A 115,343-nucleotide genomic window follows, 5' to 3' on the forward strand; every position below is an offset into this window, starting at 1 on the left:
CGCCCCAGACGCAAGGCTTCCTTCAATCCCTCATCCATGGATGCCCACGGATTCGTGGTGGGGAAGGGCTTGAACCAGTTTTCCCAGACCGCGTAGAGCGGAAAGCTCACCGCCAGATTGGAGTTCACGAAATTCTCCCAGCCCGTGGCTGGCATCAGTGCATCGTCGAGATCCATGTGGCGGCCCACGGTCCCGATGGTTCCGCCGTCATCGATGTAGAAACGCGGTTTCCAGCCCTTGGCGGTGGCGTCCCGCAGAAGGGCGAGATCATGGGGATGCTCGAATTCCTCCACCGACGGAGCCACATGGCCGATGGTGTAGGTCATGGCATTTCCGCCCCAGAGGATGTGCCACAGCATCCGGGTGGCAGGTATCACCGTATAGGCGTTCTTGTAGCGGATGCCTTTCAGGGAATCGGACCGGGCCAGGAGCGTATCCGAGCGCAGCCCGTCCACACCCAGGAAGAGCACCTGGCAGGGCTGGTCCCCCCCTTTGGCCGCGGGCGCTGGCCGAGGAATCCACTGGGGCGCGTAGGCCAGACCGGACCAGAGGAGGAGCCAGGAGGCGAAGGTGGTCGACCTGGACAGATAGCCAGCCTCCTTCTGGCGCGCCAACCAGGTGATGGGAAACACAAGCGCCAGGCCGATGAGCAGCGGAAACAGCAACCAGAAGGGGATCCCCCGCAACCCCGGAAGCACCCACAGTGTGGATGGCACCTGCCACCACAGCACGAGATGCATCCAGAGCAGCGCAGAGAATCCGAAGGCCAAAGCCTCCCGGCCTTTCCATTCCCTCAGCCAGCCTCGGCGGGACAGCAATCCAGGAAACAGGGCGCTGAGCCAGGCCGTGATGCCTGCCGCAAAGTAGACGGGCACGAGGATCCGCAGCGCGTACTGGATTCCGAACGCCTTGATGGGCCGGTATCCCATGGACTGGGAGATCCATCCGGACAGTCCCGCCTTGGCCAACTTGAATCTCAGGTAGGCCAGCGCAAACAGGATCAGAAGGAATAGCGGGCCCACGAAGAAAAGAGCCAGGATACGGGTCGGACGTAAGCGGGGATGGGCCATGGCGCTCGGGCAACCTTTTGAGGACTAGGGATGGAGGTAGAAAAAAAGGGAGGGGGAAACCCCCTCCCTTCAGTATGGCAAACCCGGATGGGCTACTCGATGGCGGTGGCCTTGCGAACGGTCAGGGAGCCGTCGATGGTGTTCTGGACCTTCACGATGCCGCCGATCCATCCGCCGAGGGTGGAAGTCGGATAGGCGATGTACATCTTCGCGGTGCCCAGGGAGCCCGCAGTCATGCCATTGAGGAACGCGGACTTGGTGCCGGCCGTTCCGGCCGTGAACGTCTGGATGTAGGCGCCAGCGGCGGTATTCCAGGGGTTCTTGTCCTTGGTGGCCGGGTGGGTGGCGGCCAGGTACGCATTCAGGGAAGTGGTGATGGCGGCGGAGGCAAGGCCCTTTTCCTTCGCCTTGTCGTACTGGCCGACGCCGTCATCGATCATGCTCACCATGTTGGAGATGCCCGCCTTGTCACGGGCCCGGGCGCGCTGGCTGAGCAGGGCGGGAATCGCGATGGCGCTGATGATGCCGATGATGGCAAGCACGAGCAGCAGCTCGATGAGGGTGAAACCGGATTGCTTCTTCATGGCAAGTCCTCCTTAGGGAATGGGCCGGAGAGCAAGTATCAAGAGTGATGCCAGTCTCGTCAGCGGGTGGGGTGATAGGGAAGATGGTGCGCTTGGCTGCGGGAAACTTCAAGTGCGGAATGTGCGCGGAAAAAACAGGGACACACCGTGGCACTAGTGTGACGTGGGAGGGCGGTTCTTAACATATGGCATTTCGTTTAATATTCTTGAAATTAATCCCTCCCCAGGATTTCAAGGACGGATGGTTGCTACCGCGTATGCTTGGCCTGCGCGAGGGCAGGTTGAGCTGCCTGGAAGTTGGGCGGCACTGCATTGGAACTTCCACCTCGCCCCCCCGCTGTGGCAGGTCCGGCTTCCATGGCGTGCAGCGGAACGCGATGATGAAATGCAAGGAGTCCTATGAACAAGAGATCAGCGTCTTTCTGGGGATTGGGGGGCGCGCTTGCGCTGCTTGCCTTGTTCTCGATCTACCTCGCCTTGAATCGCATCTACCAGGTGGACGAGGCCCAGAACGTCTTCATGGCCCGGATCATCGGCACTGGGCAGACCGGGACCTATTACACCAACGCTCCAGTGTGGTTGATGGGTCCCCTGGCCTGGCTCGCCCGCTCCGTCCCTGTTTCCACCGACCTTTTCATGTGGAATCGGTTGATCTTCCTTGGCCTGTTCTGGGCAAATGTGGCCTTGATCGCCCTCAACACAGGCATCAAATTGCGCTCGCTCCAAGGTTTGGCGGTTTTGCTCGGGGCCGCTACCTTGGCTCCACTCTGGGATTACGGATTCGAAATCCGGCATGACAATCTGATTTTGACGGGTCTGCTGCTTACTTGGTGGATCGGGCGCACCGGCCCCGCCGGCAAATCCTCATATTTTTTCATCGGATTTCTTGCGGTCCTGCTCCAATTCGTCGCGTTCAAGGCCTTTGTCTATGTCCTTCCAATTTCAGCGGCTTTTCTCGCCTTCCCATCCCCTGCGCACCGACAGGGCAGGGTCAGATTGGCGGCCATGTGGATCGCAGGGGCGGCCGTAGCCTTGATCCTCTGCCGTCTGGCCTACCTCCGTACCGGGTTGTGGACGGTCTACCTCGCCGGACTCCAGGGAGGCCTGGATGCCTCGGGAGGAGGCACCCGCTTTGGCGCTGGCATGTCCCTTAGCCGCACCCTGGTGCAGACACCACTGCTCCTGGCCATCGCCGCGGCCGCGCTTTGGAACGTGGGCCGGAATCTCCGCTTCCGGGGCCTCGCCTCGCTTGGCTGGGAAGGCGCTGGACCCGAGGCCCTGCTTTTCCTGGCCATGTTGATCGCGTTCTTTGTCAATCCGACGCCATTCCCCTACAACCTGGTGAACCTGGTCCCGTTCGCCTTCCTGCTCGGATTCCGGTTCCTCGGCCCCGAATTGGAGGGCCTATCGGTCCGTCCCGCTGTGTTGGCCATGGCTTCGGGAGTCCTGTGCTTCACGCATGTTGTCCCGTTCATGGCCGCGACCTGGCGCCACCTGGACTGGAACAACGAGCGCCAGGAGCAATTGATGCGCACCGCGGAAGCCTTCACGGATTCTTCCCGAGATGCCGTCTACGACGCGATCGGAATGGTGCCGACCAGGCCGAGCATCCATTTCCAATGGTTCCTGCACAGTCTCAACATCCAGTCCTTTCTCAAAGAAAAGTCACCCGGCATCCAGGAGCTGCTTGGGTCGAATCCGCCGGTGGTGCTCATTCCAAGCTACCGGACGGACTGGCTCCGGCAGGAGGACTGGACTTTCATCCAGAGCCGTTATGTCCCTTTGGCTGATGATTTCTGGGTGCTTGGGCAGGCCCTGGCCACCGGGGGCGGCGAGTGCATGATCCTGCATTCCGGGCGCTACCAAGTTGTAGGGCAGCGCAATGGGAATATCGCGCCGCTGGATTCGGGAATGTGCGATGGCAAGGCGATCGGCAACCGACCTGTGGAATTAGGGATCGGCCGCCACGAAGTGAGCTGCCCCAAGGACGTGCGTCCCGCGTTCATCTGGGTCGGCCCGAAGCTGGAGAGGCTCCCGGAACTGGGGCGGGGGGACCATCAGCGGCTTTTCGTGAACTGGTATTAGCCAGCCGGAAACCAGGCGGCGCGAGCCGCTGGATTCAGGATTTTTTCAAGGTATAGGCCATCGAACCACTGGGGAACAGCCAGGAGGCCAACATGCCGAGCGGGTAGAAGGCAAGGAAGGCCATCTGCTTGAACCGGCCGAAAAAGAACACGGCCAGGCTTGCGGCAACAGTGTTGGGGAAGGCGACTTTCCTGGTGGAAACCAATTTGAATCCGTGGGCCTGGGCCAGCCGTTCGATGACACTTTCATCCGGGAAGGACAGGTGCCGTGGCGGGTCGAGCCCATGCCAAAGGCGGCCGAAGAGGCGCGCTTCCCAGGAATGGATATTCGGCAGGAGGATGTAGACCAGACCGCCTGGAACCAGCACATCGCGGATGCTTTGCAGGCAGGTGGAGGGATCGGCCAGGTGTTCCATCACATAGTGCAGGGCCACCGCGTCGAAGGGAGGCGCCGCGCTGGTTTCCAGGGCAGCCCAATCGCTCCAGACCGGGACCCCCAGATGTTCGGACAACCGGATGGCGTGATCCGCATCGAATTCATACCCCGCCCGGCGCAAGCCCAGTCGCTTCAGGCTGTCCAGGTACCAACCATCCCCACAGCCGAAATCCAGGATCGCAGCCCCGGGCTGCAGAAGCGTCCCATCGAAATAAGCGCCGCGGAAGACAAGGCGCCGCAGCCATTCGTGCAGGCGTGATTTCTTCGCGTGGATGGGATATTGCTCGTAGAGGCTGGCGAGATCCGCGGGAATGGGATGCTGTTGCACCAACCCGCATCGGTCGCACCTTACGTAGTCCGCCAGTCCAGGACTGCCAAGGAAATGGTCCGGGCAACTGTTGAGCCACGGCCGCGAAGCTGGACCCGCGCATACCCGGCAGAGAAAATTCATGAATGGCCTTTCCACCACGAGACCGTTTGTTCCAGGCCCGCCCTGAGGTCGTAGCGCGGGCGCCAGTCCGCCTCATCCCGCAGGCGCTTGTTGTCCGCGCAAACATAGGGCGGATCCATCGCATTCTCCTGCCGTGCGCCAAAATCAAGGAGATCGGTCCCCCCGGTGATTTCTCCGAGGAGCCGCACGATCTCATGCACCCGGGTCGGGCGCCCGGACCCGATGTTCACCGGTCCCCGCATTCCGGCGAGGGTCACATCGACAAGGGCCGCTGCAACATCCTCGACATGCAGGTAGTCCCGCACCTGGAATCCTGAAGTGACCGCAGCGTGTTCCCCGCCCAGCAGCCTCAACGCGACATCGGGCACCAGGCGGCGGGAGTCCTCCCAGGGGCCATACAGGTAGAACAGGCGGGCCCATGCGAAGGCAGCTCCCGAAGCCTGAGCGAGCGCCTCGCCTTCCCGGCCGGTGGATAGCTTCGCGCTGGCGTAGGGCGTGAGGGGCAGGGTGGGCGCGGATTCATCCAACGGGGTTGCCGTCAGCGAATATTCGAAACAGGTTCCGACACCGGTGATCTGGCCGCACCCTTGGGCGAGCAGGGCGGAAATCAAACGCAGGCTGCCTTGGCGGCAATCGTCGTTCAGGGGCGAGGCGAGGTATTCCCCGGGCACCACATGCCACGCGCAGTGGATGCAGGCTTCGATGCCCTCGCAATGCCGGAGGAGCTCCGTGTCGGGAGCCCTGAACACGTCGCATTCCACTCGGTGGAGCCGATGAGTTTGCTCTGGAAGGCGTTGGGATCCACTGCCAGGACGAAGCACCGCATACACGTCGCAACCGCGCGCCAGCAGCTCCCGGCACACGTGGGAACCGATGAACCCGTTGGCCCCTGTGACCAGCGCCTTCATCCCGTGAAATCCGGGTAGGCCGCGTCCTTCGCGGAAAGGATCGGATCCGGAACAGGCCAGTCGATGCCGAAGGCGGGGTCGTTCCAGCGGACGCCCTTGGCGCAGTCCTCGTGGAAGAACTCGGACATCTGGTAATGGACTTCCGCATCGTCGCTCAAAGTCTGGAATCCGTGGGCGAAGCCTTCTGGAACATAGATCGCGGCGCCGTTTTCCTCGTCGAGTTCGAAACCTTCCCACTTCTTGAAGGTGGGCGAACCGGGCCGGAGGTCGAGGATCACATCGAACACTGCGCCGCGGGTGCAGCGCACCAGCTTGGCCTCCCGATGGGGTTCAGCCTGGAAATGCATGCCGCGCAGCGTGCCGCGCCTGCGGTTGAAGGAGATGTTGCACTGGGCGATTCCGGGGATGAGGTCATGGAGTTCCGCCTCGCGGCCGCACCAAGTGCGGGCGAAGAAACCGCGTTCATCCTCCAGACGATCCATCTCGATGCGGAAGGCTCCACCCAGGACAGACGGAATGAATTTCAAGGAAGGACCTCGACCCGCGGAATGGGCAGGACGAAGCGGCCTCCCCAATCGCGTATATGGGCCATCTGGTCCATGATTTCCTCGCGTAGATTCCAGGGCAGCACCAGCACGAAATCGGGCTTCGTCTCTTTGATCCGATCCGGGCTGAAGACCGGAATCCGGGAACCGGGCAGGTACCGCCCCTGCTTGTGCTTGCTGCGGTCGACGGTGTAGTCCAGGAAATCCGTCCTGATGCCGCAGTAGTTGAGCAGCGTGTTCCCCTTTGCCGGCGCGCCGTAGCCGACGATGGACTTGCCCGAGCGCTTGGCGTCGATGAGGAACGTGAGCAGCCCGCGCTTGGTCTCCTCGACCTGCCGCGTGAACCTTTCGTAGGCATCCGCATGATCGAGGCCCAGCGACACCTCGCGCTGCCGGAGTTCCACAACCCGGGGGCCGACCGGCTCCGATGCGTCGGCCAGGTGCCTGCCGTAGATTCTCAGGGAGCCGCCATGGGCCGGGAGCTCCTCCACGTCGAACAGCTCGAGGCCATGGCGGAGGAAGGCCTGCTCCACCGCAAGGAACGAGAAATAGGAGAAATGCTCGTGGTAGATCGTGTCGAACTGGTTCAGTTCCATCAGGCGCAGCAAGTGGGGGAACTCCATCGTGATCACCCCGCCCGGATTCAGGAGCAGTTCCATGCCCGCGATGAAATCGTTCAAGTCGGGCACGTGGGCCAGCACATTGTTCCCCAGCAGCAGGTCTGCCTTGAGACCGGCGGCGGCCATGTCTTCGGCCGTGCGGGTGCCGAAGAACCGCACCAGCGTGGGGATCCCCTTGGCTTCCGCTTCAGCCGCGACATTCGCTGCCGGTTCGACCCCGTGGACCGGGATGCCCCGTTGGGCGAAATATTGAAGGAGATAGCCGTCATTGCTGGCGATTTCCACCACATGGTGGGCGGAGGTCAATCCGAGCTGCTTGGTGATCGACTCCACATACGCCTCGGAGTGCTTCAGCCACGAATCCGAATAGGAGGAAAAGTAGGGATAGTCGGAGAACAATTGCTCCGGGGTCACGACCGCCGGGAGCTGCACGAGCCAGCATTGTGTGCAGACGTGGGATTTCAACGGATAGGTCGGCTCCATCACCAGCAGGTCCTCGGCGCTCAGGTACCGGTTCGAGAGGGGCGAGGCCCCTAGGTCCATGAAGACCTGGTGGAGTTCGGCACCGCAAGACCTGCAGCAAAGCATATTCATCCTCTATCCGTGACGGGCGGCAAGCCGGTCCCCGTATTCACCAATGTCGCGCAAAGCCAGGGCCTTGGCCGACTTTCCATCCAACAGCCCACGGTACCAGCGAACCGTCCAGGCTACCGCATCCTCGACACCGAGGACCGGATGCCAACCGAGCTGATCTTCAGCTTTGGTGATGTCCAACTGGAGGGAATGGGCCTCATGAGGATGGGAGGCTGGATCCCTCTCCCAGGCGGCGTTTCCGCCCCAGCGCCGCGCGGCGGTATCCGCGATCCAGGAGACCGGCTTCACGTCGGTCTCAAGGGGGCCGAAATTCCATCCGCCCGGCATATCCTTATCGCCGCCCCAGAGCCTCTCGGCCAGCATCAGGTAGCCCCGGAGCGGTTCGAGCACATGCTGCCAGGGACGCGTCGCCAGGGGATTCCGGATCACCGCGGACCGGCCATCCGAAAAGGATTTCAGAAGGTCGGGCAGCAAGCGGTCCTGGGCCCAGTCCCCGCCTCCGATGACATTCCCGGCCCTTGCGGTCGCGATTCCGAGTGGTCGGCCAGACTGTCCATCGAAAAAGGAACGCCGGTAGGCCGCCGTGACCAATTCCGCACAGCCCTTGCTGCTGGAATAGGGATCGAATCCTCCCATCGCATCATCTTCACGGTATCCGCGGGTCCACTCGCGGTTTTCGTAACATTTATCGCTGGTGACAACCAGGACCGCCCTCACGCTGGAAACGCGACGGACCGCATCCAGGAGATGCACGGTTCCCATCACGTTGGTCGCGAAGGTCTCGACGGGTTCCTGGTAGGAGACCCGCACCAGCGACTGGGCGGCGAGGTGAAGGATGATCTCCGGCTCTGCGTGGCTGATCGCCGATTCCAATGCCGCCGCGTCCCGCACGTCCCCACGCAGATCCACCACCTCAGCGCCCACATCCGCCAGGTTGAACAGGCTCGGTTCCGTGGGCGGATCCAACGCGTACCCGGTCACGCGGGCACCCATGTGGCGCAGCCACATGCAAAGCCAAGCACCCTTGAAGCCCGTATGGCCTGTGATGAAGACCGATCGATCCTTCCAGAAGCCCGGATTCATCTGGTTTTCTTCTCCCACGGGGCACTGCCGCTCTGCCACATCTCCTCCAGCTGCCGGACATCGCGGAGGGTGTCCATGCACTGCCAGAACCCGTGATGTTCGTACACGGCCAACTGGCCTTCAGAAGCAAGGCGTTCCAAGGGTTCCCGCTCGAAAACAGTGGGATCCCCTTCGATGTAATCGGCAACTTCGGGTTCGAGCACAAAAAATCCGCCATTGATCCAGCCCTCGCCGATCTGGGGCTTTTCATCGAAGGCGGTCACCATTCCATCCTTCAGCTTCAACTCGCCGAATCGGGCCGGAGGACGGACGGCGGTCACCGTGGCAAGCTTGCCGTGCTTGCGGTGGAAATCGACAAGTTTGTCGATATCGACGTCGCTCACGCCGTCTCCGTAGGTCAGAAGCATGGTCCGGCCTGCCTGCTTCAACAACCTTTTCACGCGCCCGCCGGTCTGCGTGTGCTGGCCCGTATCCATCAGATGCACGTGCCAGTTCTCGGTGGGAGGGCGGTTGATGTCCACGGCCCCCGACTCGAGATGGATGGTGAAATCGCTGGCACGGTAGCGGTACTGGAAGAAGAATTCTTTGATGACTTCACCTTTGTACCCGAGCGCCAGGAAGAAATCGTCCGCGCCGTGGGCCGCGAAGATCTTCATGATGTGCCACAGGATCGGCATGCCCCCGATCTCGACCATGGGTTTGGGTTTGAGCACGGTCTCTTCGGAAAGACGTGTTCCCAATCCGCCGGTGAGGATGCCAACAGGAAGAAATTGGTTCATTTCCGGCTCCGCGAATTGAAAAGGATGAACCTGGTGAGGCCCTGCCTCAGAAAGGCGTTCAGGCGCGAGCGCAGGCGCCCCGCCGACCTGTCAAACCAAGTCAGGTGCAGCCCGCGTTTTTTATGCAGGTCTTCCATGAACTCGGCATATTCCAGGTGCTGGCGATGGCCCAACGAAAGGCTCCAGGACTGCTCTGAAAGGCGGAAGGCGCAAAGTGTCTCGTCGATCACGTGGAGGTCTCCTGCGGCCAAGAGTCGGCACCAGAAATCGAGGTCGATGCAATAACTATAGCGGGGGTCGAAGCCTCCGGCGGCCCGCGCCAATTCCGCCCGCGCAAGGATGGCGCCGGGCTCTCCAAAGATGTTGGTGCCATGCCGGATGGACATCGCGGTCGCGAGGGCTCCACCCAACCGACCCGGCTGACCGGGGAATCCACGGCGCAGCCACCGTTTGCCTCTGGAGTCCACGATGTCCCTCGAACAGCAGACCATGGAGATTTCCGCTCGGGTATCCGCCTCCAGGACCTCGACCTGCTTCTCCAGGCAGGTGGGATAAAGCAAGTCATCCGCGCAAAGGAGCTTGATGTACCGCCCCCGGGCCAGCGACATCGCGCGATTGAAATTTCCAGCGGCGCCGATGTTTTGTTCGTTCCGGAACAGCCGGACCCTCGGATCCGCGATTTTCGCGAGCAGTTCGGGCGTCGAGTCGGTGGATGCATTGTCCACCACCACCACTTCCAAATCACGGAAGGACTGGTTGAGCACAGAGTGGAGGGCTTCGGTAATGAAGCGCTCCGTGTTGTAGACGGGAATGCACACCGAGACGAGCGGAGTGGAGCCCATCAAGATGCGCAGGTCGGCATGATGAATGTCATCCCATTTGTTAGCATGAAAGATTTTAACAATTGAACGACCCTAGGAGGCAGTGGGCTCTGAGCGGTTGGCTAGGCTAATTTCACGCCCTGCCTTCTCTGATGTCAAGGCGCCGGGGCCGGGGCAGCGGGTCGGTTGGGAAGATGCATGACGGGTGGATCCGTCGATGGCTTTGTCGGCGAAATCCACCCGCCGCAAAGCCTATCGCTTCCGCGGTCGCACTGCGCCAGGCAATCCGAGCCCGTTCGTTCAAGGACGGCACTGGACACTCCCTGGGCGTTCTCACAGACTAGCCAGAGGCGCGCATTCCATATGAATCCCAAGCCGTGCGGGCTCCGGCAGGCCGGTTGCGGCCTCCAACTCCCCCACCCCTCCTTTCAGCAACCGGACAGCGACATGATGAATAGCCTGCGGGCCTCAAGAAAACCAATTCCGGAGCTTGACCTCATGATCCAGGACATGCGGAAGGCTGGGACCCTATTCCAGCCTTCTCCGTTCTGGGAGCAGCTCATCGCCCAGCAGGTCCGCCAACTGGAAGAAGAGGGCATCGAACATTTCAAGAAAACGGTCAACCTCCGCTACTTCAGCTGGGATGTGAAATGGATGCTAGCGCAGCAATTTCTCCCTTTGGCCAGGGCCTGGTTCCAGGCTCGGGAATGGAACATATTCTTTCGCGGCGCCGGCATCGATTCTGCGGGAGGAAGAAAAATTTTCGGCCCGGTGATGGGATACCTCTACGGGATCGCCCTGGCTCTCATGAAGAAATTTGTGGCCATGAGGGATCCCTTGGGCCTCATGGATTCGTTGGAGGAGCCGCTCACCGGGGACCCGATCTACATCCGCCGCGATGGACTCCGCTTATCCCAAGATCTTTGCAACTCAGTCCACGAGTTTTATGCTGCCACCACTGGACTCGGCGGGGAGATCAAGGGCGATCTGGAGGTTGTCGAACTGGGTGCTGGATACGGCCGGGTTGGATTCGTCTTCCTGAAGGCGCTGAAAGGTTGCCGCTACACGGTGATCGACATCCCTCCTACGCTGTATGTGGCCCAGGAATACCTCTCTGCTGAATTTCCGGGGATTCCGATCTTCAAGTACCGGGATTTTTCCTCCTTCGATGAAATTCGGACCGAATTCGAAAATGCTCAGATCCGTTTCATTGCGGCACACCAGATCGAGCTGCTTCCAGAGAAGCATTTCGACCTGTTCCTGAACATCAGCTCCCTGGCGGAGATGACTCGGGAGCAGATCGATTTCTATTTCGCGCAGATCGACCGGCTCACCCGGCGGTTCTTCTACACCAAGCAATGGCGCAACTCACGGGCCCCCGGCAATGGTTTCCGCGTGACCGAATTCGGCTACCCGGTTCCAAAAACGTGGACGACCCTGTTCCATGAACGCCATCCGATGCAACGGTTCTTCTTCCACGCCTTGTACAGCCTGCCTCGATGACCGCAGCGATCCCCCGCCACCCCGGTTGTCGGGCCCGGGGGGCACGATCCGCAACGAGGCCGGAACGTAGAGTTTCAGGGTCCGGCTCGGTCCGCCCCTGGTGCGCCGCGCAGGATGAAATTTGAAACCGTAATATCCTCGGGTGTCCAGGTTCCCATCCCTTCCCCGAACAGGCGGATCCATTGAAGGCTTTCAGTTCGCATCCATTTCGTGACGTGGTTCTATTCGGGGCCAGGGGCCAGCTCGGTTCAGCCCTTCATTCGGCCCTGGATGAGGGCAGGGGCATCCGGTCCTACGCCTGGCATGAGTTGGAGTCCATCCTCGATGATCCGCATGGACTCAGATCCAAGGTCTTCGAAGATCGGCCCTGCGATGTGCTGTTCGCATCAGGCCTCACCGATCCGAACGAGGGCGCGGCGCGCCTCCGCCGGGCGAACGTGGAGTTTGTCCAGCGGGTCGTGGCAGCCGCCCAAGGCCTGGATGCAAGGTTCCTGACCTTTGGAACGATACAGGAACATTTTCCGAATCTATGCGCGACCAATCCCTACCTGGACTCCAAGCTTGAGCTTGGCGGATGGATGGCCGTCCAAGCAGGCAACCCCAGGGCCGCCGGGCGGTTTCTCCACCTCCGCCTGCATACGCTTTATGGAGGCGAGCCGAAGCCGCACATGTTCATTGGCCAGATTGTCCGTTCGCTGCGGGACCAGACCGTCTTCCGCATGTCATCCGGAGACCAGCTCCGGGAGTACCACCACGCCGACGATGTCGCCCTCGGGGTCCGGAACCTGCTCCAGCGCGACTGGAGCGACCTCCCGGGCCCCTCGCTTGACTTGAATTCAGGCGAGCCCTTGAGGCTGGCCGACCTTGCCCGGGGCATTTTCACGGCGTTCGGCGCTGCTGGACTGCTCGAGATCGGCGCGCTGGAGCGCCCGGCCCAGGAGAATACCCGGGAAGTGTTCCCCCGATCCCCTGAATGGCTGCTTCCCGCATCCCGCGAGCCCCTGAGCGGTGTGGTGGAACAGTTGCTGTCTAGAGGCAAGGCGGAACGCCATCCGCATTGATGGAATCCCGGAAGATCACCCTGGGACGGTTTTTCGCGTCATCGAAAACACGGCTCAGATACTCGCCCAGCACACCGAGAAAAATGAAGGTCACGCTGTTGAGCATCAGCGTCAGCACCACCAGCGTGGTGAAACCCGGCAGGGGAGTTCCATGGAGGATGCGCCCGTAAAGGTAATAAAGAGACAACAACATGGACAGCACGAACAAAATGATTCCCAGGATGCCGATCAGCCTCAGGGGCGCTTTGGAGAAGGCCGTCAATGCATCGACCGCGAGGGTGAGGTAGTGCAGGAAGCTGAACTTGCTGGCGCCGCCGATGCGGGGTTGGCGGTCATAGAGCACTTCCGCCTGGCGGAATCCCAGGTACGACACCAGGCCTCGCAGGTAGAGATTCCGTTCCGGGAGATTTCTTAGGACCTCCACGACCCTCCGGTCGAGCAGCCGGAAATCGCCGGAATCCTTCGGGATCGGGAAATCCGAAAGTTTGTTCAATAAACGGTAGAAGAGGGAGAAGGCCAGCCGCAGAAACCAGGACCCGTGCCGCGTGGCGCGGACCCCATAGGCGACATCGAAGCCCGCTTCCCACTTTTCGACGAACTTCGGGATCACGGCGGGGGGGTCCTCGAGATCGGCATCGAGCTCCACGACGGCGCTTCCGGTGGCCATTGAAATCCCGGCGAAGACGCTGTTCTGGTATCCGAAATTCCGGGAGAACCGGAAGGCCTTCAGGTGGGGGCGGTCCGCGGCCAGCCGGTTCACCACCTCCCAAGTGGAGTCGGTGGAGGCATTGTCGGTGATGATGATTTCGAGTTCATAGGCGCCCAGCTCTTCACGGAAGAGCCGCTCCACGGCTTCCACAGCCACGGGCAGGTTGGCGGCCTCGTTGAATGCCGGGATGCAGATGGAGATCCTCTTCGGCATATTCAGGAAACCCCGCAGGATGAGACGGATTTATTTGCGCTGACTGCGGCTGGCTTTGTCGTGTTGCCATGCGATCGAGAAAGGGTCATCGCGCAAGCATAGATTGAATCGGAATGGAGCGGGAGGCCGGGTTATGGAAACTCAGAGCCGGAACCCGCAGGAACGCCTTTGTTTCCGAGTGTTCTCAGTGTGGCCAGCCGCCTCATGTGCAAAAAAGCGTCCCACATGGACGGGGCTACCTCAGATCCTCCATCAGCCGCTTCGCTCCTGGATGTTTGGGATCGGCTTTTAGGGCGGCCTGGGCGGCTTGCCGGGCTTCATCATGCCGGTTGAGGTCCTTCAGGATCTGGCCGCGCCGCCATTGCACCGAAGCGATGCCCCCGATGCCGCCTTCGAGGGGCTCCTTCAGGGCCTGGTCCAGGTAGGCGAGGCCTTCCTCGCGGTGGATGCCCGCCCGGGCGGCGATCTTGCCGAGCTGGACCTTCATGAGGCTCGGGAGGTCGCAGTGGTGGAGGGAATCATGCGCTGTTTTCCAGGACGATTCGGGAACACCCCCATCCAACAGCGCATCGCAAACAGCCTGGATGCCCCGGGCCCGTCCTTTGACGGTAGGGAGCAGACGCATGGCTTCGGCGGCGCACTGGGCGCGCTGGGCGCTTTCGCCCAGGGTCTTGCGCGTGGACCGGCTGCCCAGGGCATCCAGGTAGCCATAGACCACTTCCGGATCGCCCGGGGCGGTGGAGAGGGCCCGCAGGAAATAACCTCTGGCATCGTTCCATCGGCCATCCATGGACAGCACCATGCCCTGCAGAAGATCGCCGCGGGCAGGGTTGACCTTGCGCAGGTTGTCGGCGCAGGCCAGCGCCTTTTTGGTGGAGCCCCCGAACAGGCCCGGGAGCTGCTCATAGGCCAGGCCCAGGCTCATCCACGCGGATGCCAGGCCCGGGTCCGCCTGGGCGGCGGCGCGGAAATCATCCATGGCGCCCGAGGCGCCCCGCAGGCTCCCCAAATTCCGCTGCTGGATGGCGGTGCCAGCGCGGGCCAGTCCACGGGCCAGCAATCCGTCGGCGAGATCCCCTTTCCGTTCCAAGGATTTCTGGGCGGCGGCGCCCGCCTCGCCGAACCGCATCAAGGCTGCCAGGGCCTGGGATTTGGCCGCCCAGGCCAGGGCATCGCCAGGGTCCCGGCTGAGGCGGGTTTCCGCATCCGAGAGGACCTTCAGATATCGGCCCTCATCCAGATCCAACCGCGGATTGTAGGCGCCCTGGGCCGCCAGCAGGGGCATGGCCATGAGGGCGAGGGCGCGTCGAGGATTCATATGTCCTGAAGTGTAACTGTAGGAGATAAAGTTCGATAAAGCTTGGCACATGCCGGTGGTCCGCCCCCGCGCTTGGTCGGAGGGGCGCTTCAAGGTAAGGTGGGACCTTCATTCGTAACGATACTGGAGGTTTTTCAAGATGCTGATGAAAGGTATGCGCGGTCTGATCGTCGGGGTCGCCAACAAGCGGTCCATCGCCTGGGCCATCGCACGGGCTTGCGCGGACAACGGCGCCCAATTGGCCCTCACCTATCAGAACGAGCGCCTCGGCGAGAATGTGAAGGAACTGGCCAAGGAACTGGAAAATCCGCTGCTGCTGCCCCTGGATGTGAGCGACGACGCCCAGATCAAGGCCGCGTTCGATTCCTTGGGCGAACAGTGGGGCAAGCTCGATTTCATGGTCCATGCGGTGGCCTATGCCCCCCGCCAGGCGCTCGAGGGGGATTTCGTCTCCACCTCCCGGGAGGATTTCCGCATCGCCCAGGACATCAGCGTGTACAGCCTGCCGGCCCTCGCCCAGGGCGCGAAACCCCTGATGACCGAAGGTGGCAGCATCATCGCGCTGAGCTACCTGGGCGGGTCCCGGGTGATGACCAACTACAACGTCATGGGCGTGGCCAAGGCCGCGCTGGAGTCCTCGGTGCGCTACCTGGCTTCGGATCTGGGGCAATTCGGGATCCGGGTGAACGCGCTCTCCGCCGGTCCGCTCAAGACCCTGGCCAGCAGCGGCATCGGAGGGTTCTCCACCATCCTGAGCCACCACCGGAAGCATGCGCCGCTCAAGAAACTCGTGGAACTCGAAGAAGTGGCCGACGGCGCGCTGTTCCTGCTCAGTCCCATGGGCCGCGGCGTCACGGGCCAGACCATCTACGTCGATGGCGGCTATTCCATCATGGCGATCTGAGGCGAAGCCTTTGGCCCATGATGACCGCCTTTGCGGAATCGCTGAGCGAGGTGCGTTTCTAATGGTCTCCGGGGCATGGACAGTTGTTGCGTGACAGCCTGGAAATGCGGGCATCGGGAGTCTAGATGATCTATGGGGTGCTTTCCTTTTTGGGCGCATTCGTCCTGTTCTTGTTTGAACCCTTCCTGGGGAAGGTGCTCACCCCGCGTTTCGGCGGCGGCGCCAGTGTGTGGATCGTCTGCATGCTCTTCTTCCAGGCGGTGCTGCTGTGCGGATACGCTTACGCGCACGTCTTGAGCCGCAGCGGGGAATCCAGGCGCCAGTCCCTGTGGCACAGCGCCCTGCTTTGGGTAGTCCTGGCGCTTCTGGGATGGGCCTGGATCCGGCATGGGAATCCCCTGATTTCAGACGTTCTGCCGGAACCTGGCCAAGGCATTCCAGCGTTGCTATGGATCCTGCTCCGCACCGCCGGATTGCCGATGATCGCCCTCGCGGCCACCTCCCCGCTGGTGCAGCTGTGGTTTGTCCAGGCCCACTCAGGGCGTACCCCCTACCGTCTCTACGCGTGGTCCAACGCGGGTTCCCTGGGGGGACTGCTGGCCTATCCTTTCGCGGCAGAACCGATGCTCAGCACTCCGGCGCAGGGAATCCTGATCTTTCTGCTCATCGGGGTGTTTGCCTTGGGGATTTGGACGCTGCACCGGGCCGCCGTGCGCAACGGCGATTCGCCGTCAGGACCCGAGGCCCCGCCGACGGTGGATGCAGAGCCGGAAACAGGAGTGCCCGCGGCGTCCGCAAGCCCGCTCACGCCATGGTTGTGGGTTCTGGCATCGGCCATGGGCTCTGCGATCCTCATGGCTTCGACCAATAAAATGACCATGGAAATCGCGGCCATCCCGCTTCTGTGGATCCTGCCGCTGGTCCTGTACCTCGGCACCTTCATCCTGGTCTTCGACGCGAAGTGGAAGCTCAGCTGGGGCTGGTGGCCCGCCGTGTGGCTCCTGTTGTTCGCCGCCGCCGCCTACCTGGCCATCGTGGCCCGGTCGGATACGAAACACCAGGTCCTGATGCCGCTGCTTGAAGGCTCCATCATCACCTTTGCGGGCTGCATGGTGTGCCATGGGTTCCTGTTCGAATCGCGTCCCGCACCCTCGGGGTTGACTCGCTTCTATCTGCTCATCGCCGCCGGGGGCGTCCTGGGCGGGCTGTTGGTGGCCCTTGCGGCGCCTTTCGCCTTCAATCGGATCTATGAATTCGGCATCGCCATGCTCGGCGTGGCCATCGTCGGGTTGTTGACGGCGCGCGAGCTCGGAGGGGCCAAGGGCAATCTCATCGCCATATCGGCCTTGGCGGCCATGGTGGCGGGGGGATTTTCCTTGAAAGCGGAAGGAAAGAGCCGGGGCCACTACCTGAGGAATTTCTACGGCATCATCCGCGTCCTCCGGATCGAAAATCTGTTGGAGCTTTCCAACCTCAAGACACTCCATGGGTTGGTGGATCTCAAGGCGCCCGGCAACCCGCTGGTCTACTACACGCCGGATTCCGGCATCGGGCGTGTCCTGCGGATGGAAATGGCGCGCAAGCAAGGCCTGCGGGTCGGTGCGGTGGGCCTGGGCGTCGGTTCCGTGGCGGACTATGGGCGCGAGGGGGACGAGTATGTCTTCTACGAGATCAATCCGCTGGTGATCAATCTCGCCGGGCCGGATTCCCAGGTGTTTCCACTCTTGAGGAATTCGAAAGCCAAGATCGAAGTGGTGGAGGGGGACGGCCGGATCTGCCTTGAGCAAGAATTGCGGGAAGGCCGGGCGAGGGGATATGACGTGCTGCTCATCGACGCCTTTTCCGGCGATTCGGTTCCTTGGCATCTGCTCACGGTGGAGGCGTTCCAGACCTATCTTCGCCACCTGGCGCCGGATGGCGTGCTGGTGCTGCATGTGAGCAATCCGCTTCCGGTCGACCGCATCGCCTTGAGCAGCGCCAAAGCCTTGGATCTTTATGGTGCTTATCTGGTCGACCTCGGGCCTTCGGCCGGCAAGGTGAATCCATTGCATTCGGTGAGCGATTACATCGTGCTCACCCGCGATGCTGCTCTGCTGAAAACGCCGATAATCCTGGAGCGCCTTCTCGCAGGCTTCGGCCCCAAGATCTACCGGGGCCAATCCGAGGGTTCTGCGCGCGTGGCCTTCCTCAGCGCCGATCGACCCTGGCGGGATGACCGCAACAGCCTTTCGCAGCTGCTGTTCAAGCGGACCGCGCTGGAAGAAATCGGGCGCTGGAACCTCGCGCAGGCGCCTAACCCTTCAGCTTCTCCAAAATCTCCAGCACCGCCTGCACATGGCCTTTCACGCTGACCTTCGGCCAGGCCTGGCGGATGACGCCGTCCGGATCCACCAGGAAAGTCGAGCGGATGATGCCCTCGACCTCCTTGCCGTACATCAACTTTTTCCCGAAGGAGCCGAGAGGCGCGAGGAGGGTCAGCTCGGGATCGCTCAGCAGGCGGAAGGGCAGCTCCTGCTTGGCGATGAACTTCTGGTGGCTCTTCTGGTTGTCCCGCGAGATCCCGTAGACCTGTGCCCCCATTCCTTTTAAGCGATTCCAGTTGTCCCGGAAATCGCAGGCCTCGGTGGTGCAGCCGGGCGTGGAATCCTTGGGGTAGGCATAGAGCACTGTCCAGCCTCCAAGGAAATCCTTCTGCGTGACCGTGTTGCCCTGGTCATCGAGAAGGGAGAAGGGCGGGATCTTGGTTCCGATGAGTCCGCTCACGAGGGGTTCTCCAGGGTGCGTGTGGAGGTCCATGCTAAGGCCAAAACCAGCATCAGCGAAGCGGCGCCGAGGGCCGTTCCGTCCGTGGAGAGCCGGGGCAGCTCCTCGTTGAGCAGCAGACCCAAGGAATCATGCTGAGGTCCCGGACCCAGGCCCAGCAGGCGCAACGTGGCTTCGCCCCAGAGCGTCGCCATCCATGCGGTCGGGAAAAGCGGCGCGGCCTCCTGGAACGCCCAGGGCGCCCAAGCCTTCACCCGGTGGGCGGGGGTGGCGCCCAGCACCTGGACCATCGTCCAGGCGGGCCCCCGCCGGAAGGGGTCCAACCTCGCGCGCAGGACCGGTTCCAACTGGAGAGCCTGCAGGCAAGCCAGGAGACAGCCGAGGGAGACCCACCCAAACCCCCCGGAGGCCGCGGCCAGGGGGATGAGCAGAAGCAAGGCAGGGAGGGAGCGCAGGGCGGAGCGGCCATCGCGGAAGCGGTCCTCGCCCAGGGCCAGCAACAGCCCGAAGGCCAGCGAAGCCAAAGCCACCGCAGCGGCGAAGCCGAAACTCCGGGCGCCCCCGAGGAGCAGACGCAGCAAGCCGTCGCGCCCCAGCGCATCGGTGCCCAATAGGTGCGGCCAGCCTGCCGGAAGGTCCGCCGTGAAGGGATCCAGCGGGAGCTCGGGCAAAAACAAGGCGAGCAGGAACGCGCAGCGCCACTTCATTGCCGCTCCCAGATCCGGGTGGCCCGCCACAGGAGCGCGAAGGCGAGCATCCACAGCGCGATGCCCAGACGGTCCCGGTTGGCGATCCGCTGCATCCAGTCGCCGCCGAATCCCTGGATTCCGAAGATCCGTTCCAGGATCAAGGCCGCGGTGAGCCATAACGGCACCCGGGCCGCGAGCCAGCGGGGCATGAGTCGTAGGATCACGGTCCGGCGCGTCCTCCGGATGGCAACGGATCCGTAAGCGAGCGGCAAGGGGGTTTCCACGGGCATGGCCGCGCAAAGCCAGCGGACCTCGGAGGGCAACGCCGCCACCAGGAAGGCGGCTCCGAAGGCCGGCAGCCCCGGCGGCCCCCAGGCGCTGGGCCACAAGGCCAGCAGCAGCCCGCCCCACAGAAAATCCGGCGGGGCTTCGATCAGGGAGAGCATTCCCATCCGGGCGCCACCGGGGCCCAGCAAGCCGGCGATGACCGGAGCGGCCAAACCCAGAATCCCCAGCAACGCCGCCATGGGGAGCAGCGCCGCCCAGGGAAAATCCGGCGCGGAGGTCTGGTGCCATACGGCCCCCGGCAGTCCAACCCCCGCGACGGCCGCCAGCACCCAGATGGTCCAACCCTGCCAGTGTTTCACTTGGCCCAGGTCCAGCCCGCTGCGCCGGGTGTCGTGAGATAGAGGCCCAAGGCGCTGGGTTCCACCTTCAGGCGCTTGTCCACCCAAACGATGGAGGTGAAATCCAGAAGGGGCAGCGCCGCCGGGTGGACGGACCAGATCTTTTGGAGCTCTTGCCAGGCCGGGCTTTGCGGCGAGTCGAGCCTGGCTGCGGGACCTTCGAACTTCCCATCCTTCCAGCCGCAGAAATTCATCGGGCCGTTGGGTTCCAGCAGTTCCAGGACCGACCAGGGATGGGGATCGAAGATGTTCAAGGCCGAAGCAAGCTGAAAGTCCCCGGTCTGCAAACGCTGGTAAAGCAGGCCCGCTTCCACGGGCTTGGGCTCCAGATCGACGCCATCCTGCCGGGCACGCTCCCGAAGCGCCAACAGGGCCTTCTGGACGAGCCCATCCCCGGCGCTGTAGAGCAATTCCCAGTGCTGGCCCTTGGCCGATGTCGGCGCAGGCGCCTGGATTCCCATCACGGGAAATCCAAGGGATTCCGGCCAGAGTCCGCGGCTTGCCTGGGCCTTGCCGCTGAAAAAATTCACCGGGAAGGCCTCTCCGCGCCATTTCTCCAGAGCCTGCAAGGGGGTCAATCCGATCCGGCTGAAGACCAGGAGCTGGGCGCGGGTCGGCTGGCGCAGCTCGACCATCGTTGGTGGCGGCTGGAGACCGCCCCTGGCTGGAGGCGTGCCGATGGAGAGCCACCCTTTCTGCAGGTTCTGGAGCAGGGTCTGCTCATCCGCGATCAGGCGGAAATGGATCGCGCCGAGCTTCGGTTTCAGAAAATGCCCGCGCGCCGTGAAGGTCCATTCACTGCCCCGCCTCACCAGCGAAAATGGTCCGCTGCCTTCATCCGCATGGCCTTTCCGGGCCACCTGGAGGTGCGCGAGCTCCATCAGCAGCCTCGCGGCAGGCTTCGAGGAGGACAGTTCCACGAAGGGGCCTTTTTGGGCGACCACCACGCCCTGGAGGATTCCGCGCTTGGTCGGGCTGGCGTCCTTGTTCCGCTGGATTTCCTGGAAGGTCCAGGTGATATCCCCGGGGCCCACGGGCGCGCCGCTTGCGAAACGCATCCCGTCGCGGAGATGGAAACGCAGCGCCTTGCCCCGGATCTCCCAGCGATCCGAAAGTCTTGGGACCACTCGATTTTGAGCATCCAGCCCCACGAGGGCATCCCCGGTGAGCGATTGCAGGATGGCCTGCTCGAAGCCTTCACCGCGGATGAAATCCAAGGGCCCGGGGTCCCGGGCGAAGGATTCTTCCACGGTCTGGGCGAAGCCCAAAGCCGATGGAGCCAGAGCCATCAGGAGGACGAGTGCCTGGATGCGCATGGTTTCTTACCTGGGTGGGTGGAAGCATCATGCGCCTCGGGGCCGTCCCTTGCCAAGTGTTGTTAGGCTGGTTGGGTGGCGATGGAATCCAAGTCAACCTGGTGGTGGAAGCTTCTGGCGGGGCATCGGCGGTCATTGCTCCTGGGCCTTGGTTCGACCCTGCTCTGCAGCCTGGCGGCGGCCTGGGTCCCGTTCTGGTCCGGGAAAGCGGTGCACGCGCTGGAGGTGCGCCGGTACGGCGATTCCCGCCACGCGCTCGTCTGGATGCTCCTGTTCACGCTGGTGGCAGGCATAGGGCGCTACCTGATGCGCAACACGCTCATCGGGCTCAGCCGGGAGATCGAAAAGGCCCAGCGCGAAGAGATCTACGCGTACCTGATGACACGATCCTTCGCGTTCTACGAACGGCAGCGCATCGGCGATCTCATGAGCCGCATCGGCGATGATGTGAGCACCGTGCGGATGGCCACCGGGCCCGGGTTCATGAGCCTGCTCCAGACCTTCAGCATTCTGCCCATGACCATGGCCCTGATGCTGCATACCCACGTGCGGCTCACCTTCGCGGTCATGCTGCCCTTCTCCTTCCTGGCGCTCGGGTTCTACCTCCTGAGCAAGAAAAGCCATGCGCTGCAGCAAAAACTCCAGCTCGTTTCCAGCCAGCTCAACACCTTCAGCCACGAAACCATCCAGGGCGAAAAGGTGGTCCAGGCCTTCGGCCTCGAGGGCCTCCGCGTGGGCCGGTTCCGGGAATTGAGCGAGGACCAGGCGAGGCTGAACATACGGCAGTCCTCGATCTTTGGAGCCTACGGACCCATGGCCTCCCTCATCGGAGGCGCCGCGGCCCTGGTGCTGGTCGCGTACGGAGGGACCCTGGTGACGCGCCATGAATTGAGCCTGGGCGATCTCACGGCCTTCACCGGGTATCTGGTGGCCCTGGCCTGGCCCGTGATGAGCCTGGGCTGGTCCGTGAACCTGTTCCAGCGCGCCCGCGCGGGCCAGGAACGCATCGAGCAGGTGCTGGCCGCGCCGGACCCGGCGGTGCCGCCATGGCCTGGAGATGAAGCCCCGGCACTGCCTCCCGCGCCCGCGGCGATCGCCCTGAGCGATGGGTCGTTCCGATTCGAATCGGGGCGAGGTCTCGGCCCGATCTCGTTGAAGGTCGCATCAGGCGGCAGCCTGGCGATCGTGGGCGGCATCGGCAGCGGCAAGAGCATCCTTCTGCAGACCCTGGCCGGCCTGAGAACCATCCAGGAAGGCCGCTACGAGGTGGACGGCCAGTCCCTGGACGATGCCACCCTGCGGCGGCATTGGGCGGGACTCGGATGGGTGCCCCAGGAGGCTTTCCTCTTTTCCACGAGCCTGCGGGAAAACCTCATCCAGGGAAGGCCCGGCGCCACCGAAGCGGAAATCTGGGAAGTGGCCGAAGTGGTCTGCCTGGACGATCTCATCCGGCGGCTGCCTGCGGGTCTCGATACCGTCGTGGGCGAGCGCGGCGTCGTGCTGAGCGGCGGGGAACGGCAGCGCACGGCCCTCGCCCGGGCCCTGTTGAAGAAGCCGCGCCTGCTCCTCATGGACGACGCGCTTTCAGCGGTGGACGCCGAAACCGAGTCCCGGATCCTGGAAAACCTGAAAGGCTACCTGGGCCGCACCACGCTGGTCCTGGCCACCCACCGCATCTTCGTGGCCGAACTTTGCGAGGAGGTCCTGGTAATGGAGCAGGGCCGCGCCATCCAGTTCGGGACGCCTGCGCAACTGGCCGAGCAGCAGGGCCTGTATGCGCGGCTCAAACGGCTTCAGAGCCTGGAGCGCGAGATTCTGGGCAGGTCGGCGGGTTGAAGGCTGGGCTTCAGTGGGAGTCCACGAACGTGACTTTGTTGATCTCGCGGAAGCTCGTCAAGCCTAGGCGGACCTTCTCGAGGGCGCTCTCGCGGAGGCTCTGCATGCCGTTCCGGCGGGCGGCGGCCTTCACATCGCGGATGGGCGCGCGGAGCGTCAGCATTTCCCGGAGTTCATCATTCATGCCCATGAATTCGATGATGGCCTGGCGGCCGCGGAAGCCCGTGCCGTGGCAGTCGACGCAGCCGACCTTTTCGAAGAACGTGCCGGAGCTTCCCCAGGTGGGATCCACGCCGTTGTCGATGAATTCCTGGGGGCTGGGTTCGATGGGGCGTTTGCACTTGGGGCAGAGGGTCTTCACCAGGCGCTGGGCCAGGATGCAATTCAGGGCCGACACGAAGTTGTAGAGTTCGACGCCCATGTACTGGAAGCGGCCGATGACGTCGAGGGTGTTGTTGGCGTGGACGGTGGTGAACACCAGGTGCCCCGTCAACGCCGACTGGATGGCGATCTGGGCGGTCTCGGGGTCGCGGATCTCGCCCACCAGGATCTTGTCGGGGTCGTGGCGCAGGATGGAGCGGAGCCCCACCGCGAAGGTCAGGCCTTTCTTTTCATTCACAGGGATCTGGCAGACGCCTTCGAGCTGGTATTCCACCGGGTCTTCGATGGTGACGAGCTTGTCTTCCGGGGAACGGATTTCGCTCAGGATGGCGTAGAGCGTGGTCGTTTTCCCGGATCCGGTGGGTCCGGTCACCAGGAACATGCCGTAGGGCTCCCGGGAGAAGCGGCGGAGTTTCAACAGCTCATGGGGCGAGAAGCCCAGGATGTCCAGGTTGAGCGTCTTGAATTCCTCGCTCAGGTTCTCCTTGTCGAGGATGCGGATGACAGCGTCTTCGCCATGGATGGTGGGCATGATGCTCACGCGGAAATCGATGGCGCGCCCGCGTACCTTGAGCTTGAAGCGGCCGTCCTGGGGTTTGCGCTTTTCGGCGATGTCCAGCTCGCTCATGACCTTGACGCGGCTGATGATCGCGGAGGCGAAGCGCTTGTCGATGGGATCGGCGGCCGGATAGAGGCTGCCGTCGATGCGGTACTTGATCAGGAAACCGGCGGCGGTGGTCTCCAAATGGATGTCCGAGGTGCGCCGCTGCAAGGCATTGAAGATCGTTGTGTCCACGAGCTTGACGATGGGGGCTTCGTCCTTGTCCGTGAGCCGCTCCAGGTCCAGGGCCTCGTCATCCACGTCCTCGGCGCTGAGCACCTGGACCTTCAGCGCTTCGCCCACTTCATCCAGGGCCTTCTGGCCGCTTTCGGATTTCTTGAGCACTTCCTGGATCTGGGCCTGGGGCGCGCCGGCGAATTTCAAGGGGCGCTTGAGCTGCATGCGCAGCATGTCCTGGGTGACCACGTCCAGGGGATCCGCCATGGCCAGCCAGAGGATGCCGTCCTTCTCCTGGACCGGCACGAAGTGGTGCTTGAGCATGGTGTCCAGGGAGATCGCCTGGAAGAGCGCGAAGTCCACGGGTTCCTTGGTGAGGTCCAGGGAGGGGTAAAGCATCCGCTCCAGCCTCAGGTCGGTCTGGGTGAGATCGCCGGCCAGGGTCTTGTCACCCTTGTCGGGCAGCTCCAAAACCAGGGTCTTTTCTTCGTGGGGGAGGGATTGATCGGTCGAGGCCATGAGATATGGTATGCCGTCTTCGCGTGGAAGGCTTCATCGCCCATCGTTTTTTCATGCCGATCCAGGCATTGGACCCTGGGACTCGGAATCTATCGTTGACCCGCGCCGGGCTTAAGCCGCAGAATTAGGGGCCATTGTGGACCAACCAGCGCTTTTCCGGTTGGTTTCGCTAAGGCCACCAGGCCGGTGCACCATGAAAATCGCAAGATTGGATTGCTACAACGGCTAATTCGGCTCCGGAGTCCACATGCGAGACTATGCCCCGATTCTGCTGCTTCTGCTCATTTGCATCGCTACGCCGCTGCTGGTCTGGGGACTCTCCCGCCTGCTCCGGCCCAAAGCCCCCAATGTGAACAAATATCTGGTCTATGAATGCGGGATCACCCCCGTCACCGTGGCCCGGGAAAAGTTTTCTGTACGCTACTACTTGGTAGCAGTGATGTTCCTTGTTTTCGATGTGGAAACGGTCTTCCTGATGCCGTGGGCCATCCAGATCAAGGAACTGGCCCTGTTCGGTCTGGTGGAGATGCTGTTCTTCCTGTTCTTGCTGCTGTTCGGTTATGGGTACATCTGGGCCAAAGGAGCTCTCACATGGGAATGAACGGGATGAATGGGCCAGACGTCCTCGAACACATCCTCATCACCACCAAGGTTGAAAAAGTCATCAATTGGGCGCGCGCGACCAGCGTGTGGCCCATGTCCTTCGGCCTGGCCTGCTGCGCCATCGAGATGATGGCCGCCGGGGCCTCCAAGTTCGACTTCGATCGTTTCGGCGCGGGCATCTTCCGCGCCACGCCGCGCCAGAGCGATCTGATGATCGTGGCGGGCACCGTGACCTACAAAATGGCCCCGGTGATCAAGAAGCTCTATGACCAGATGCCCGAGCCCAAGTGGGTCATCGCCATGGGTTCCTGCGCCACGGCCGGCGGGCCCTTCGACAGCTACCACACGATCCAGGGCGTGGACAAAATCGTGCCCGTGGACGTTTTCATCCCCGGCTGTCCGCCCCGGCCGGAGGGACTCATCTATGGATTCCTGAAACTCCAGGACAAGATCATGACCAGCTCCATGGCCGATAAGTATGCCGAGCTCTTTGAATCGGTGAGCTAGGCCGCAGGCCTCCGGAGGGGAAAGAGACATGGCTATCGCGAAGGTCTGGATCGAAGAAGGCTGCATCGTCTGCAATGCGTGCGAGGCCGAGTGCCCGGACGTGTTCCAAGTCACCGAGGACAGCTGCCACATCAAGGGCGACGCCCGCCTGGACGGCAAGCAGAGCGAGAACCGCGACGAAAAATCAGGGCTCAAGGGGGATCTGGGGACGAATCTCGAAGCCTCTATCGTCGCGGCCGCGGCGGCCTGCCCCGTGGAAGTCATCAAATTCGATCAGGTGGCCAACGTCGAGGCGCCGGCGCCCGCTCCTGCGGCTGCCGTGCCGGCGGCAGCGGCTCCCGCGGCCACCGATATCGAGGATGCGGTCGATGCGGCCCTCGGGACGACCGCCAACCTCAGTGAAGCCGCCGCGAAAGCCGTGGTTCCTGCGCCCGCGCTTCCGGAACCCACCGTCGCTCCGGCGCCCCCCGCCGCGCCACCGGCCCCACCCGCTGCCGGCGGGGCCAAGCCGCGTGTCACCAAGGTCTGGATTGAAGAAGGCTGCATCGTCTGCAATGCCTGCGAGGCCGACAGCCCCGAGGTGTTCCATGTGACCGAAACCACCTGCATGATCAAGCCCGGCGTGCGGCTGGACGGCAAGGAATCGGAAAACCGCACCGAAAAGAACGGCCTCAAGCCCGAGGACGGCGAACGGCTCATCACCAGCATCATCACGGCTGCCAAGGGCTGTCCCGTGGATGTGATCAAGTACGAGGTGCTCGGGGATGCTCCGGTGGTCGAGGCCAAGCCTCACGACATGGCCGAGGCCGCCGCCGGGCCTTATGTGTATGACTATAAAACCGCTCCGAACCGCCAGGTGGTGATGCCGAAGACCGTGCCCCTCCCGAGCCTCCACACCTACCAGGAGGAGCAGAAGGCCGCCGCCGCCGCGGACGAGGCCAAGTGGGCCAAGCAGCAGGCGGATTTTGAAACCGCGAAGGCCAAGGCCTTGGCGGAAGGGAAGGATGCCCCGAAGCCCCCGGTGCGGGCCCTCCCGAAAAAGAATGAAAACGACATGGAATTTCCAGTGCCTGCCGAGGCCGCGGACCCCGACCTTCTCCATCTCACGGACCTGCTGGACGGCAAGGTTTCCCAGGCCTTTGAACAAAGCGGCGAACTGACCCTGCAAGTGCATCCGGACGGCCTGATCGAGACCCTCATGTTCTGCAAGGGCGACGCCGCGCTGCGGTACGAACTGCTTGCGGACCAGACCGCCACCCACTACCCGGCGGCGAACGGGTTCGCGTTCTCGGTCGTGTATCAGCTCATTTCCATCAGCCGCCGCAAGCGCCTGCGCGTCCGCGTGCTGGTGAAGGAAGGGCAGGATCTGGAGAGTGCCGTACAGATCTACCCGTCGGCCAATTGGATGGAGCGCGAAATCTACGACATGTTCGGCATCCGGTTCACCGGCCATCCGGACATGACCCGCATCCTCTGCCCGGAGGACTGGGAGGGCCATCCGCTCCGCAAGGAATACCCCACCCTCGGCTGGGGCCAGCGGGACATCGATTTCCGCGAGGACCGCTCTGGAGCGCTCATGCGGATGGCCATGGAAAAGGCCGGCAACATGGGCATCAACCTCAAGGTACCGAAGGCCGACTGAATCAAACGCGTGTTAGGAGTTCCTGGTGTTCAAAACCGAGGAAATGGAAATCAACCTGGGCCCGCAGCACCCGTCCACCCACGGCGTGCTCCGGGTGAAGCTGCACCTCGACGGCGAGACCGTCACCCGCTGCACGCCGATGATCGGCTACCTGCACCGGGGCGTGGAGAAGATCTGCGAAAACAAGACTTTCTTCCAGGGCCAGGTCTGGACGGACCGCACGGACTACGTGGCATCGGTGAGCAACAACCTCGGCTGGGCGGAGGGCGTCGAAAAACTGTTCGGCATCACCGTTCCGCGGCGGGCCCACTACATCCGCACCATGCTCACGGAACTGAACCGCATCACGTCCCACCTGCTGTGGCTGGGCACCCACGCGCTCGACATCGGCGCCATGACGGTCTTCCTCTATGCCTTCCGCGAACGCGAGGAAATCCTCTCCATCTTCGAGGCCTTCTGCGGCGCGCGGCTCACCACTACCGCCTTCCGCATCGGCGGCCTGCGCGAGGACATCCCGCCGGGCTTCGAGAAGCAGGTCCGCGCCTTCCAGGCCCGATTCCTGGACTGCATCGATGACTACGAGACGCTGCTCACCGAGAACCGCATCTGGAAGAAGCGCACCATCGGCGTGGCCATGCTGAACGCCGAGGACGCCATCGCCCTGGGCGTCACCGGGCCGGTGCTCCGGGCCGCAGGCTCCAACTACGACATCCGCAAGGATTTCCCCTACGCCGCCTACGCCGAAATGCAATTCGATGTGGCGACCCAGAAAGCCGGCGACACCTATGCCAGGTATCTGGTCCGCCTCGAGGAGATGCGCCAGGCCCACCGCATCGTGAACCAATGCCTGGACGGGCTGCCCGAAGGCCCGGTGATGGCCAAGCTGCCCAAGGTCCTGAAATCTGAAGTGAACGAGGTCTACCACGCCATCGAGGCTCCCAAGGGAGAATTGGGTTACTACTTCGTCGGCGAGAAGGGCGGTCTCAATCCCTACCGCATGCACATCAGGGCGCCCTCGTTCATCAACCTGCAGGCCCTGTCCAAGATGGTCGTAGGCCGCCTCCTGGCGGACGTGATCGCCGCCATCGGGACGCTGGATGTTGTGCTGGGCGAGGTGGATCGATGATCCCCGAGCTGCTTAGAGTTGGGCGAGGTGGATCGATGAGGACCCGAAAATGACGCCGACCCTGTTTCAATACCTGACCATCTCCCTGCTCCAGATCATCGTGATCCTGGGCTTCGTGATGACGCTGGTGCCCCTCCTCACCTTCGCGGAGCGCAAGGTCATCGCCTATGTGCAGGTGCGCCTGGGCGCCACCCGCGTAGCCGGCGGCCTTTGGGGCGCCCAGCGGGGCCGGACCCACCAGTCCCGGACCCTCACGGGCGGGCTGAACGGGCTCATGTGGTTCCTGGGCCGGGTGCCCGTGTTCTCGATCCTCCGGGGCCTTCCCATGTTCATCGCGGACGCCCTCAAGCTCCTCACGAAGGAGGACATCGTCCCCACGGACGCCGACAAAGCGGTCTTCGTCCTGTCCCCGGCGCTGGCGATGGTGGCGGCTTTCACGGTATTCGCCGCCATCAGCTTCGCGCCCGGCGCGCTGTTCTATTTCCCCGCGAAATTCCCCTTCCTGGGCGGGCTACCGTTCAACGGCTTCCTGACGGACCTCAACGTCGGCCTGCTGTTCATCCTCGGCGTGGCTTCCGTCGGCGTCTACGGCATCGTGCTCGGCGCCTGGGCCTCCAACTCCAAATATCCGCTGCTGGGCGGGCTCCGCAGCGCGGCCCAGATCGTCAGCTATGAAGTGCCCCTGACCCTCAGCCTCCTGGTGCCGGTGGTGCTCACGGGCTCCCTGAACTTCAATGAGATGAGCACCCGCATGGCGGTGGATGTCCCCGCCAACGGGCTGGTGGGCATCGGCAGGACGCTGCTGATGTTCGTGGGCTTCTTCGTCTACACCACCTGCGGGTTCGCCGAGACCAACCGCACGCCCTTCGATCTGGCCGAAGCTGAGAACGAGCTGGTGGCGGGCTTCCACACGGAATACTCGGGCATGAAATTCAGCTTCTACTTCCTGTCGGAATACGCCTCGATGATCACGGTGTCCGCCCTGGCCGCCGCCTTCTTCCTGGGCGGGCATTACCTGATGCCCTTCGGCCTGCAGCATGTCTGGAACCACTTCTTCCAGCACAGCTCCAACGCCTTCCTGGCCTGGACCTGCATGCCGAGCATCCTCTGGTTCCTGCTCAAGATCTTCTTCCTGCTCTTCTGCTTCCTGTGGGTGCGCGCGACGGTGCCGCGCTACCGTTACGACCAACTCATGAACGTGGGATGGAAATTCCTGATCCCCTATACGCTGGTCATGTTCGTCATCGCGGCCTTGCTCCGCTACGCGGCCTAACCGCCTGAGGTCGACAATGACATCTTCACTGCTCAGAACCCTCATACCCTTCGACATCTACGGAGGGATGAAGCTCACCGGAAAATATTTCGGCAAGGTGCTGCGCCAGGCCAACCGGGGCGCCAAGCGGACCCACATCGTGGTGGAATACCCTGAGGTCCCTACGACGCTGATGCCCCGCTTCCGCGGGCGGCTGCAGATGATCAAGGACGAGCAGGGCGAGGTCAAATGCGTCTGCTGCCTGGCCTGCGAGAAGATCTGCCCCACCCAGGTCATCACCATCGAAAAAGGCAAAAAGGAAGGCCGGAAGACGCCCTTCCCGGTGCGCTACGACTTCGAGATGGAACGCTGCATCTTCTGCGAATTCTGCGTGGAGAGCTGCGGCTTCGACTCCATCATCCTGAACCACCAGTTCGAGCTGGCCGCCTATGACCGAGAGGATTTCTCCCACGCCATGGAAGGCGGGTTCCAGAACATGTTCGACACCACCCCCGTGGGCCACTACTCCGTCGCCAGCGACGATTGACACCTCCGCCCCAGTCCTAATTTTTCAAGGTCCGCCATGGAACAACTCCTCATCAATCTCGGCCAGAACATGTTCGTGCTCTTCGGCCTGCTGGCCGCGGGCGGGGCCGGCGTCCTGATCTTTTCCAAGAGCGCGGTCCACAGCGTCATCGGGTTCCTGTTCTCGATGATCTGCGTCGCGGGCTGCTTCCTGTCCCTCCAGGCGGAGTTCCTGGGGGTCGCGCAGCTGCTGGTCTACGCCGGCGGCATCGTCGTCCTCTTCCTCTTCGTCGTGATGCTCGTGGAGCTCACGAAATACCAGGAGAAGGGGATCTTCCAGACCCAGACGAAATTCGCGATTCCGCTCGTGGGCCTGGGACTGCTCGTCTTCGGGGGCCTTTTCCGGAGCGCCCTCTTCGGCGCCAGCGCACCCGAGGCTCTGACGCTTCAGCCGGGATTGGTGGGTGCTGCTGAAAGCCTAGGCAACGCGCAGGCTGTGAGCCGCGGGCTTTTCGCGAACTTCCTCCTGCCCTTTGAAATCCTCTCGGTGATCCTGCTGGTGGCCCTGGTCGGGGCTATCGTGCTGGCGAAATCGGAAAGGGTATAGGAGCTCCACATGGTCTCGATGAACGCGGTACTCCTGATTTCCTTTCTGCTCTGGTCCGTGGGCGTGGCGGGGGTGCTTATCCGCCGCAACGCGCTGGTGATCCTGATGTGCGTGGAACTGATGCTCAACGCGGCCAATCTCAATTTCATCGCTTTCGCCAGGCAGTCCGGCACCGTCCACGGCCAGGCCATCGCGCTGCTGGTGATGGGGTTCGCGGCGGCGGAGGTGGCCGTGGGGCTCGCCCTGGTGGTGGCCCTCTACCGCAGGAAGGGCAATATCCAGGTGGACGAGATCAACCTTCTGAAGGGCTGATCCAGATGATCCGGTTGATTAGATCTGATTCGGGGAACGCATGAGCATTGAACAAGCAGCGAGCCACATGATAGGAGCCACAAGCGCCGCCAGCACCGGCAGCGGCATCCTCTGGCTCATTCCCTTCCTGCCGTTCTTCGGCTTCCTGATCAACGGCCTCACGGGCCGGCGGCTCAAGAACACCAAGGTGGTGGACGCCATCGCGCTGGGTTCGGTGGGGATCTCCTTCCTGCTCACGGTCTATTTCTTTTTCCAATTGCTGGCGCTGCCGGAGAATTCCCGCTCCATCCACCAGAATCTCTGGACTTGGTTCGATCTAGGCGGAGCCAGGGTTTTGGGCGGCCTGAGCACAACGACAGTCCAGTGGGCCTACAAGTTCGACGCGCTGAGCGCGGCCATGGCGATCCTGGTGACCGGAGCCGGCTTCCTGATCCACCTGTTCAGCACGGGCTACATGGCCGAAGAGCGCAATGACGGCCGCTACTACCGTTTCATGGCCTACATGAACCTGTTCGTGTTCTCCATGCTCAACCTGGTGCTCGGCGCCAACATCCTGATGATGTTCCTGGGCTGGGAAGGCGTGGGCCTCTGCTCCTACCTGCTCATCGGCTTCTACTTCGACCGGGACTATGCGGCGGCCGCCGGCAAGAAGGCCTTCGTCACCAACCGCGTGGGCGATTTCGGATTCATGATCGGCTTCTTCCTGCTGATCATGCTGTTCGGAAACCTGGACTTCGACACCATGATGGGCATGGTGCGGGGCATCAGCGGGATGCCGTCCATCACCCTCTTCGGCCACACGGCGGCGCCCACCTTCTGGTTCAACCTCATCGGCTGCTGCCTGTTCGTGGGCGCCATCGGCAAATCGGCCCAGATTCCGCTCTATGTCTGGCTGCCGGACGCCATGGCCGGCCCGACCCCGGTGAGCGCGCTGATCCACGCCGCCACCATGGTGACTTCGGGCCTCTACATGATCACGCGGCTGAATTTCATCTATGTGCTGGCGCCCGGCGCCCTTTCCCTGGTCCTGTTCGTGGGAGCCCTCACGGCTCTGTTTGCCGCCACCATGGGCCTGGCCCAATACGACATCAAGAAGGTGCTCGCCTATTCCACCGTCTCCCAGCTCGGCTTCATGTTCATGGGCCTGGGCGCGGGGGCCTTCTCGGCGGGCATGTTCCATGTCTTCACCCACGCGGCCTTCAAGGCCTGCCTGTTCCTCGGTTCGGGTTCCGTCATCGCCGCCTGCCACCACGAGCAGGACATGCGGAACATGGGCGGCCTGCGCAAGTACATGCCCTGGACCTTCGCCAGCATGGGCCTTGCCACCTTGGCGATCGCGGGCGTGCCGCCCTTCTCGGGGTTCTTCTCCAAGGATGAGATCCTGTGGAAGGTGTTCGAACACGGCTGGAACGGCCAGGGCTGGTTCTATTACCTGTGCTGGGGCCTCGGCATGCTGGCGGCCTTCTGCACGGCCTTCTACATGGTGCGGCTCATGGCCATGACCTTCTTCGGCGAGTTCCGCGGCGCCGGGAACGACCCCTTCGGCCTGACGGTGCCCAGCGAGGCCCATCACGGGGGCGACGATGATGCCCATGGCGCCCACGGCCACGCGGCCCATGGCGATGCCCTGGCCGATGCCCACACCAATCCGGGGCTCCATGTGCACGCCGCGGACGATCTCACCGACCATGGCCACGCCGGCCAAGCCCACGGACCTTCGGAAGTGCCCTGGAACATGTGGGTGCCGGTCTTCATCTTCGCCGTCCTGGCGGTGGTGCTGGGCTTCCTGAACCTGCCGCCGAGCCTGAAGGGAAGCGAGCACTTCTCCAAGTGGCTGGAGCCCCTGCTGTACCAGGCGGCTGCGGCGCACGGCGGGCACCACGCCGCGGAATCCATCGAATACTGGCTCATGGGCTTCGCCATCGTCTGGGCGTTGAGCGCCATGGGCCTGGCCTGGTGGATGTACATCTCGGATCCGAGCTGGTCCCGGGCCAAGGCCTTCGTCGCGCGGTTCCCGCAATTGTTCGAGTGGGTCAACGCCAAGTACTACGTGGATGAGTTCTACGACGCGATGGTCATCAATCCCATCAAGCAGCTCTCGGCCCAGCTCTGGAGCCTCGACAACTGGGTGATCGATGGCATGGTGAACGGCGCCGCCCGTTTCACGGTGATGCTCGCCAGCGCCAGCGACTGGTTCGACGCCAAGGTGGTGGACGGCCTGGTGAACGCCGTGGCCTGGGGCCTGCAGCAAGGATCCATGGGCTTCAAGGCCCTGCAGAGCGGCCGGGTCCAGAACTACGCCTTCGTGATGATGCTCGGTTTCCTGGCCTTCGCCTTCTGGAAGTTCCTCGCCTGATTTGAAGTGATATTCGTTTGGAGTTTTTCATGAGTATGAGCAGTTCCACCCTACTAATGCTTCTAGCAACCTTCCTGCCCCTGCTGGGGGGATTGGCCCTGCTCTTCGTGCCGGACGAGAAGCGGGAGGTCTTCCAGAAGGCCACGGTGGCCATCATGGCCGCCAGCTTCCTGGTGAGCGTGCCGCTCTGGTTCCAGTACGACCGGGGCAGCGACGCCGTGCAGTTCGCGTACGCCTGCGACTGGATGCCGAGCCTCGGCGTCAAGTTCAGCGTCGGGATGGACGGCATCTCCCTGCTCCTCTGGCTCCTGACCACGTTCACCGGGCCCATCGCGGCGCTGTGTTCCTGGGGCAACATCGAGGAACGCTGGAAGGAGTACTACATCTGGCTGCTGGTGCTCCAGACCTCCATGCTCGGCGTCTTCATCACCCAGGACATGTTCCTGTTCTACATCTTCTGGGAAGTGATGCTGGTGCCCATGTACTTCCTCATCGCCATCTGGGGCGGCCCGCAAAAACTCTACGCGGCGATCAAGCTGTTCCTCTATACGCTGTCGGGTTCGGTGCTGATGCTCGTGGCGATCTTCGCCATCTACTTCCTGCAGGCCAAGACCCAGGGAGGCCTGGATGCGGCCGGCCAATGGAAGCCGCTCTACGACTTCAGCATCGAGAGCTTCCAGAAAATGGCGCCGGTGATCGCCCAGCAGACCAAGACCTTCCAGGTCCTGCTGGCCATGGCCTTCTTCCTGGCCTTCGCCATCAAGGTGCCGATGTTCCCGTTCCACACATGGCTGCCGGACGCCCACGTGCAGGCGCCCACGGCGGGTTCCGTGATCCTGGCGGGCATCCTGCTGAAGATGGGCACCTACGGTTTCGTGCGCTTCCTGCTGCCCATCGTGCCGGACGGGACCAAGGAATTGATGCCCTGGTTCCTGGCCCTGGCGCTCATCGGCGTCATCTACGGCGCCCTGGTGGCCATGATCCAGAAGGACATGAAGAAGCTGGTCGCCTATTCCTCCGTCAGCCACCTGGGGCTCTGCATGCTGGGCATCTTCGCCTTGAATCCCTGGGGCCTGAAGGGCGCGATGTTCCAGATGCTGAACCACGGCGTTTCGACGCCGGGACTGTTCCTCGCGGTGGGCATCGTCTACGAGCGCCGCCACACCCGCATGATCGCGGATTACGGCGGGCTTTCGAAGACCATGCCCATCTACGCGACCATCTTCATGCTCATGACCATGAGCAGCATCGGGCTCCCGCTGCTGAACGGCTTCATCGGCGAGGCGACCATCCTGATGGGCACCTTCCAGACCTGGCCCTGGGTGGCGGTGCTGGCCACCTCCGGCATCATCCTGGGCGCCGCCTACATGCTCTGGATGTTCCAGCGCGTGATGTTCGGACCCATCGCCGAGGTGAACACCAAGATGGCGGACTTGAATTTCCGGGAGATCGCCTATTTCACGCCCCTGATCATCGTGGCCGTGTGGATCGGGCTCTATCCCAAACCCTTCATGGACATCATGGACAAGCCCGTCGCCAAACTCGTGCAGCAGGTGCAGCCGGACTTCTACAAGGCCGAAGCCCTCGCGGCCAAGCAGGCCGAAGCCGCCAAGGTGGGGATGCGCGCGATGGAAGCGCCGGAGGCCAAGGAGCATGAAGCCGCTCCCGCCGGACATGGCGCCACGCCCGAAGCAACCACCGCCAAGCCCGGCGAAGCGGCGCATGCGGCGCCCGGCGGAGGCCACTGATGCCAGCGCCTTCCTTCGCGACGGGGCTATGGGCAAACCTCAGCCAGGACATCCACTACATCTGGCCCCATATCCTTCTGATGCTCTCGGGGCTGCTGATGCTGTGGCCCCTGGACACCTGGCTGCTGCCATGGACCAAAGCGGAAAAGCACAAGTGGGCCATCCCGACCATGGCGATCCTCCTGGTTTCGCTCCTGCTGGCCATCTACACCCCCAACGGGCTCGGCTTCTCCGCCATGTACAAGGTCGATGGCCTGGCCAAAGGCTTCCAGGTGCTCTGCATCCTGGCCTCGATCTTCGCGGTGATGCTCAGCCAGAAGGTGCTGGGCGACCTCGTGGAGCACACGGCGGAATACTACGCGCTGATCCTGTTCGCCACCAGCGGCATGCTCTTCATGTGCGGGGCCGTGGACCTGGTGACCATCTACTTCTCCATCGAGCTTATGGCGCTCTGCATCTACATCCTCGTGGCCTACCTGCGCAACCAGGAGCGCGGCATCGAGGCCGGCATGAAGTACTTCCTGCTGGGCGCGTTCTCCAGCGGCATCCTGCTTTACGGCATCTCGCTGCTCTTCGCCGCGGCTGGAGGCGTCACCACCAACCTGACGGAACTGAACCAGAAGCTGGCCGTGGTCTCCCAGGACAAGAGCCTGCTGGTCTATTCCGGCGCCCTGATGGTGCTGGTGGGCCTCTGCTTCAAGGTCGCGGCGGTGCCCTTCCACATGTGGTCGCCGGACGTCTACGACGGATCCCCGACGCCCGTGACGGCCTGGCTGGCGACCGCGCCCAAGGCCGCGTCCCTGGCCGTGTTCCTGCGGATCTTCGGCACGGGCTTCCACAGCATTTCCTATGATTGGGAAGCTCCGCTGATGGCCATCTGCGCCGCCAGCATGATCCTGGGCAATGTGGCGGCCATCCGGCAGCAGGGCATGAAGCGGCTGCTGGCCTATTCCTCCATCGCCCATGTGGGCTACATGCTGCTGGGGGTCCTGTGCAAGGACGCCCAGGCCGGGGCCCAGGCGGTCTGGCTCTACATGCTGCTGTACCTCTTCATGAACACCGGGGCCTTCGCGGTGGTCATCTACCTTCAGGGCAAGAACGAAGGCGAGCGCATCGAGGATTTCAGCGGCATGGGCAAGCGCCATCCGGTGCTCGCCTTTTCCATGCTCGTCTTCCTGTTGAGCCTGGCGGGCATCCCGCCCTTCATCGGGTTTTTCGGGAAGTTCTACATCTTCCTGCTGGCTGTCCAGCAGGGCTACACCACCCTGGTGGTGATCGCGCTGCTCACCTCCGCCGTCAGCGCCTTTTACTACCTGGAAGTGGTCAAGCACATGTACTTCAAGGAACCCGTGGAAGGCGAGGCGGCGCCCATGGACTCCTATTCCAGGTTCCTCATCGGCGCTACCTGCGCCATCGTGCTCGTCGGAACGGCCTTCGGCCCCCAGTTGCTGAGGTGGACCGACGACATCCGCTGGTTCGAGAAGGAAGCGCCCGCCGCTGTGATGGTGTTTCCGAACAAATAATCCCAGAGGAATTTAAACTCGGAAGCGCGGGAGGCTGCCCCGCGCTTTTTTTCAAGCGGCAGGGAGAACCCAATGCCAAGGCTCAAGCCCGCAGGCACTCCCGGGGAACGCGCCCTGTGGGGGGATCTCATTTCCCTGGGCATGGTCTTCCCCATCGCCATCTGCCTGGGCTATTTCATCGGCCGCTGGGTGGGCGGGTATTTCGGCCACGCCTACGGAGGCGGCCTCTGGGGCCTCGCCTGGGGCATCGCCACGGGCTTCTACGAGCTCTACAAGGTGAGCGTGAGGCTGTCGAAAACCAAGCCGCCCGCCGCCGAGCCACCCAAGGACGACGAGGACCGCCATGAACCCTGAGGACAGGGGCAAGGTGGCAGATCCAGGCTCCGGGACTCTTGTGGCCATCGGCCGGATCCAATGGCTCCTGGTGGTCCCAGGCGCAGCGGCCTGGGCGTTCAGGGGCCGGAACGCGGTCCTTGCCTTCTTGGTGGGGAGCTTGGTTTCCATGGCCTTCTGGAGCCTCCACCGGATCATTGTGGCGAAGATGCTCACGCCCAAGGTGCGGCTGCGCTGGTTCTACGGCTTCCTCACCCTGGTGAAACTGGCGTTGATCGTGCTCTGTTTGCGTGGGATGATGGTGATCGTGCCTCAGGAAGGGTTCCCCATGGCGACGGGCCTCATGCTCTTCGTCGCGGCAATTCTCCTGGTGGCCGGATGGCAGGCTGTGGCCTCGTTCCGAAAGCCCAAGCTTCCCCACGACTGAGCGGCCTTCTCCCCAGGAATCAGAATGGAACACCACGCATCAGAACTCGCCAAATTCCTGACCAGCGTGCTGGGGTTGTCCCGCCATGCCTGGGGATCCTTCATGGACGGCGCGCCCATGTCGTTCATCGAGCGCTATGACTACCTGCTGAACGCCATCCTGGCGGCCATCACCACCATGATCATCGTGTCCGTGGTGAAGAAGAACCGCATTCCCGGACCCATGCAGCAGGTGCTGGAGTTCGTGACCACCGGGCTCCGCAGCCTCGTGTCGGACAACATCCACCACCACCCGGACAATTACCTGCCCTTCATCGGAACCCTGGCGCTCTTCGTGTTCCTGAACAATTTCTTCGGCCTGATCCCCGGCCTGAGCCCCGGCACGGCCAACTGGAACGTGACCCTGGCCCTGGCCCTGCTGGTGTTCGCCTACTACAACTTCCACGGCATGAAGGAGAAGGGCTTCTTCAAGTACTGGGCGCATTTCGCCGGCCCCATCTGGTGGCTGGCTCCCCTGATGTTCCCGCTGGAGATCCTGGGCCTTCTTTCCCGCAATCTGAGCCACTCCCTGCGGCTTTTCGGCAACATCGCCGGCGAGCACATCGTGGCGGGAATCTTCTTCGGCCTGCTGCCCATCCTGTTGCCGGTGCCCTTGATGGTCATGGGTCTTTTCTTCGGCCTCATCCAGGCTTTCGTGTTCACGATGCTGGCGACCATCTACCTTTCGGGCGCCGTGGCCCACGACCATTAAGGCGGGAACCACCCGCGCTTCCTCGCTTCACCACCTGGGCAACGGGATTCCGAACCCCGCACCCTCTTTTCTGGAGACTTCCATGAAGAAGTTCCTCACCACCGCCTTCCTCTTCACGCTAGCGACCATGGCGTTCGCCCAGGCCGCGGGTCCCGTGGCCGCTGAGTCCTGGACCTCGGGCCGGTTCCTGGCCCACCTTTCCCTCGCCATCGCGGCCGCAGGTTGCGGACTGGGCCAGGGCAAGGCCGTGTCCGCCGCCTGCGAAGGCATCGCCCGCAATCCCCAGGCCGCCGGCGACATCCGCACCACGATGATCATCGGCCTGGCCCTCATCGAGGCGCTGGTGATCTACGCCCTGGTGGCCGCGTTCGCCATCAAGTAAACCTAGCGTTGGTTCATTTGTTTCACAACGGGGCGCATTCGCGCCCCGTTTTTTAGATACCGCATTACACTAAGGCGCCCATGGCCCGCGTTTCGTTCTTTCCACTTCCGCCGGAAGCCACCCGTGTGATCCTTGGGGGCGAGTCCTCCATCGACATGGCCGGCCTGAACCTTCCTGACCACCGCTCGGCTCGGGGGTTTGCCAGGAATTATGGCTATGACCTGGACAATCCCGCCCAGAGGGCCCATGTGGTCCAGGTCTACGGGAATGCCATGGAGTTCCTGGGGGGAACGATCCTCGAAGGGGAACTGGCGGCCATTCCCTTGGAGATCCGGGAGCTGAGGGATCCAGAGGACCTCCTGGTCTGGGCCTCGCGGCGCCCCCAGGACCCGCTTTCCCATTGGGCCTGCGTCGTGCTCAGGGTGATGCACACGCTCTTCCACATCGACCACAATGTGAACTTGCGGAATCTCAAGGACATCCAGGCCCAGGTCTTCGAACCCTACGACCGTTTCCTGGTGGCGCTGGACGACGGAACCTGGGCGCTGCGCGGCGACTACGAGGTGCCGCTGGTGGCGGCGGAGCGCAAGCAGAACAAGGACCGGACCTCCATGCTTCTGAAAATGCTCCACAAGCCTGAAAACGTGGCGGAGACCATCTACGACCAGATCGGAATGCGCTTTGTGGCCCAGGACCGGCTGGGGGTCCTGCTGGTGATCCGGTTTCTGCTGGACCACCATGTGATCATGCCGACCCATATCAAGCCTTCCCGAAGCCGGAACCTGCTGGTGGACATGGAGGCGCTCCAGGCCTGGACGGCCGGATTGCCCGAAGGATATGCCATTCCGGCCGTGGGAAGCCCCGAACGGGACGCCATTTGCGCCCGGCTGACGCCCCAAACCCGGGCGGAGGGCGGCAATCCCTTCACGAGCCGGGATTACAAAGCGGTGCAGATCACCGTCAGGACCTTGATCCGCCTGCCCAATCCTGCGGTGGCGGTCCTGGAGAAGATTTCAAAGAGCCTTGCACCCGGCGATGCCACCCGCGTTAAGATTCCTCAGTTGATCCAAGAGCAGGAAGAGTTTACGTTTTTCTTCGCACACGAAGTCCAAGTCATGGAACCATCCGGGTTTCAAAGCGCGCGGTCGGGACCCGCCTCCCACGGCGAATACAAACAGCGCCAGCGCGATGCAGTTCGAAAACGAGTACTGAGAGGAATCAAATTGGAGGAAGCGCCATGTTGAACATCCAGGCCCGCCAAGAGGGTAACGCCGCGATCGTGACCATCCAGGGCAAGGTGAACTTCGAGGTGACGGCCCAGTTGCGGGACGTGATCCGGGACACGGTGGCGCAGCAGCAGCCCAAGCTCCTGGTCATCAACCTGGAAGGAGTGAGCTTCATTGATTCCTCCGGGCTCGGCCTCCTGGTGGCCGCGCGCAACAGCGTGGACAAGAGCAGCGGCAAGCTCCACCTCTGCGGCCTTCCGGCCCAGGTCAAGAAGACCTTCGACCAGACCAATCTCACCAACTACTTTTCGATCTTCACGACCGAGCAGGACGCCTTGAGAGGCGCATGATCCGCCGCGGGATCCCCCAGATGCGTCCGTTCGCCCATCCAGTGCTGGTTCCGCACTGATCCACCTTCAGCCCCGGAGCATTTCAAGCATGAGCAAGGGCGTGGTGCTGGTGGTGGATGACGAGCCTCCCATCCGGGACATCCTGAGCTTCTACCTGAAACGATCGGACTACCAGGTGCTCGTTGCGGAGAATGGCGTCCGCGGGCTGGAGGAGATGGGCAAGCTCCAGCCGGACCTCATCATCTCGGATCTGCGGATGCCCGAAATGGCGGGGGACGATTTCTGCCGCCAGGTGAAATCCAACGCGGCCACCAAGGACATCTATTTCATGCTGGTCTCGGCCCTGGACGGCAGCATGAGCAAGATCGGCGGCCTGAACATCGGCGCCGACGACATGATCTCGAAGCCCTTCCACGCGCAGGAAGTGATGGCGAAGGTGGACAGCGCCTTCCGCATCATCGCCATGCAGAATGAGATCAAGCGCCAGAACGTGGTGCTGCGGGAATTCCAGGACCGGGTGAACGGGGAGATGGAGCTGGCGGCCCGCCTGCAGATGGGCCTGCTGCCGGTGCTCCCCGGCGTGGCGCCGGGCATCCAATACACCCACCGCTACCTCCCCGCTGAGGGCATCGGCGGCGACATCTACGCCATCGCGCCCCTGCCGGACGGCAGCACGGCCATGATGATCGCCGATGTCAGCGGGCATGGCGTGACGGCGGCCCTGATCTCCTCCATGGTGAAGACGTCCTTCGAGAGCCACCTGCGCCTGAGCCTGGATCCCCATGCCTGGGCCGTGGGCATGAACCAGGATCTTTCGCGGAACACCCTTGCCGAGCAGTTCGCGACGGCTTTCCTGGCGCACCTCGACCCCGCCACGGGCGAGATGGCCTACGTGGTGGCAGGCCACCCGGCGCCCTTCAGGATTCCCGCCGGAGGTGCCGGCAAACCGGAGCAGCTCACCGGCAAGGGGTTCATGCTCGGCATCGACGCGGATCTCCCGTTCAGCTCCCAGCGCGCCTCCTTCCATGCGGGGGACCGGCTGGTGATGTTCACGGACGGGCTGGAGGAGGTGGAGCGCGAGGACCGCACCTACCTCGGAGAAGAAGGACTCATGGGCTTCTGCTCGGATCTTCCGGCGGATGCGGAGGAAGCCGCGATGCGGCTCATCACCCAGGTCGAATCCTTCAACGGCCCGGCGGCCTTCAGCGACGATGTAACCTTGGTGGTGGTGGACCGGGTGGATTGAAACCAGGCTGCCGGGGCGGAACTCCGCTCCCCTGGACTACCCGATGGCCTCTTCCTCTCCAGCCGCCCTGGCCTTCCATAGCTTCGGGCCCAGCTCCGCGAGGAGGGTCGCGCTGACGATGAGCACCGCTCCGGCCCATTGCCTGGGGCTCAAATGCTCCTTGATGCCGGGAATCCATCCGCTGACCGCGACGAGGGCTGCGAACACCGGCTCGATGGAAAACAGGACCGCGGTTTCCGTGGCGCTCACATGGGCCTGCATGGCGCTTTGGACGTAGAAGGCCAGCGTGGTCGCGAGCAGCGCCAGGTAGGCCAGGGCGATCCACAGGCCAGGGATGTGGAGGGCAGCCGCAGCCCCCTGGAATCCGTAGGGATTGGGTGAGCAGGCGGCCGCGATCGAAAACACGGCCCCCACCACCGCCACCTGGCTCCAGGCCAGCACCCAGCCCCGGCCGCGGCGGGAGAAGTGCCCCGTCAGGACGATGTGGACGCCCACCAGCATGGCGTTCAGGAGCGTTTCGGAATCCCCACGGTTCCAGCCACCGAAGGAGATGCCCGGCTGGTAGACCAGCAGCAGCAGGCCTGTCAGCGCGAGTGCCGCCCCGATGCCGTGAGAGGCCCGGAGCCGGTCCCCCACCAGCACGGAAATCATCGGGGTGAAGATGACGTACAGCCCCGTGATGAAGGCTGATTTGGCCGTGGTGGTGAAACGCAAGCCATCCGTCTGGAGCCAGAAGAGCGTCGCACACACCAGGCCCAGCCAAAGGCCATCCAGCAGTTCCCGCCGGGTGGGCTTCATGCGGAGGGCCAGCAGGACCGCGCCCAGGGCCAGGGCCCCCAGCGCGAACCGCAGGCTCAACAGCGCATGGACCGAAAGCCCTGCGCGCAGGGCGTAGGCCACGGCTGCGAAGGTTCCGCCCCAGACCAGGGCCGTGCCCAGCAGTCCGAAGACCGCCAGGACGTGCTTTTTGGCGCGTGGCGGATGAACGGTCCCGTCCACCGACTTAGGGCCTGAAAGAAAATAAGGATGCCATTTGCGAGGAGCGCCGGGCAAGCAAGACAAGGCGACCGACCGAAGGCATATCACCCATACGGCGAGGGAGGTCAACGCAGGATTGCGCCGCCCGCCGCCCTCGCCCAGGGACCCGTGTCCGCGGCTTTGCCGCGGGAGAAGGCCGCAGTGCGGCCTTCGATACAGGGGAGGGTTGGCGCCCATCCGCGCGCACCGCGGCGTCAAGGCCCTTGCGCGTATTCTCGATATGCCCTGCGGGCCTTTCCTTGCGGATGCATCGCGGCTGGGAGCCAACAAATGGCATCTTTATTTCCTTTCAGGCCCTTAGCTGAGGATGGCGGCGATGCGGACCAGCAACTGGGGCTGGTCGGGGTCGTTCGTGGAAAGGGTCAGCCAGTCGTTGGTGGTGCCGGGCTTGGCGCCCTTCCCAAGCACTACGGTGAATTCCTGCTGCTCGGCGGGCCGGGTGCTGAGTCCCTCCACCCGGACGTTGGCATTGGTGCAACCCTCGAATTTCAGCAGGAACGGCTTTCCGGCCGCGCTCTTCAGCACGAGCTTGGTGCGCAGCTCCTTGCCCGCTTGTTCCTGCCACACCACCTTGTCGGGGGTCGCGGTGATGGCGGGCTTTAGTTCCCATTGGGAGGTCAGGACGATGGGCGGGACCCGCGGATTGGTGTGCCGCACGGTGATGGCGTCCGCGCCCCGCTGCTGCCCCGCGGGCACCTGCCTGCCGTCGAAGGTGATGTCCAGCACCGCGTCCTTGCCTTCGTTCCGGTGGGAAAAGCGGTAGTAGGGCGCGCCGGCCGCCTTGACTTCCGTGATCTCCACCTTTTCCCCGTTGCCGCTCTCCAGCCGCACGGTCGAATTCATGGGCTTGGTGCGGGGCACATCCAGGAAAAAGATGGAATTGCTCTTCAGGTTGATCTCCTGGATGATCTCCGCCTCAAAGGTCAGGGTCTGGCTGGGGTTTTTGGGATCATTGGAGATCACGACCAGGGATTTCCGGACCGGTCCCCGGAATCCCGCGGGATTGAAGATGGCTTCGATTTCGGTGGATTCCCCCGGTGCCAGGGACCATTTCGCGGGAGCGGTGTAGGTGCATCCGCAGGACGGGTTGACCCCGGTGATGTTGAGCACGGCGGCGCCCTTGTTGAGGACCTTGAACTTATGGCTCACTTTCTTGTCCGGCGAGATCTTGCCGAAGTCGAAATGCATGGCGTCGAAGCCGATGACGGGATGGGCTGCGTCCTGGGCCGCCAACACGAGGGCCGGGAGGGTAAGGAGCAAGGCTAGGCGCATGGAAGTCCTCTGGATATCCAATGATTCTACTTTAAGAAAAGCTCCGTGGCTCCTGCCCAGACCTCCTCCATGGGCAATCCATCCAAGCAGGGGTGGCTTTCGACGAAGCAGTGCCGCTTGAAGCAGGGAGCGCAGGGCACTCCCGGCCGCTGCAGAACCGAGCTCAGGGGGCCCCAGGGCGTGGAGCCGCCGGGGTCCGTGGCGCCGTAGAGCGCGAGGACCGGCGTGGAGCAGGCCGCCGCGAGATGGCTCAGGCCCGAATCATTGCCGATGGCCGCCTTCGCCCCCCGCAGCCAGGCCGCGGCCTCGGAAAGCGAGGTGGTGCCGCAGAGATTCAACCCCTCGACTCCGGCCACCTCGTCGCATACGGCGGCTTCCGCAGGGCTGCCCAGCACGGCCACTTGGAATCCCTCGGCGCGCGCCTTCAGCAGCAGCGCCCGGTAGCTGGCCACCGGCCAGGCCTTGGAGGGCCAAAGGCTGCCGGGCATCAGGCAAAGGTACGGTTCGACCGGCGTCGGGACCTGCACGCCGGGATCAAAATCGGCGAAGGGCATGGAGGGCGCGTCCGGAAACGCCTTTTCCAGCACCGCATGGTAGCGCAGCAGGAAGGGGCCCTCCGCCTTCCAGAATGGGCCGCTGTGGGTGTTGAAGCGGCCCGCCAGGCTCTCGTCCACGCCGATGCGCAGAGGCACCCGGGCGAGCCAGGCGGCCAGGGCCGGACGCAGGGATTTCGGGAAATGGATGCTGGCCGCAGCCTTGAATTTTCGAAGGATCGCTGCCATCCGCCAGGGACTCAGCCGTCCTGCGTCCGGCAGCACGGCGTCCGCCAGGCCGCTGTGGAGGAGCAAGGATACGGTCGCCTTCGGACCCCACACCACGATGGGGCCCCGTCCCATGTTCCGGAGCAGGCGCAGCACGGGCAATTGCATCGCCGCGTCCCCCACGAAGCGCGGGAAACGCACCCAGATGGCGCCTTCGGGAAGGGTGCTGGCCGTGGGGCGGGTCATGGAATCCACGCTTTCACCGCATCCCTGAACAGGGCCGCCGCGTCATAGCCTTCCGTCAGCCGCCGGCCCAGGGCCAACGCTTTCCTCCGCTGCAGCGCCAGCGCTTCCGGGTCCGCCAACATGGCGGCGACGCGGTCCGCTGCGGATTCGAGAACGTCCCTCGCGATGCTCTTCCGGTCATCGGGCTTCTGGATCAGGATGCCGCCCTCCCCATCGGCCAGGACCGTGCCGATGCCCCCCACGGAGGGCGCCACGATGGGTACGCCGTGCTCCAGCGCCTCGATGAGCGCGATGGGGAAGAAGCCCTCGTTCCGGCTGGTCATCAGGTAGGCGTCGAGGCAGCGGAAGACCTGGGCCAGATCCGGCACCGGGCCCAGGATCCGCGTGCGGTCCCACCTTTCCATACGGTCGATGGCTGCTTCCATCCCCTTGCGTGTGGCCGCATCCACCCGGCCGGCGAAGAGGAGATGGACCTGCCTGCCGAGACGCGCTTCGATGCACCGCGCCAGCTCCAGGGTGGTTGAGGGATCCTTCCGGGCATCGATCTGTCCGCAATAGCCCAGGACCACCGCGTCTTCGGGCAATCCCAGCTTGAGCTTGGCTTCGCGCCGTTCCGCATCGCTTGGCGGCTCGGATTTCCGATGCGGATAGAGCGGGTGGATCATGGCGCAGGGCTGGGGGCCGAGATGGGCCTGGACGGCTTTCTCGAATTCCCAGTCGATGATCCACGTGTCCACGAGCTTCCGGATGCCGCGGTACTTGCGCAGATGCCGTTCATAGTGCTCATGGAGCGTGACCACCGTGGGGATGCGGCGGCCCAGGCGCGCCAGCCAGGGCAGGGCCCTTTGCACGCCCTTGTGGTTGCAGAGCGCCAGCAGGTCGGGCGGGTTCTTCCAGAGCCACCGCAGGGCGCCCCAGGTCCCGGGAATGTGCAGGATGTCCCCCACGTGGGGGTTCCGGGTTCTCAGCTCCGGTTCGATGTCGCGCTTGTCGGGCTCTTTCCTGAAGATCACGGTGATCCGGACGTCCAGGGGGGCCAGGGCCGCGACGCGCTCGAGCATGACCCGCTCTCCGCCCCCGAAGGATAGCTTTCGATGGGCGAACACGACGTGCTTCACGAAACTCCTGGAAAACGGTCATCATAGATTACCTGCCCCACTGCGTCACCTTTCTGGATGGCCCATGAGTGCGATATCCGCAAAAAAACAAGTCCTGATCGTGGAGGACGAACCCAGTTTCCGCGAGGTGCTGGAGATGGGCCTGGCCCCTCAAGGTTTCCAGACCAAGGCGGTCGGCTCCCTGAGCGAGGCCCGCATCGCCCTGGAGGGCGACCGCTTCGACGCCCTGGTCTCGGATCTCCGGCTGGGGGACGGCACCGCCATCGAACTGCTCACCTGGATGAAAGAGAAAAGCTTCGCGGTCCCCGCAGTCATCCTCACCGCCTTCGCCACCACGGAAACCACCGTCCAGGCTTTGAATCTCGGGGCCGTGGACTTCCTCACCAAGACCAAGAACGACATCGCCGAGTTGACGAAGGTCTTGCATGGCATCTTCCAGGAGTCCGCGCCAGGCCCGAGCCATGAGATCTCGGATATCGGCGATCTGGTGGGCGTTGGTGACACCATCCGCAAGATCCAGGCCCTGGTGGGGAAGATCGCCCGCGCCGACACAACGGTTCTCATCACCGGCGAAAGCGGCACGGGCAAGGAGATCGTGGCGCGCCTCGTCCATCGCTATTCCGAGCGGGGCCCGGGGCCTTTCATTCCCGTGAACTGCGGGGCGCTGCCGGAGGCCCTGCTGGAATCGGAACTGTTCGGCTATGAAAAGGGCGCCTTCACGGGTGCCACGGGCGTGAAGCGCGGCCTCTTCGAAGAAGCCAATGGCGGCTTCCTGTTCCTGGATGAGATCGGCGAGATGCCGCTGCCCTTGCAAGTGAAACTGCTGCGCGTGCTGCAGGAGCGGAAGCTGCGGAGGCTCGGGGCCACGGAGGAGCGCTCCGTGGATGTGCGGGTCATCGGGGCCTCGAACCGCAATCTGCGGGAGCGCACCGAAGAGGGCAAGTTCCGGGAGGATCTCTACTACCGCCTGAACATCCTGAACATCGAATTGCCGCCCTTGAGGGACCGCCGCGAGGATCTGCCGGTGCTCATCGAGCATTTCCTGCGCCGCTCCAGCCTGAAGCTCAACAAACCCTCGATGTACCTGCAGCCCGACGCGCTCCGCGTGTTGGAGCGCTACCGGTTTCCGGGCAATGTGCGGGAATTGGAGAACCTGATGGAGCGGTGCGTCGCGCTGAATCCGGGCGGCGCCATCGGCAAGGATCTATTCCCCGACAACCTGCTGAACGATGTGGAGCGCGGCCCCGAATGCCCGACGGCGCCGGCGCTCGCCATCCCAGCGGGGGGCTTCGACCTGGAGGCCTACCTCACGGTGCTCAAGGGTTATTTCCTGCACCAGGGCCTGATGGAGCAGAACGGCAACCGCACCAAGGCCGCCAAGCACCTGGGCATGACCTTCCGGGCCTACCGCTACTGGCTGGGGCATCTGGGGGGGATCGAGGCTCTGCCGAGGAAATTCCCATGGCCCAAGGATTTCCCCCCGAATGTGGAAGTGGAAGCCGAAGAAGAGGGTTCCGATGCTTGAGCCCATGGCCCCTCATGGAGCCATGAGCCATCGGCCAGGGTTGGAGCTGACAGCTCGCCAGCCCAACATCAATCCTTGTCACTTCTGCCATCTATGGCACACTGGAATGCTTGGGTGCCCTTCATCCGAGGAGATTTATCCATGACCCGACGCAAGACCCAAAAAGGCTTTTCGCTGTTAGAGCTCCTGGTCGCGATGATGATCATCGCGGTCATCAGCACGCTTGGATTCAGGAAATACCAGGAATTCACCGCCAGGGCCCACCACCTGACATCCCAGAGCACCCTGAAGATTGTGGGGGAGGGCATCGACCAGTACTACATGAAGCACGGCAAGTACCCGGATTTCGGCAGCTTCGAAGCCATGGTGGACGCGGGTTCGCCCCTGGTGAAGGAGAACATGATTCCCGCCAACACGCCTTCGAGGGACGGCTTCGACCAGCCTTTCGAAGGCAAATGCAGCAAGGTCGGCTATGAAATCGCCACCCTGGGCGATCCCAACAACCAGGAAGACCGGCCCAAGTACACCCGCAAGCCCGGTGAAATCTCCGGCGGGCCTGCCACCGGCAGCGGCAAGGGCCCGGCTCCCGCCGGCGGCGCCGCGCCCGAAGCGAAGCCCGAAAAATGATCGATCTCTCCCGTCTGCCCGACGAGGGCCTTCGCGAGCGCGGCACCACCGCGCGGCTGGAGCTTGGCAGCGACCGCAAGGCGGAAGCTGTCGAGGCGCTCACCGGCCAGCCCGAGGCTTTCACGGATGTCACCTGGAGCGTCTTCGCGCAGCCCAGCAACAAGGACGTCTTCCTCGATGTCTCCGGCAAGGGCACCTGGGAAACCTCGTGCTCCCGCTGCCTGGCTCCCATCGAGGTGCCCCTCGATGTCCACGCCCAGTTCCTCGGCAGCCGGGAGGCGGAACTCCGGCAGGGCGGCTCCCACTCGCTGGGCAGCCAGGATCTGGACCTGGTCTTCCTTGAATCCGACCATGTCGAAGAGCTGGAATTGGTCCGGCAGCAATTGATGCTGGGCCGGTCCATGGCGCCCACCTGCCTGGACACCGAAAAAGGCAAATGCGCGAATTTCGACACCTGTCTTTTCCGCGGCACGCTGAATGCTTCGGTATCCTATGAGAAGGAACCCAGCCCTCTGGCCAAGGCCCTCGCGAACATCCGGCCCAGCCTCAAGCTGGATGATTGAACCTAGCAAGCAAGAAGCCACCACCCCGAAGGACGAATAGGAGCTCCCCATGCCCAATCCAAAGCGACGCCACAGCAGGGCCCGCCGCGACCGCCGCCGCACCCACGACAGCCTGGAAACCCACAGCGCCACGAGCTGCTCCAATTGCGGCACCTCCAAGATGCCGCACCGCGTGTGCCCTTCCTGCGGCTTCTACCGCGGGAAGAAGGCCGTCCACGTAGCCACGGCCTGATCCGCGATTGTCGGTCCATGCTGAGCAGGCGGTTCGGTCGGTCCATCGAATAGCGCTCGACGTCATGGGGGGCGACAACGCCCCGGATGCCACATTGCATGGCGCCCAGGAGGCGCTCAAAGCCTGGCAGGGTCTTTTCCTCCACCTGGTGGGGGACAAGGCCCTGCTGGAGTCGTTGATGTCGCGGCCGGGCTCCGGCTGGACGTCCGAGCTGATGAACCGCCTCAACGTGGTCCACGCGGGCTCCGTCGTCACCTTCGAGGATGCGCCCAAGGTCATCCTGAAGGAGAAGAAGGACAGCTCCATCCGCGTGGCAGCCCAACTGGTGCGCGACGGCATGGCCGACGGCATGGTGAGCATGGGCCATACGGGCGCCGCGATGATGGCCAGCACGCTGGTGATCGGGAAGCTCGAAGGGGTGGAGCGGCCGGGCCTCGCGAGCCTGATGCCGAACCTCACCGGCAGCCCCACGGTGTTCATGGAAGTGGGCGCCAACATCGATTCCCGCGCGGAGCACATCGCCTGTTTCGGCCTGATGGCCTCGGTGTACGCCGAGAAGGTGCTCGGGATCGCGACGCCGCGGGTCGGCATCCTGAGCGTGGGCGAAGAGGACAGCAAGGGCACGGATGTGACCCTGGAAGCCGCGTCCCTGCTGCGGGAGATGGGCCTCAACTTCATCGGCAACGCCGAGGGGCGGGACATCTGGAACGGCCGTTTCGATGTCATCGCCTGCGATGGCTTCGTGGGCAACATCGTGCTGAAAAGCGCCGAGGGCATGGCCAAGCTCATCAAGGAAGGACTCCGCACCGCGCTCACCTCGAGCCTCAGGGCCAAGGCCGGGGCGGCGCTGGTGAAGCCCGCGCTCCAGGAGTTCTTCAAGCAGCTGGACTACCGGGAATACGGCGGCTTGCCGCTGCTGGGCATCAAGGGCGTGTCGGTCATCGGCCACGGCTCCAGCGATTCGCACGCCGTGCGGAACGCCATCGGCGCGGCGCTGAAATCCACCGAGCACGGGATCAACAAACGCATCCAGGCCCATCTGGCGAAGTTGACGCCGAAAGCCTGAAATCGGAGCAATCGGAGCACTCGATGAGCAAAGTCGCTTGGCTGTTTCCAGGGCAGGGCTCGCAGTCTGTGGGGATGGGAGTTCCGCTGGCCGAAGCCGAGCCTGAGGCGAAGGCGGTTCTGCGGGAGGCTGACGCCGCGCTCGGGTTCGACCTTTCCCGGCTCATGGCCGAGGGGCCCGAAGAGACCTTGAAACTCACCGAACACACCCAGCCCGCCATCCTGACCCACTCCATCATGGTGGTCCGCGCCTACTCGCACCGCCTGCCCAAGGCGGATTTCGCCGCGGGCCATTCCCTGGGCGAATACTCCGCGCTGGTGGCCATCGGAGCGCTGGCTTTCCAGGACGCAGTCAAGACGGTCCGGGAGCGCGGCCGCGCCATGCAGACGGCGGTGCCCGTGGGCGTGGGGGCCATGGCGGCGATCCTCGGCATGGGCGCGGCGGAGGTCGAAGCCGCCTGCCGGGAAGGCTCGCAGACGAGCGGAAGGATCGTGGTTCCCGCCAACTTCAACGGGCCAGGCCAGATCGTGATCGCGGGCCATGCCGAGGCCGTGGAGGCGGCCATGGAGGCGGCCAAGGCCCGGGGCGGACGCAAGATGATGAAGCTCCCGGTGAGCGCCCCCTTCCACAGTCCGCTGATGGAGCCGGCCCAGGCGCACATGGCTCCGGTCCTTGGCGGGCTGGCCTTCGCGGATCCCATCTGCCCCCTGGTGAACAACGTGGATGCGGCGGTCGTGAGCGAGCCCGGGGCCCTGCGTGACGGCCTGGTGCGCCAGATTTCCGGCGCCGTGCGGTGGGAGGCCACGCTGGCGCTGCTGCTGGAGCAAGGCGTCACCACCTTCATCGAACTCGGCCCGGGCAAGGTCCTGGGCGGCCTCGCCAAGCGCCAGGCCAAGGAAGCGGGCATCGAGATCAGAGCCCTCAGCATCGGCGGACCCGAGGATCTGGCGCAGTTGGGCTAGCAATTGGAATCATGAATAAGTACGAATAAAGTTGAATAATATGCATTTCGGCCGCCGCTGAACATTTGACCAGGACGCAGCCATGTTCATGCCCATGCTTCACGTTCCAGCGCAGGCCGAGAAGGCCCCGGCCGCCGGCCGCGAGATCGCTTTTCCCGGCTTCAACGCCTTTCCGTTGAAGGCCAGCGTGCTCCCCGCCGCGGACGAGGGGGCTGCGTCTGCCGGAGCCCATCCTTATTTCGCGGTGATGGTGGCAGGCAGCGGCCCCACGGACCGGAACTGGGCGAGCAGCGTGGCCTCCCTCGGCCATGCGGGCCGCGACTTCGCGCTGTGGCTGCAGGCCCGGAACATCGGCTCGCTGCGCTACGACAAGCGCTTCATCGGTTCCAGGGACCCCAAACTGGACATCTCCCTGGACGCCCAGGTGGGCGACATCCAGGCGGCCCTCCGCGCGGCCCGGGCCCTGCCGGAAGCCAAGGGCAGGAAACTGCTGCTCGTCGGCCACAGCGAGGGCGCGCTGCTCTCGCTCATCGCGGCCAAGGATGCGGACGCGCTGCTGCTCCTTGGCCTGCCGGGCCAGAGCCTGGCGAAAACCATCCGCGCCCAGATCGAAGCCCAGCTTCCGCCGGACGCCAAAGCCGTGAATCTGGAATTCGTCGACGCCATGCTCGACGCCCTCCGCACGGGGAAGAGCGAAGCGCCCGCGGCGAAGGCAGGCGTCCACCCAGGCATCGCGAACCTGCCCAAGTCCTTCATGCGTCCCGAGACCGCAGGCTTCGTGCGGTCCACCATGGACCTGGAGCCCATGGCCATGGCCGAGCGCGTGGCCGCGCCCATGGCCATCGTCTGGGGCGACAAGGATGTGCAGGCCTGGAGGCCCGGCATGCTGCCCGAGTCCCTCAAGCCGAAGGTCATCGAACTCAAGGATGCCAACCACCTGCTTCGGAAGGAGACCCGGCCCCGAGCCGAGCTCAACGGCTCCAACGCTTTGAGGGCCTACAACGATTCGACGCCCATGGCGGATTTATCGCTGCTGGCGCGGTGGCTGGAAAGCCTCCGCTAGCGCGCTCGGAACCTTGGTGGCATGGTGGACATCCAATCACCAACCAAGGAGGAATTATGCTTCCCATGCTGCCCGTCCTGCTAGCCGCCGCCGCGCTGCCACCGGCCATCGTCGAGGTCCAGGCGGATCCATGGACCGTGGCCGTGGACAAACTCAAAGCCAATCTCGCGGCCCATCCCGGCGCGGGCCTGGTCGCCATGGCCGAACGCCTCGACGCCAAGACTGTGAGCCTGAAGATCCAGTCCGTTGGGGCCGGCTTCAAATCCGTGGAGGCCGCGTCGCCGCAGATCGAATCGCGGACCTACGCCATCACCGCCTCCACCCGGCAGATGATGGACAGCTTCAGCACCATCACGATGCTGCCCCCCGAGGCCACCAGCCTGAAGGTGAGGGTAGACGGCGAGATGTTCAGCCCGAGCCTCATCATCCCCATAACGAAGCCAGGCGAAAAACTGGATCCCGGCACCGTGACCATGGGTTTGCGGAAGAAGGAATAGGCCTGCCGGTCACTCCAGTTTGGATGGGTACACCGGCAGGCTTTCATTCCCGTCGGCGTCCACGGCCGCGACCGCGAAGACCTCGTTGTCCGGCGGCACATCCTTCAGCACGAGCGAGTTGGCTTTGGGAAAGCGCTGGATGCGCTGCCAGGCGACGCCATCGGCGCGGCGCCGGAACAGGTGGATGGCGGTGGTGCGGGCCTCGTCCGGAAGCGTCCAGCGCAGCCTGGCATCGGGGCTCACCGCGCCGCCGAGGGTGAGGTTCACGGGGGCCTGGGGCGCGTGGGAGAGCTGCCAGAGGGCCGCGCCCAGCCCCTTCGCGAGCTTGGCGGTGTAGGCGGCGTCCAGGTGCGCCAGATCATCGCCGTAGCTGCGTCCCTCGATGGTCCTGACATCCTGGTGCTGGCGGTCGTAGTGCTCGTGCATCTCCCGCAGGCAGATGGCCGGGAAGCCCTCGGCGGCGAAGCTCATGTGGTCGCTGCCCCGCGCGATGCGGTCCCGCCGCAGCATGACGAGGAGATCCAGGTTCTCCACGTAGCGCTCGGCCGCCCGCTCCACGTAGCGCGCCCATTCCCGCGCCGCGCCGTCGTTCTCGGTGCCCAGGGACTGGCGCAGCCGCCGCTCCTCCGGCGATTCAGAAACGCTCACGCCTTCGGACCAGAGCCGCCCGTGGACGTTGTCCTTCACGCCGTCCTGGCCTTCGGTGTTGCCCGCCACATCCACGCTCACCATCGCGAGCACGCGGATCCCCTCGGCCTTCAGGCGCCTGGCCAGATGAGTCGAGCCCACCAGCCCTTGCTCCTCGCCTGCCACCGCGATGAAATAGATGCCCACGGCGGGTCGTTCCGCCGCCATTGCGCGGGCCAGTTCCAGCGCGAGGGCCGTGCCGCTGCCGTCATCCACGGCGCCGGGCGCATCGCTGGAAGCATCCAGCGCGCCGCTTGCCCGGGTGTCGTAGTGGCCGGTGAGCACGATGGCCTCCTTGGTCCGCGAGGCATCGGTTCCGGGAAGCACCGCGCCGACGTTGACGAGCTCCACGGCTTTGGGGATGCGGGGGCCGGGATCGGCCGTGAAGCGGTCCTCGAAGGGCTGGAGGCGCGAACCTGGGAGCTTGGCGAGGGCGCCGAATTCCGAGGCCAGGTAGCGCCGCGCCGCGCCGATGCCGCGGCTTTCCGAAGCGGTTTCCGACAGCGTATGGCGCGTCCCGAAGGACACGAGCCTGGCCACGGTGGCATGGATGCGGGCGGCATCCACGGAACGGAGCAGCGATTCCACCTTCGGGTTGCGGACTTCCTGGGCGGAACCAAGGACCGCGAAGGTGAGCGAGACAGCGCAGGAAACCATCTTGAAACCGCGCATGCATTCCTCCTTGAGGACGGGTTTTACCCAGCCGAATGTTAGACTGAGTGAAGTTCAGGAGTCTCCATGTTTGATCTCAATGGCAAAGTGGCCTTGGTTACGGGTGCGTCCCAGGGAATCGGCGAAGCCATCGCGAAGCAACTGGCCAAGCAGGGCGCTCTGGTGGTCTGCGCCGCCCGCACCGAGGCGAAACTGCAAAGCGTGGCCGCCGCCATCCAGGCCGATGGCGGAAAGGCCGACCACGTGGTCATGGACCTCTCCAGCAGCGAGAGCGTGCGGGCCGCCGTGGCTGCGGTGGTGGAGCGCCACGGCGCCATCCACATCCTGGTCAACAACGCGGGGATCACCCGGGACAAGCTGCTGATCCAGATGAAGGAAGAAGACTTTTCCGCCGTCATCGACACCAATCTCAAAGGCGCCTGGACCGCCATCCAGGCGGCCACCAAACCCATGATGAAGCAGCGCTGGGGCCGCATCATCAACATCGCCTCCGTGGTGGGCCAGATGGGCAACGCGGGCCAGAGCAATTACGTGGCGGCCAAGGCCGGGCTCATCGGCCTGACCAAATCCGTGGCCCGGGAGCTGGCTTCGCGCAATGTCACCGCCAATGCGGTCGCGCCGGGCTATGTCGAGACCGAGATGACCGCCGGCCTCGCACCCGACGTGAAGGCGGAATTCACCAAGAGCATCCCGCTGGGCCGCATGGGCACGCCCGCGGACATCGCCGCGGCGGTGGGGTTCCTCGCATCGGATGAAGCCGCCTATGTCACGGGCCAGGTGCTTGGCGTCAACGGCGGGATGCTGATGCCGTGATGGATTTCCTGGCCCGTTTGCGCCCGCGCTGGGCCTGGATCGTCCTGGCCTTCGGCCTGCCCTATGCGGCGCTGGCCTTCACGCCCGGCCTGCACGGCCCCCTGGCCCTGATGCTGCCCTCGGGCTGCGCTTTCTGGCTCGCGGCCGCGGTGCTGGGCTTCCTCGGCCTGCGCTGGTCGTGGCGGAAATGGATGTTCAAGGTGTCCCGGCGCCTCTGGCTCATCCTCATCCTGCTCTCGGTGCTGCCGGCGCTCACGCTCTCCCTGCTCTTCGTCAGCGTGGGCTGGGTGAGCATCGGAGGCCAGGTGAGCCGCACCCTGCAGGGCAACATCAAGGCGGCGGAAGCGGCCATCAAGACCGCCAGCCAGGAACCCGCGGACCAGATCGCCCGGCAGAACCTCCAATTGCTTGGAGACGTGTGGGTGGCGAGGGTCCAGACGCTTCCGGAAGGCGTGAAGCCGGATTTCGTGGGCCTGGTGTGGAACGACAATGCGCCCATCAAGGGGAAGGGGATTTTCCTCCGCGCGGTGAGCGCCGAGGGAGACCACTACCGGCTGCTCAACATTTCGCTGGGCAGCCTGGCGGCCCGCAGCAAGGAACTCTGGGGCGGGCGCATGGCCTACCGGCTGGACCATACGCCGGAGACCGCCGGGAAGAAGGAATTCATCACCTTCAAGGGCCGGGATGCGAACAACGCGCCCATGGAACAGAATCTGCAACCTTTCATTCCTGATGAAAAAATTAAACCCATGGAAGCGTGGTCCCAGGGGGACGCGCTGAAGGGCTCCTTCGCTTTCCATCCCTTCCGCCTTCCGGCGGTGGGGCTGAAGATCCTGGACTGGAGCACCGGCCACGAGGATCTGATGCTCACCGCCACGCCCGAGACCAGCCTGCGGGAATTGATCCGGGGCTACGGATTCACGGGCGAAGGCGGAAACCAATCCGTCGAGACCATCGCCATCATCGCGGGCCTGGCCATGCTGCTGATGGTCCTGGCGGGCATCCAGTTCATCGCGCTGTTCATGGGGCTCTACCTGGCCTGGCAGCTCGGCGGCAGCGTGGACGACCTGTTCGCGGGGGTCGGGCGGCTCTCGGCCGGCGATTTCAGCGCGCGCATCAGGCCCCGCACCAAGGACCAGGTGGGCAAGCTGGCAGCCGCCTTCAACCTCATGGCCGAGCGCCTCTTGACCTCCCAGAAAGAGCGCGACCAACGCCTCTCCATGGAAGAGGAACTGCGCGTGGCCCGGGAAGTGCAAATGCACCTGCTCCCGGATATTCCGATGCTGCCCGGCACCGCGGCCGTCCATGCCACGATCCTTCCCGCCAAGGACGTGGCCGGGGATTATTACGATCTGTTCCGGCTTTCGGACGGGCGCCTGGCTTTCCTCATCGCCGACGTGAGCGGCAAAGGCACCTCCGCTGCATTTTATGCAGCCGAAACCAAGGGCGTCGTGGCGGCGCTGGACAAGGTGCTGCGCTGCCCCAAGGATGTCGCCATCCGGCTCAACGAGATCTGGTGCGAGAAGCACATCCATTCCAAGCGCATGTTCATCACGCTCATCTACGGCGTATTCGATCCATTGACCGGAGCTTTCGAACTAGTGAGGGCAGGGCATCCCCCGGCCTTCCTCTGCCGGGCGGATGGCCGCGTGGAGCGCCTGGCTCCGCGGGGTCTCGGTGTGGGCCTGAGCCTGGAACGTTTCGAAGAAAACCTGGATGCCTGCTCGGGCACCCTTGGGAAAGGCGACAGCCTGATCTGCTACACCGACGGCCTCAGCGAGGCCGCCTCGCCCGCCCGCGAACTCTTCGGCGAAGACCGCCTGGAAGCCCTGCTGGCCGTGCCGGGGCATTGCTCCATCACCAGCATCCTGGGCGCCGTGTCCGAATTCACCGAAGGCCAGGCCCTGGACGACGACCTGACGCTGCTGGTGCTGCAGCGCTGATCACTCTTCAAAGCGCGCCGTGCGCTCTCCGTCGAGCCACTGGAGGCGTGCGATCCCGCCCGGGAGTGCAGTCGATGCGGACGTGATGGGCCGGCCCTGCTCATCTCGCACGAGGACAAAGCCCCTGGATAAGGGACCTGTCGGGTCCAATCCCGCTAGGCTCGCCTTCAGCAATTCCAGGCGTTGGCGCCGTCGCAGCACCAGGTTCTCCATCGCGGGATTCAATCTCCGGAGGGACTCCAGCAGCCGCGGCCGGGTCGATGCTTCTGATGTGAGGCTCGAGGTATGGCGCAGGCGCTGGCGCAGCAGTCCAAGCCTGTGGGCGGTCTGATCCAGCCTTTGCCGGGGATGGGCGAGGTGCAGCCGCAGGTGCAGATCGGCCAGGCGGGCCGAAGCGCCGAGGCCGCTTCCCGCGAGCTGGAGGCGGTGGGAAAGCGCCGCGATCCTTGCGCCACCGCGATCCAGGGCCTGGGGCAGGGCGCGCATGCCGGGGCTGTCGCTGAGCAGGTTCAGCGTGCTTTCCAGGCCCCTCAGCCGCCACTGCATAATATGCATGAGCGCATCCACGCGCCGCCCGACCTCGCCCTTGAGCGCTGCAAGATCCGGGGTCGCCACCAGCGCCGCGTGGCTGGGGGTGGCGGCGCGGAGATCCGCGGCGAGATCCACCAGGGTCGTATCGATTTCATGCCCCACCCCCGTGACGATGGGGAGCCGGCATCCGGCCACCGCGCGCACGAGGTCCCGGTCATTGAAGCCCCAGAGATCTTCCAGGCTGCCCCCGCCCCGCACCAGCAGGATGGCCTCGCAGCCCCAGTGCTCGTCCTGGACCTCCTGCAGGGCCGCGAGGTTCTCCGGCACGCAGCGGTCCCCTTGGGCCGCCGCGGGGGCTAGAAGCAGATCCAGCCCCGGCGCCCGTTTCGCGCAGACTTCCAGCACATCCCGCAGGGCCGCGCCGCCCAGGGCCGCCACGATGCCGAGGCGCTTCGGGAAGCGGGGCAGGGGGCGCTTCGGCCCGTCAAACAGGCCTTCGGCCCGCAGCTCCGCTTCCAGCTGCCGCAGCCTGGCCTGGAGATCGCCGACACCGGCCTTTTCGCAGTGGGTGACCGCCAAGGTGAGCGATCCGCCGGCCACGTAGAGGTTCAGGGAACCCTTCAGCACCACCCGTTCGCCATCCCGCGGCGCATGGCCCAGCAGCCGCTGCGAGCCCGCCCACACCGCGCATTGCAGCGCCGCGCCCTCTTCCTTCAGGGTGAAGTACCAGTGCTTGCCCGAAGTCCGCAGGTTGGACACCTCGCCCACCACGCAAACCGCGGAAAAAGGCGCCTCGATGCGCGCCTTGATCTGTTCCAACAGGCGTTTGACCGAAAGGGGGGCATCCATTTCTGGATGATCCCACGGGTCGAACCCTCGTCATACTGGGCATCCATGAAAGTCCGTCTGGAGGTGTCATGAACCGCAAACTTTGCACGCTCTCCCTGCTCGCCTTTTCCTTGGCCGCCTCGCCGCTGGCGGCGCAGACCAAGCTCCTGCGCTTCCCGGCCATCCACGGCGACAAGGTGGCTTTCACGTATGGAGGCGACCTCTGGTCCGCGCCGGCCACGGGCGGCACGGCCACCCGGCTCACGGCGCATCCGGGGCTGGAACTCTTCGCGCACTACAGTCCCGACGGCAGGTGGATCGCCTTCACGGGCCAGTACGACGGGGACGAGCAGGTCTATGTGATGCCCAGCGAAGGCGGCGTGCCGCGCCAGCTCACCTTCTATCCGGCCGCGGGCCCGCTGGCGCCGCGCCATGGCTATGACCACCAGGTGATGGGCTGGACGCCCGACGGCAAGTCCGTGGTGTTCCGCTCCACCCAGGACGCGGATGGCGTCCGCAGCCGCGGCGCGCTCTACACCGTGGACATGGGCGGCGGGCCGTCGAAAATGCTGCCCATGCCCAGCAGCGGGGCCGGAGATTTCGCGCCGGACGGCAAGCGCCTGGTCTACTCGCCGCTCTTCCGGGACTTCCGCCACTGGAAGCGCTACCAGGGCGGCTGGGCCCAGGATCTCTTCGTCTTCGACCTGGCCACGAAGCAGCAGAAAAAGGTCGCCTATTCCAAGCGCACGGAGCGCGACCCCATGTGGATCGGCGACAAGGTCTATTTCGCCTCGGACCGCGATGGGACCTTGAATCTCTTCAGCGTGGACCCGGGCACGGACCAGGTATCGCAGCTCACCTTCGAGAAGACCTGGGATGTGCGGTGGCCTGCCACGGACCACCAGGGCCGCATCGTCTACGAGCTGAACGGCGAACTCCATGTCATGGATCTGCGGACCCATTCCGATAGCGCCATCTCCATCCGCGTCCCCACCGACGGCGGGGCGTCCCGCCCCTCGCGCATTTCCGTGGACAAGAACATCGAGTCCTTCGGCCTTTCTCCCAAAGGCGAGCGGGCCCTCTTCGTGGCCCGGGGCGATGTGCTCACGGCCCCCATCGAGAAGGGGCCCGTGCGCAACCTCACCAACAGTTCCCGCGCCCACGACAAGTTCGCGGCCTGGTCCCCGGACGGCAAGAAGATCGCATTCGTCTCCGACATGAGTGGAGAAGAGCAGATCTATGTCTTGGACCAGGACGGCAGCTCCAAACCCGAAGCCCTGACCTCCTCGCTCCAGGCGGCCATCACCGGTCCCCCGCGCTGGAGTCCCGATGGCAAGCGCCTGGCCTTTTCCGACAAGGACGGCAAGGTCTACGTGCTCTCCGTGGCCGACAAGAAGCTCGCGCAGGTGGCGGACGACGAGTACGACGGCGTGGGGGACTATGCCTGGTCCCCGGACAGCCAATTCCTGGCGTTCTCGCTGGGGAACGCCAACCGCTTCAATTCCATCCATGTCTGGAGCCTCGCCGAGGGCAAGCTCCACCGGGTGGGCGGCGACCTGTTCAACGCCACCGAGCCCGTATGGGATCCCGAAGGCAAATACCTCTACTTCTTGTCGGAGCGGGATTTCGCGCCCCAGATCTCCGATCTGGAATGGAATTTCGCCGGCAACCGGCGCACCGGTATCTTCGCCCTGGCCCTGCGGAAGGACGTGGCCGATCCCTTCCCGCCCGAGAGCGATGAGGTGGGCGCCGACAAGAAGGACGATAAAAAAGAGGACAAGAAGGACGAGAAGAAAGACGAGCCCAAGAAGCCCGTGGAACCCATGCGCATCGACTGGGAAGGGCTCGATCAGCGGGTGGCCCGGGTGCCCGTCCCGGCGGACAACCTGAACAGCCTGGAAGCGGTGAAGGGAAACCTGGTCTACACCAAGGCCGGTGCCTTCTTCTACGGCCGGGACAGCTACGCCAAGCCGAGCCTCTGGATCTTCGACCTGAAAAAGCGCAAGGAGAGCGAACTGGCGGCGGACATCCAGGGCTTCGCGCTGTCCCAGGACGGCCTGAAGGCTTTAGTCCGCCAGCAGTCCGGGTTCATCGAAGTTGACGTGAAGTCCGATGCCAAGGACAAGAAAACCGTGTCCACCAAGGAACTTTATGCGGACCGCGTGCCCCAGGCGGAGTGGGCCGAGGTCTACGACGAAGTCTGGCGGCGCTACCGTGATTTCTTTTATGTGCATAATATGCACGGATATGACTGGAAGGCGCTCAAGGAGCAGTACCGCCCCTGGCTCCAGCACGTCACCCACCGCTCGGATCTCACCTACCTGCTCACGGAGCTGATCTCCGAACTCAGCATCGGCCACACCTATGTGGAAGGCGGCGATTTCCTGCTGCCGGAACGGGCGAAGGTCGGGCTGCCTGGGGCGCGCCTGGAATTCGACGAGGCCGCCGGACGCTACCGCATCGCCAAGATCTATGCCGGCCAGAACGCGGAGGCGAAATACCGGTCCCCGCTCACGGAAGTCGGTGTGGACGCGCGGGAAGGGGACTACCTGCTGGCCATCGACGGCGTGGAGTTGAAAGCCAACGAGGATCCCTACAAGCTCCTCCGCAACAAGACTTTTTCGGTGGCCCTCACCGTGAACAGCAAGCCCGCCTTCGAAGGCGCGCGGAAGATCGCGTACAAGCCCGTGGAGAGCGAGGCCTCGTTGCGCTACCTGGAATTCGTGCAGGACGCCAAAGCCAAGGTGGAGCGCATGAGCGGCGGCAAGGTGGGCTACCTGCACATTCCCGACATGGGCGCGCCGGGCATCTACGAATTCATCAAGTGGTTCTATCCGCAGATCCGGAAGGAAGGCCTGGTGGTGGATGTGCGCGCCAACGGGGGCGGGAACGTCTCGCAAATGATCATCGAGCGCCTGGGCCGCAAATTGCTGGGCACGCGCTTCGGCTACCGGTCGGACCATCCCGCGACCTACCCCAACGAGGTGTTCTTCGGCCATCAGGTGGCGCTCACCAGCGAGACCAGCGCCTCCGACGGCGACATCTTCCCCTACCGCTTCCGCTTCGCGGGCATCGGCCCCCTCATCGGCAAGCGCACCTGGGGCGGCGTCGTGGGCATCTCGAACACAGGCCCCCTGGTCGACGGGGGCACGGTGTTCGTGCCCCAGCAGGGCACCAACGCCCCCACCGGCGAATGGATCATCGAAGGCGAGGGCGTCAGTCCCGACATCGAGGTGGAGGATGAGCCCGCCCTGGCCCTGCAGGGCCGCGATCCCCAACTGGAACGCGGGGTCCAGGAAGTCCTGAAGAAGATCAAGGAAGAGCCCAAGATCCTGCCCACGCGGCCCAAGGACCCGGTGAAGACGAAGTAGTCGAAAGGATGAGATGGCGGGGCCATGGGGCGCGGCGCGCTTCCCAGGCCCCGCCACCTAGGTGTCATACCAAGTTGCGTTCATTCATATTTGAAACAAATTCACCGCCAAGACAAGATTTTCCGGATTATCCCCCAACTTCAGCCGAGGAAGCGTGCCCGCGAAGGGCCGCGAAGTCGCTGCGCTCTGGCGAAGGGCCGCGAAAAGCGAATTCAACGCGGTATCGCTTCGCGAGGCGCGTAGCGCCTGTGGGCCGAAGGCCCGCAAATTCAGGCGGCCCGGCGACGGGCTCGCACCAAGGTGTGATCCGCGCCGGGCCGCCTGACGTCCATCCGCGAGGCTCGTCCATGATGAACCTCCTGGTCGCCTAAGCGCTGGTGTGGCAAAAGAGATCCTGATTACGAAGCAAGTTCAGCTACCTATTTTTCACGATTAAAAACTCATCCACAGATTCCCAAGTGTCGTCGGCCCGGAAGGAGCAATCTTCCCCCTCCAGCTGTCAGGCGCAGTGCGCCTTCCTGCTTACTTCGTTCGCAGAGCTGGAGCCTCTCTGCTCCGCATGGGCCAACCGGTTTTCAGGGCGGCGGCGGCCTCGCGCCTTTGGTGCGGAAACGCCGCCGCCCTGAAAACCCGCACGACGAAGTCGCGCGGCCCCGGCCGGGCCGGGGCGGCCCATGCTCCCTACCAAGAGCGAACTTCTTTTCTCCACTTTTCGTGTCATTCAATCTGTGTAATCGGTGGAATCTGTGGATTCATGGCCCTTTTCACCTGGTTGGTGTCAAGCGATTTCAGGCTGAGATTTGTGGGTAATCAGGAAAGAGATTTCGCGGCCCTTCCTTCACCCCTTTTCGGCATCAGCATAGTTAATACGCGGGACATGGCGACTATTCGCGGCCCTTCGCGGGATGCTTTTTCCAGCTAAGGCATCACACTCTGTCCGCCACATCCTGGAGCTGCGCCCAAAGAGCTTCCACGTCATGCCGCTCGGTGCCCTCGGCGCCGATGCTGACGCGGATCATCTTCTTGCCCTTCAGGACCGAGGGGGTGAGATAGGCGCGGCCGCCCTGGTTGATGGCGTCGGCGATGGCCATGTTGTGGGCCCGGATCAATGCTTCGTCCTTCATGCCCTTGGGCACGTGGCGGATGCACAGGGTCTGCAGGGGCACCGGGGCCAATCGCTCCCAGTCCGGGGCTTCATCCACCCGATCCTTCAGCCACCCCGCGTTGGCGATGTCCCGGCGGAGCCTGGCCTGCAAGCCTTCCACGCCCTGGTCCCTCAGGACGAACCAGAGCTTGAGCGAGCGGAAGCGGCGGCCCAGCGGGATGCCCCAGTCGCGGAAATTCTTCACTTCGTCATCCTGCGCGGTGCGGAGATAGCTGGGATTGGTGCCCATGACGCGGATCAGGTGCTGGGGATCCTTTGCATAATATGCAGACAAGTCGAAGCCCGTGCCCAGCCACTTGTGGGGGTTCAGCACGATGGAATCGGCGGCTTCGACGCCCTCCCACATCCAGCGGCACTCCGGCAGGATCATGGCGCTGCCCGCCATGGCTGCGTCCACATGGAGCCAAAGCCGGTACTTTTGCGCGATGTCCGCGAGCTGCCGCAGGGGGTCCACAGCGGTGGTGGCGGTGGTGCCGACGCAGGCCACGAGCGCGCAGGGCCGCTTGCCCATGGCGACGTCCTCCTGGATGGCCTTGAGCAGGGAATCCACCCGCAGAGCGTGGTCCTTGTCCGTTTCGATGAGGCGGAGATTGGCTTTTCCGAACCCCGCCAACAACGAGGCCTTCTCGATGGAGCTGTGGCTCTGGTCCGAGGCGTAGACCACCAGCTTCGACGCGCCGCCCTGCAAGCCATTGCGGACCTGGCCGAAATTGCTGGTCTTCTCCCGGGCGCAGATCAGCGCGCAGAGCGTGGCGGTGCTGGCGGTGTCGTGGATGACGCCGGTGAAGGCCTCGCTGAGGCCAAGCATCTGGCGCAGCCAATCCATGACGACCTCTTCGACTTCCGTGGCGGCGGGGCTGGTCTGCCAGCTCATGCCCTGCACGCCGAGGCCCGAGGCCACGATGTCCGCCAGGATCGAGGCGTAGCTTGTGTTGCTGGGGAAGTACGCGAAGAAGCCTGGATGGTTCCAGTGGGTGATGCCCGGCAGGACCGTGGCATCCAGATCCTGCAGAATGCCGCCCAGGCCCTCTCCGCGCAGCGGCGGCGATTTGGGCAGTTTGGCGCGGATCTCGCCAGGCTGGGCGGGGCTCATCACCGGAAACAAAGGCAGGCTGGCGCGATAGTCCGCCACCCAGTCAATGAATCGATGGCCCAGGCTCCGGAATTCGTCGTTGTTCATGGTTTCCCATTATCTATCGAAATAAAAGGAACCGCGAAAAACGCGAAAGTACGCGAAAAAACCTTGGTGCGGCAGTTGCCAAATGTTTATCAAGGAAATGTCCGCGCCCTGATAACCAGGGACAAGGATTTCGCACGATCCAAACCCGGAAACATTCGCGCATCATTTCGCGTGAATTCGCGCCTTTCGCGGTTCTTGTTTTTATTTGAACGGATTCCGCTCGGGCGCCGTATCGGGTTCGGGCATGAAATTCAAGAAACCCCTCACCACCGCATTCATGGCGGGGATGCGGTGGCGCACATAGCAGCGCAGGGGGACGGGCTGGGCGCCGAGCTGGGCCTTGGGCTGCAGGGCGGTGCGGCCCAGGGAGAGCCACCGGGCCTTCATCCCGATGGCATCTTCGATGGTGCATTGCAACAGGCGGAGGTAGATGGGGGTCCCCTGTGCCGCGGCCTCCTTGTCGAAGCCGATGTAGTAGCCTACAGCGCCATCCTGATCCTTCAGCGTCGTGATGAAACCCACCGGCTCGCCGCCGAGGCCGCGGGCGATGCGGGTGCGGAATCCAGCGCCGAAGGTTTCCGCCAGGGCCGGGATGAAGTCCGGATTCAACGAGATGAGCCGCAATTTCTGCTGGTCGTGGACCTGGTGGTAGAGCCCGTGGATGAGGTCCCGGTGGGCCTTCACGCCCTCCGCATCAAGGACTTCCAGGGTGCAACCGGCCTCGCTGAAATCCTTCATCACCTTCTTGGCGGCATTGCGGTAGCCGCTGCGCAGATCCTTCAGATAGTCCTCGAAAGAACCCCATTTGGGGTCCACATGGAACACCATGTTGGGTTCCGTTTCCAAGGGGCGGTAATTGAATCGCGAGAGCGGGCCTGCGCTGGCAGCCACCTCGCCGTCCAGGTCCTTGATCATGACCAGGCCGGTATCTCCGAAGAGCTTGTCCGCGCGGCGGATGCGGTAGAGGGCTTCGGCAACCGCGGGCCAGACCTCCGAAGGGTCGGCCTCCTTCGCGGAGGCCACGCCGTGGAAGCCCCAGGACAGCAGGTTTCCGCAGACGAGGATGCGCTCCTTCACCCTCGCCAGGGAGGCCCGGGCGGCTTTCTGGATATCCGGCCGCGGCACCGCGTCGCCCCGCACTTCGACCGCCTGGGCCACCACCGCCGCCAGCGGTTTTCCGTCCTTGTAGATCAGCGCGTAGTGCATGCGGAGGTTGGCCGGGGCGTTGGCTTCCAGCACCTCCAGGTATTTGCGGCTGAAATAGACGGATTCATCCGCCGTCAGGCGATCCCAGTGGTCTGGCCTCAGCATGGCCACGCTGTCGAAGAGCGCGAACTGGAAGCCTGACGGGCGGTGGCGTTCTTGATGGTTTGAAACAGATTCCTTCACGCGGCGCACGGTCTTCTTCACCCGGTCGAGCACAGGCATGGAGGCTCCGAAAACTCCCAGTGTAGGGCCTGTGGATGATGCGGTGAATCCCGGCGGGCGATGCGTCAAGGTCCAGGGCCTCGAGGATTGCGGATGGGGCGGAACCGCTTTCCTGCATCAAGGGATTCCGCCCCGCGCCCCACCGGACATCCGGAGTTTTTTGACGATGACCCGGCCGGTCGATCGGCCTCACTGAAGGCGGAAGACGATGCTCAATTTGAAACGGGCCTTCGCGGCCTGGCCATCCACCTTGACGGGCTTGAATCGCCATTCCTTCGCATACTCGGCCGCGCTCGATCGCAATGCCTCGGGGCCTTCCACGGCCTCTGCCGATTCCGGAATGCCATCCTTGCCGATGAGGAGGGAGACCACCACCTTGCCCTGGATGCCCTGTTTCTTGGCTTCGGCGGGGTACGCCAGCGTCTCGGGGCGGTGGAGGATCTTGACTTGGGCGAACTCCATGTTGGCGATGCCATCCTTGTCGATTTTGGGTTTGGAGGCAGCGCTAGGCGCTTTGCGCGGAGCTTTGGCGGTTTTGCTGGATTCCTGTTGGACGGCGAAGGTGGCGGCGCCGAGGAAGGTGGCCCCCACGAGCAGCAGGGCCAAGCCGCGGAGAGACGGCAGAGGCACATCCTGGGGGCGCATGAGACGGAAGATTCGGTGCATAAGAGGTCCTTTGGCGGCTGCGAGAGCCGGTTCTGGTTCGGGATAGGGGGTCTGCCGGAGGCGCTCGAGGGCGGAAAGCCCTTCGGCCAGGATCATGGGATCGCCGCAAAGGGTGGCCGCTACGTCATCGCAGCAGTGCTCCCGCAATTCCCGGATCTGGCGGGAGAGCCACCAGGCGGCAGGGTGGAAGAAAAGGAAGGACTCCGCCAAGGTCTGGAGGAGGTTGATCAAATAGTCCCCGCGATGGATGTGCGCCAGCTCATGGGCCAGCACAGCCTCCAGGGCTTCGGGGGAAAGATGCAGCAGGGCGGAACTCGGCACCAGGATGATGGGCCTCAACCATCCGATCACCAGGGGCGTTTCAGCCCGCAGGCTCGTCAAAATGCGGACGGTGCGGGAGAGCTTCAGTGATTGGGCCAGACGCCCGCACGTGGTGGCCAGAGCCTCGGGGGCCGGACTCGCCTGGGCCAAATAGGTCCGCTCGAGCCACAGCATGCCGCCACCGAAGCGGAGGAGCATGGCCGCAGCCCCCGCGCACCAGGCCAGAGCGAGCCAGGGGGCGGATGTCCGGACGGCATTCAGGAATGCCACCCCACCGCCCCTAATAGTCAAGGACGGAAGGATCGCACCGCCATCCACGAGCGCGCCCTGGACGGTTTGATGGACGCCCCATAGCCAGCCGAAGGTTGCCATGGGCAGGATCGCCATGGCGAGGAAGCAGAGGCAAGCCCAGAGGTAGCGGCTCTGCGCGCTGCGATGGCGGAGGCAGAAGAGGCCCACCCACGCCACCAGGCCCACGAGGGCCAATTCCCAAAAAGCGTGGAAGACCGCGAGGCCCAGGCGCTGAAGCATGAGATTCGAGAGCAATCCGCTCATGACCGCTCCTTCTTCAAACGCTTCAGGAAAGCCTGGATTTCGTCCAGTTCACGCTCATCGGCTTTCGTCGACGAGATCGCGCGCATCACGAGCGATGCGGCGCTTCCATCGAAAGCCTTGTCCATCAGTTCCTTCAAGAGGAAGGACTGGGTGCGTTCTTCCTCCTGGGCGGCCTGGTAGATATGGGTCCGCGCGGACTCATCCCTCACCACCAGGCCTTTCACCGCCATGATCTGCATGAGCTTCATGACGGTGGTGTAACCCATGTCCCGGTCCTTCGAAAGTTCGGTGAGCACGTCCCGGACTGTGGAGGGGCCACGCTTCCAGAGCACCCGCAGGATGGCGAGCTCACCATCGGACGGACGGATCGGAGCGTTGGACACTAGGGTCTCCTGAGGAATCTGGGACCATATTACGAACCCATTCGCAGATGTCAACGAACCGCTTCGCATTTTTACTTCGCCATGGCAAATGACCCTTTTAGGGTCATCGGGTCATCGCCGTGTCACGGCGTTTCAATACCCAGACGCATTCAAAGGATTAAAAACAACCACAGATTCACACAGATTCACTGGTGGCCAGTGCCGTCAACTTTAGAACCCTCCCCCTTTCCGATCCACATGGGCCCAGCGGTTTTCAGGGCGGCGGCGCTTCCACACCAGTGGCCTGAGGCCGCCGCCGCCCTGAAAACCCGCGCGACGAAGCCGCGCGGCCCCGGCCAAGCCGTGACGGCCCATGCTCCATGCCACGCGCGATCACCAGAGACGCCCCAAGAGCTTTTTAAATCTGTGGAATCTGCGGAATCTGTGGTTCCCAATTTTTTCAACGCAATTCGGTATCAGAACCTGAAATCGGATTCGCGTTCATTCGCGTAATTTCGCGGTTCCAATTTTTTTTGAACTGACCGCGCCCGCCCTACTCGTACCGTAGCGCTTCGATGGGATTCTGCCGGGCGGCCTTCACGGCGGGCCAGAGGCCGAAGACCAGGCCAACGGCGGTGCTGACGCCGAAGCCCAGCAGGACACTCCAGAACGGCGCGGCGGCGGGGAAGTCGAAGATCACCTTCACCAGCATGGGAATGCCCAGGCCAACCACGATTCCGATGGCGCCGCCGATGCCGGTGAGGCTCACGGCCTCCACCAGGAACTGCATGGCGATGTCATTGCGGGTGGCGCCCAGGGCCTTCCGCACACCGATCTCGCGGGTGCGCTCGGTGACGGTCACCAGCATGATGTTCATCACGCCGACGCCGCCCACCAGCAGGGCGATGCTGGCGATGAGGATCATGGCGCCCGCGATGCCCGACGTGATCTGGTTGAAGCTCTTCAACTGGGCTTCGCTGGTGAAGATGGCGAAATCGTTGGGCTCGCTCGCTTTCAGGCCGCGGCGGGCGCGGAGGATGGCCACCTCCTGGTCGGTCATCTCCTGGATCTTGGTCGGGTCCTTGGGCACCGTGGCGATGTGGATGGTGTCCCCATGTCCGTTCTTCACCTGGGGCCACATGGAATCGAAGGTGCTGATGGGCATCAGCAGGATATTGTCCGCATCGCCGCCGAAGAGGCTCCCTTTCTTCTCCAGCAGGCCCACCACGCGGAAGGGGACGCCATTGATGAAGACTTCGCGGTTGATGGGGTCCTTCTTCTGGAATAGCGTTTCAGCGGTTTCAGGGCCGATGACGCAGGTCCGGCTGGCGTGGATCAGGTCGGCGTCCACCAGGAACCGCCCGTCCTGGACGAAGGAGTTGTTGCCAGGCGCATAGTCGGGATTGGTGCCGCAGATGGTGGGTCCGTTGGCCTCCTTGCCCGATGCGTTCTTCACGGAGGCGGTCGCGATGCCGGGACCGAAAAGGTACCGCTCCTGGCTCACGGCCATGGCGAGGGTGCCCAGCCGTTTCAGGGCCTCCGCATCTTCGATGGTGAGATCCCTGCGTTTGCGCTGCTCCTCGGGGACCGGCCCGCCGCCGCCGAAGCGCGGCTCGTATTTCTGGAACTGGACGAGCGTGGTTCCGAAGGAAGAAAAACTCTCGGTCACCGCGTTGTTGAAGCCCACCACGAAGCTCACCATGGAGATGACCGTCGCCACTCCCGCCACGATTCCCAGCAGCGTCAGGAAGCTGCGCAGCTTCTGGGAAACCATGGACCGGAACGCGAACTTCACGTTCTCCGGGCCGATGGAGCGAAGGGTTTTGGGTTTTATCCGCGAGGCCATGGTGTCTGCTGTCTCCGTTCACTCAGCTCGAAGCGCGTCGATGACGGGCAGGTTGGAGGCCCGGTAGGCCGGGAGGAAGCCCGCAGCGATGCCCACCAGGGTCGAGAGTGTCACGCCCATCAGGACGATGCCCGCGGTGATTTCGGCGGGGAAGCCCGTGGCCAGCTTGACGAGCATGGCCGCGGCGGCCCCGAGCAGCACGCCGATGACGCCGCCGAAGGCCGAAAGCAGCGCGGCTTCCAGCAGGAACTGGCGGCGGATGTCGCGCTTCCGGGCGCCCATCGCCAGCCGGACGCCGATTTCCTGGGTGCGCTCCACCACGCTCACCAGCATGATGTTCATGATCACGATGCCGCCGACGCCCAGCGACACGCTGCTCACGAGCATCAGCAGGATGAACGCCACGCGGCTGATGGCTTTCCAGAGCTCCTGCAGGTTTTCCTGGGTCAGGATGCCGAAAGGATCCGGCGAGTTGTAGCTGGTGTGGCGCATGGCCCTGAAGGTGGCCCGCACCTCGTCGATGGATTCGTCGATGCCCGCGACGCCGCCCTGGGCCTTGATGTGCATCTCCAGGCTGTCCCGGGGTTTCATGTAGTTCTTCCGGTAGACCTGGATCGGTATGTAGATGCGCTGGTCCTGGTTGAAGCCGATGCTGCGGCCCTGCCGGGGCATGTGCCCGATGACCTGGAAGGGAAGGCCCTTGATCAGGATCGTGTGGCCGATGGGGTCCACGCCGGGAAACAGCTCGTCCCGGGTGTCGGCGCCGATGACGGCCACGTACTGGGCGGCGGTGTTCTCCGCTTCCGAGAAATAGCCGCCGGCCTCGTAGTCCAGGTTGAACAGGCGGCCGAAATTCGGCGTCGTCCCGATCACGCGGATGTCCGGCAGGCGCTTGTCGCCGCGGTTCACGGCCATGGCGCTGCCCGAGGCCGCGCTCACCTCGGCGGCGTGGCGGAGGGTCCCGCCGCTGATGCGCTCGTACTCCTGCCAGGTGATGGGCGGGCGCTTGATGGCCTGGATGAATTCCTCCCGGCTGCGGATGATGCCGAACTTCGTCACGATGTAGACATCCGGCGAAAGGACGATGATCTTGTCCTTCACGTAGGTGTTCAGCCCCGTGATGATCCCCACCACGGCCACGATGGTGCTGACGCCGATGATGATGCCCAGCAGCGTGAGGAAGCTGCGCAGCTTGTGGGCGCGGATGGCGCGGAGCGCCACGCGGATCAGTTCACGGGGGTTCATGCGGCGGAGCCCTAATCCTTCTTCTTCTTGTCGTCTTCCGGCTTCTTGGACTTGTCGATGTGCACTTCGTCGCCGTTTTTCAGATCGCGCAGGATGCGGTTTGGACCCTTGATGAGCGTTTCACCGCCCTTGAGTCCGGAGACGACTTCCACATTGAGGTCGCCCATGAGGCCGGTCTTCACGGCAACGAACTTGGCCTTCCCGGCTTCCATCAGGAACACGCCCTCCTCTTCCTTGGCGGCCCCGGGCGCTGCCTTCTCGCCGGGTTTCGGCTTGATGTCGCGCATCACCAGCGCCTGGAAAGGCACCGCGACCGCATTGTCCTTCGAGCCGGTGTAGATGTCCGCCTGGGCGCTGAGGCCCGGCTTGATGGTGATGGGCGGATTCTTGATCCAGACCTTCACCTTGAATTTGATGGCCTCGTTCTGGCTCAGCGAAAGCATGGGGCTGCCGCCCACTTCGGTCACCTCGCCCTGGAAGGTCTGCCCGGGATAGGCGTCGATATGGACCGAGGCGGTCTGGCCGGTTCTCACATTGGGGATCGAGGCTTCGTCCACTTCCATCTCGGCTTCGACCTTGCTCATGTCGGAAACGGTGATGAGCACGGTGCCGGCGCTATTCTGGACTCCCATGACCGCGGTCTCGCCCACCTCGATGCGCCGGGCGGTCACCACGCCATCCATGGGGCTGTTGATGGTGGCGTAGTTGAGGCCCACCTTGGCTTCGCGCACGCCCGCCTTCGCCTGGTCCACCCGGCGCTGGGATGACTGCACGGCGGACTGGGCCGTGGACATGGCGGTGCGGGTCTGCTCGAACTCCGCCTGGGAAATGATGCCGGCCTTGCGGTTGGCGTCGGCCCGCGCAAAGTCGGATTTGGCCTGGCTGAACCGCGCCTGGCTGGAAGCGAGGTCGCTCTCGGCGGCTTCCACTCCGGCCTGCAAGCCTTGGGTGCTGGCCTGGGAGCGGCTGGGATCGATCTCCAGGAGGAATTGCCCGGCCTTCACCGCGTCGCCTTCCTTGACCGCAAGCCTGGTGACGCGGCCCATCACGTTGGCTGAGATGTCCACCTTCTTGACGGCCTGGACCTTGCCATTGGCGCTGACCTTGGATTGCAGGTTTTCCTTGCCCACGGTGGAGACCTGCACCGGGTTTCCCTTCTCGCGGCGCGTGAGCGCTCCGATACTGACGAGGGCCACGAGGGCCACGCCACCACCGATGAAGAACAATTTTTTCCGATTCATATCAAAGGCCTCCCCGAACGGGCATTTGGGCTTCGGATTTGGCAGGGAAGGCGTTTAGGGCCCATGAGGGAAATAATCGATGTTTTTCTGGCTGGCTCGCCAGGCGGCAGTCCCCGCAGGGGTAGAAGGGTTTGGCCACCACGGATTGGCGCCGCCCTGGATGAAGTTGCCGCTTGACGGAAAGACATAGATAGAATTCAATTTCATTTAGTGTTTCTTCCTATGGTGGAGTGGTCTTGAGTCGGATGTCGCGCCTTAGCTGGGTCCTCGCGCTGCCATGGTTGCTTGGCGCAGCTCCGGCCGCGAGTCCGGCCTCTGCGGCCGCGGCGGCTGTTTCCGCTGGGGGGCTCACGGGGACCGTGAAGGATGACAAGAGGCGGCCCATCAAGGGAGCTTCGCTCCTCATCGAGAACAAGGTCAGCGGCTACCGGCAGTCCGCGAAGACCGACGCGGAGGGCCGCTTCGCCTTCTACAACATCCCCTTCAACGAGTACCACCTGGAGACCCGGGCTCCCGGCATGGCGCCGCAGCACCGCAACCTCGAAGTCCACACGAAGCTGCCTCAAAAGCTGGATCTGGTGCTGCTCGAAGGCCAGATGACCGTGGTGGTCGAGGATAAGAGTTCCCTGGTGGAGGACCACGCGGCTTCCCATCTCCATGTGGACCAAAGCCTGATCGACAAGATCCCCGCCGCCTCCCAGAGCCGGGCCATGGAAAGCGTCCTGCTGGCCACGCCGGGTTTCATCGCCGATGAGAACGGCCGGTTCCATTTCAAGGGAAGCCATGGCCAGGTGACCTATGTCATCGATGGCGTTCCGGTCAGCGACCAGGTCGGGGCCTCATCCTCCAATGGCCTGGATGCGTCTCATATCGAAAACATGGAAGTGGTCACCGGCGGCATCTCCGCGGAATTCGGCGGCAAGCCCGCCGCGGTGGTGAACATGACCACCAAGACCGGCCTTGGCCAGCCGGGCCTCGCGGGCGACGCAGCCTTCGGCCTGTCGAGGTTTTCCGCGCGGGAGGCCAGCCTCAGCCTGAGGGGTGGCACGGACGCTTTCGGCTATTTCGTGGCCGGCTCGGTTTCGGCCTCCGAGCGGTTCCTCGACCCGGTGAGCTTCGAGAATCTGCACAACCAGGGCACCGCGCAACGGCTTTTCACGCGTTTCGATTGGCTGCTGTCGGCCAAGGACACACTCAGGTTTTCCATCAGCGGCGGCCATTCGGACCGCGACGTGGTGAATCTGCCGAGCCAGCAGCTGCGCGGCCAGGACCAGCGGGCCGCATCCCGCGACGCGAATTTCAGCCTGACCTGGGCCCATCTCATCGACGACAGCCGCAGCCTGGAAACCACCCTGTTTTCTCGCCATGCGACCTCTGAGCTGCGCCCCACCGCTGAGCTCTCCCCGGGCTTCGGCGCCGGGGGCGCCGACTTCCCCATCTGGATCCACCAGCGCCGCAGCCTCGACAATCTGGGCATCCAGGCGGCCTACACCCAAAAGATCGGCGAGACCACCCTGAAGGCCGGCCTCAGCCACATCACCTATCCCATCCATGAAAATTTCCGATTTGCCATCCGGGATCCGGACCAGGTGACCGACCCCGCCGACCCGCTGTTTCCCTTCACGCCAGCGGGCGGAGGCAATATCTTCACCTTCGACGACAAGGTCACCCCGGCCTTCTCGTCGGCCTATGCGCAAAGCGAATGGCATACCGGCCCCTGGTTCCTCACAGCAGGCCTCAGGTTGGACCGCTACACCCAGCGGAATTTCGCTTCGACGGCGCTACAGCCCCGCCTGGGCCTTTCGTACCGGGTGGAGGCCACCAGCACGGTCTTCCGTGCCTCCTACGACCGGCTCATGATCACGCCGGAGAACGAGAACCTCGCGCTTTCCCTGAGCCAGCAGGCGCGGGACCTCGGCGCCTTGGCGGGAACCCCCGCGGTGCCATTGAAACCGGAACTGCAGAACAGCTTCACCTATGGCGTGGAGCAGCAGATCGGCCAAGTGGGCCGCGTGAGCCTGGAATATTGGGAGAAGCGATCCGAAAATGCGGCGGACAATGAACAGTTCTTCGACACGGGGATCCAATTCCCCATCGCCGCGGCCAGTGGCATCTTCCACGGCGTGAACCTGCGATTGGATCTGGTCCCGGCAAAGGGCTTTTCCGCCTACTTGAGCCTTGGCAAAACGCGCGCGCTCTTCGTGACGCCCGCCGTGGGCGGCCTCTTGCTGGATGCCCCGGACGAGCCTGGTGTGCGCTTCCTGATCGACCACGACCAGAAACTCGCCGCGCAGCTCGGCCTCCGCTTCGAGCGGAACGATTGGTATGCGCAGTCCCTCGTCCGCTACGATTCAGGCCTGGTGGCGAAGGATCCCATCGAAGCCGCCGGCAACCGGGACCTGGAGTTCGGCATTCCCTTCGTGCGCTACGACGATGCGGACGGCGTGTGGCGCGTGAGGCCCCGCACGACCTGGGACTTGAGCCTCGGCGGGACCTTCAAGCTGGGTGGAAAAGCCGCCCTGCAGGTGAGCCTGGATCTGCTCAATGCCTTCGATGAGAAAGGGCTCTACAACTTCCTGAGCACCTTCGGCGGGACTCACGTCATCCCTCCCCGTACGCTGGCTCTCCATCTGAAGTGCAGATTCTGAGGCCCTACTTCGAGGCCCTCCTGAGGGGGTGCTCGAAGCTCACATAGAAGAGCACCGCGCGGTCCCCCCTGCTGGGGCCTGTCCCGATTGGGAAGGCAATGCCGGGGACGATCTGCAGCCCGCCGGGGAAGTTGCGGGCCCAACGCAGCCCGGGGCTGATGAAGAAGCTGTTCGCAGGAACCTTTAGGCCCGGGCCGCGTACCGATTCGCCGCGGATGTAGGCGATTTCCAGCATCAGATTGAAAGTCGGCGAAACCTGCCAGATGACGCTTTGGCCCGCATTGATGGCCGTGAGATCGGCCTTGTGCCCCTCCCTGTCTTTGGCGTTGGGCGTGTGGGTCGCGCCCAGGTTGAAGTGCGCCACCGCGCGGGGACCCAGCACCACGCTGAGAGGCAGGTTCACCTGGTAGCCCACTGCGCCGGAACCCCGGCCTTGGTCCTCGCGCCCAGTGGGCAGCAGCAGCGAAAACCTCGGCGAAAACGCGATCCTCGCGTTTCCGTCCCCCAGCATCTGGTAGCGGTAGTTCAGGGCGATGTCGCCGGCGCCGCCTCGACTGTCCGGCGCCGACCGGACGCGCTGCCAGGGCAGGGTATAGCTGAGCTGGTGCTTCAGGCCGCCCACCGGCCATTCCTGGGTGAAGGAATAGATCCAGTCCCGGCTCTGCCGGTAGCGGATGAAGCTGCTGATGTGCTGGATGACGCCGTCCTCTTGGTTGTAGGCCTCCTCGATGAGAAACGAATTGTCCTGGATCACCCCGGCTTTCATTTGCGGCGGTTCCTGGGCAGCCAGGCACAGTCCAAGGAGGGCGGCGCTGAAGCGTGGGTTTGGAAAGTCGGCAGACATCAGGAACTCCGTTGCAACAAAGACTCAATAAATCCAACTTCACCAGTCTGGCCAGGCCCTAAGGTGACGGGAGTCACGCTTCCATTTGCAGTCTTCTTGGGATGATCAGAGGGAGTGGGCTAAGCTTGAACCCTCAGCCTCGCGTTTTGATGTACCACCCAAAAGGAGCCCTTCATGAAATCCACCAACTCCCCTTTTCGTCTCCTGGGCCTCAGCGCCCTGGCCCTCGCCCTGTCAGCCGGCGCGCTCCGCGCCGACGAAGGCATGTGGACCTTTGACAACATTCCGGCGAAAAAGATGCAAGCCAAGTACGGCTTCACCCCGGACCAGAAATGGCTGGACCATGTCCGCCTCTCGGTGGTCCGCTTCCCCGGCGGCACCGGCTCCTTCGTGAGCAAGGACGGCCTGGTGCTCACCAACCACCACGTGGGCCGCGGTTCCATCCAGCAGGTGTCGGACAAGGACCACGACTACGTGAAGAACGGGTTCTACGCGCCCGCCCGGGAGCAAGAGATCAAGGTGCCGGGCCTGATCCTCTACACGCTCACGGACATGCTGAACGTCACGGAGCGCGTGAACGGCGCCGTGAAGAAGGGCGCCACGGACAAGGAAGCCCTCAAGACCCGCCAGGTGGAACTCGGCCGCATCGTGGACGAGATGCAGAAGAAGACCGGCTTCCATTGCGAGCAGGTGGACCTCTACCAGGGCGGGGAATACTGGATCTACAGCTACAAAAAGCACGACGACGTGCGCCTGGTCTTCGCCCCCGAGGAGCAGATCGCCTTCTTCGGCGGCGATCCCGACAATTTCACCTATCCCCGCCACGACATCGATTTCTCCATCTTCCGGGTCTATGAAAAGGGGAAACCCTACACGCCGCCCGCGCACCTGAACTGGACCAACGGCGGATTGAAGACCGGCGACCTGACCTTTGTGGCGGGCCATCCCGGTTCCACGGCCCGGCTGCAGACCTACGCCCAGATGGCCTTCGCGCGGGACGTCTCTTCTCCCACCCAGCTCAAAGGACTCGCGCGGCGCATCAAGGTGCTCGAGGAGTACGCGACGCGGGGCCCCGAGAACGCCCGGCAGGTGAACACCCAGATCTTCGGTCTCCAGAATGGCCAGAAGGCCATCACGGGCTACTGGTCGGGGCTCAAGGACAAGGAGGCCATGGCCAGGATCGAGAAGGCCGAGAAGGAACTGCGGGCCAAGGTCGACGCGGATCCGAAGCTCGCCTATGCCAAAGGGGCCTGGGCCAAGATCGAGGCCGCCGAAGCCGTCCAGAAGGCCATGTTCAAGGATTTGTCCTTCGTGAACACGAGGGGATCCTCGCTCCTGGGCGCCGCGCTCACGCTGGTGCGCATGCCCGCGGAAGCGGCCTTGCCGGATGAAAAACGGCTGCCGGAATTCAAAGATGCCCGCCTGCCTTCCATGAAGATGCAGATGGGCATCAAGCGGCCCTTCTACAAAGAGCTGGAGATCGCCCAGTTCACCGATGGCTTGAAGGAAGCGCAGGAGCAGCTCGGCGCCAACCACCCCTTCGTGAAGGCGATGCTGGGCGGCAAGAGCCCCGCTGAGGTGGCCAAGGCCGCGGTGGAAGGCTCCAAGCTGAGCGATCCGGATGCCCGCAAGGCATTGATGGAAGGCGGCCAGAAGGCCATCGACGCCAGCACTGATTCCATGATCCTGCTGGCCAAGAAACTCGATCCCCTGGGCCGCGCCACCCGCAAGAACCAGGAAGAAAAAGTGGGCGCAGTGATCGAGGAGCAGGGCGGCCGCATCGCCCGGGCCCGTTTCGCCGTGTATGGCAAGGAAACCTATCCCGACGCCACCTTCACGCTGCGCCTCACCTATGGCGACGTGCGCAGCTATGGAGCCAACGGCACCCTGGTGCAGCCGTTCACCACCATGGCCGGCCTCTACGACCGCGCCTGGGGATGGGGCGCGACGGCCGAGCGCGGAGCCTGGGCTCTGCCTTCCAAGTGGGTGGAGCACCAGAAGGACGTGGACATGGCCACGCCGTTGGACTTCATCCATACCGTGGACATCATCGGCGGCAATTCCGGTTCGCCGGTGGTGGACAAGAAGGGCGAGCTCGTGGGCCTGATCTTCGATGGCAACATCGAGAGCCTGCCCGGCCGCTACTTCTACGATGAAAAGGTGAACCGCGGCGTGAGCGTCGACGCCAGGGCCATCATGGAATCCCTCAAGAAGGTCTACGGCGCCGGCGCGCTGGCGGACGAATTGGCCGGGAAATAGATTCCGCCGACCCAAAGAAAGGGCCGCGAAAGCGGCCCTTTCTTTGGTCATGAAACAGCTACCAACCCTCCAGGCAACGAAGTAAAAACAGCTTTGCAACGGCAAAATTTTGGCCGCGCTGATGCTGATACTCCGGTCGCCATCCGATTGATGCGACTGCCACGGTCCTGGCCGATTCGATGCGGAAAGGCTCGCCCGCTTGATCATGGATGGCGGTACCCTCGGTCCCGTGCTGTTGCAAAGCTTTCAGGTGCGGGGGTTGATAAGGAGGGCACCGGCCTTCCGGAAGGATTGTCATGGAAGCTGTGTTCAATCTTGAAGCGTATCTCGCACGGATCGGTTACCGCGGCAGGCTGGATGCGACCGCCGAGTCCTTGCATGGCCTCCACTTGGCCCATGCCGTTTCCATCCCCTTCGAGAATCTGGACATCCAGATGGGACTGCCCATCCATCTGGATCTGGCCTCGCTGCAAGACAAGATGGTGCACCGCAGACGCGGCGGTTACTGCTTTGAACAGAACACCCTTTTCCAGGCCGCGTTGAAGGCTGTCGGCTTCAACCCGAGGCCTTGCGAAGCCAGGGTCCGTTTTGGCAACGTCGTGGACACGGCCCGCACGCACATGCTGCTGCTGGTCGGCGTCGGGAGCACTGAATTCCTATGCGATGTGGGCTTCGGGGGAGAGGGCCTGCTGCATCCCGTGCCGATGGATGGTGCTGAGCATGCCCAGTTCCTGGCCACCTACCGGGTTGTCCCCGAAGGAAACCTCCAGGTGTTGCAATGCCTGCAACCGGAGGGTTGGTTTGATCTTTACGCCTTCGTGCCCGAAGCTCGCGAGCCCATCGATTTCGAAGTGGCCAATTGGTACACCAGCACCCATCCGCAGTCCCGGTTCGTGACAACGTTGACGGCCCAGCTGCCGACACCCGAGGCTCGATATGTCTTGCGGAACCGTACCTTGGTGACCAACCGGGGATCCGTGCCCGAAATCCGCGAACTGGAGGACGCCGAGCTGTTCGAGGTGCTCAAAAACCGATTCGGATTGGAAGTGGTTCCCGGAACGAGACTGCGCGCTTTGGAATGAGCGCTTCGACAGCTTCCTTACTCCTTCGGCCGCATGAATTCCTCGAAAGGACCGTATCCCTTCAATCCCTCGAAAGCCACATCCAGATGGCGCACGTTGCCCAGGGATTGGCCCTCGGCGGTGGCCTCCCGCAGCAGCGTGAGCGCCTGCTCCTTCTCTCCGAGCCGGCACGCGATGCGGGCCCGGAGGAGGGAGACGAGGCCGAACTGATCCTTGCGGGGCAGCCGGGCGAGCTGCGCCATGACGCCCCGGGCTTCTGCGGCCCGCCCCAGATCCGCTTGGACGATGCCGAGGCGGCCAAGGGCCGGGAGGGATGATGGATGCCTGCGCAGGATCGCCTGCGCGGCCGCCAGGCATTCCGGCAGCCGGTCCGCGAAGTAGAGGCTTTCCATGCGGAAGGCATGCAGGGGTTCGGCCTTGGTTCCGGAGTCGGTTCCGGCGTCGAGTTTGCGCTGGATGGAGTGGAGGGTCTCCTGGGCGAGGCGCGCGGAAGCATCCCGGTGCCCATGGATCCGGAGATCCTGGGCCACCCTCAGGGCGGATTCCGGATCAAGGGTGATCAGCTCCCGCCCCAAGGCCTCCGCTTCCCCTGCGCGGCCCAGGCCCGCGGCGGCCCAGGCGCGGTGGGCCTTCAGCTTGGTGTTTTCGGGATAGACCGCCAGGTATTTGCCGCTGGACTCCAATTCCTGGCCGTACTGCCCGAGCAGGTGGTGGGCCCAGGCCAGGATGGCGCCCATGTCGGAACCGATGGGGACCCGGGCGTTCACCAGCTTCTCCCACCGGATGGGACGGGTGGCCGCGGCCACCGCTTCGGTGCAATGGTTCGTGAAGAAGGCGGTGTAGGCATGCTGGTGGTTCACCAGCGGGCTCCCGGGGGCCAGCCGGCTCGCTTCCCGGATGGGGCCGAGCGCGGCCTCGCTGTGCCCCTCCATCAGGGCGCGGACGTTCTCCACCATACAACGGTCCAGGGTGCCCATCCGGCCCAGGGATTGGTCCAGCAGCGCGAATTGGGCCCGCACGCCGTCGAAATCCCCCTGCTCGGACCGGATGAAGGCGATGGGAAGGCGGCCCACCATTAGGTCTGGGTCAAGCTGGATGGCCTTCTCGAACCGCTCTTCGGCCCCGGGCCTGGAATTCCAGTACAGCTCCCAGCCCACGAGCCACTCCCGGTAGGCCGGGAATTTCGGAGGGATCGCGATGCGCTCCGGATCCAGGTAGGGATCCAGGATCCTGCCCGCGACCCCGCTGGCCATGCGCTGCGCAACCGCGCCGAAGACCTCGTCGGGCTGGCTCCGCGGGCCCCGTTCGGGTTTGACGAGGGCGACCACCTTCATGAGCTTCGCGTCGAAGAGCTGAGCCTGGACCTGCAATTCGCCGCCGTTGGCCTGGAAGGCGCCGCTGACGACCAGCCCCGCGCCGGTCCGCTCCGCCAAGGCTTTGAGCGCCCTGGGATCGGCCGGTTCTTCCGGATTCGACTGGGGCAAGGAGGCGATGAGGGGCGCGGTTTCCGCGGTGCCGGTCTGGGCGATGGCCTCCGAAATGCGTTCCGCCGCCAGGCGCCCGAGCAGATCCTGGGCCGGATCCCCCGTGCGGTTCGCGAACAGGGCGACCGCCACTTTGTTTTCCTGGAGCGCCACGGGTTTGCGCCAGCGCTGGACCAGTTGAAATCCGGCCCCCGCGAGCAGCAGCGTCGCGGCCCCCGCCGCTCCGCCCCATATCCATCTCCGGGCCACCCTGGGGCGAGGGTTGGATGCGGTCCGATCCCGCGACCGCCAGGGACTGGCTGGAAGCGTGGCGGTGGCGTCGCTTTCCAGGGCCAGAAGATCCTGGCGGAAGCTCTCCGCCTTGGCATAGCGATGCTGCGGGTCCTTTTGCAGGGCCTTGGCCAGGATCGTGTCCAGGGATGGGGGCAGGCCCGGCACCACGGAAGAAGGCGGGTCGGGTTCCGCGTGGAGGATGGCCGCCAGCGTGGCCTCGATGCCATCTCCGGTGAAGGCCGGGCGGTTGGTGAGCATCTGGTAGAACACCATGCCCGCGGCCCAGAGATCGCTCCTGGGATCCACGGGCTTTCCGACCACCTGCTCGGGGCTCAGGTACTGGGCGGTGCCCATCACGATGCCGGTGCGGGTCAGGCCTTCCGCGCCCACGGCCTTGGCCAGGCCGAAGTCGACGACCTTGATGTCATCCCCGTCGCCCACCATGACGTTCGCCGGCTTCATGTCGCGGTGCACAAGGCCCCGGCTGTGGGCGTGGCCCAGGGCTGCGAGTATCTGCAACTCGATCCGCACGGCCCTTTCCCAGGGAAGCGGTCCCTGGTGCAGGCATTCCCGGAGGCTCTTGCCCTCGCACAGAGCCATCACGATGAAGAGGCCTCCCTCCGGCGTCTCCTCGATGGCATGGATGGCGCAGATATTGGGGTGATCCAGCCCCGACGCATGCCTGGCCTCCTGGATGAAGCGTTTCCGGGCTTCCTCGTTGGCCGTGGCCTCGGCTGGCAGCAGCTTGAGCGCCACCTGCCGCCCCAGCTTGAGGTCCTCGGCTTGGTAGACCACGCCCATGCCGCCTTCGCCGAGTTTCGCGAGGATCCGGTAGTGCGAAAGGGTTTGTCCGATCATGGGAGGCAGCGCTGGCCCCAGGGATACGCCCTGGATGCCGGGCGGTCAAGCATTGTTGGATGGGCGGCGCCCGGTATCGCGATCAGGGATCCTAATACCCAGTTGCGTTCTGTAGTGTAGAAAGGACTCACCGCCAAGACGCCAAGACCGCCAAGGGCACTCGTGATGTGCCAGCTTCGCGGCTAGAATTCAGACGGCCCGGCGACGGCCTCACGCACCAGGTGATCCGCGCCGGGCCGTCTGAATTTGCGGGCTGTGAGCCCGCAGGCGCTATGCGCCCCCGCGAAGCGATTTCGAGCTCAAATCAAGGGTGGTGGAGTTTCGCTTTCTTGGCGCTCTTGGCGCTCTTGGCGTCTTGGCGGTGAATTCTTTCTTTTTGAATGCAATTTTGTATAACAGACTCTCCCGAGGAGCCGTTCACACCTTCCGTTGGCGGAGGTAATGGCGGCGGGCCTTCGCCCGGTTGCCGCAGCTCGCCATGGAACACCATCGGCGCTTCCCGGTGCGGCTGCGGTCCAGGAACAACCAGGTGCAATCGCCCGCTTCACACTCCCGGACCAAGCCGATTTCGGAGGACGTCAGGAGCCGGGCCGCGGCCCGGACGATGGGCCAGAGCACGGAATCCAGCCGCACGGGGCCGCCGCTGTCCATGGCCCAGGCCAGATCCTCCCCCAGGTTCCTGATCTCGAGGTTGGGAAAGGCGGACCGGATGGAACGGTTGACCCGCGCCAGATCCTCGGGATCCACCACCGTGCCGCCGGCCTGGGACGAAAACAGGCCATAGAGGGATTCCCGGAACCGGCGGGCCGCCTTGAGCGCCTCAGAGGCTGAGCGGGCGTCCTGCTGGGCCGCTGCCTCCCGGGCGAGGGCCTGGCCTCCATCCATCAATTTCGCCTCGCGCGCGAATTCCACCAGGCGCGGGTAGGACCCGAGCTGATCCGTTTCGGGGCGGGCCCGGTCGGCCCAGGTATTGACGAAGTCCAGCGCAAGGTCGCCCCCGGAAAACTCGAAGGGCGAGGGGGCGGGGGGGACCGGTTCCATGGGAACAATATAACTTCTTTTTGTCTCTTGACAGGTTAGGAATGATTCCTATCCTAACCTTCTAGTTGTTGCTAAGGGGTTAATATGTCCATCGCCCTCCCGTCCGAACGAAGCATCCTGGCCGACCAGCTCGAGCGGTCCTTCCGTGGGGGGGCCTGGCATGGCGCCTCCCTCCTCGAAATCCTCGGGGGAGTTGACGCAAGCCAGGCCACCTGGCGTTTCGCCCCGGGCCTCAACACCATCCTGGAAACCGTCGAACACCTTGCATTCTGGTTCGCGGACACCGCCGGGCGGCTCGAGGGAGGAAGGCCGGATTCGAATCACCCGGACCAGAGCTGGGGGCGCCTTCACGAGGATGCTCAAGCGGACTGGGTGGCTGCGCTGGCGGCCCTCGAATCCGCCCATCGATCCCTTCGGGAGGCCATCCTCGGTCTTTCCGAGGAGGCGTTGGGCAGCGTTCCGACTGGTTCCGAATCCGATGCCCGGAGCCTGATCCTCGGAACCTTGCAGCACAGCGCCTATCATGCGGCGCAGATCCAGCTCCTGCGCCGCTTTGCCGAGGTCCGGTCCGGGAGCGCGCCATGAGTCCGGCCGCCGCGAGGGCGCTGGAGAAACTCGCAGCCCGGCGGGGCTACCTGGCTGAGCTGGCCACCCAGCGCCAGGAAACCCGCCTGCTGGATCTCATGCGTCAAGTGGATTCGGCCATCGGGGCCATCGAAGTCGGCGACTGGGGCCTGTGCGCCGTTTGCCACGATTCCATCTCCATCGATTCGATGGAGCGGGATCCGTTGCTGAAGGTCTGCTTGGAGTGCCTCTCCGAAATGGAAAGGCATGCCCTGGAACGGGATCTTCAATCCGCCGCGAAGGTGCAGCGGACCCTGCTGCCCCCCACCCGGATCGCGCGGGACGGCTGGGAGGCAGCCTACCTCTGGGAGCCCAAGGGGCTGGTGTCCGGCGACCACGTGGACCTGATCCTCCCGGAGCAACCGGGCGGCCCCTCGCATCTCATCCTGGGGGACGTGGCCGGCAAGGGGGTCGCGGCTTCCTTCCTCCAGGCCCATCTGCACGCCCTGTTCCGCGCCCTGGCCCCTGGCGGCCACACGCTTCCCGATCTTGTGGCGCGGGCGAACCAGCTTTTCGCAGACGCGACCTCCGCCACCAGCTATGCCACGCTGCTAGCCCTCCGCCTCGAGGAGTGCGGGCAGGTGGCGATGGTGAACGCCGGGCATCCCCGGCCGCTGCTCGCCGATGCCCGGGGCGTGAGGCCCGTGGAAGGTGGAGGCTTGCCATTGGGCCTATTCGGCACGTCCACGTACCTGGAGCGGACCTTCACTCTCGATCCCGGCCAGACCCTGCTGCTCTACACCGATGGGTGGACCGAAGGCGAGGCGGAGGATCAGGAATTCGGCATCGGCCGCGCCGCCGCTGTCCTCCGGCGGTCCGCCATGCTTCCACTCCCCGATCTCCTCGCGGCCTGCCGGGCCGATTTCGAACAATTCCTGGGGGGCGCGTCCCGGGGCGACGACCTCACGCTGGTGGCCCTGCGCCGTTCAGGCAAGGACACCATCCAGTGAGAAGGCATGAACAAAGCATCAAGTAAAAATAGATATCACTTTTTATCAATTAACCCTGAAAGACCTTCAATATTCACTTTGTTCAACATGCCCATGACAGCCGCCTCGTCGCGGCCCACGATCTGAATGGCAATGCACCGGGGGTTCACGGAGCTGCTGTTTTTATTCGGGATGGAAGCGGGGCTCAGGATTTTTGAGGCCGGCACCGTGAAGCGTGGATCGACGGCATCATCCGGAATCCGCATCGGATCGATCCTTCCATCGGCACCCATCCATTCCGGTGTGACCGATTCTTCCCGTGAAAATTTTGCGATGGATCGTTTTTGATCCGCTATCAAATTCTTGTGATCTTCCGCGCTGAGTGGCCCGATCTTCCAATCCCCGATGTAAACCTGCAACATGCAGGCCTTGGGATTGTTCGGCTTCTTGTCATAGGGTGGAAGGAAGATATTCCATGGATAGGCCTCGTGGATCCAACCCTGGACTCCCTTGGGGCATTTGATTATTCGTGCGGTATCCGGAATATACGGATTCGCTTCGTACCAGTTCAATTTGTTCAGACCCGGATTCACAATCAGGGTGAGATCCAAATTATCCGACCCATCCGGTCGCCGGTAATCATATTGCAGACGTATTGAATCTAATAAATAATAATATTCACCTGATAAATCATTCCGATAAGGCAACGCGGACCAACCCGGCAATTCTCCAGGGCAAGTCAATCGAATGTAGTTCATGATGGATCTGCCTTCCGCCTCCTGCTGATTCCAAAGGCGGGTCTGCCTCCATTCTTTTATGACCTTGTCCGGATCCTGTCCCCTTCCAAACCAGCAATAAAGAGTAAAAAACACATATCCGACGGGTAAGACAATAACAATGAAAAAAATTACAGAAATGATGGATCCAATAGCTATCCATTTTTTTCGATTATTGGGTTTTTCATTCGATGATTTCAAACCTGGACCTCGCAGAGCTGGAAAATCGGTGGGGAGAATCGAAGAAAGCAGAGGATTGCCGGTGGTAGGTGCCCCGATGCCCAGACGAGGGAGCTACCTGCCTGATTCTCGCAGCAATCTCTGCACCTGGCCGTCCTGGCGTGGGCTTTCCGGTCCGATACTCAGGGCCGGTTCTCATCTGGAAATCGGATTGCGTCTATGCGTTCGGGCAGCTTGTGATGGAGGACCGGGGAGGCCGATGGCTCTTCCAGCAGGGCGACCACCTCGGCACGCCCAGCATGCTGACGGATACCGACGGCGTGGTGGTCGGCCGGCAGAAAAGCCTGCCCTTCGGCGAGCGGTTCCTGGGAACGGGCGAGAAGAGCCTCCGCCGCTTCACCAACCATGAGGACGGCGCGCAATTCCCCATCTACATGCAGGCGCGCATGTACCTGCCCACCTACGGCCGCTTCGCCCAGGTGGATCCCGCCTACGACCAGGTCGCGATGGACCCCGATAGCTGGAACCTGTATAGCTACTGCACCAACAATCCGGTCACCCGAACCGATCCCGACGGCATGCGGGAGATCGGGCGAGAGGCGGATATGCGGAGCCCGTGGAAAATGGAGTTTGATTTCTGGAACTCTAATCAATGGAAAGCGGATTCCCTTGACGCTTGGGATCACGCCACGATTCAGAGATGGATGGCCAATGGGATATTTATTCGTTATGAATCTGACTGGATTATAAAAATAGGAAAGGGGGAAACGAGCGGAAAAGTTATGTGGAAGCAAAATAATTCAGACCTGCCAGTGATTGTGGAGCCAACAAACACCGAGACAGGGGCAGCAAAGAAAGATGCGTTGGTTCTCCAAGAAGAACCTGAAACCGTCACCATTTCTTTATTGTTTGATACGAAGTCGGTAAGCGGGCACCTCGGAATTGAGACACCAGACCGAATCGTCGGCTACCACCCTGACCTCGCCAATTCACCGATTACTCCGGACAGCGTAGGCCAGAAGATAATGCTTGGGCTCCAGTGGGTCAGCCCTACAAATCCCATCATTCCGGGGGTGGTGAAGAACGATAAACGAAGCGACTTCAATTATGCGCTCCCCCCGTTTACGATCACTAAGGGCCAGTACGCCGCATTGAACAAAATGATCGATGCGAACCTGAAGGGTAAGTACAACGTTCAGAATATGGGAGCAGTGAACTGTGCGGGTTGGGCTTTAGCAATGCTAAAAGGTGCTGGCATCCCCCTAGGGACTAGAACCTCTAGTGGTGCTATCAGAGAGATCCCTTACAACGCTCCAAGGATGACGCCTGGTGTTTTATGGCATGACTGGTTAGGGCGGCCATGGTGATGAGGAGACTTCTCTTGCTGATTCCTACTGTAGTGATCGCCTACTCGCTTGGGTGTGGTTTGGCCAACGAGCCCAGTGAGATAGATAGGCAGATTGCGAACGAATTTATTGGGGATCTCGAAAAATATTTGAAGGTGAATCCCCATAGTCCAACCTTTGCTCATCGAGCCAGGGCTGGGAGGTCCCTCCTACTGCAAATTGATAGGACCGCGTTTGGTGACAGGAAAGAATTTCTCGCCAAAGTGAAGGAACTAAAGGCAAGGCACGGTGTTCGTAAAATTCGCCTAGAAATTGGCGTCTTGAAATACACCCTGCTCGAGGGTGGCCCGACCGTTGTGTTGGGGCAGTCGGAGTCGCGAGGTGCTGTGAGGACAGACTTTTTTACTGAAGAGTCTCAAGACATTTAACTCCTTCTGTACGAGAAGGTCGCATCGGCGGAACCTCCGCAGTCGCGCGGGTCTTTGAAATCGTAAGTTGGTGCAAACAGGCGATGGACAGTCACTGGTCGGCCCAGAACAACCCGTAGGCTTAGCAACGACATATATTTGCGGGAATATTTGCACTATCAAATCCACCAGATAGTAGGGGAGCACCCACGTTTTCTGATGGATCTTGCATGAGGCCGATTACGAAAAGGACGACTCTGAAGTACCTCGTCGGACCTGAAAAACCTTACATGCCGATTCAAGCACCCTTCAACCGAAGTTCCATAGAGCACCAACCAGAATCCCGTTTAATTGACGGGTTATTTCATCGATTTTGGTTGTGGCATACGGACGACGGGGCCTGAAGGCCGAGGAGTTGGAAGCCTCAGGCCTGAAGAAGCGTGGGCTTTCCGGTCCGATACTCAGGCTGTTTTGATTCATCGTCAAACGAGGTATCTTGGTTCAACCGATTCCGGAGTCTTTGATGCTGAGCTGCCGTGTTTCCGCCCTGCTGCTTTCCGCCTGCGCCCTGGTGGCCCAGGACCGCGCCCCGCGCTTCGTGGGTTCGCCGGATGTGAACGGCGACCGCGTGGTGTTCACCTGGGAAGATGATCTCTGGCTGGGCTCGCTGAAGGGCGGTCCCGCGCGGCGGCTCACCACCCATCCGGGCCTGGAGACCGCGGCCCGCTTCAGCCCCGACGGCAAGTGGATCGCCTTCAGCGCCCAGTACGACGGCGGCACCCAGGCCTACGTGATGAGCGCGGAAGGCGGCGCGCCGAAGCGCCTCACCTGGGCGGGCGGCGCCACGGTGCAGGGCTGGACGCCGGACAGCCAGCAGGTTCTCTTCAAGACCATTTCCAACTACGATTTCCGGCCGGTGGAGCGGCTCTTCACCGTGGATCTCGACGGCCATGAGCCCGAGGCGCTGCCTGTGCCGCGGGGCGTGCAGGGCACCCTTTCGCCGGACGGCCAGCGCCTCGCCTACAGCACCAAGGGCGTGGTGGAGTACTACTGGAAGCGCTACAAGGGCGGCCGCCACCAGGATCTGTGGGTGGCGGATCTGAAGGCCAGGCGATTCGAAAAACTCACCGATTACGTGGGCCGCAACGGCGCGCCCATGTGGGCCAACGGGAAGGTGCTCTTCGTTTCCGACCGCGGCAGCAACGGCATCACGAACCTCTACGCCGTGGACCCCGCCACCAAGGCCGTGGAACCGCTCACGGACCTGAAGGCGTTCGATGTGCAGCAGCCCAGCACCGATGGCCGCACGGTGGTCTTCGTGCAGGGCGGCTACCTGCAGTCGCTGGATCTCGCCACCAAAGTTGTGCGCCGCGTGGAAGTGTCCACCACCACCGACGGCTGGAAGGCCGCGCCTCGTCCCTTGAATCCCAAGGACTGGATCCAATCCATGAGCCTGGCGGGGAGCACCGCCGTGTTCGAGGCCCGGGGCGAGGTCTTCCTGGTGCCCACGGACGCCACGAAACCCGCCACAAACTTGACGAAGACACCCGGCGTGCGCGAGCGTATGCCGCGCCTCTCGCCGGACGGCAAGCGCGTGGCCTACTTCAGCGATGCCAGCGGCGACTACGATCTTTATGTGCAGGCCGTGGACGGCGCGCCCGAGCGGGTTCCCACGGGCTTGAAGACCGCGCTCTACCACCTGGAATGGAGCCCCGACGGCACCAAGATCCTGTTCGGCGATAAGAGTTTTGCCATCTACGTGATGGATATGGCTACAAAAAAGCTCACTAAGGTGGATGAGTCCCACGAACTGAAGAACGATGAGTTCACCTGGGAAGTCAGCGACTACGCCTGGGCGCCGGATTCCCAGTGGATCGCCTACAGCTTCGTGGAACCCAACCGCAACAGCCGCATCTATCTCCACAACCTCGCCACCAAGCAGAAAGTGGCGCTGACCGACGATTTCTACGATTGCGTGAACCCGCGCTTCGATCTGGATGGCAGCACGCTGTACTTCCTTAGCTACAGCAATTTCCACACGAAGCTCGATCCCAGCCAGGACAACCACATCCAGTCGGCGCCGACCCAGGTCATGGCCGTGAAGCTGAAGACCGTTGAGGATAAAGGCGTCTTCCGCATCGATGCGGCGGGCCTCTCGGACCGCATCGCGCCGCTCCCCGTGAAGGCGGGCAACTTCTTCCATTTGAAGGCCGGGAAGGGCCTGGTGGGCTGGGACGAAGTCGAAGGCTGGAACGATGATGTGGTGGAAGAACTCTACGTGCCCGGCGGCGCCGACAAGTGGAAGCTGCACCTCTACGATCCCGCCGCCAAGAAGGATAAGGAGGCGGTGCTCAACGACACCCTCAGCGATTGGACCTTCGATGCCGAGGGCAAGCGGGTGATCCTGCGCAAGGGCGGAGCCTTCCATACGGGCGAAGCTTCCGCCTTGTTCGCCTCGAAGGCTCTGCCGGAGAAACTGGACCTGGAGCGCATGACCATGACCGCCGCGCCCCGCGAGGAGTGGAAGCAGATCTTCGAGGATGCCTGGCGCTGGTACCGGGACTTCTTCTACGACGTCAACATGAACGGCAATGACTGGAACGCCATCGGCGCCAAATTCCGCGCCTGGCTGCCGGACCTGAACTCCCGCCAGGAACTGAACTGGCTGCTGAGCCAGATGGTGGGCGAACTGAACGTGAGCCACACCTACGTGAGCGGGGGCGATTTCGGTCCCGCGCGGCCCCTGCCGAACCCGGTGTTCCCGGGCCTTCTGGGCGCCGACTTCAGCGCCGAGAACGGCGTCTACCGCTTCGCGAAAGTCTATGGCCCCACGCCCTATGCCCGGGATCTCAAGGCCCCGCTCGCGGATCCCGCGCCCAAGGTGAAGGAGGGCGAATACCTGCTGGCCATCGACGGGAAACCGCTGCGGGCCCCCGAGGCCATCCAGGCCCGCCTCCAGGTCGTCAAGGGCCAGAAGGTGCGGCTCACCGTGAATGGCAAACCCACCCTGGAAGGCGCCCGCACCATCGATGTGGAGCCTGCCTCCAACGACTGGAACCTGCGCTACGAGCGCTGGATCGCGAACAACATCGCCGCCGTGGACAAGGCTTCCAACGGCCAGTTCGGCTACATGCACCTGACGGCCATGGGCGACCAGAACATCGGCCAGTTCGACAAGTACTGGCACGCCTTCCGCTACAAGAAGGGCATCGTCATCGATGTGCGCGGCAACGGCGGCGGCTGGACCGAGTACTTCATGATCGACAAGCTGGAGCGCAAGCAGGTGGGCTTCAACGTGCTGCGCGGCATGGGGCCGTTCCGCTACCCGAACACGGCCTCCGACGGCCGCTATGTGTTCCTGAGCAACGAGCAGAACGGCAGCGACGGCGAGGCTTTCCTCATGCACGTGAAGGCGCGCAACCTCGGCACCATCGTGGGTGTGCCGAGCTGGGGCGGCCTGGTGGGCATCATCAACGCCCAGCGCACCCTGGACGGCGGCACCGTGCACCAGAGCAACAACGCCTTCTACGGCCGCGAAGGAAAGTGGTGGGTGGAGAACCACGGCGCCGACCCGGACATCACCGTGGAGAACGATCCCGCCAGCGCCCTGCAAGGCCACGACCGCCAGCTCGAAGTGGGCATCGAGACCCTGCTGAAGCAGTTGAAGGAGAACCCCACGCCGGCCTTCCCGCCGGTGCCGGCGTATCCGAAGCGGTGAGCTCGGATAGCCGGGGAAGAAGCTTGAAGTGAGACAAGGAAAGGGCCGCGACAGCGGCCCTTTCCTATGAGTTTGGACAATCAGGGTGATCAGAGAATGGGGTTCGTGAAGGCAGGTGATCACACGGACAACCCAATATCTTTGTCCCCGTGAATCCCCGGCGAAAAAGCTTTTCCAGCCGGGGATGGACGGGGATGAAAACAAAAATACGGGAAATTTAAAATACGAACCACCCAAATGGCCATGCTGATGGTGAAGCTGCCTGATTTAAGCCAGCAGGTTGGTTCGTGCTTCGTGTGATTGCTACATCAGAAATTCTGTAATTAAAATTTGGCCACAAAGGGGCACAAAGTACGCAAAGAAGTTCTTTGTGACCTTTGTGCCCCTTTGTGGCTAATTTTCATTTTTTGTGATGCTCCGATGATGGATCGAGTCTAATGTCGTTCCCGGTCATTCGCGAAATTAGCCTTTTGATCAAGAACAATTTCAAATGTTGCTGTAGTGGAGATAATTTTCATCAGCGATCAAGGAGAAGGCAATGAGTACTTCGAGCAGATCAATTTGGGAAACATTGCTCCAAGTTCTGAATGAATTCTCCGACAGGCCTAACTTCCTTCATAAAGAAACAGTGCTAGATAACATGGCCGAACGGATTCACTTAGATAGAGATGCCCAGGGACGTGAAGTACTCGCAATCTGGGATGACCTATTTCGCTTGGGGATCATCGGGACTGGCTACAGTTTGCAAGACCCAAACCCACCGCGCTACCACTTGACCGACCGCGGTAGGCGAACCCTTTCAAACTTGAGCCGGGATCCCGCCAACCCCGATGGCTACCTTGCCACGTTGAGGGCCGCTGGCTCACTCTCCGCCGTTGCTGAATCCTATATTTCAGAGGCAGTCGAGACCTACAACCGTACTTGCTACAAGGCGGCAGCGGTAATGGTTGGCTGTGCGAGCGAGGCATTGATTCTGGAACTTCGCGATGTGGTTATCGCTCGACTTGCTGTTCATGGACGCAAGCCCGCAAAAGGACTCCTGGACTGGCGAGCAAAGATGGTTCTCGATTCGGTAGCCGCTGAACTGTCATTGCATGACGAATCTATGCCTGTGAAATTGCGTGAGGCATTCCACTACAATTGGCCCCCGTTTCTACAACAAATCAGGGCCGGTCGGAATGATTCGGGTCATCCGAGCAGTGTCGCCCCAATATCAACCGAGACCGTCCATGCTTCGTTGCTCATCTTCCCTGAGTTGCTCAAGTTGACCTCAGATCTCATGAAGTGGATTACCGCGTCTATGCCGTAGATCTCTGCACTGCACAATCGGACAACTCAACCAAGCAGCCAGAAAAGATCTAAAGAGAGACATGAAAGAACCCCATCGAAGGGGGGCTGGGCTCGACGATTGCGCTACCCTTTCGTCCACACAATACCCATTGCTTCAAGTCGGATTAAGTGTTCAGGGCTGAGGTTGCCCTGCTTTCGAGCCATCTACAGTTTACAAAACAACGCACCTAATGATGGGGTGCGCGTGGTGGACGAAAGCCCTTTGTAGACGGCGCGCAGCCTGGCTCCGTTCGCCATCACGCCGCAGGAGCAGCAGTTCTTCCTGCAGGCCGAACGGCTGGGCAACCATGCGGTGGATCTGGCTTTCACCGATGCGTTGCTGCAGGCTCTTGATTCGCCCCGGTCGCTTAACCCCGAGGCCCTGCGGCCGAGGGTACGGCCCGTGAGCGGGAAAGGCCCTTCCTGATGGACTACCCGGCCCTCAGCGCGGGTTCGAACAACTCCGCCTCGAACCTTTGGACGCAGCTCGTGAACCTCAGTCCTTCCGAAAGAAAGGCCACGGCTTTTTCCTGCACGTCCTTGGCTTTCAGGATGCGGCGATGGCCCAATCCCTCGGTGCGGCGCAATTCCGCGCCAGGCCAGGAGGCGGCGATGGCCGCGCCCTCTGAAAAGGGCACATCTCCGTCATCGGCATCGTGGATGACCTGAAGCGCGAGGCGCATCCGCGGGGCGAGGGCGGGCACTTCCAACTGGTCCCAGGTGAAGCCGAAGCGGTCCGCGAAACGGCGGCAGAATTCGGGAGCCTGGGCGTCTGGCAGGCCCAGGAAGGCGAGGAACTGCTCATAGTAGGCGCGGGCCCTTGCGGGAGGCGCGATGAAGCAAGCCTTTTCGATCCGCGCTCCCCGCGAGAGGGCCACCGCGGCCGCGGCGCAGCCCAGGGAATGGGCCACGATTCCGTGCACCGGACCCATGCCCAGGATCACGGTTTCCAGGGCCGAAGCGAAGTGGATGATCGACGCCTGCCTGCCGCCGCTGGCTCCGTGGGCGGGGCCGTCGAAGGCGACCACCCGGTAGCCCGCGTCCACCAACGGGGCGATGAAGCCGCGCAGTTGGCCCGCGCGCCCGCCCCATCCGTGCAGCAGGATCACCGTCGGGGCTGTGCCCTGTTTGGGGCCCCAGGCCCAGGCCGCCAGATGGCTGCCTTCGAAGGGCACGCGGAAGGCCCGCCCCGTGGCCAGCGCGTCCGCCTCGGCCGCCGGAATGGGATGTCTGGGCGGCGTGAGGAAGAGCATTTCCGCGAGCTGCGCGGCCAGGGGCGTGGAGAGGGCCCGGACGCCTCGAAAGGCGTGGCGCATCAGGTGGAACCTCAAGGGCATGGCTCTTCTCGTTTTCTTCATCATGCCCTCCGGCCCAGGCGGCGCAGGATCCGCACTGCCAGGCTGTGCCTGCGCTGGGGCAGCGGCTCGCCCAGGGCCCGGGCGGCGTTGTCCAGGGCATCCTCCACGCAGGCGTCGTGGAGCCAGCGGAGCGCCAACGGCCAGGTGAGGCGCATGCCGCCTTTCACATCGGCCTGGATGGTGTGGCTCAGGCGGGAGCGTCCTTCGCCGACCGCCTCGATGTCGAAGCCGTGCCAGCCGATGAAGCCCTCCGGCGCGGTGAACCGGAACCGCAGCGACCGGCCCGGATCGAAGGAATCCACCACGTAGCGGATGGGGCCGTGGCCGCCCGCGGCGCCGGGCCGCAAGGGGCCGTCGAAGCGCATGGGAGGCCAGCGGTGGCTGGGCCAGAGGCGGTCCTCGGCGGTCCCCAGCTTGTCGAGCAAGGCGGCCAGGCGCGCGGTGTCCACGGGGTATTCGCGGCTATGGATGTTCGTGACCATGCTTTGCCTCCCGGCGATTCAGCGCAGTTGGAACCGGGTGCCGACCGGCGCGTAGAGCTTCAGGCGGTCCCGGATGGCCTTGCGGGCGAAGGTGAAGACGATGGCGTCCCGCTGCAGTTGGTAGGCGTTGTTGGCGCCCATGGCCAGGCTGTTGAATTCCCAGGCCAACTGGCGGGGGTCGGCCTTCCGGTCGAGTTCGCCGAGCTCCTTGGCCTCCTTCACCAGCCGCGCCAGGGAATCCACCCATTCCGCCATGCAGGCGGCCACCTGATCCTTCACCGGCCCGGGCCGGCTATCGAATTCCGCGCTCACGGCGGTGAAGAAGCAGCCGCCCCGGAACACCTCGCGCTCCGCGTAGTCCAGCCAGGTGGCGATCACCGAGCAGAGCCGCGGCAGCCCCTTCCGCGCCTTCAAGCCCGGCACCATCACTTCCTGGGCGAAGAAATCCCGGGCTGCCTGGATGGTGGCGAGCTGCAGCTCCTCCTTCGATCCGAAATGCGCGAACAGCCCGCTCTTGCTCAGGTCCAGCGCCTCCGCCAGGCTCCCGATGGTGAGGCCATCCAGGCCTTCCACCGAAGCGATGTCCATGGCCTTGGCCAGGATCGCCTCCCGGGTGTGGCTGCCCTTGCGGATGCGGGGTCCGGCTGCGGTCGTAGCGCTCATGATTAAAAAATAGAACGATCGTTCGTACTGTCAAGAAAAAAATTACCTGATGGTCCCCCAACTTAAGCCAGTCATTTTTAAGGTTCTTCACGGAATGGTGTTTTTAAGACGCCACGGTGCCTGCTCTTAACGGAAGCAGTCGCTACGTGCCACTTCCCGCATATCCGTGAAGAGCCATTTTTAAAGATCAAAAACCCAGCCACAGATTCCACAGATTCCACAGATCTTCAAGTGCCGTCGGCCCGGAAGGAGCAATTTTTCCCCTCCAGCTATCAGGCGCAGTGCGTCTTCCTGCTTACTTTGTTCGCAGAGCTGGAACCTCTCTGCTCCGCATGGACCAACCGGTTTTCAGGGGGGCGGCCCATGCTACCTGCCGGGAGCGAGCCTCATTTCTCCACTGTTCGCGGTTTTCAATCTGTGGAATCTGTGGAATCTGTGGATTCTTAGTCCATTTCTCCCATCGTTGCCAATCCATTCCAGGCTGAGGTTCGGGGATGATCAGGAAAGATCAATGGCAGAAAGCGCCCCTTCGTGTTCCGCGCCTCGAAGAGGGAATGTGCTCTCCAAGGCGCCGCCACACTATATTGTTTGGATGATCCCGACCGCGAACGCCTGCTGCCTGAGAGGCCGGCAGCAAACACACCAACCTATGAGGGTTCGATCTTGAATATTCTGGGGCCAGCTTCAGAAGCGGAAATGGTCGGGGCTTTCCTTCAGGGTGAAATTGATTCACCTCGATTCCAGGACTACATCCTCCCAAACCTGGATGCCGCGCCAAGGGGCCGCGCCCTGATCGACCAGCCAGACTTCAACGACGGCGGAGAGAACGACTATCGGGCGTCGCTGCTGGAAGCCGGCCGAGGGTATGAACGGCGATCCTTGCTCTTCGCGGGTTTCCCCCATGATGTGGTTTGGAGCAGAGCCCTGTTGGCGGAGCCCGACTTCGAAACCGTCAAGTACGGGAAATGGGCCCCCTGGATCCAGTATTCCGACGGCACCCGCTGGACCAGGCGCGCCGCCGAGAACTTCAGGCAGGGCAAATTACGAGGCGAAACGGTCCAGGACATCGTTGGGACCCTTCGACGGCTGGCCGCCGGCGAACGGCTCGCTCCGATCATCATGGTCGGGAAGTCTCTATGCGCGACGGAATTCGTCCTGCTGGAAGGCCATGTGCGATCCACCGCGTTCCTATTGGCGGGCGGGAGCCCGATGGAGGCACTGGTCGGGGTCTCGCCGGACATCCCTAATTGGCTTCCGTACTAGGAAGGAAGGGGCCTCAAGCTATCCGGGTGCCGGACAGGGACACGCTCCAGCACGCTGCCCCCTTTGTGGGGGGCGGAATCGGGTTTCAGGCTTTGCCGGCCATTCACGGGGTGAGCACGAACCAATTCGGGAAGGCACCGGTTGTCGTGAACGTCTCTCCTGAGCAGGAGAGGGGATCGCTGTCGCGGGTGGTGCGCGCGAGGATGAAGTTGCCGCGGGCCTTCGCGCCCCGGGCGAGGTAGGACGCGAAGAGCGTGTCGCTCACCAGGTCGAACCAGGATACGTAACGCATGCCATAGGGCGTCTGCACGCGCACGGCGATATCGAAGTCGTGGGCTACCTCAGCCAGGTCTGGGTACTCAAGGCGCGCGTGCCCGATCGGGTCGCCGGCCGCGAGGACGGTCCCCGGCACGAGCGCAGCGGAGGCGAGATCGATGTGGAAGAGGATGAACGTGAACTCGGGATGCAGGGTCGAACGGATTTGGAGCTGCTTGTTCTGGAGGCCGACGCTGGCGCCATGGCCCTCCGGATCGACGCGGACCACGATTCCGTTCACGGGGGAGCGGACCGGAACCGTCCCGTTCACGCGGTAGGCGGGGAAGGGCGCGAAGTAGTGCTTCATGCTGCGGCAGGTCTCGCAACCGTCGGAGTAGTCATGGCCGGCGGCCGAGCGGAACAGGGAGATCTCCTGGATCTTCGCCAGGTCGGTGAAGTCCGTGTCGACGAAACGGATCGTCGTTGGCGCGTCGCAGGCGCGCGCGCAGTCCGGGACGAGGGTGGACGGTTCCATGCGCCAGGCGCCGGTGCTTCCGGGGAGGGTCAAGGTTCCAACGAGGTTTGCGCCGTTCGGATGGCCGGTCACCAGGATGATCTCCCCCCCGCCGAAGTCGAACGTGATGGTCAGGATCCCGGCGGTATAGTCACCCGTCCCAAGAGGCCAACGTGCGTTGCAGGAAACCTCCGCCGTGAGCGCGGTCCCCGTCTGGACGAGATGCATCGGCATCACCTGGTCGTCCAGATCGCCGGCCAGGAGCGCGAAGGACCACTGTCCCGTGAGATTCGCAGGGCCCACCGTCACCACCAGGATTCCTTCGGCTGAGGCCGCGCCCCTGCTGTCCGTGGCGACGGCCCGCAAGGTGAAGGAGCCTGCGGTCGCCGAGGCGAAGTTCAGCGTGCTGCCCGTGATGGCAGCCCCGCTCGTGCTCGTGGCGTAGGTGATGGCATCCCCTTCAAGGTCTGTGGACGCCAAGGCGTACGTGCCCGTCTGGCCCGCGTTCAGGGTTGCGGGACCCGTGATCGTTGGCGCGCTTGGGGCGCTGTTGATGACGACAGTCACCGTCACGGCGGCGGTCGCGGGTGTTCCGGTCCCTGTGACCGTAAGCGTAAAGGTCCGGGTCGCGGCAAGGACTCCGGTTGAAACGGGGGTCCCGCTGAGGACGGATCCAATCCCCTGATCGATGGTTCCAGAGCCGCCGGAAAACACTGCCTTCAGCGAGGTGCTTGTCCCCGCAGAGATGGAAGCCTGGGCTGAGGTGAAGCTGCCGATGGAGGGGGCTGGAACGGGGGGATCCGAGGGCGTTCCACCGCCTCCGCAGAAGGTCAATCCAAGGGCGAGAAGCACACCCAGAATCATGGAAGGGCAGCGGGAATAGCAGGAGAATCGCATCACTCACCTCGAATCACGAATCCGGAAAACGTCCACCTTGATGGTGCGAATTCCGTGAATGGCAAATTCAATCGCCCCAAGAGGGGTGTGGGGATTCCGGAGTTGTTAACAAGGGAGTGCGCCCATCATACCCAGCTGGAACCCTGATGGGAGGCGACTGATTCTTAGGCCCGGCCGGCCGGGCCGCCGCCTACCTAGAACTCGCTGCCTTCCTCATTTCTGGTGGCGCCGGGAGATGGCGATAACGCTCCCTGGCTTCTCATCCAGATTGCCGGGACAGCAAAAGCGGCAGCAATCCCTTTGCCTTGATAGACTCAATCCGTCGGGAGTGGCCCAACGGGTTTGCGATCGAAAAAGGGATCGCCTGGAGCGTCGCGTGTTTGGAAGGACTTCAGAAGGCAGCACTGGACGGCTTGTGCAGCTCTGCGCGGGCTATTTCCTGTTCTATGTGGCCACGGGACTCATCGTGAAATTCTTCACTGGCAGCGTGGACGGCGCCGCGCCGCGCATGAACGACATGGCCTTCCTGGCCTACAACACCTTCGGGGCCAACCTCACCTGCCTGATCCCCGTGCTGGTGCTGGGCTGGTGGCGGATGGACAGCATCCGGCCCATCCGCGTGGGCCCCTGGGAGATCCCTTCGGAATTGCTGTACATCGTTCCCAGCGGGGTCTGCACCGCGGTGGTCATCCCCACGACCACGCTGATGTACACCCTGCCGATCTCCGTGATGGTGGCCATGGTCATCATGCGGGCCAGCGTCATCGTCATCGGCCGCGTGGTGGATGGCGTGCAGATCGCGCAAGGGATTCTGACTAAAAAAGTCTACTGGGAGGAGAACGCCGCCGTGGCCTTCGCGGTGCTGGCGGCCAGCATCGAGCTGATGGGCAGCAATGGGAGCAAGGGCGGGAGCTTCGACTTCATCCACAACCGCGCGGCCGTGGTCATACTGACGAGTTATATCGTTGCCTACGCCATCCGCATCTACATCATGAACTACTACAAGAACACCCGGCCCAAGGGCGTGCCCTTGAACAACCGCGCCTTCTTCGCCACGGAACAGATCGCGGCCTCCATCGCCATGGTGGCCATCGCCACGTTCGTGTTCTTCTCCCCTCGTTTCATCTCCGGGTGGGGAGAACTGCGCCAGGTCGCGGATTTTGTCACATCCATCCAGTCGCCCTTGCCCACGTGGTTGTGGGCCTCGCTGTCCGGCGTGGCCTTCGGCATCGTGGCTTTCTTCAGCGTCTTCATCTTCATGTTCAAAGGCCGCACCGCCACGTTCACGGGGCTGGTGAACCGGCTCACGTCCCTGGTGGCGGGCACCACCGCCACGCTGCTGGGCTGGGTTTTCTTCGGCAGCAAGTTCCCGACCTTGCAGAACTGGGTGAGCCTCGGCTTCGTGCTGGTGGCGGTGGCCTTCCTGACCCGCGCCGAACGCAAGCGGGCCGAGGAACTCAAGGCGGCCAAGGAAATCTGATCCAACGCTGGATTTATTCAGACTGCTTACTGCCAGATTTCCCTTTGTCTCGCGTATCGGCGCTGTGCCAATTTTCCACGATTGAAAGGGACTCGGCATCAAAGGGGTCGCAGCTGCTCGGCGAGCGACCGGGTCTTTTCGGTGAGGACCGTTCCCGTGTGAAGCGTGGACTTGGGCTCGATGAGCAGGACGTGGCATTCCTCCTCTGCGATCGGATTGTGCCGGACACCCTTGGGGACGACGAACATCTCTCCTTCCGCAAGATCCACCGGGCCGTCTTCCAGCTCGATGCGGAGGGACCCTTTGAGGACGAGGAACAGCTCATCTTCATGCTCGTGGCTGTGCCAGGCCAAAGCGCCGTGGAGCTTGGCGGCCTTGACGTAGACATTCTCGATTTCGGCGATGACGCGGGGCGACCAGAGTTCCGTGAGGGCCGCGGCGACGCGCTGCGGAGAGGTGACGGGGTTCATGCGATCTCCTTGGAGGCGAGGGTGGCCGTGGCGAGGGGGGCCGGGACGGAGGGCAGCGCCCCGTAGGTCATCCGCCGCCAAAGCCATTCGGCGGGGCCCATGGGAAAGCGGGCGAGCCAGGCGTGGCTGCTCCAGGCCTGGAGGGCGAAGAAGGCGGTCCCGCCGAAGATGCACGCACTGACGGACACTTGGCCATAGAGCCCCAAGCCGTAGCCGTTGAACACGAGGGTGCAGACCGCGGACTGAAGCAGGTACTGGGTGAGGGCCATGCGGCCCAGGGGCGCGAGCAGACCCAGCCTTGCGCGCCACCAAGGCCGCCGCAGCAGGAGCAGGATGCCCGCGGCGTAGCCGACGGTGAGGGCGGGCCGGGCAAAGAATGCGGTCAGCTTGATCAGCACACGGAAGGGCCGCGGAATCCCAGCCACCGCCGCGTGCAGCGCTTCCTGGGGCACCAGGTTGGCCAGGAACCCCAGGAGGAAGCAGCTGTAGAACAGAAGGCGCAACGCGCGCAGATGCTTTTCGGGTTCCGCGAGGAAGCCCTTCTTCCAGAAATACACGCCCAGGATGAAGAAGGGCAGCAGTGCGGGAAGCCGGTTCGTCAGCCGCATGGGCCCGATGACCTGCAGCATCTCCCAGCTCCGGAATTTCAAGGCCTCGAGCCAGGAACCCGCGCCGTAGTGCTGCAGCCCCATGCGGTAGAAACCCGCCGGATCCTGCTCCAGCCGTCCGAGCAGCGGCAGGAAGGGCAGGGCGATGAGCAGGGAGACGAGGAGGAGCAGGGGGATGGACCAGAGGATCCGGCCTGGGCGGAGCCGGAGGAAGGGCAGCACCATGAGGCTGATGAGGGCGTAGTCCAGCAGGATGTCCACGTTCCAGAGCAGGAAGCTGTGGGCCAGGCCGAAGAGGGCCAGGGCGCCCACCCTTCGCAGGGCGAAGGCCGTGTAGGCGCGCCCCGACCGATCGGCGCTTTCCAGCTGGATGGCGAGGCCCACACCGAAGAGCAGCCCCAGAAGCGCGGCCGCCTTGCCTTCCAGGAAGGTATGGCGGAGGAAGGACAGGACCTCTCCTCCCCAGCCCATGGGATAAGGCAGCTTGGCTTGCAGGGCCCAGCTGGCGCCGCTGAACTCGTCGAGATTCACGAGAAGCACCCCCAGGAGGGCCAGCCCCCGCAGTACGTCCAGCGCGAGGAGGCGCGCGCCGGGGGCGACGGGCTGGAGATTCTGGTCGATGAGGGTCAAGACGCCTCCGGGGTTGCGGCGGCCTCGACCCTCCATGGGGGAATGGGGACGCAATGGTTTGGGCTTCGGGCAAGGAGGGATCTAGCGGGAGGCCACTGGAGTACGGCGTTTCACGGAGGTTCTTGCCGGGGGACCAAGCAGCAGGGCGGCCAGGCGCTTGGCCCGGAAGGCGGGTTCGGCCGATCCTACACGGACCGCTGAAACGACCGCGCCGTCGAAGAGCTGCAGCAGGTCAGGCGCATATTCATCACTGAAGCCAGCGGCCCGGAGCAGGCGCCCGAGGTAATCCTGGAACAGCGCCTTGTGTTTCGCTGAAGCCTGGTGGACCAGGTCTTCCCGGTTCGGGATCTCCGCCATCGTGTTGATGAATGCGCAGCCGCGGTAATCCTGGGTGGCGAAGCGCAGGGCCAGCGCATCGAAGACCGCAAGGGGCCGATCCGATGGATCCGGAGCCAGGCGAAGGACCTCCGCTTCGAACCAACTCCTGATTTGCTCGTCCCGCCGCTCCAGGAACGCCAACACCAGGCCTTCCTTCGATTTGAAATGGCGATAGAAGCTCATGCGCGCGACTTCGGCCTGGGCGATGATCGCGTCCACGCCCACCGCCTGGATCCCCTTTTTGTAGAAAAGGTTTGAGGCCACCTCAAGAATCCGTTCCCGCACCTGGCTCATGATTGGTTCTCTCCGAAATGAAAAGATATAGAACGATCGGTCTCATTTCAAGAAAAACCTCCGGACGGGACAATGGTGGGCATCGATCCTTATCTCATCGAAGAGCAAGGCTCGATTGAAGGATCGATAAACGGAACTGTTTCATTTGACCAGGTCCACCCGAAGCGGTTTCGGCCCAGAACTAAGTCCAGAGGCCCGGTATTTACAGCAGCTCTGTGGTGACCCAGGCACCTTTTTTACGTCATTTTGAAAAGTCCGTCATCTCCCGGCGCTCAGCTGATCGAAGGCGGCTTTCAGCTCGCCGTGGATGGCCTGCACATCGGCCGCTTTCCAGAGCTTCGGATCCTCGCGGACGAAGGTGGTGAGGTCCTTCCGGTTGTCGAAGCGGGCCACGGGCAGGTGGTAGACCTTCGTGGCGTAGCGGCCGCCTTCCTGGACGATGCGCTCCACGCGGATCGTGCCGGGGCGGTCGCTCTGTTCCATCAGCCAGGCCATGTCGTCGCAGCCGTACTGGCCCAGCATCACTTCCATGGGCACGCTGTGGTTGAGGATGCTGCCCTGGCCGTCGGGGAGGCCGCGCTCGATGTTCTTCCGGCGGCTTTCGGCGGGATCGACCCACACATAGAGCACGACGGCCTTCTCCAGGATTTCCGGTGACAGGGTCTGGAACGAGGAATCGTAGCCATGGGGCGGGGTCAGCGGAAAAGCCGATCCGTGGGCGCCGCCCCGGGCGGCCTCGATGACCAGCGTGCGGCCCGTCTTGTCCTGGGCGTTCTGGCGGTTGAGGACATCCAGTTCCCGCCTGCATTCGGCTTCCATGGCTTCGGCCATGCGCACGCGGATGCGGTGGGGAACCTCGCCGAGGGGCTGGGGCAGATCGAACTTCGCATGGGCCGAATCCAGCCGGTCGAACAGGTGCTGGGCGGCGCTGGGCACCTCGATCTGGCGGCTGGCCACGAGATTGGCGTAGTCCTCGTTCAACAGTTCGATGAGCACCGCCCAGGTCCAGTCGTCTTGAAAGGGCCGGTTCGGCCCATGGTAGTAGGCGTAGCCGAGGCCGTTGGCCTTCAGCTCATCGTCGATGCGGTGCATGAGGTGGACGTAGGGGTAATCGTCCAACTGAAGCGTCGGCCCCATGTGGAAATCATTGCGGCACTGGTCCGGCGTGAGGCTCGCCAGGTAGCGGCGCACCTCCGATTTGCCCGAGGCGGGCAGGGCGAAGAGAAGGACTGTGTCGAGAAGCTGGCTCATGTGATTCATCCTAATGTTGTTCCGTCAATTCAGCCACGAAGCCGCACGAAGGGCACGAATAGAGAATTTCGTGTGCTGTTCGTGTCTCTTCGTGGCTTCCATCGCTTCAAGGTTCATCACCCGCACTGCAGGTGGCGGTTCACAAGCTGGCGCAGGGCATCGGCGTTGCCGAAGAGCTTTTCGCTCAGGTGCTGGTCATCGAAGGCTTGGAGATTCTGGACCAGCGAATCGATGAGCCCCGCCGGGAACACGCCGCCTGCTTCGTAGCGGTCGCGGTCACGCTTCAGGCAAGCGCCGGCTTCGAAACAGGAGGCTGGAAGCTGCTTGAGCCCTTGCACTTTCGCGGCGTCCGCCCGGACGAAAAGCTGTTCGGCGATCTTCAACGCATCCGGATGTTCCAGGCCGTAGCGCGCGGCCACGGCCAGGCCCGCCAGGAGCAGGTGGATGTTCGCGGAACCGTCGGGACTGCGGATCTCCACGGTCTGGTTGTTCTCGAAACGGCCCGTGCCAGGACCTTCTAGAGGGTTGGCGTCCCGCTGCATCTTGTCGCCCACGCCCACCCAGCCCAGGGGCACGCGCACCAGCACCGAACGGTTGCGGTCGCCCCAGCAGATGCTCGTGGGAGCCTCCTGGTGCGGCACCAGACGCAGGAAGGAGGTCGGGACCGTATTTCCAAATGCCGTGAGCGACTCGGAGCACATCAGGTAGCCCGCGATCACCTTCCTGGCGGTGTCCGTCAGGCCGTTTTCATCGGCCATCAGGTTCACGCCGTCCTTGACCAGGCGGCTATGGATATGGAGGCCGCTGCCGGCCTGGCCCACGATGATCTTGGGGGCGAAAGTGACTTCCAGGCCGTGCTTGTAAGCCACTTCCCGCAGCGCCCATTTGGCCGTCACGAGCTGATCGGCCGCGTCCTCGATGGGCACCGGCAGGAACTCGATCTCGTGCTGCACCATCTCCAGATCGCCGGAGATGATGTTGCCCACCTCGGCGTGGCCGTACTTGATCATGCCGCCCATCTCGCTGATCACCTGCATGGCCTCGCGCCGCACCAGGCCCCATTTCGAGAAGGGGTGGGATTCGTGGTAGCCCTTCTGTTCCACGATGGGATAGATGCGGTCCACTTCGGAAAACAGGTAGTATTCCAGCTCGCCCAGGGCTTCCAGCGTGGCGCCAGTCTTAGTTTTCAGTTCGCACTGGGCCTTGCGCAGAATGTATTCCGGCGCGCTCTCCAGTGGGTCGCCCTGGTTGTTGTAGAAGGAGCAGATGAAGTCGAGGGTGGGCACTTCGCTGAAGGGGTTCACGAAGGCCGTGCGGTACCGCGGCACCACGTAGAGGTCGCTGGAATCGGCGGAGACGAAGGAGAAGAGGCTGGAGCCATCCACCCGCTCGCCCATGGAGAGCACTTTGTCGAGATGCGCCTTGCTGTTGATGACGAAGTTCAGCTTCTTGAGGCGGCCATCCCCTGCCACGTAGCGGAAATTGAACATGCGGATGTCGTTTTCTTTGATGAAGCGGATGATGTCCTGCTTGGTGAACTCCGCCGCAGGCTTCCCCAGGGCGCGCACGAGCTTGTTGGGGCTGAGGGCGATGGCATCGTTCATGGGGGTTCCTCTCGATTCCGTTCAGTCAAGGCCGGTGGAAGCTGCGCCAAGGTCGCGCACGGAGGCCTGCTGATCCCTTCTTGCCCAAGCGGATGGCATCGCCCTTCACCGGTTCAAAACGGCGGGCGGGACTCCCCGTTGGGCGAGGATGGGATCCAGCACGGATGGGTGCTCATAGCGGCAACGGCCAGGCTCGCAATGGCGGAGACCTTCAGAGGAGTACTTCGCGTACCCGTCGGCGAAGATGGTGACCACGGTCTTGCACCTGCCCTGGAGCTGTTTGGCGGCGAGGAAGTTGGCGCCGGAGGAGATGCCTACACAGAACCCGTGGGTCTCACCGAGCCACTTCGCGGCCTCCCGCGCATCGTCGCCGGGGATCCGGATGACCTCGCTGATGATGGGATTCAATCCTCCCAGGCCATCACCGGCGATCGCAGGGATGAACCCGTCGCCGATGCCGTAGATGGGGTGGGGTCCGGCGGGGCCGCCGCTCATGACCGCCGATTCAGTGGGTTCGACAGCCACCACGAGGACTCGCGGATTCGCTTCACGGATCGCCTGCGCCACGCCGACCAGGGTTCCGCCGGTGCCCACGCCCGCCACAAAGGCATTGGGAAGTCCCATGCCTTCCGCCTCAAGCTGCGCCAGGATTTCCCTTCCGGTGGTTTCCCGGTGGCAGTCCACGTTCAAGGGATTCGCAAACTGGTCTGAAGTGAAGGCGCCCCGTTCCGCCACGATCCGGTCGCGCACCGCCGCAGCCTCGGCGAAGCTGCCTTCCTTCGAAGAAAGCACCAGTTCGGCGCCGAGGGCCCGGATCACGTCCTTGCGCTCTTCCGTCATGTTCTCCGGCATTACGATCGTGACTTTATAGCCCCTGGCCCGGCCGAAATAGGCCAGGGCGATGCCGGTGTTGCCGCTGGTCGCTTCAATGATCTCCATGCCGGGCCTGAGCAGGCCGAGTTCCTCGCTTCTTTCAATGATGTAGCGGGCGATCCGGTCCTTCACGCTCCCGGTCGGATTGGTGCATTCCAGCTTGGCCCAGATCCCGTCCACAAGGATGAGCGGCGTCCTGCCCACCTCGGTCATGCGCTGATCCATCGGATGCCCCCCGCCATGCCAAACCACTGAAGGAGATTGGAGAAGCCGCCGCACGAAGGGTGGCTCCACAAGTCTGAGGCCTCCCTGGGTTATGGATGCGGGGTTGTGACGATTCGCACCCCCCGGCGCAGGGAACGGGACGAGGTTCCGTTCGGGAGTGGATTCTGTTTTTTCACAGGTGTTCCCTTGCCAATCGGGCCCCGCTGGATCATCCTTCCAGAACTTTTTGAGGAGGAACCATGCGTCTGCCCGCCCTGTTTTTTGCTTTTTCGACCATCCTGGGCGCCCAGGAACCGCCCATGCCCAAACCGACCCCCCACCACCTGGCCATGAAGTCCTTGGAAGGCACCTGGGATGCGGTGGTGAAGATGCACATGGCGCCCGGAAAGCCCCCCATGGAATCCAAGGGTGTTGAAGTGAACAAGCTGGTTCTGGGCGGGCTGTGGATCCAGTCGGAGTTCACCTCTGAGATGATGGGCGCACCCTTCGAGGGGCGCGGGCTGTTCGGCTACGACCCCGCCACGCACAAGCATGTGGGCACCTGGGTGGATTCCATGACCACCTCCATGGCGCTTTCCACGGGCACCTGCAAGAACGAGTGCAAGGAGATGACCTGCTTCTTCAAGGCTCCAGGGATGGACGGGAAGCCGGCCACGTTCAAGGAAGTCAGCGTCGAGAAGGATGCCGACCACCGCACCATGGCCATGTTCATCAAGGGCAAGGACGGAGCCTACCACCTCAATATGGAAATCGAGTACACGCGGAGGAAGTGAATATCGGCGGGTTGCGCCGGCTCGCCGGTCGGATGCTGGCGTTCGCCGATTCCAGGTTCACCCCCGCAACCGGGGGCTTTACCTTGAAAAGGTCATCGCCGGAGTCCCCATGCAAACCATTGCCCTTTCCATCCTTCACCGCTCCAAGGCCGCCCGGGTGGCCTTCGGATTAGCCGTCATCGGGCTCCCTTCGGCCGCCCAGGCCAAGGAACAGGTGCTTCTTTCCTTGAAGGACGCCAGGGGAACAGAAGTCCAATCCTCGGGGTTCTCGCTCCCCAAGGCCATGAAGATCCATGTCTATGCCAAAGGCGGGAGCGTTGAAGAGGAACCCTACTTCGCCTATGGCTGGATCCTCGACGCCGCCACCCGCGAAGTCGTGTGGCAGATGGATGGCCGCACGGCTCGTGCGGAGGGGGTCTATCAGGTGGCGGACGCCTACCTCGACCTCCCGCAAGGCAGCTACGAGGCCTACTACACGCATCATGCGTATGGGCAAATGGGTTCGTTTTTCATGTCTTCGCCCCGGAACCTGGACCGCCGGCCAAGAAAAACCGGCGCGGACCAAGAGTATTCCCATGGGAAGTGGCTGCACCGGTTGTTCAGCGGCGGATCCAGAGGGCCTGGCGCCTGGGAGCGCCGTGTCGGGAACTATGGGATGGAGATCTACCTGCCCGCCCAGGAAGCGGGTTTGGCGCAGACCTTCAAAGCGCCCCTGAACTGGAAGAACGAATTCATTGCCCTGGTTCCGGACAAGGACCGCGGCCGCTGGAATGCTTCCTTCCATGCCCGCCGGGCCGTGACCCTGCATGTCTACGCGCAGGGGGAATACGCCGGGGATCATGAATTCGCAGATTACGGCTGGATCCTCGACGCCCGCACCCGGCGCCCGGTCTGGACGATGACCTCAGAGAAGGCCCAGTACGGGGGCGGCGAGAAAAAGAACCGCCGGCAGGTGGAGACCCTACAGCTTCCGCCCGGGGATTACATCGCCACCTATGTGACGGATGGTTCCCATTCCCCCTCCGACTGGAATGCGGCGCCGCCCTGCGATCCCCTCCGCTACGGACTGGTGCTCGCCCTACCCAAGGAGGGCGACCGGTCCCAGGTGGAGCTGGTGGCCGCCCCTGAGACGCCGCCGGTGCTCGCGGAACTGGTGCGCGTGGGAAACCACCAGAACGAGCGCAAGCCTTTCACCCTTTCGGTTCGGGCCAAGGTGCGCGTCTATGCCATCGGCGAGGGCCATGACGATGAGCTGGCGGACACGGCCTGGATCGAGGACGGCCAGGGCAAGGCCGTCTGGTCCATGTCGGCCAAGAACACCCTGCACGCCGGCGGCGCAGAAAAAAACCGCGTGGCGGATGAAGTGCTGGATCTACCCAAGGGTTCCTACACCCTCCGAGTCCGCACCGATGGCTCCCATGCCTACTCCCGGTGGAACGATTCAGCCCCCTGGGATGCTGAGCGCTACGGCGCGACGGTGTACGCGGTGAAATAGGGGTTACAGGCAAAGATCGCGATAGGCGCTGGCTGTGGATGGGTCTGATAATATTTTTAAATAATTTGAATTAGTGATCAAATTTTATGACTAATATCACTTGGCCTCAGGCATCTGCGTTCCCCAGTAATATTTATCAAAAAATGGTTTGAAATCTTTCTTTGTAATGAAGTTCAACAAGCCGATGACATCCTCTGTGCTGCCGAATTTCCAATTGAAGCTCTTCTGGTAGGACTTCAAGAAGGTTGCGAAGGCTTTTTCTCCGACCTCCTGATGCAGGCAGTACAGGAGGTAGGCGCTCTTGTCATATAAAATTCCGCTCCTCGATCGGAAATCAGTGGCCCCGTCCTTGCTGGAAATGCGGTTCACCAGGGGAATGCTCGAAGCGTCGGCATAGTGGCTGGCATTCTCCCGCCATGTTTTGACCATGGACTGATAGTAGCTTTCGCCCCTGGCGTACCGGATGCACAAGGCGGCGCAGTACTCGGCGAAACCCTCGGTGATCCACTGTTCCTCATAGGAGGGCATCTTCACGGCATGGCCCCAGTAGGCGTGGGCGACTTCATGGGCAATCCTTGCGTTGATGCCACCAGAGAAGATCTTGGTCAGCGTGGATGATGTCTGGTCGAAGGCCTCGTTCGTGATGAACATCATCCCGGCGGGCGCCTGGCCGAAACCCCACTGGTTGATCTGGATGACGGTGTATTGCTTGAACGGGAAAGGGCCCAGGATCGGCTGGTAATATTTGATGAATTCCCGCGTGAGTTTCAATAGCTTCTTCTCGTTTCCACCCTGGTGCGCGTATGTCGCCAGACGGATGCTGAGGCCGTCCTGGGTCTCCTCGAAGAGGTTGTAGGCGCCCGCCATGGCCACAAAGAATTGGATGGGTTTGTCGCACCGGGTCTCGAGGATCTGGAAGTCGCCATCCTCCTTCAAGGAGACGATTTCACCGGATGCGAAGGGGGTATAGGGCTTTTTCACGCGTAACTTGCATGTCGCGGTATAAAACTGTCCTCCGAGTTCCGGCTGGGGGAACCAGCTGTTGACGCCTAGCTGCCAAAAGTTGTCTCCCCCCGGGTGGATCAGATCCCCTTCGATCTCGAATCGGATCTTGGTGGGCGTGGTGGTGGAAACCGGTTCGGGGAAGACTACCAGAAGCCCGTCCCGGTCATGGTGGAAGGGCAATGGCCTTCCCTTTCCATCGGTCACCTTGAGCAGCTTGACCGCGTGCCTTCTCGGAACAGCGTGCCAGTAATCCCAATATTCGCTCTCTAAATTGAATAACAGCGCGCGCTGCCCCGGAATGTGCGAAATGACGCTTTCTTCGGCTGCTATCCGCACCTTCTCCTGGTCATCAGTCCCAATATCGAAGTGGACATCCGTCAAGCTGAAGGGGACTGGGTTCCCTCTGAGCCGGGTCCAGCCGATGGGCTGGGAGGATATCTGGGTGGAAGGAAGTGAATCGTCAACCATCCCTGAGGAGCGAAGCACCCACAAATCTTCCGTGTGGTCGCGGACCTCATCGTAGCTGTACGCCCAGTGCCCGTCTCCACCCGTCATCTCCACCCAGGCCATGGGCTTGGTCCCGCTTCCCAGGTGGGAGAAGGCTGCGGAATGCACCCGGCTCAATCCGGTGGCTTTGTCGAAGATGCCTCGGAGCTCCGCAAAACCGTTCGTAAGATTGTGGGCTTGCTCTTCGCGAATGGCGGGTTGGGGCAGGGCGTTGAGGTAGACCGCCATGTTCGTGAACTTCACCTCCACCTGGGGGCCGGAGGCCCATTTGCAAGGAGTTGTCTTCTTCCATGTGTTCGCTTTCAGATTGGTCGCCAGGACCGCCCACTCCGCCATGTCCTCTGAGCAATATTGGAGAACGCCCTTCCCCTGGAAATAAAATCCGAGGAGGGAGTCCTTGTGCTTGATCGGGGCGGCGCTGCCTTCCTCGAAGAAGAAGCGGGCATGGCCGACCTTCCATTCGCGCTTTTCCACCCAGCACCCTTTGTCAGAGAGGCCGCAGAGCAGGATGTCCTGGATCTCAGGGGCGGTAGGACGTTGCGCGGGCGCGATATCTCCAGAGAGATGGGCGGTGGCGAGCAGCGCGAGACAGGCCGGCAATAGTTTCTTGAGCATCCCGGGTCCCCCATGTGGTTGAGCCACTGATCATATCCCTTCGGAGAACCTCGGCAACAGAGTCTGCAACCCATCGGAACCACCTTTGGCCGCGACGGCGGTGCCTCCACGCGCCCTGGTGGCCGTCCATTGAAAGCGCCATTTCAACGTGTGGAAAGGTACCCAAACCGTCCCAGGGTGACCAAAGTCTCAATCCAGCCGTGATGGGGCCACCTCCGATCAGAATTGGAGTTGAGCGCCAGGATTCCCATGCACATGGGGCCACGCCTGAATCACCTTTCGCTGCCCCGTCGGAGGTTCCATGCAAGCAACGAGCGAGATGGTCTTTGGAGGCAGTTTCCTGCTGGCTCCCATCGGCAGCCAGCCCCAGTTCACGCCCGAAGAACTCAGCGAGGACGCCCGCGCCATCGGCCAGGCCGCGCGGGATTTCGTGGAGGGCGAAGTCATCCCGCGGGATGCCGACATCGACAAGCTCGATCCCGGATTGTCCAAGGAATTGCTCCGCAAGGCCGGTGAGCTGGGCCTGCTGAGCCTGGAGATTCCCGAGGCCTACGACGGCATGGACCTCGACAAGATCTCCGGCCTGCTGGTGCTGGAAGAACTCGGCCGCCAAGCTTCCTTTTCCGTCACCTACAGCGCCCACACCGGCATCGGTACGCTGCCCATCGTCTACTTCGGGAATGAAGCTCAGAAGGCCAAGTACCTGCCGAGGCTCGGCAGCGGCGAATGGGCGGCGGCCTATGCGCTCACGGAACCCGGCGCGGGCAGCGACGCCATGAATTCCAAGACCGTGGCCGCCCTGGATGGCGACGCCTGGGTGCTGAACGGCGCCAAGATGTGGATCACCAATGCGGGCTTCGCCGATGTCTTCGTGGTCTTCGCCAAGGTGGACGGCCGCAAGTTCAGCGCTTTTATCGTGGAAAAGGGCGATCCGGGCTTCACCATCGCCGCCGAGGAACGCAAGCTCGGCATCAAGGGCTCCAGCACCCGCGCGCTCGCTTTCGACAACTGCCGCATCCCCAAGGACCGGCTGCTGGGCGAACTTGGCAAGGGCCACCGCATCGCCTTCGGCATCCTGGCCATCGGCCGCTTCAAGCTTGGGGCGGGCTGCAACGGCATGGCCAAGGAAGTGTTGAAGTACACGCTGAAATACACTGCCGAGCGCATGCAGTTCGGCAGGACCATCAACAGCTTCGGCATGATCCGGAAATTCCTGGCGGACATGGGCATCCGCATCTTCGTGGCCGAGAGCATGAACTTCCGCACCATCGGCTACATCAACGAGGGCATGCGCGAGATCGGCTGGGACCGGCCCGATGCCGCCAAGCAGAAGCTGGAGATCATGGACGAGTTCCAACTGGAAGCTTCCATCATGAAGGTATGGGACAGCGAGGCCCTGGGCCTCATCGCCGACGAGGCGGTGCAATGCTTCGGCGGCTACGGCTTCAGCGCCGAGTATCCGCCCGAGAAGATCTACCGGGACAACCGCATCAACCGCATCTTCGAGGGCACCAACGAGATCAACCGCCTCATCATTGCGGGCCAGGTCTTCAAGAAGGTCGGCAATGGCACGCTGGTCCTCCGCATGGACACGGCGGATGTTCCTGGATTGGGCTCCGGGCCCCTCGCCAAAGCCGAGCAGGCGGTCGAACTGGCCAAGCGCCAGGCCCAGTACGCCATCCAGGCCTGCCTGGAGGTCAAGGGCCAGAAGCTCATCGAGAACCAGGAAGCCGCCGGCCGCGCCGCCGATCTGGTCACCGAGATCTACACCATGGAATCCGCCGTGGTGCGCGCCGCCAAGATGATGGACACCGGCCATCGCTGGGCCCAACTGGCCAAGGATTGCGCCGAAGCCCACGTCAACGAAGGCTGTGGCAAGGTGCGGAACCTGTCCCGGCTGCTGCTCGCGGAGGTGCTGGAGGGAATCGCGCTGGAAAGAGCCCTGGCCGACTCGAGAACTTTCGATCTCCATGTGCCCATGGCCGGGTCAAAGCTCAGGGACCGCATCGCGTCGCAGCTCATTGAGAAAGGCGGCTATCCCATCGAGGCTTTCTGAAGGGTTCGGTGGTGCGTCTATCCCCCGATGGCGCCCAGGGGGAAGCGGGCCAGAACACGGTAGTCCACCAAACCGCCCTGCGGCACGGATTGCACCAGCGCGAAATCGGTGATCCGCCACCTCACTGGCTGCAATCCGTCCAATTCGGAATCCGTGCGCCTAGCGTTGCGCAGGAGCGTGATGTGGGGCTTGTATTCACGCCGGTCAAAATCGAAGCCGTGCCGGGCCAGGCTTTGCTCAAGCGCGCTTGCCAACTGCACCAATGGCGGCGGCACGTGGCCAGGCGCAGCGTACACGATATGGTTGTGCCCCCAGTAATGAGCCGAATCAAAACACAGATCGAAACCCTCCGCGCTGGCCTCCAGCGCTGCCATCCGCAATGGCTCCAACCGGACCTGCTCGATTCCGCCGATGAACACCAGCGTTGAATGCAGGGTTGCAACGCGCATGGTTCGCCCGCCGTACAGCTGTTTCAGCGGCTCCTGCCACGCGGCCAAGGCTTCGCGCTCGGCGGCGGTCGGCCACAGGGCGAAGAAAACCCTCAGGGCCGGGGAATGGGGTGGGCAGCTCATACCACCAGCAATTTATCCCATGTGGGAAAGTCCAGGCCGCCGGCTGCGGCAAATTGGGGCTTTAATATCTCCTCGGCCCAGGTGCAACAAGCCCCGCGCCTTTGAATGGGAGCGCTCGCATGAGCCCCCTATTAACAGCGAAGATCTGCTGGATGAGCGGCACGGGAAATTCCTTGCGCCTCGCACATGGCTTCGCCGCCTGCGTTGAAGAGAAGGGCGGCGAAATCCACTTGGAGCAGATCGCCCCCAACTCATCGCCAACATGCGAGGCCTCCTGGCTCGCCGTGTTCTTCCCCACCCACGGCTTCACCACGCCCTGGCCCGTGCTCCGATGGGCCTGGTCGCTGCAGCCCGGGAAGGGGATTTCTGCGGCGGTGGTCAGCGCGCGGGCCGGGTGGTGGATGGGAACCTGCCTGCGCGGCCTGACCGGAAGCGCGCCCTTCATTCCCGCCCTGCTGCTGGCGCTGAAAGGCTACCGGGTGCGGGGGATCCTCTCGGTCGACATGCCCTCGAATTGGATCCTGGTCCACCCGGGTTTGAACGCAGTCCATGCCGCGCATTTCCTGGAGCGCGGGCATCAGAAAATCAGGGCTTTCACCCAGGATCTCCTCGCCGGGAGCCGGCGGCTCTGGAGCCTGGACAACCTGTTCGAATGCCTCTCCGGCATGGTCCTGCTTCCGGTTTCAGTCGGGTATCTGCTCTACGGACGCCCGCTCTTCGCCAAGCTCTTCTTCGCGAACGAGCGATGCAACGGCTGCGGCGTCTGCGCCGCCCACTGCCCCGAGGGAGCCATCCGCATGACCGGCTCCACGCCCAGGCCCTACTGGACCCTCCATTGCGAGAGCTGCATGAGATGCATGAACCTGTGCCCCCTCCGTGCGGTGGAAGCAGGCCAATCCCTGGGGGTGCTTCTGAACCTGGCCGCCGGGCTTCCCCTCATCGGCTGGCTGCTGGCCCGCATCGCCCCCCGCTGGCCTTGGCTCGCCTGGCTGGACACCGGCTTTCCCCGGTTCGCCTTGAACTACGGGTGGTACCTCGCCGCGCTGATCCTGGTCTACTTCCTGGTCTTCCAGGCGATGCGGTGGCGCCCCCTGCGGCTCCTTTTCTCCTTCACCACGCTCACGCGGTGGTTCAGGCGCTATCGCGAACCGTCCACGGGCCCGCGGGACCTCCCTGGGAGATGGGACTAGACTGCGCCATGGGCCGCAAGGCTCTGGGCGGGGCTATGATGCACGTAGACCTATCCCGGTGACTCCCATGCTGACGATCTCGGAATCGCGACTCTCCCCGCGGCATACCATCGCCTTGGTGATGGCGGGCGGGCGCGGCAAACGCTTGATGGATCTCACGGACCACTATTCGAAGCCCGGCCTCGATTTCGGCGGCAAGTACCGCATCATCGACTTCACCCTGTCGAACTGCGTGAATTCGGGCTTCCGGCGGATCATGGTGCTGACGCAATACAATTCGCACCGCCTGCTGCAGCATCTCCAGCTTGGATGGACCTTTCTGGCAGGCAACCTCAACGAATACGTCCATGTGCTGCCGGCCCACCAGAGCATGGACAAGAACGCCTGGTACAGCGGCACCGCGGACGCGGTGTATCAGAACATCGGCAGCATCCAGTCGGCCAATCCCAAGACCGTGCTGATCCTCGCGGGCGACCACGTCTACCGCATGGACTACAAGATCTTCCTCCAGGACCATCTCAACAACAAAGCGGACATGACCATCGCCTGCCTGGAGGTGCCGCGGCTGGCGGCCCGGGGCTTCGGCATCGCCCAGGTGGACGGCGAGGACCGCATCATCTCCTTCGTGGAGAAGCCCGAGGATCCGCCCGCGGTCCCCGGCAAGCCCGACCGGGCCTTCGCGTCCATGGGCATCTACCTCTTCAACGCGGAATTCCTCTACAAGGCCCTCCAGCGGGATGCCGAGGATCCGGATTCGGGCCACGATTTCGGCAAGGACATCATCCCCAAGCTCGTGCATGAGGCCAGCATCTTCGCCCATCGCTTCGAGCGGAGCTGCATTCCGAACGAAGGGCACCCGGAACCCTACTGGCGGGATGTGGGCGGCGTGGATTCCTACTGGGAAGCCAACATGGACCTGACCACGGTGCATCCGGCCCTGAACCTCTACGACACGGCCTGGCCCATCACCACGCACCAGGAGCAATTGCCGCCCGCGAAATTCGTCCATGCCGGCGAGATGCGGAACGGAGTGGCTCTTTCCAGCCTGGTGTCCGGCGGCTGCATCATTTCCGGCGCCCACGTGCACCATTCCCTGCTCTCCAGCCGCGTTTCCATCCACTCCCATGCCCGACTCGACGGAGCGCTGGTGCTGCCGGACTGCGACATCGGACGCAAGGCACGGTTGAAGCGCTGCATCCTGGCGCGGGGCTGCCGCATCCCCAACGGCCTGGTGGTGGGCGAGGACCCCGAGGAGGACGCGCGCCGTTTCGTCCGCACCGCCGGAGGCGTCACCCTCATCTCCCAACCGATGCTGGACCGGCTGAGCCGGCCGGAGCGCTGATTTTTGGACATCCTGTTCGTCGCGTCCGAATTGTTTCCCTATGCCAAAGTCGGCGGCCTGGGGGATGTGATGGCGGCCCTCCCCCGGGCCCTGCGCGCGCTGGGCGCGGATGTGCGGCTCTTGCTGCCGGCCTATCCGGCCCTTCGCGCCCTGGGGATCCAGCGCGAGGCGGCCGCATTCCCGGATCTCATGGGAGGCGGTCCGGCCAGGATCCTCCGGGCCGAGGCCCCCGGATTGCCGCTCTACCTGTTCGATCAACCGACCTTCTTCGATCGCCCCGGCGGTCCCTACGACCACCCCGAGGACATCGCCCGCCGGTTCGCGGGCTTGGCCTGGGCGGCCGCCCACCTGGGCCGGACGGGGGATGCCGAAGGCTGGCGGCCCCAGGTTCTCCACGGCCACGACTGGCCCGCGGGCCTCGTGCCGGCCTACGTGATCCACGGTGGCGGCCCGCGGCCCGCCACGGTGATGACCATCCACAACATAGCGTTCCAGGGCCGTTTCCCGGCTGCGTCGATGGATGGACTCTGGCTTCCGAGGCAGGCCTTCGTTCCCCCGGGTGGCGAACTCCGTGACGACATCAGTTTCCTCGAAGCCGGCCTCCGCCTCGCAGACCGTCTCAGCACCGTAAGCCCCACCTATGCGCGCGAGATCCAACAGACCGGCGGGCATGGGCTCGAAGGCCTCCTGGCGCGCCGGAACGAGCCGGTGGCCGGGATCCGCAACGGTGTGGACCGGGAAGTCTGGAATCCGGCGAAAGATCCGCATCTCGTCAGCCGGTACGACCTGAAGCATCCGGCCCGGAGAGCGCCGAACCGCCAGGATTTCCAGCGGCGGATGGGCCTGCAGGAGGATCCGGGCGCGCCCCTCTTCGTGTCCGTGAGCCGCCTGGACCCGCTCAAGGGCCTTGATCTGATGCTGGACAACGTGGACCATCTGGTGGCCAGAGGCGCCCAGCTCGCGCTGTTGGGCCAGGGCGAGCCCCTCATCGAAGCGGCCTTCCTGCAGGCGGCCCAGCGCCACCCCGGCCGCGTGGCGGTGTTCATCGGCTATGAAGAGGCTCTGGCCCACAAGGCGTTCGCCGCGGCGGACGTGCTGCTGGTGCCCTCGCGCGAGGAACCCTGCGGCCTCACCCAGCTTTACGCCCAGGCTTATGGCGCGCTTCCCCTGGTTCGGCGCACCGGGGGCCTGGCGGACACCGTGGTGGGCGTTTCGCCGGAAACCCTGGCGGACGGGACCGCCACCGGCTTCCAGTTCGATGCGGCCAACGGATGGGCCCTGGGGGAAGCCATCAACTACGCCCTGGACCTGTTCAAGGATTCCGCCACCTGGCGGCAGATCCAGCGGCGGGGCAT

The 115,343-nt window shown here is 63.3% G+C and carries 96 protein-coding genes (2 of these 96 only partly in view); 51 read left to right on the top strand and 45 right to left on the bottom strand.

The window, feature by feature from the left end:
- Together IPQ13_12910 and IPQ13_12915 are read right to left on the bottom strand one after the other, a co-directional pair.
- A protein-coding gene (locus IPQ13_12910) for a hypothetical protein (protein ID MBL0211788.1) crosses the window boundary here: on the bottom strand, positions 1–1,070 show its 5' portion. 877 nt of this gene lie to the left of the window's left edge; 1,070 of the gene's 1,947 nt are visible here — the first part of the coding sequence; the start codon lies at positions 1,068–1,070; its stop codon lies beyond the left edge, outside the window.
- 92 nt (positions 1,071–1,162) lie between these two features.
- Positions 1,163–1,654: a prepilin-type N-terminal cleavage/methylation domain-containing protein gene (locus tag IPQ13_12915; protein MBL0211789.1), complete on the bottom strand. Its 492-nt coding sequence runs from the start codon at positions 1,652–1,654 to the stop codon at positions 1,163–1,165.
- Positions 1,655–2,053: 399 nt separating this feature from the next.
- On the opposite strand from IPQ13_12915, the gene IPQ13_12920 reads away from it, so the two are divergent.
- The gene (locus IPQ13_12920) at positions 2,054–3,739 is read left to right on the top strand and encodes a hypothetical protein (GenBank protein MBL0211790.1); all 1,686 of its coding nucleotides are present in this window, start codon (positions 2,054–2,056) and stop codon (positions 3,737–3,739) included.
- 34 nt (positions 3,740–3,773) lie between these two features.
- Here the strand turns inward: IPQ13_12920 and IPQ13_12925 are convergent, their stop codons facing one another.
- The 7 genes from IPQ13_12925 to IPQ13_12955 form a co-directional block, all read right to left on the bottom strand.
- On the bottom strand, positions 3,774–4,502 hold the full coding sequence (locus tag IPQ13_12925; protein MBL0211791.1) for a class I SAM-dependent methyltransferase: 729 nt from the start codon (positions 4,500–4,502) through the stop codon (positions 3,774–3,776).
- A 119-nt stretch (positions 4,503–4,621) separates the two neighbouring features.
- Positions 4,622–5,533 (bottom strand): NAD(P)-dependent oxidoreductase, encoded by a 912-nt coding sequence (locus tag IPQ13_12930; protein MBL0211792.1) that lies wholly within the window; start codon positions 5,531–5,533, stop codon positions 4,622–4,624.
- Positions 5,530–6,060, bottom strand: coding sequence for a dTDP-4-dehydrorhamnose 3,5-epimerase (gene rfbC / locus IPQ13_12935; protein ID MBL0211793.1), 531 nt, complete (start codon positions 6,058–6,060; stop codon positions 5,530–5,532). Before rfbC ends, IPQ13_12930 begins: the two co-directional genes overlap by 4 nt.
- Entirely contained in the window at positions 6,057–7,292 is a 1,236-nt protein-coding gene (locus tag IPQ13_12940) for a methyltransferase domain-containing protein (GenBank protein ID MBL0211794.1), read from the bottom strand. Before IPQ13_12940 ends, rfbC begins: the two co-directional genes overlap by 4 nt.
- A 3-nt stretch (positions 7,293–7,295) precedes the next feature.
- A complete protein-coding gene (rfbG, locus tag IPQ13_12945; protein MBL0211795.1) occupies positions 7,296–8,375 on the bottom strand; it encodes a CDP-glucose 4,6-dehydratase in 1,080 nt (359 codons plus the stop codon).
- On the bottom strand, positions 8,372–9,154 hold the full coding sequence (rfbF, locus tag IPQ13_12950; GenBank protein ID MBL0211796.1) for a glucose-1-phosphate cytidylyltransferase: 783 nt from the start codon (positions 9,152–9,154) through the stop codon (positions 8,372–8,374). The genes rfbG and rfbF overlap by 4 nt, the downstream gene beginning before the upstream one ends.
- Positions 9,151–9,996, bottom strand: coding sequence for a glycosyltransferase family 2 protein (locus IPQ13_12955; protein ID MBL0211797.1), 846 nt, complete (start codon positions 9,994–9,996; stop codon positions 9,151–9,153). Before IPQ13_12955 ends, rfbF begins: the two co-directional genes overlap by 4 nt.
- Positions 9,997–10,473: 477 nt before the next feature.
- Here IPQ13_12955 and IPQ13_12960 point away from each other — a divergent pair, with 477 nt between their 5' ends.
- Complete coding sequence (locus IPQ13_12960) at positions 10,474–11,478, top strand: putative sugar O-methyltransferase (protein ID MBL0211798.1); 1,005 nt, start codon at positions 10,474–10,476, stop codon at positions 11,476–11,478.
- Positions 11,479–11,693: 215 nt separating this feature from the next.
- Positions 11,694–12,539, top strand: coding sequence for an NAD-dependent epimerase/dehydratase family protein (locus IPQ13_12965; GenBank protein MBL0211799.1), 846 nt, complete (start codon positions 11,694–11,696; stop codon positions 12,537–12,539).
- Here IPQ13_12965 and IPQ13_12970 read toward each other — a convergent pair.
- Positions 12,508–13,461 carry a glycosyltransferase family 2 protein gene (locus IPQ13_12970; GenBank protein MBL0211800.1) on the bottom strand — a complete coding sequence of 318 codons (954 nt, stop codon included), beginning with the start codon at positions 13,459–13,461 and terminating at the stop codon, positions 12,508–12,510. The genes IPQ13_12965 and IPQ13_12970 overlap by 32 nt on opposite strands.
- Positions 13,462–13,696: 235 nt before the next feature.
- Positions 13,697–14,779, bottom strand: a complete 1,083-nt coding sequence (locus IPQ13_12975; GenBank protein MBL0211801.1) for a tetratricopeptide repeat protein — start codon at positions 14,777–14,779, stop codon at positions 13,697–13,699.
- A 139-nt stretch (positions 14,780–14,918) separates the two neighbouring features.
- Here IPQ13_12975 and IPQ13_12980 point away from each other — a divergent pair, with 139 nt between their 5' ends.
- Positions 14,919–15,683: an enoyl-ACP reductase gene (locus IPQ13_12980; GenBank protein ID MBL0211802.1), complete on the top strand. Its 765-nt coding sequence runs from the start codon at positions 14,919–14,921 to the stop codon at positions 15,681–15,683.
- Between the two features lie 125 nt (positions 15,684–15,808).
- Positions 15,809–18,034: a fused MFS/spermidine synthase gene (locus IPQ13_12985; protein MBL0211803.1), complete on the top strand. Its 2,226-nt coding sequence runs from the start codon at positions 15,809–15,811 to the stop codon at positions 18,032–18,034.
- On the opposite strand, the gene IPQ13_12990 is transcribed toward IPQ13_12985, so the two are convergent.
- From IPQ13_12990 to IPQ13_13005, 4 genes are read right to left on the bottom strand one after another with little or no spacing between them, the layout of a single operon-like run.
- On the bottom strand, positions 17,976–18,479 hold the full coding sequence (locus IPQ13_12990) for a peroxiredoxin (GenBank protein MBL0211804.1): 504 nt from the start codon (positions 18,477–18,479) through the stop codon (positions 17,976–17,978). The genes IPQ13_12985 and IPQ13_12990 overlap by 59 nt on opposite strands.
- Positions 18,443–19,153 carry a hypothetical protein gene (locus IPQ13_12995; protein MBL0211805.1) on the bottom strand — a complete coding sequence of 237 codons (711 nt, stop codon included), beginning with the start codon at positions 19,151–19,153 and terminating at the stop codon, positions 18,443–18,445. The genes IPQ13_12990 and IPQ13_12995 overlap by 37 nt, the downstream gene beginning before the upstream one ends.
- On the bottom strand, positions 19,150–19,782 hold the full coding sequence (locus IPQ13_13000; GenBank protein ID MBL0211806.1) for a hypothetical protein: 633 nt from the start codon (positions 19,780–19,782) through the stop codon (positions 19,150–19,152). Before IPQ13_13000 ends, IPQ13_12995 begins: the two co-directional genes overlap by 4 nt.
- A complete protein-coding gene (locus IPQ13_13005; GenBank protein MBL0211807.1) occupies positions 19,779–21,137 on the bottom strand; it encodes a hypothetical protein in 1,359 nt (452 codons plus the stop codon). The genes IPQ13_13000 and IPQ13_13005 overlap by 4 nt, the downstream gene beginning before the upstream one ends.
- Before the next feature lie 81 nt (positions 21,138–21,218).
- Between IPQ13_13005 and IPQ13_13010 the strand changes: the two genes are divergently transcribed.
- Positions 21,219–22,973 (top strand): ABC transporter ATP-binding protein, encoded by a 1,755-nt coding sequence (locus IPQ13_13010; protein MBL0211808.1) that lies wholly within the window; start codon positions 21,219–21,221, stop codon positions 22,971–22,973.
- A 10-nt stretch (positions 22,974–22,983) separates the two neighbouring features.
- On the opposite strand, the gene IPQ13_13015 is transcribed toward IPQ13_13010, so the two are convergent.
- Positions 22,984–24,540 carry a type II/IV secretion system protein gene (locus IPQ13_13015; protein MBL0211809.1) on the bottom strand — a complete coding sequence of 519 codons (1,557 nt, stop codon included), beginning with the start codon at positions 24,538–24,540 and terminating at the stop codon, positions 22,984–22,986.
- A 358-nt stretch (positions 24,541–24,898) separates the two neighbouring features.
- Here IPQ13_13015 and IPQ13_13020 point away from each other — a divergent pair, with 358 nt between their 5' ends.
- From IPQ13_13020 to IPQ13_13105, 18 genes are all read left to right on the top strand, one after another.
- Positions 24,899–25,252 (top strand): NADH-quinone oxidoreductase subunit A, encoded by a 354-nt coding sequence (locus tag IPQ13_13020; protein ID MBL0211810.1) that lies wholly within the window; start codon positions 24,899–24,901, stop codon positions 25,250–25,252.
- Positions 25,243–25,761 (top strand): NADH-quinone oxidoreductase subunit B, encoded by a 519-nt coding sequence (locus tag IPQ13_13025; GenBank protein MBL0211811.1) that lies wholly within the window; start codon positions 25,243–25,245, stop codon positions 25,759–25,761. The genes IPQ13_13020 and IPQ13_13025 overlap by 10 nt, the downstream gene beginning before the upstream one ends.
- Positions 25,762–25,789: 28 nt before the next feature.
- The gene (locus IPQ13_13030) at positions 25,790–27,403 is read left to right on the top strand and encodes an NADH-quinone oxidoreductase subunit C (protein ID MBL0211812.1); all 1,614 of its coding nucleotides are present in this window, start codon (positions 25,790–25,792) and stop codon (positions 27,401–27,403) included.
- Between the two features lie 43 nt (positions 27,404–27,446).
- Positions 27,447–28,529 carry an NADH-quinone oxidoreductase subunit D gene (locus IPQ13_13035; GenBank protein MBL0211813.1) on the top strand — a complete coding sequence of 361 codons (1,083 nt, stop codon included), beginning with the start codon at positions 27,447–27,449 and terminating at the stop codon, positions 28,527–28,529.
- Between the two features lie 49 nt (positions 28,530–28,578).
- Positions 28,579–29,802, top strand: coding sequence for an NADH-quinone oxidoreductase subunit H (locus IPQ13_13040; GenBank protein MBL0211814.1), 1,224 nt, complete (start codon positions 28,579–28,581; stop codon positions 29,800–29,802).
- Between the two features lie 16 nt (positions 29,803–29,818).
- Positions 29,819–30,328: an NADH-quinone oxidoreductase subunit I gene (locus tag IPQ13_13045; protein ID MBL0211815.1), complete on the top strand. Its 510-nt coding sequence runs from the start codon at positions 29,819–29,821 to the stop codon at positions 30,326–30,328.
- 36 nt (positions 30,329–30,364) lie between these two features.
- The gene (locus IPQ13_13050; GenBank protein MBL0211816.1) at positions 30,365–30,913 is read left to right on the top strand and encodes an NADH-quinone oxidoreductase subunit J; all 549 of its coding nucleotides are present in this window, start codon (positions 30,365–30,367) and stop codon (positions 30,911–30,913) included.
- 9 nt (positions 30,914–30,922) lie between these two features.
- On the top strand, positions 30,923–31,225 hold the full coding sequence (gene nuoK, locus IPQ13_13055) for an NADH-quinone oxidoreductase subunit NuoK (protein ID MBL0211817.1): 303 nt from the start codon (positions 30,923–30,925) through the stop codon (positions 31,223–31,225).
- A 40-nt stretch (positions 31,226–31,265) separates the two neighbouring features.
- The gene (gene nuoL, locus IPQ13_13060) at positions 31,266–33,581 is read left to right on the top strand and encodes an NADH-quinone oxidoreductase subunit L (protein ID MBL0211818.1); all 2,316 of its coding nucleotides are present in this window, start codon (positions 31,266–31,268) and stop codon (positions 33,579–33,581) included.
- A gap of 35 nt (positions 33,582–33,616) precedes the next feature.
- Positions 33,617–35,329, top strand: coding sequence for an NADH-quinone oxidoreductase subunit M (locus tag IPQ13_13065; protein MBL0211819.1), 1,713 nt, complete (start codon positions 33,617–33,619; stop codon positions 35,327–35,329).
- Positions 35,329–36,852 carry an NADH-quinone oxidoreductase subunit N gene (locus tag IPQ13_13070; protein ID MBL0211820.1) on the top strand — a complete coding sequence of 508 codons (1,524 nt, stop codon included), beginning with the start codon at positions 35,329–35,331 and terminating at the stop codon, positions 36,850–36,852. The genes IPQ13_13065 and IPQ13_13070 overlap by 1 nt, the downstream gene beginning before the upstream one ends.
- 72 nt (positions 36,853–36,924) lie before the next feature.
- Positions 36,925–37,206 carry an AtpZ/AtpI family protein gene (locus IPQ13_13075; GenBank protein ID MBL0211821.1) on the top strand — a complete coding sequence of 94 codons (282 nt, stop codon included), beginning with the start codon at positions 36,925–36,927 and terminating at the stop codon, positions 37,204–37,206.
- Positions 37,196–37,612: a hypothetical protein gene (locus IPQ13_13080; protein MBL0211822.1), complete on the top strand. Its 417-nt coding sequence runs from the start codon at positions 37,196–37,198 to the stop codon at positions 37,610–37,612. The genes IPQ13_13075 and IPQ13_13080 overlap by 11 nt, the downstream gene beginning before the upstream one ends.
- Before the next feature lie 24 nt (positions 37,613–37,636).
- On the top strand, positions 37,637–38,362 hold the full coding sequence (atpB, locus tag IPQ13_13085; GenBank protein ID MBL0211823.1) for a F0F1 ATP synthase subunit A: 726 nt from the start codon (positions 37,637–37,639) through the stop codon (positions 38,360–38,362).
- 82 nt (positions 38,363–38,444) lie between these two features.
- A complete protein-coding gene (gene atpE, locus IPQ13_13090; protein ID MBL0211824.1) occupies positions 38,445–38,744 on the top strand; it encodes an ATP synthase F0 subunit C in 300 nt (99 codons plus the stop codon).
- An 80-nt stretch (positions 38,745–38,824) separates the two neighbouring features.
- Positions 38,825–39,988: a TIGR04552 family protein gene (locus IPQ13_13095; protein ID MBL0211825.1), complete on the top strand. Its 1,164-nt coding sequence runs from the start codon at positions 38,825–38,827 to the stop codon at positions 39,986–39,988.
- Positions 39,982–40,320: an STAS domain-containing protein gene (locus tag IPQ13_13100; protein MBL0211826.1), complete on the top strand. Its 339-nt coding sequence runs from the start codon at positions 39,982–39,984 to the stop codon at positions 40,318–40,320. Before IPQ13_13095 ends, IPQ13_13100 begins: the two co-directional genes overlap by 7 nt.
- 88 nt (positions 40,321–40,408) lie before the next feature.
- Positions 40,409–41,566 (top strand): fused response regulator/phosphatase, encoded by a 1,158-nt coding sequence (locus IPQ13_13105; GenBank protein MBL0211827.1) that lies wholly within the window; start codon positions 40,409–40,411, stop codon positions 41,564–41,566.
- 36 nt (positions 41,567–41,602) lie between these two features.
- Here IPQ13_13105 and IPQ13_13110 read toward each other — a convergent pair whose 3' ends face one another.
- The 4 genes from IPQ13_13110 to IPQ13_13125 form a co-directional block, all read right to left on the bottom strand.
- Positions 41,603–42,565, bottom strand: a complete 963-nt coding sequence (locus IPQ13_13110; GenBank protein ID MBL0211828.1) for a DMT family transporter — start codon at positions 42,563–42,565, stop codon at positions 41,603–41,605.
- 336 nt (positions 42,566–42,901) lie between these two features.
- Complete coding sequence (locus IPQ13_13115) at positions 42,902–43,876, bottom strand: DUF1573 domain-containing protein (protein ID MBL0211829.1); 975 nt, start codon at positions 43,874–43,876, stop codon at positions 42,902–42,904.
- A 26-nt stretch (positions 43,877–43,902) separates the two neighbouring features.
- The gene (locus IPQ13_13120; protein ID MBL0211830.1) at positions 43,903–44,883 is read right to left on the bottom strand and encodes a glycosyltransferase family 9 protein; all 981 of its coding nucleotides are present in this window, start codon (positions 44,881–44,883) and stop codon (positions 43,903–43,905) included.
- Positions 44,880–46,001 (bottom strand): glycosyltransferase family 4 protein, encoded by a 1,122-nt coding sequence (locus IPQ13_13125; protein ID MBL0211831.1) that lies wholly within the window; start codon positions 45,999–46,001, stop codon positions 44,880–44,882. The genes IPQ13_13120 and IPQ13_13125 overlap by 4 nt, the downstream gene beginning before the upstream one ends.
- A 64-nt stretch (positions 46,002–46,065) precedes the next feature.
- On the opposite strand from IPQ13_13125, the gene IPQ13_13130 reads away from it, so the two are divergent.
- From IPQ13_13130 to IPQ13_13165, 8 genes are all read left to right on the top strand, one after another.
- On the top strand, positions 46,066–47,526 hold the full coding sequence (locus tag IPQ13_13130; protein ID MBL0211832.1) for a sigma-54-dependent Fis family transcriptional regulator: 1,461 nt from the start codon (positions 46,066–46,068) through the stop codon (positions 47,524–47,526).
- A gap of 141 nt (positions 47,527–47,667) precedes the next feature.
- Positions 47,668–48,153 carry a type II secretion system protein gene (locus IPQ13_13135; GenBank protein ID MBL0211833.1) on the top strand — a complete coding sequence of 162 codons (486 nt, stop codon included), beginning with the start codon at positions 47,668–47,670 and terminating at the stop codon, positions 48,151–48,153.
- Entirely contained in the window at positions 48,150–48,716 is a 567-nt protein-coding gene (locus IPQ13_13140; GenBank protein ID MBL0211834.1) for a DUF177 domain-containing protein, read from the top strand. The genes IPQ13_13135 and IPQ13_13140 overlap by 4 nt, the downstream gene beginning before the upstream one ends.
- A gap of 49 nt (positions 48,717–48,765) precedes the next feature.
- Positions 48,766–48,948 (top strand): 50S ribosomal protein L32, encoded by a 183-nt coding sequence (gene rpmF / locus IPQ13_13145; GenBank protein MBL0211835.1) that lies wholly within the window; start codon positions 48,766–48,768, stop codon positions 48,946–48,948.
- A gap of 64 nt (positions 48,949–49,012) precedes the next feature.
- Positions 49,013–50,014, top strand: a complete 1,002-nt coding sequence (gene plsX / locus IPQ13_13150) for a phosphate acyltransferase PlsX (protein MBL0211836.1) — start codon at positions 49,013–49,015, stop codon at positions 50,012–50,014.
- 23 nt (positions 50,015–50,037) lie between these two features.
- Positions 50,038–50,976, top strand: a complete 939-nt coding sequence (fabD, locus tag IPQ13_13155) for an ACP S-malonyltransferase (protein ID MBL0211837.1) — start codon at positions 50,038–50,040, stop codon at positions 50,974–50,976.
- 82 nt (positions 50,977–51,058) lie between these two features.
- A complete protein-coding gene (locus IPQ13_13160) occupies positions 51,059–52,039 on the top strand; it encodes an alpha/beta fold hydrolase (GenBank protein ID MBL0211838.1) in 981 nt (326 codons plus the stop codon).
- Between the two features lie 56 nt (positions 52,040–52,095).
- The gene (locus IPQ13_13165) at positions 52,096–52,536 is read left to right on the top strand and encodes a hypothetical protein (protein MBL0211839.1); all 441 of its coding nucleotides are present in this window, start codon (positions 52,096–52,098) and stop codon (positions 52,534–52,536) included.
- Positions 52,537–52,545: 9 nt separating this feature from the next.
- Here the strand turns inward: IPQ13_13165 and IPQ13_13170 are convergent, their stop codons facing one another.
- Complete coding sequence (locus IPQ13_13170; GenBank protein MBL0211840.1) at positions 52,546–53,895, bottom strand: M20/M25/M40 family metallo-hydrolase; 1,350 nt, start codon at positions 53,893–53,895, stop codon at positions 52,546–52,548.
- A gap of 66 nt (positions 53,896–53,961) precedes the next feature.
- Between IPQ13_13170 and fabG the strand changes: the two genes are divergently transcribed.
- Complete coding sequence (gene fabG / locus IPQ13_13175) at positions 53,962–54,708, top strand: 3-oxoacyl-[acyl-carrier-protein] reductase (protein MBL0211841.1); 747 nt, start codon at positions 53,962–53,964, stop codon at positions 54,706–54,708.
- Complete coding sequence (locus IPQ13_13180; GenBank protein ID MBL0211842.1) at positions 54,708–56,651, top strand: SpoIIE family protein phosphatase; 1,944 nt, start codon at positions 54,708–54,710, stop codon at positions 56,649–56,651. Before fabG ends, IPQ13_13180 begins: the two co-directional genes overlap by 1 nt.
- Here IPQ13_13180 and xseA read toward each other — a convergent pair whose 3' ends face one another.
- Positions 56,652–58,031: an exodeoxyribonuclease VII large subunit gene (xseA, locus tag IPQ13_13185; protein ID MBL0211843.1), complete on the bottom strand. Its 1,380-nt coding sequence runs from the start codon at positions 58,029–58,031 to the stop codon at positions 56,652–56,654.
- 68 nt (positions 58,032–58,099) lie between these two features.
- Between xseA and IPQ13_13190 the strand changes: the two genes are divergently transcribed.
- Positions 58,100–61,381, top strand: a complete 3,282-nt coding sequence (locus tag IPQ13_13190) for a PD40 domain-containing protein (protein MBL0211844.1) — start codon at positions 58,100–58,102, stop codon at positions 61,379–61,381.
- Positions 61,382–62,307: 926 nt separating this feature from the next.
- On the opposite strand, the gene IPQ13_13195 is transcribed toward IPQ13_13190, so the two are convergent.
- The 7 genes from IPQ13_13195 to IPQ13_13225 all read right to left on the bottom strand — a co-directional run bounded on the left by IPQ13_13195 (position 62,308) and on the right by IPQ13_13225 (position 71,390).
- A complete protein-coding gene (locus tag IPQ13_13195) occupies positions 62,308–63,726 on the bottom strand; it encodes an aminotransferase class V-fold PLP-dependent enzyme (protein MBL0211845.1) in 1,419 nt (472 codons plus the stop codon).
- A gap of 201 nt (positions 63,727–63,927) precedes the next feature.
- On the bottom strand, positions 63,928–65,154 hold the full coding sequence (locus tag IPQ13_13200; GenBank protein ID MBL0211846.1) for a GNAT family N-acetyltransferase: 1,227 nt from the start codon (positions 65,152–65,154) through the stop codon (positions 63,928–63,930).
- Between the two features lie 189 nt (positions 65,155–65,343).
- The gene (locus IPQ13_13205; GenBank protein MBL0211847.1) at positions 65,344–66,696 is read right to left on the bottom strand and encodes a M56 family metallopeptidase; all 1,353 of its coding nucleotides are present in this window, start codon (positions 66,694–66,696) and stop codon (positions 65,344–65,346) included.
- Positions 66,693–67,148, bottom strand: a complete 456-nt coding sequence (locus IPQ13_13210) for a BlaI/MecI/CopY family transcriptional regulator (protein MBL0211848.1) — start codon at positions 67,146–67,148, stop codon at positions 66,693–66,695. Before IPQ13_13210 ends, IPQ13_13205 begins: the two co-directional genes overlap by 4 nt.
- A gap of 463 nt (positions 67,149–67,611) precedes the next feature.
- Entirely contained in the window at positions 67,612–68,904 is a 1,293-nt protein-coding gene (locus IPQ13_13215) for an ABC transporter permease (GenBank protein ID MBL0211849.1), read from the bottom strand.
- A gap of 18 nt (positions 68,905–68,922) precedes the next feature.
- Positions 68,923–70,149, bottom strand: coding sequence for an ABC transporter permease (locus IPQ13_13220; protein MBL0211850.1), 1,227 nt, complete (start codon positions 70,147–70,149; stop codon positions 68,923–68,925).
- 11 nt (positions 70,150–70,160) lie between these two features.
- Entirely contained in the window at positions 70,161–71,390 is a 1,230-nt protein-coding gene (locus tag IPQ13_13225) for an efflux RND transporter periplasmic adaptor subunit (GenBank protein MBL0211851.1), read from the bottom strand.
- A gap of 245 nt (positions 71,391–71,635) precedes the next feature.
- On the opposite strand from IPQ13_13225, the gene IPQ13_13230 reads away from it, so the two are divergent.
- Positions 71,636–74,038: a TonB-dependent receptor gene (locus IPQ13_13230; GenBank protein MBL0211852.1), complete on the top strand. Its 2,403-nt coding sequence runs from the start codon at positions 71,636–71,638 to the stop codon at positions 74,036–74,038.
- Between the two features lie 4 nt (positions 74,039–74,042).
- Here IPQ13_13230 and IPQ13_13235 read toward each other — a convergent pair whose 3' ends face one another.
- Positions 74,043–74,882 (bottom strand): transporter, encoded by an 840-nt coding sequence (locus IPQ13_13235; protein ID MBL0211853.1) that lies wholly within the window; start codon positions 74,880–74,882, stop codon positions 74,043–74,045.
- Between the two features lie 174 nt (positions 74,883–75,056).
- On the opposite strand from IPQ13_13235, the gene IPQ13_13240 reads away from it, so the two are divergent.
- On the top strand, positions 75,057–77,141 hold the full coding sequence (locus IPQ13_13240) for a S46 family peptidase (protein MBL0211854.1): 2,085 nt from the start codon (positions 75,057–75,059) through the stop codon (positions 77,139–77,141).
- 296 nt (positions 77,142–77,437) lie between these two features.
- Positions 77,438–78,223, top strand: a complete 786-nt coding sequence (locus IPQ13_13245; GenBank protein ID MBL0211855.1) for an arylamine N-acetyltransferase — start codon at positions 77,438–77,440, stop codon at positions 78,221–78,223.
- A gap of 17 nt (positions 78,224–78,240) precedes the next feature.
- Here IPQ13_13245 and IPQ13_13250 read toward each other — a convergent pair whose 3' ends face one another.
- Entirely contained in the window at positions 78,241–80,838 is a 2,598-nt protein-coding gene (locus tag IPQ13_13250) for a protein kinase (GenBank protein MBL0211856.1), read from the bottom strand.
- Between the two features lie 417 nt (positions 80,839–81,255).
- Entirely contained in the window at positions 81,256–81,879 is a 624-nt protein-coding gene (locus IPQ13_13255) for an ABATE domain-containing protein (protein MBL0211857.1), read from the bottom strand.
- An 84-nt stretch (positions 81,880–81,963) separates the two neighbouring features.
- Between IPQ13_13255 and IPQ13_13260 the strand changes: the two genes are divergently transcribed.
- Together IPQ13_13260 and IPQ13_13265 are read left to right on the top strand one after the other, a co-directional pair.
- Entirely contained in the window at positions 81,964–82,464 is a 501-nt protein-coding gene (locus tag IPQ13_13260; GenBank protein MBL0211858.1) for a DinB family protein, read from the top strand.
- Positions 82,461–83,453 (top strand): SpoIIE family protein phosphatase, encoded by a 993-nt coding sequence (locus IPQ13_13265; protein MBL0211859.1) that lies wholly within the window; start codon positions 82,461–82,463, stop codon positions 83,451–83,453. The genes IPQ13_13260 and IPQ13_13265 overlap by 4 nt, the downstream gene beginning before the upstream one ends.
- A gap of 35 nt (positions 83,454–83,488) precedes the next feature.
- On the opposite strand, the gene IPQ13_13270 is transcribed toward IPQ13_13265, so the two are convergent.
- Positions 83,489–84,409, bottom strand: coding sequence for a hypothetical protein (locus tag IPQ13_13270; protein ID MBL0211860.1), 921 nt, complete (start codon positions 84,407–84,409; stop codon positions 83,489–83,491).
- Positions 84,410–84,687: 278 nt separating this feature from the next.
- Between IPQ13_13270 and IPQ13_13275 the strand changes: the two genes are divergently transcribed.
- The 3 genes from IPQ13_13275 (at position 84,688) to IPQ13_13285 (ending at position 91,168) form a co-directional block, all read left to right on the top strand.
- Entirely contained in the window at positions 84,688–85,755 is a 1,068-nt protein-coding gene (locus IPQ13_13275; GenBank protein ID MBL0211861.1) for an RHS repeat-associated core domain-containing protein, read from the top strand.
- 909 nt (positions 85,756–86,664) lie between these two features.
- Positions 86,665–89,859 carry a PD40 domain-containing protein gene (locus IPQ13_13280; GenBank protein ID MBL0211862.1) on the top strand — a complete coding sequence of 1,065 codons (3,195 nt, stop codon included), beginning with the start codon at positions 86,665–86,667 and terminating at the stop codon, positions 89,857–89,859.
- Between the two features lie 538 nt (positions 89,860–90,397).
- Positions 90,398–91,168 carry a hypothetical protein gene (locus IPQ13_13285; protein ID MBL0211863.1) on the top strand — a complete coding sequence of 257 codons (771 nt, stop codon included), beginning with the start codon at positions 90,398–90,400 and terminating at the stop codon, positions 91,166–91,168.
- Positions 91,169–91,619: 451 nt separating this feature from the next.
- Here the strand turns inward: IPQ13_13285 and IPQ13_13290 are convergent, their stop codons facing one another.
- Genes IPQ13_13290 through IPQ13_13300 form a run of 3 tightly spaced genes read right to left on the bottom strand, consistent with a single transcriptional unit; the run spans position 91,620 to position 93,691 of the window.
- Positions 91,620–92,525, bottom strand: coding sequence for an alpha/beta fold hydrolase (locus IPQ13_13290; GenBank protein MBL0211864.1), 906 nt, complete (start codon positions 92,523–92,525; stop codon positions 91,620–91,622).
- Between the two features lie 20 nt (positions 92,526–92,545).
- Positions 92,546–93,028, bottom strand: a complete 483-nt coding sequence (locus IPQ13_13295) for an SRPBCC family protein (protein MBL0211865.1) — start codon at positions 93,026–93,028, stop codon at positions 92,546–92,548.
- An 18-nt stretch (positions 93,029–93,046) separates the two neighbouring features.
- Entirely contained in the window at positions 93,047–93,691 is a 645-nt protein-coding gene (locus IPQ13_13300) for a TetR/AcrR family transcriptional regulator (GenBank protein ID MBL0211866.1), read from the bottom strand.
- A gap of 696 nt (positions 93,692–94,387) precedes the next feature.
- On the opposite strand from IPQ13_13300, the gene IPQ13_13305 reads away from it, so the two are divergent.
- Positions 94,388–94,954 carry a hypothetical protein gene (locus tag IPQ13_13305; protein MBL0211867.1) on the top strand — a complete coding sequence of 189 codons (567 nt, stop codon included), beginning with the start codon at positions 94,388–94,390 and terminating at the stop codon, positions 94,952–94,954.
- Between the two features lie 103 nt (positions 94,955–95,057).
- Here the strand turns inward: IPQ13_13305 and IPQ13_13310 are convergent, their stop codons facing one another.
- Positions 95,058–96,620 carry a hypothetical protein gene (locus IPQ13_13310; GenBank protein MBL0211868.1) on the bottom strand — a complete coding sequence of 521 codons (1,563 nt, stop codon included), beginning with the start codon at positions 96,618–96,620 and terminating at the stop codon, positions 95,058–95,060.
- A gap of 376 nt (positions 96,621–96,996) precedes the next feature.
- Here IPQ13_13310 and IPQ13_13315 point away from each other — a divergent pair, with 376 nt between their 5' ends.
- Positions 96,997–98,100: a hypothetical protein gene (locus tag IPQ13_13315; GenBank protein MBL0211869.1), complete on the top strand. Its 1,104-nt coding sequence runs from the start codon at positions 96,997–96,999 to the stop codon at positions 98,098–98,100.
- Between the two features lie 98 nt (positions 98,101–98,198).
- Here the strand turns inward: IPQ13_13315 and IPQ13_13320 are convergent, their stop codons facing one another.
- From IPQ13_13320 to IPQ13_13345, 6 genes are all read right to left on the bottom strand, one after another.
- The gene (locus IPQ13_13320; protein MBL0211870.1) at positions 98,199–98,570 is read right to left on the bottom strand and encodes a cupin domain-containing protein; all 372 of its coding nucleotides are present in this window, start codon (positions 98,568–98,570) and stop codon (positions 98,199–98,201) included.
- Positions 98,567–99,808 carry a DUF418 domain-containing protein gene (locus tag IPQ13_13325; protein MBL0211871.1) on the bottom strand — a complete coding sequence of 414 codons (1,242 nt, stop codon included), beginning with the start codon at positions 99,806–99,808 and terminating at the stop codon, positions 98,567–98,569. Before IPQ13_13325 ends, IPQ13_13320 begins: the two co-directional genes overlap by 4 nt.
- 81 nt (positions 99,809–99,889) lie before the next feature.
- A complete protein-coding gene (locus IPQ13_13330; protein MBL0211872.1) occupies positions 99,890–100,480 on the bottom strand; it encodes a TetR/AcrR family transcriptional regulator in 591 nt (196 codons plus the stop codon).
- Positions 100,481–100,738: 258 nt separating this feature from the next.
- A complete protein-coding gene (locus tag IPQ13_13335) occupies positions 100,739–101,731 on the bottom strand; it encodes a hypothetical protein (protein MBL0211873.1) in 993 nt (330 codons plus the stop codon).
- A gap of 116 nt (positions 101,732–101,847) precedes the next feature.
- Positions 101,848–103,335, bottom strand: coding sequence for a glutamine synthetase (locus IPQ13_13340; protein ID MBL0211874.1), 1,488 nt, complete (start codon positions 103,333–103,335; stop codon positions 101,848–101,850).
- Positions 103,336–103,440: 105 nt separating this feature from the next.
- Complete coding sequence (locus tag IPQ13_13345; protein ID MBL0211875.1) at positions 103,441–104,433, bottom strand: PLP-dependent cysteine synthase family protein; 993 nt, start codon at positions 104,431–104,433, stop codon at positions 103,441–103,443.
- A gap of 239 nt (positions 104,434–104,672) precedes the next feature.
- Between IPQ13_13345 and IPQ13_13350 the strand changes: the two genes are divergently transcribed.
- Complete coding sequence (locus IPQ13_13350; GenBank protein ID MBL0211876.1) at positions 104,673–105,206, top strand: DUF1579 domain-containing protein; 534 nt, start codon at positions 104,673–104,675, stop codon at positions 105,204–105,206.
- Between the two features lie 109 nt (positions 105,207–105,315).
- Positions 105,316–106,701: a hypothetical protein gene (locus IPQ13_13355; protein MBL0211877.1), complete on the top strand. Its 1,386-nt coding sequence runs from the start codon at positions 105,316–105,318 to the stop codon at positions 106,699–106,701.
- Between the two features lie 96 nt (positions 106,702–106,797).
- Here IPQ13_13355 and IPQ13_13360 read toward each other — a convergent pair whose 3' ends face one another.
- Positions 106,798–108,828 carry a hypothetical protein gene (locus IPQ13_13360; GenBank protein MBL0211878.1) on the bottom strand — a complete coding sequence of 677 codons (2,031 nt, stop codon included), beginning with the start codon at positions 108,826–108,828 and terminating at the stop codon, positions 106,798–106,800.
- A gap of 301 nt (positions 108,829–109,129) precedes the next feature.
- Between IPQ13_13360 and IPQ13_13365 the strand changes: the two genes are divergently transcribed.
- Positions 109,130–110,884, top strand: coding sequence for an acyl-CoA dehydrogenase family protein (locus IPQ13_13365; protein ID MBL0211879.1), 1,755 nt, complete (start codon positions 109,130–109,132; stop codon positions 110,882–110,884).
- A 17-nt stretch (positions 110,885–110,901) separates the two neighbouring features.
- On the opposite strand, the gene thpR is transcribed toward IPQ13_13365, so the two are convergent.
- Positions 110,902–111,456: an RNA 2',3'-cyclic phosphodiesterase gene (thpR, locus tag IPQ13_13370; protein ID MBL0211880.1), complete on the bottom strand. Its 555-nt coding sequence runs from the start codon at positions 111,454–111,456 to the stop codon at positions 110,902–110,904.
- Positions 111,457–111,575: 119 nt separating this feature from the next.
- Between thpR and IPQ13_13375 the strand changes: the two genes are divergently transcribed.
- The 3 genes from IPQ13_13375 to glgA all read left to right on the top strand — a co-directional run.
- Positions 111,576–112,646: an EFR1 family ferrodoxin gene (locus IPQ13_13375; GenBank protein MBL0211881.1), complete on the top strand. Its 1,071-nt coding sequence runs from the start codon at positions 111,576–111,578 to the stop codon at positions 112,644–112,646.
- A 67-nt stretch (positions 112,647–112,713) separates the two neighbouring features.
- Positions 112,714–113,988, top strand: a complete 1,275-nt coding sequence (gene glgC / locus IPQ13_13380; GenBank protein MBL0211882.1) for a glucose-1-phosphate adenylyltransferase — start codon at positions 112,714–112,716, stop codon at positions 113,986–113,988.
- A 3-nt stretch (positions 113,989–113,991) separates the two neighbouring features.
- Positions 113,992–115,343: the 5' portion of a glycogen synthase GlgA gene (gene glgA / locus IPQ13_13385; protein MBL0211883.1), read on the top strand. 79 nt of this gene lie beyond the right edge of the window; only the first 1,352 of its 1,431 coding nucleotides appear in the window; its start codon is at positions 113,992–113,994; the stop codon falls past the right edge of the window.

The organism is Holophagaceae bacterium, assembly GCA_016720465.1.
In the GTDB taxonomy this organism is placed as follows: domain Bacteria; phylum Acidobacteriota; class Holophagae; order Holophagales; family Holophagaceae; genus JANXPB01.

Excerpts from the sequence above, each read along its gene's own strand:
- IPQ13_12915 (MBL0211789.1), bottom strand. The coding sequence starts at position 1,654 with ATGAAGAAGCAATCCGGTTTCACCCTCATCGAGCTGCTGCTCGTGCTT.
- IPQ13_12920 (MBL0211790.1), top strand. The coding sequence starts at position 2,054 with ATGAACAAGAGATCAGCGTCTTTCTGGGGATTGGGGGGCGCGCTTGCG.
- IPQ13_12930 (MBL0211792.1), bottom strand. The coding sequence starts at position 5,533 with ATGAAGGCGCTGGTCACAGGGGCCAACGGGTTCATCGGTTCCCACGTG.
- IPQ13_12940 (MBL0211794.1), bottom strand. The coding sequence starts at position 7,292 with ATGAATATGCTTTGCTGCAGGTCTTGCGGTGCCGAACTCCACCAGGTC.
- rfbG (MBL0211795.1), bottom strand. The coding sequence starts at position 8,375 with ATGAATCCGGGCTTCTGGAAGGATCGATCGGTCTTCATCACAGGCCAT.
- rfbF (MBL0211796.1), bottom strand. The coding sequence starts at position 9,154 with ATGAACCAATTTCTTCCTGTTGGCATCCTCACCGGCGGATTGGGAACA.
- IPQ13_12955 (MBL0211797.1), bottom strand. The coding sequence starts at position 9,996 with ATGGGCTCCACTCCGCTCGTCTCGGTGTGCATTCCCGTCTACAACACG.
- IPQ13_12960 (MBL0211798.1), top strand. The coding sequence starts at position 10,474 with ATGATCCAGGACATGCGGAAGGCTGGGACCCTATTCCAGCCTTCTCCG.
- IPQ13_12970 (MBL0211800.1), bottom strand. The coding sequence starts at position 13,461 with ATGCCGAAGAGGATCTCCATCTGCATCCCGGCATTCAACGAGGCCGCC.
- IPQ13_12975 (MBL0211801.1), bottom strand. The coding sequence starts at position 14,779 with ATGAATCCTCGACGCGCCCTCGCCCTCATGGCCATGCCCCTGCTGGCG.
- IPQ13_12980 (MBL0211802.1), top strand. The coding sequence starts at position 14,919 with ATGCTGATGAAAGGTATGCGCGGTCTGATCGTCGGGGTCGCCAACAAG.
- IPQ13_12985 (MBL0211803.1), top strand. The coding sequence starts at position 15,809 with ATGATCTATGGGGTGCTTTCCTTTTTGGGCGCATTCGTCCTGTTCTTG.
- IPQ13_12990 (MBL0211804.1), bottom strand. The coding sequence starts at position 18,479 with ATGGACCTCCACACGCACCCTGGAGAACCCCTCGTGAGCGGACTCATC.
- IPQ13_12995 (MBL0211805.1), bottom strand. The coding sequence starts at position 19,153 with ATGAAGTGGCGCTGCGCGTTCCTGCTCGCCTTGTTTTTGCCCGAGCTC.
- IPQ13_13005 (MBL0211807.1), bottom strand. The coding sequence starts at position 21,137 with ATGCGCATCCAGGCACTCGTCCTCCTGATGGCTCTGGCTCCATCGGCT.
- IPQ13_13010 (MBL0211808.1), top strand. The coding sequence starts at position 21,219 with ATGGAATCCAAGTCAACCTGGTGGTGGAAGCTTCTGGCGGGGCATCGG.
- IPQ13_13020 (MBL0211810.1), top strand. The coding sequence starts at position 24,899 with ATGCGAGACTATGCCCCGATTCTGCTGCTTCTGCTCATTTGCATCGCT.
- IPQ13_13025 (MBL0211811.1), top strand. The coding sequence starts at position 25,243 with ATGGGAATGAACGGGATGAATGGGCCAGACGTCCTCGAACACATCCTC.
- IPQ13_13030 (MBL0211812.1), top strand. The coding sequence starts at position 25,790 with ATGGCTATCGCGAAGGTCTGGATCGAAGAAGGCTGCATCGTCTGCAAT.
- IPQ13_13035 (MBL0211813.1), top strand. The coding sequence starts at position 27,447 with ATGGAAATCAACCTGGGCCCGCAGCACCCGTCCACCCACGGCGTGCTC.
- IPQ13_13040 (MBL0211814.1), top strand. The coding sequence starts at position 28,579 with ATGACGCCGACCCTGTTTCAATACCTGACCATCTCCCTGCTCCAGATC.
- IPQ13_13045 (MBL0211815.1), top strand. The coding sequence starts at position 29,819 with ATGACATCTTCACTGCTCAGAACCCTCATACCCTTCGACATCTACGGA.
- IPQ13_13050 (MBL0211816.1), top strand. The coding sequence starts at position 30,365 with ATGGAACAACTCCTCATCAATCTCGGCCAGAACATGTTCGTGCTCTTC.
- nuoK (MBL0211817.1), top strand. The coding sequence starts at position 30,923 with ATGGTCTCGATGAACGCGGTACTCCTGATTTCCTTTCTGCTCTGGTCC.
- nuoL (MBL0211818.1), top strand. The coding sequence starts at position 31,266 with ATGAGCATTGAACAAGCAGCGAGCCACATGATAGGAGCCACAAGCGCC.
- IPQ13_13065 (MBL0211819.1), top strand. The coding sequence starts at position 33,617 with ATGAGCAGTTCCACCCTACTAATGCTTCTAGCAACCTTCCTGCCCCTG.
- IPQ13_13070 (MBL0211820.1), top strand. The coding sequence starts at position 35,329 with ATGCCAGCGCCTTCCTTCGCGACGGGGCTATGGGCAAACCTCAGCCAG.
- IPQ13_13075 (MBL0211821.1), top strand. The coding sequence starts at position 36,925 with ATGCCAAGGCTCAAGCCCGCAGGCACTCCCGGGGAACGCGCCCTGTGG.
- IPQ13_13080 (MBL0211822.1), top strand. The coding sequence starts at position 37,196 with ATGAACCCTGAGGACAGGGGCAAGGTGGCAGATCCAGGCTCCGGGACT.
- atpB (MBL0211823.1), top strand. The coding sequence starts at position 37,637 with ATGGAACACCACGCATCAGAACTCGCCAAATTCCTGACCAGCGTGCTG.
- atpE (MBL0211824.1), top strand. The coding sequence starts at position 38,445 with ATGAAGAAGTTCCTCACCACCGCCTTCCTCTTCACGCTAGCGACCATG.
- IPQ13_13095 (MBL0211825.1), top strand. The coding sequence starts at position 38,825 with ATGGCCCGCGTTTCGTTCTTTCCACTTCCGCCGGAAGCCACCCGTGTG.
- IPQ13_13100 (MBL0211826.1), top strand. The coding sequence starts at position 39,982 with ATGTTGAACATCCAGGCCCGCCAAGAGGGTAACGCCGCGATCGTGACC.
- IPQ13_13105 (MBL0211827.1), top strand. The coding sequence starts at position 40,409 with ATGAGCAAGGGCGTGGTGCTGGTGGTGGATGACGAGCCTCCCATCCGG.
- IPQ13_13115 (MBL0211829.1), bottom strand. The coding sequence starts at position 43,876 with ATGCGCCTAGCCTTGCTCCTTACCCTCCCGGCCCTCGTGTTGGCGGCC.
- IPQ13_13120 (MBL0211830.1), bottom strand. The coding sequence starts at position 44,883 with ATGACCCGCCCCACGGCCAGCACCCTTCCCGAAGGCGCCATCTGGGTG.
- IPQ13_13130 (MBL0211832.1), top strand. The coding sequence starts at position 46,066 with ATGAGTGCGATATCCGCAAAAAAACAAGTCCTGATCGTGGAGGACGAA.
- IPQ13_13135 (MBL0211833.1), top strand. The coding sequence starts at position 47,668 with ATGACCCGACGCAAGACCCAAAAAGGCTTTTCGCTGTTAGAGCTCCTG.
- IPQ13_13140 (MBL0211834.1), top strand. The coding sequence starts at position 48,150 with ATGATCGATCTCTCCCGTCTGCCCGACGAGGGCCTTCGCGAGCGCGGC.
- rpmF (MBL0211835.1), top strand. The coding sequence starts at position 48,766 with ATGCCCAATCCAAAGCGACGCCACAGCAGGGCCCGCCGCGACCGCCGC.
- plsX (MBL0211836.1), top strand. The coding sequence starts at position 49,013 with ATGGGGGGCGACAACGCCCCGGATGCCACATTGCATGGCGCCCAGGAG.
- fabD (MBL0211837.1), top strand. The coding sequence starts at position 50,038 with ATGAGCAAAGTCGCTTGGCTGTTTCCAGGGCAGGGCTCGCAGTCTGTG.
- IPQ13_13160 (MBL0211838.1), top strand. The coding sequence starts at position 51,059 with ATGTTCATGCCCATGCTTCACGTTCCAGCGCAGGCCGAGAAGGCCCCG.
- IPQ13_13165 (MBL0211839.1), top strand. The coding sequence starts at position 52,096 with ATGCTTCCCATGCTGCCCGTCCTGCTAGCCGCCGCCGCGCTGCCACCG.
- IPQ13_13170 (MBL0211840.1), bottom strand. The coding sequence starts at position 53,895 with ATGCGCGGTTTCAAGATGGTTTCCTGCGCTGTCTCGCTCACCTTCGCG.
- fabG (MBL0211841.1), top strand. The coding sequence starts at position 53,962 with ATGTTTGATCTCAATGGCAAAGTGGCCTTGGTTACGGGTGCGTCCCAG.
- IPQ13_13180 (MBL0211842.1), top strand. The coding sequence starts at position 54,708 with ATGGATTTCCTGGCCCGTTTGCGCCCGCGCTGGGCCTGGATCGTCCTG.
- xseA (MBL0211843.1), bottom strand. The coding sequence starts at position 58,031 with ATGGATGCCCCCCTTTCGGTCAAACGCCTGTTGGAACAGATCAAGGCG.
- IPQ13_13190 (MBL0211844.1), top strand. The coding sequence starts at position 58,100 with ATGAACCGCAAACTTTGCACGCTCTCCCTGCTCGCCTTTTCCTTGGCC.
- IPQ13_13195 (MBL0211845.1), bottom strand. The coding sequence starts at position 63,726 with ATGAACAACGACGAATTCCGGAGCCTGGGCCATCGATTCATTGACTGG.
- IPQ13_13200 (MBL0211846.1), bottom strand. The coding sequence starts at position 65,154 with ATGCCTGTGCTCGACCGGGTGAAGAAGACCGTGCGCCGCGTGAAGGAA.
- IPQ13_13205 (MBL0211847.1), bottom strand. The coding sequence starts at position 66,696 with ATGAGCGGATTGCTCTCGAATCTCATGCTTCAGCGCCTGGGCCTCGCG.
- IPQ13_13210 (MBL0211848.1), bottom strand. The coding sequence starts at position 67,148 with ATGCGAAGCGGTTCGTTGACATCTGCGAATGGGTTCGTAATATGGTCC.
- IPQ13_13215 (MBL0211849.1), bottom strand. The coding sequence starts at position 68,904 with ATGGCCTCGCGGATAAAACCCAAAACCCTTCGCTCCATCGGCCCGGAG.
- IPQ13_13220 (MBL0211850.1), bottom strand. The coding sequence starts at position 70,149 with ATGAACCCCCGTGAACTGATCCGCGTGGCGCTCCGCGCCATCCGCGCC.
- IPQ13_13225 (MBL0211851.1), bottom strand. The coding sequence starts at position 71,390 with ATGAATCGGAAAAAATTGTTCTTCATCGGTGGTGGCGTGGCCCTCGTG.
- IPQ13_13230 (MBL0211852.1), top strand. The coding sequence starts at position 71,636 with ATGTCGCGCCTTAGCTGGGTCCTCGCGCTGCCATGGTTGCTTGGCGCA.
- IPQ13_13235 (MBL0211853.1), bottom strand. The coding sequence starts at position 74,882 with ATGTCTGCCGACTTTCCAAACCCACGCTTCAGCGCCGCCCTCCTTGGA.
- IPQ13_13240 (MBL0211854.1), top strand. The coding sequence starts at position 75,057 with ATGAAATCCACCAACTCCCCTTTTCGTCTCCTGGGCCTCAGCGCCCTG.
- IPQ13_13245 (MBL0211855.1), top strand. The coding sequence starts at position 77,438 with ATGGAAGCTGTGTTCAATCTTGAAGCGTATCTCGCACGGATCGGTTAC.
- IPQ13_13250 (MBL0211856.1), bottom strand. The coding sequence starts at position 80,838 with ATGATCGGACAAACCCTTTCGCACTACCGGATCCTCGCGAAACTCGGC.
- IPQ13_13255 (MBL0211857.1), bottom strand. The coding sequence starts at position 81,879 with ATGGAACCGGTCCCCCCCGCCCCCTCGCCCTTCGAGTTTTCCGGGGGC.
- IPQ13_13260 (MBL0211858.1), top strand. The coding sequence starts at position 81,964 with ATGTCCATCGCCCTCCCGTCCGAACGAAGCATCCTGGCCGACCAGCTC.
- IPQ13_13265 (MBL0211859.1), top strand. The coding sequence starts at position 82,461 with ATGAGTCCGGCCGCCGCGAGGGCGCTGGAGAAACTCGCAGCCCGGCGG.
- IPQ13_13275 (MBL0211861.1), top strand. The coding sequence starts at position 84,688 with ATGCTGACGGATACCGACGGCGTGGTGGTCGGCCGGCAGAAAAGCCTG.
- IPQ13_13280 (MBL0211862.1), top strand. The coding sequence starts at position 86,665 with ATGCTGAGCTGCCGTGTTTCCGCCCTGCTGCTTTCCGCCTGCGCCCTG.
- IPQ13_13285 (MBL0211863.1), top strand. The coding sequence starts at position 90,398 with ATGAGTACTTCGAGCAGATCAATTTGGGAAACATTGCTCCAAGTTCTG.
- IPQ13_13290 (MBL0211864.1), bottom strand. The coding sequence starts at position 92,525 with ATGCCCTTGAGGTTCCACCTGATGCGCCACGCCTTTCGAGGCGTCCGG.
- IPQ13_13295 (MBL0211865.1), bottom strand. The coding sequence starts at position 93,028 with ATGGTCACGAACATCCATAGCCGCGAATACCCCGTGGACACCGCGCGC.
- IPQ13_13300 (MBL0211866.1), bottom strand. The coding sequence starts at position 93,691 with ATGAGCGCTACGACCGCAGCCGGACCCCGCATCCGCAAGGGCAGCCAC.
- IPQ13_13305 (MBL0211867.1), top strand. The coding sequence starts at position 94,388 with ATGGTCGGGGCTTTCCTTCAGGGTGAAATTGATTCACCTCGATTCCAG.
- IPQ13_13310 (MBL0211868.1), bottom strand. The coding sequence starts at position 96,620 with ATGCGATTCTCCTGCTATTCCCGCTGCCCTTCCATGATTCTGGGTGTG.
- IPQ13_13320 (MBL0211870.1), bottom strand. The coding sequence starts at position 98,570 with ATGAACCCCGTCACCTCTCCGCAGCGCGTCGCCGCGGCCCTCACGGAA.
- IPQ13_13330 (MBL0211872.1), bottom strand. The coding sequence starts at position 100,480 with ATGAGCCAGGTGCGGGAACGGATTCTTGAGGTGGCCTCAAACCTTTTC.
- IPQ13_13335 (MBL0211873.1), bottom strand. The coding sequence starts at position 101,731 with ATGAGCCAGCTTCTCGACACAGTCCTTCTCTTCGCCCTGCCCGCCTCG.
- IPQ13_13340 (MBL0211874.1), bottom strand. The coding sequence starts at position 103,335 with ATGAACGATGCCATCGCCCTCAGCCCCAACAAGCTCGTGCGCGCCCTG.
- IPQ13_13345 (MBL0211875.1), bottom strand. The coding sequence starts at position 104,433 with ATGGATCAGCGCATGACCGAGGTGGGCAGGACGCCGCTCATCCTTGTG.
- IPQ13_13350 (MBL0211876.1), top strand. The coding sequence starts at position 104,673 with ATGCGTCTGCCCGCCCTGTTTTTTGCTTTTTCGACCATCCTGGGCGCC.
- IPQ13_13355 (MBL0211877.1), top strand. The coding sequence starts at position 105,316 with ATGCAAACCATTGCCCTTTCCATCCTTCACCGCTCCAAGGCCGCCCGG.
- IPQ13_13360 (MBL0211878.1), bottom strand. The coding sequence starts at position 108,828 with ATGCTCAAGAAACTATTGCCGGCCTGTCTCGCGCTGCTCGCCACCGCC.
- IPQ13_13365 (MBL0211879.1), top strand. The coding sequence starts at position 109,130 with ATGCAAGCAACGAGCGAGATGGTCTTTGGAGGCAGTTTCCTGCTGGCT.
- thpR (MBL0211880.1), bottom strand. The coding sequence starts at position 111,456 with ATGAGCTGCCCACCCCATTCCCCGGCCCTGAGGGTTTTCTTCGCCCTG.
- IPQ13_13375 (MBL0211881.1), top strand. The coding sequence starts at position 111,576 with ATGAGCCCCCTATTAACAGCGAAGATCTGCTGGATGAGCGGCACGGGA.
- glgC (MBL0211882.1), top strand. The coding sequence starts at position 112,714 with ATGCTGACGATCTCGGAATCGCGACTCTCCCCGCGGCATACCATCGCC.